This window comes from Sphingobacterium sp. E70, from assembly GCF_019285695.1.
GTDB lineage: Bacteria > Bacteroidota > Bacteroidia > Sphingobacteriales > Sphingobacteriaceae > Sphingobacterium > Sphingobacterium detergens.
The window spans coordinates 552,589-664,142 of the sequence record NZ_CP079104.1 but is presented as its reverse complement, the minus strand read 5'-3'; the positions used below and the strand labels follow the sequence as shown (position 1 = coordinate 664,142).

Sequence of the window (111,554 nt, the reverse complement as noted above, 5' to 3'; positions counted from 1 at the left end):
AAGCGTAAGTTATATCTTTTGTATTCATTTTTAGCGCTCATAATACCTTCCTGGTCGAGCAAATTCGCTCCAAAAGAATAATTTATTTTTTCGGTGCCGCCCATAATGTCGAGCGAATGACTTTGCATCGGAGCATTGTTTTTCAACAATTCGCCATACCAATCGGTGCTGGTATTTGGAGAAAATCCTGTACCTCCAAATTTTGTTACAGAATTCACTACGTATAGGAATCTGCCTTTATGCCTTTGGCAAGCTGCATAGCGGCATATTGCGATCCGTTTGCCATCTTGAGCATATTTACGGGACGCTGGAATCCAATATAACCCTCATAGTTTACACGCGTCTTCATGTTCATCTTACCCTTTTTGTGGTAATGATAACGACACCATTAGCAGCCCGGACACCATAAATTGCTGCGCCTGAAGCATCTTTCAGAATCGACATGTTTTCAATATCATTGGAGTTCAGGAAGTCAATGTTGTCCAAAAACATGCCATCAACCACGTATAATGGATTTTCATTGTTTAGAGAGCCTACACCTCGTATTCGCACTGTTGGGCTACTTCCAGGTGCACCGCTGGTGATCACTTGCACACCGGATACGCTTCCCTGTAAAGCCTGCATGGGATTAGACGTTGTTCGCTTGGTCAGGTTTTCAATGTTAACATTTGAGACGGGAGCGGTAAGATCATTTTTGTTTGCAGTACCATATCCAATGACCACAACCTCTTCCAAGGCTTTATTTTCGTTTTCCAGAAAAACATTAAGTTGCGTTTGGTTTCCGATGTATACCGTTTGGGTGCGGTAGCCTAGAAAATTGAAAACTAAGGAATCGGTAGGAGAGGCGTTGATTTGAAATTTACCCGTTGCGTCGGTTTTGGTAGATGCTGCTTTCCCCTTGATACTAATGGTGACCCCGGGCATGGATATCATGCTGGATCCATCTTTGACTACCCCTTGTATAGAGGTTTGTCCATAGGCAACTGATATGACCATGGATGTCAAAAATAATGCGGATAAATTCCTCATAAGTTTTGGTATTTGTTTAAAAATTCATTGGTTATTCCCTGAGCAAATATGTTGATGTAGTACAAGTTTGCCAAAATTTAACATTTTCACATCACTACTACACTGAATTTGTTCTTTCTCAGTATAGCTTGTGTTGTTTGGTAAAATATTTTTAATGAGGTGTTTAAGTTTATTTTTATGTAAAAAAAAAGAGCGCTTTAGTGTTGTTTTTACACTAAAGCGCCTGTGTGGTAATGATGTAGTCTATGTAGCGGAATTTTAACGTTCCAATAGAAATTCGGACAGGTTTTTGTCAGTTGGTATACCCAGTTTTTTGCGCAAACGGTAACGTCTGATCTCTACACCTCGCGTACTGATGTTGAGTAGTGAAGCAATCTCTTTACTGGACATATTGAGCCGTAAATAAGCACATAGTTTTAAATCATTGGGAACAAGATCCGGAAACTCCTGCTTTAATTTTTAAAGAAATTCTCATGTGATTCATTAAAACTTTTCTCAAAAATATGCCAGTCACGATCGTCGTTATGCGCGTCTTCAATTAGCTTATTTATTTTTTCAATTCGTCGGAACTGAGCTTGTTTCCTTCTGCATCTTTGAGCTGTTTGAGTTCATCATGTAGATTATTCAACATTTCATTTTTATAAACGATATTGAGTGCAGCATTGGCCAGCTCCTTGTTCTTTAGGCTGAGCTGAGCTTCCAACTGTTGGTTCTTTAATTTAATCCATTCCTTCTCCTGTTGTTCGGCATCTCTTTCCAATGCAACTTTCTTTTCTTCCAGCCATTTTCGCTTCGCTTGAAACTGTCTCTTTCTTTCTCGTTGAAGATTGAAATTATATATAAGATAAATCAATCCCGTAACCATTAAAATATAGCAGATTTTTGCCCACCATGATAGGTACCAGGGATATGTAATTGTAAAAGATATTGTCTGTATTTCCGAAGTCAAGCCGGTATTGGTTCTAGCTCTTATCTTAATTTCAAAATGTCCATATGGTAGGTTTGTGAAATCTTGATAAGCTGTTTCACTCCAGTCCGACCATTTATCTGAATAACCTTCTAAGTAATACTGATATTGTAAGGGAGAAGAAGAGTAATAGGGGCTTGAGAAACTCACCCTGAGGTTATTCTCAGATGAAGTCAACTTAAGATCTCCATTTGGTATGATTGTTTCTCCGGTTGTGAGATTGGTCAATTGTGCAATCTGGGGCGGGGCAATACGTATTTATGATCTTGACCTGAATTCCGATAAATGGCAAAACCGTCATCTAATCCGATGAGATAATAATGATTTTCGATCGGTAGGATGTTTTCATAATTACTCATCATACGATCTTGCAAAGGGCTGAGCAGATTGGAATCTATTTTAAGCTTTCCTTTGCTATCAAAATCTACCTTGGCGATTTTTGTTTTCTGGATAAACCAATAGCTGTTGGTATTGATCGGGATGACCTTATTTGAATTTTTATAACTTCCTAACGCATTATTTAATTCGCTTGCATAACTAAAGCGTTTGACGATATTATCAAACTGCATGAATCCACTGTCAGTAGCAAAAACAAGATTGTTTTCTAATGTGTAAATGCCCGTAAATCTTCTTTTGGAAGCAAGACTATCTTGCTTTGAGGTAAATTGAATTTGTGCTTGTTGAAAGTTTGGGTCAAGATCAATCAGCTGTACTTGTCCCCAATCTCCAATCCAGAATGAATGATTGTCTTTTTGGGCGAGGAATCGAACGGGTTCCTTGATCGAGGAAAATTGCTGCGCAAATCGAAGCTGCATATCATCTAATATGAACTTTGATAGACCTGTATAATTTCCCTGAAGAATATTCTTTGTACCGAATATAGGTTTGAATATCCAACCGCCCGTAATTTTGGAAATCTTTTCCAATTTACCGTCCACCAGTTTAAAGGTTCCTTCGTTATGACCGCAGATCAGTTCGGTACCAAATATGGCCAATGTCCAGACCTGACCATTTGAATTGGGAACCTGAACGAAATCTAAGGAATTGTAATTGTTTAGTCCCTTCCATTCACTGACAAATAAGCCCTTATTTGTCCCTAAGTAAATTTTCCCCTGATAGATGATTGATGTATATACCGTACCGATTTTGCCTACAAAATCAGTATAAAAAGACAAAGAAGAGTTGATTTCAATTCGGTCAATCCCATTGTCCAGCCCTACCCAGATATTCTGTTGTTTATCTTTTGCGATGCTGAGTACAGTATTGTTCTGTAGTCCGTTATTTTTATTGATATGTTGAGCTACTTCTCCATTTTTATTGATAATAATTACACCATTTTGAATGGTTCCAAACGCGTACTGCCCTCCGAATAAATAAATTCCATTATTGATTTGGGATTGACGTAGTATTGGATTAGCGGGAATTGACCAAGGCCTAATATTTCCGCTGGAATCCATAAGATAGAGCCCATGATGGGCGGTTGCGATAAGAGAATTATTTTTATCAAATGGTAATATTGCCAGTACATTTTTATCTTTTAGGATATCTTTACCTGGTACAGGGACCAATTTGTCCGCTTTGAATTCATGAAGACCACTCGGGAGCTGTTCAAAAAAAAGTTGATCGTTGAGTTGATGCGGAAATAAAAAGGGTTCACCTTTAGCCGTAAGTGGTCTTATTGTATTATTCTCCCATATATAGGCCTTGGAGAAAGTATGAAAAAATACACGATGATCCTCAACGATAATTTTCCATATTTCTTCGTTTGGAAAATAAGTCTTGTCTTTGACCAGCTTGGAAAGGCTATGATAGCTCATGTCCCCAAATGCCTTTGATGTCCAATAGCCAAATTCCCCTCGTCCACCGGTGTACACTCTTCCAGCTTTATCAACAGCTACACTGCGGACAGTCGAGTGGTTGGGGAGTGGGTATATGCGCCAGTATTGTCCATCAAACCGCAATAAGCCCTCTGTATTGGCACTATAGATTCGCCCTTCGTGATCAATAGCCAAAGACCAATTTTGGTTTCCAGCCTTGTATTGGCTTTTCTTGTACTGCTTTACAAAAGGTGTGCCTGTAGGTATGATTGTCTGGCCATAGCCAGTATTCATATTCAGTATAAAAAAGCGCAAAACCAAAAGATATAGGCAACGCTATATTTTTTTGATATCATCGAATCCCTCACTTTAAATTGATTTTGAAAAGCAATATATAGATTTTATCGCAAATGGCAGAATACTTACAGCAGATGAATGTCATTATAGGCATTCAAGCTTATTTTTTTGACTAAAAAGTCGAAATCGTTTTCGCATTTTTAATAGTCCGATTCAGTAAAGTCTACTCGTTTTTTAATTACCTTGGAAACAAATAACCAAATAAAACATGATTATGACTTGAACAAATCTTTAGAAATTAGATTTGGATTCAAACGAATTGCTCAAGGAGTGAATCCAATTTAAAACGTAAACCCAAAAACACTAAACAGTAAAATTATGAAATCAAAGCTTTTCAGAAGAGGGCCCTGTGCGCTTATTCCCTATGCTTCCATGGCCATATTTTTGTCCCCGGGCTTATCAATGGGAGCAACTAGGGTCGAAGGTAGCGGCATTTATCATCGCATTAATCAAGAAGAATCAGAAATCAGAGGTAAGGTTGTCAATAGAGACAATTCGCCTTTGCAAGGAGTTTCTATTAGCGTAAAGGGAGTTCCTGGCCGGAGTACTCAGACCAACGAAAAAGGTGAGTTTATGCTAAAGGTACCTGCGCAAGCAACATTAACTTTTTCGTCCGTAGGTTACGCTAAGCAGGAAATTAAACTTGCTACAAATCAAAAGACTATACAGCTTACTTTAGAGTCGAACGAGTCTGTTATGGATGAGGTTGTCGTGGTGGGGTATGGAACACAGCGAAAAAGCGATTTAACAGGTTCTGTATCTTCCATTAACGCAAATCAAATCAATGCTTTCCCATTGGCCGGTACTGCACAAGCTTTACAGGGAAGGGCTGCTGGGGTCTCAGTCACCAGCACGAATGGAGAACCCGGTAAAGCTCCGCGCGTACGGATTAGGGGCGGTAGTTCCATCAATGCGAGTAGTGATCCATTGTATGTGGTTGATGGCTTTCCTGGTAGTTCGGCCCCGCTCCCGAAGATGTCGAATCTATCGAAGTGTTAAAAGATGCTTCTGCAACAGCTATTTATGGTTCCCGAGGTGCCAATGGAGTGATCATGATTACAACAAAAAAGGACGTTCGGGCAAACCTGTTATTGAATTAAATAATTCCTTTGCTTCACAGAAAGTAGGGAAGCGCCTTTCGCTATTAAATGCGTCGGAATTTGCCTCTTATATTAACGATACCTATAAGAATGCTGGGAATAATAATCTACCATTTAAAGATCCGGGATCTCTAGGTGAAGGAACCGACTGGCAGGATCTTATTTTTAGAAATGGAAACCAGTTGAATAATCAGGTCTCCGTGTCGGGAGGCAGTGACAATATTAGATATTATACTTCCGTCAGTCATTTTGGACAAAAGGGAACTGTGATCAATTCGGATTTTAGAAGACTTTCCGGGACTTCAAATTTAGAGATGAAGGTCTCTGATCGCATCAAAATCGGAACGAGACTGCTGTTTAATCGCAATAAATTAAACGGTGTGAGGACACAGGAAGGAAGTAGCGGAACGACGGGTGCAGGGGTGATCTCCGCAGCCTTGCGGTTTGAACCTACACAGGAGTTTACGATGAGGAAGGAAAATACACCTTGAAGCAGTTCGGTGACCCGCATGACAATCCGGTGGCTGCTGCTATGGAAAGGAAAAACGAAGTGATTGCAGATCTGTTTCAGGGAAATGGATTTGTGGAGTTGGGGATTTTAGAAAATCTAACCTTTCGCAGCACCTTTGGTGTACAGGTCAGCAATCAACGTACAGGTAATTATGTCTCAAAAGAACTTGTCGAAGGAAGAAATTTCGGTGGAGTTGGATCGATCGCGGCACATAAAAATACCAATTTTATTAATGAAAACTTCCTGACCTATACGCAAACCGTTCACGAAGACCATAATCTGAATGCGATGGCTGGTTATTCCTATCAGAGTTCTAGAAATGAAACCTGGCAAGCCAATAATCGAAATTTCATTTCAGACAGCTTTAGCTATTGGAATCTAGGTGCTGGTTCCAATTATCAAAATGCATCTTCGAATCTCGAAGATTGGGTAATGTCTTCATTTTATGGACGTTTAAACTACAATTACAAAAATCGTTACTTTATTACTGCTACAGGGAGGTACGATGGTTCCTCGAAGTTTGGTGACAACAACAAATGGGCTTTCTTTCCTTCTGGCGCACTTGCCTGGAATCTGAGTCAAGAGCCGTTTATGAAATCAATTGACTGGCTGAGCAATTTAAAATTGCGAACAAGTTATGGCGAAACCGGAAACTCGGAAATTGGTTCATACCAATCCTTGGCCAGATTTTCACCAACCTTGACAACAATGGGCGGAAGTCCAGTTAATGCAGTGCGGCCGACCAATGTTGCCAATCCGAATCTGACTTGGGAAACGACCAAACAGACAGACGCCGGATTGGATATCGGTATTCTAAAGAGCCGAATCAACCTATCAGTAGACTATTATTACAAAAAAACGATCAATCTCTTGTATCAGGTGCCACTGCCGCTCTATTCAGGTTTTACTACGGCGCTCCAAAATGTGGGAAGTGTACAAAACAAAGGTTGGGAATTTGGTTTGCAGACAACCAATCTCAACGGCGCCTTTGGATGGAAAACAGATTTTAACATCAGTTTCAATCGCAACAAGATTTTGCAGCTTCCTGGAGGCGAGATTCGATATAATACGATCCCTGGTCACATGCTTTCAACGGATTCGCAGCTGCTACGTGAAGGAGAGGTACTCGGCGCATTTTTTGGATGGGTGACAGATGGAATTTATCAGCAGGGCGATGATTTTAGCGCACAACCAAATAAGAAACCTGGAGATATTCGCTATAAGGATTTATTTGGGCGCGATAAAAATAATCAATTGATCGCCGGTGCAAATGGTGTTGTCAATGCCGACGACCGTACGATTATAGGCAATCCAAATCCTGATTTCACCTTCGGTTTTAACAATGATTTTAAGTATAAGAATTTTGATCTGAATATTTTTATGCAAGGAAGTTATGGCAATGATATGTTGAACATCACACGAATGGAACTCGATTGGATGGCCGGAAAAGGAAATGCGACAAAGGATGCACTACGACGCTGGACGCCCGAAAATACCAATACTGACGTACCAAGGGCAAGCTCAACCAACAATCCCGAAGTTTCCTCGCGCTGGGTAGAAGATGGCTCTTACCTCCGGTTAAAGAATCTTGCTCTTGGCTATAATTTTTCAGAAAAGTCACTCGAGAAAATTCATTTAAAATATTTAAGAATATATGTCAGTGCACAAAATATATGGACATGGACCAACTACACGGGTTTTGATCCTGAAGTAAGCTATCAGGATTCTAACCGAAATGTCGGATTAGATTACATGGGCTACCCCAATATTAAATCGTACACCCTTGGCTTAAATATAAGGTTTTGACATTACTAAGAACCATCTAAGTACTATTGATGGTAGTTAAATGAAAAATAAATAATCTGGGTGCAGCAATTTTCAGCTGATGCTCGAAATAGGCACCTGTTAATAATTCATGCTCATGAAAAAGATAACGATATATCGTATGATACTTACGACGCTGTGTTTTACCAGCTTGTTTTCCTGTACCAAACTGAACGAGGAACCGGTAAGTATTTTGGATCCTAAACAATATTTTAAGACGGAAGCGGATGCAGAAGCTTCCGTGATGGGGATTTACGGGCTGTTAGCCAATGCAGATTTTTATGGACGGCGATTGACCATGGTACTGCAATTGTTGGGTGACGACATTGATATTGCGGATATTGGTACGCAATCAAGTCGGATTCAGTTGAACAGTTTTACACATGATGCAAGTAATCAGGATCTGCTCGCGGTATGGAAAACAGCTTATCTGGGTATCGGCGCTGCAAACGCCGCAATAGATGGTATTCCAGCCGTCACAATGAATGAGGCTAAAAAATCCGCCCTCATTGCCGAAGCGAGGTTACTTCGTGCGCTATATTACTATCACTTGGTTCAACTATTTGGGGACATTCCCTATATTGGGGAATTTGTCAGTGATCCAAGCAAGGTAATTGCTATCAGCAAAACTCCAGCAGCAAAGGTTTATGACAATATCATCGCAGATTGTGAATATGCGATAGTGAATTTGCCAGATACCTATGCCAATAACAACAAAGCAAGACCATCCAAAGGCGCCGCCCAGACTTTGTTAGCTTCGGTCTATATGGTCTTGAAAAAATGGGATGATGCCGCTAAGATGGCTGAGGCTGTAATTAATGATGCAAACAAATACCAGTATGCTCTGGTCAAAGATTATAATAGCCTATGGGATGCTGATCTTGGTTTTCAGACCGAGCATGTTTGGGTAGTTGATTTTCTGGGGAATTACCGGAGAAAATGCATCCAACCAAGATTATACAGCGCCGATGACCGGTGTGCGGGACGCCGATATGTTGGGATGGAGCGTTATTGTACCATCAAATGGTGTATATGATAGCTTTTCTGATCAAGATTACAGAAAGAAAATTAGCTTTCTGACCGAAACACCGGTAAAAGGAGTGATGACACCCTATCAGAAGTGGAAATGGCCTCGTATACATACCGCAAAATGGTGTTTGCATCCGGGCACTAATGCTGGAGCGGATGGTTCTGACTCCGATATCAAACATGTTATCTTTCGCTATGCTGAAGTTCTTTTAATGGCAGCTGAGGCATTAAATGAAAGTAAAGGCGGGCCAACGCAAAAGGCATATAGCTATATAAATGCTGTTCGGGCTAGAGCAAGGTATACGCCACAGGGCCTACAGAATTATCCTGCTGACCTGGCAACGGGTATGTCGCAGACAGACTTTCGAAAAGCTGTACAGGAAGAACGTCGTGTTGAATTAGCTTTTGAATGGAAAAGATGGTACGATATCAAACGTTGGGGACAAGTAGTGGATGCTTTTACTAAGCAGGAGCCTATGAAAGCCAACCAAAAGTAAAAGATTTTCACGCACTGATGCCTATTCCTCAGGACGAAATCGCACGTAATACAAATTTACTGCCTCAAAATCCAGGGTATTAGAACAGCAATATCAGAATTCTTTGGAGTTAAAAGAAAGAAAATATCAACCTATTCGTAAGTTGATATTTTCTTTTTAAGGATAGATAATACCTTTTTTATACTATCGTCAAGAATGAAACAGGGATTGAAAATTTAATTTTCTTCAAAATCCGTTTAATTCTGCACTAAATCAAGAAAAAGACATTTTTTCCACCTATTCGAACGAAAAATCTCCCTCTAGAGACCGACTATTTTTGATATTTGGTTTCATTTATTGAGTTCAAATAACCACATAAACCAAGAGAACTATGATAACACCGATAACCAAAACGGTAGGGAAGGGTTTGCTTTTATTTTCGCTGATGAGTATGGCTGCACCAAATGTGTTTGCACAGTCTCAGTTAAAAATATCCGGAAAAGTAACCTCACCTGCGGGCGAACCACTCGCGGGGGTGACAGTACTGATTAAAGGCGCAAAGAATGGGACTGTTACAGATGTATCCGGCAATTACCAAATTGTAGCTAAAGATATTGATGTATTGATCTTTTCTTTAGTAGGTAGAGAAAAAGCAGAAATAGCTGTTGATAAAAAGATCATATCAATCTTGTCCTACAAGAATCAAGTAGTCTTATGGATGAAGTTGTCGTAGTAGGCTATGGTACCCAGAAGAAGAGCAACTTAACAGGGGCTGTTGCGGCAGTGGATGGAAAAACCTTGAACAAACGGATCGCAACAAATCCTACCCAATTACTTCAGGGGCGTATGCCGGGACTTCGCGTGACACAGGGCTCCGGAGAGGCCGGGAATGAAAATGTGAATTTACAGGTTAGGGATTGGGCTCCTACGGGGCATCGTCTGCACCATTGGTCATCGTAGATGGGATTCCTGGTAGTTTGGAAAACCTGAATCCACAGGCGATTGAAAATATTACGGTATTAAAAGACGCCGCTTCCGCAGCAATTTATGGGGCAAGAGCTGCAAACGGTGTCATCCTAGTGACAACCAAACAGGGGAAATCCGGGAAAGCACAGCTGAGCTATGATTATAATGTCGGAATCACAAAGGCTTCAGCATTGCCTGATTTGGTCTATAATTCGGTAGATTACATGACCCTATACAATCAAGCTGCTAAAAATTCAGGTACAACCAATGCAAATGCGCTGTTCAGTCAGGAAATGATTGATGCATATAAAAATGCGACCGACAAAACACTTTATCCTGACTTTAATTGGTTGGATGCCGTATTTAAAATTGTACCAGTACAAACACATAATCTAAGTTTAAGTGGCGGTGCCGGTGGGACGAATTATAATGTAATTCTCGGTTATGTCGATCAGCCCGATATTATGATCGGTACGTCCTTTAAAAGTATAATTTGCAGCTGAACCTCAACTCGAAAATAAATGATCGAATAAGCTTTGGTTCGAGCATCACACTGAATTACGGTGATCGAAAATATCCCAGAAACGGAGCTGAAGATCAATTCCTATCAACAATAAGCCAATCTCCACTCTATGGTCCTGTGCTTCCTGATGGTAGTGGCCGATATACTTCCCGCGCTTACCCATTTCAGTCACCTAATAAAAATCCCGTAGCTGTTGCTGAAAATGCATTCACAAGGCTAAACAATTATTTTATGCAGGGCAATATTTTCGTCAATGTAAAATTGCTGGATGGTTTGGAGTGGAAAACTAGCGGGGTCTAACTTATGGTTTTACCAAAAACTACACCAACAAACCGGTGATCAATCAGTATATGTGGCAGGCTAAACCAGATGCACTTCCTGCGCGGCAATTGGATGTTGGTGGGCAAGGATTGGAGGTGACTGATGACAATAACGTATATCCTGTTGGATATACACAATTGACTTACGATAAGTCATTTGGCGACCATAATTTGAAAGTACTTGCTGGCACTCAAGCAGAATATAACAAGGCGCAAAAATTATTCGGCAGTAGATTGCAATTCCCTAATAAAGATCTGCTTGAATTGGACGGCGGCGGAGCTGGGCAACAGTCAAATAGTGGAGTAACCAATGAATGGTCCTTGAGATCATATTATGGCCGTTTGAATTATGATTACAAAGGTAAGTATCTCTTAGAAGGAAATGCCCGTTATGATGCTTCTTCACGTTTTCCCGAAAATCGAAAATGGGCCTTTTTCCCATCTGTATCAGCAGGATGGAAGATCTCAGATGAAGCTTTTTTTTGCGAACGGCTCAAAGAGACAGTCAATGAAGTCAAACTTAGAGCTTCCATCGGAACCCTTGGGAATCAGAATATCGGAAACTATCCTTATCAGACCGTTTATAGCTCTGCTTTTGCCTATCCATTTGAAGAAACCCTACAACAAGGAGCACGTCAGGTTGCCATGGCAAACCAACGTATCAAGTGGGAGAGTACCAAAGTGTTGGACTTTGGTGTTGACCTTGGATTCTGGAATAATAAGTTGACAGCCTCTTTTGATTGGTACAATAAAGTGACCTCTGATATTCTGTCACCGTCGACAGCATTCCCTTCCTATATCGGTCTTACTGCACCGACTGTAAATTATGGCACCTTGCGTAATAGGGGATCGAGCTTGGGCTCCAGTACCGTGAAAAAATCGGAGAAGTGTTCTTAACCTTAAATGGTAATATTCAGGCCAACCGCAATAAAGTCATAAAATATGGGGCTGAACGTATTTCGGGTAATACAATTATCCGTGAAGGCCTACCATATGGTAGCTTCTATTTATGGCAAAATGTAGGCATATTCCGATCGGAAGAGGAGGTGAAAAGCGCTCCAGAGCAGCAGATACCTGCCAAGCCCGGTTATTTGAAGTTTGCTGATATCAATGGGGATAAAGTGGTAGATAATAATGATCGTACAGTGGTCTCTGGTGCCTACCCTGATTTTGACTATTCATTCAATGCAACTGCAGTGTGGAAGAATTTTGATTTTACGGCATTTTTCTTTGGATCCCAAGGTCAAAAAATATTTGTTAGCGAATGGGGAATCGTTCCTTTTAGGCAAGGCGGAACCTTTACGCGAGATTGGCTGGACGCCTGGACGCCGGAAAATCCAAACGCCTCACTACCTATCGTGGGATTAGATGAGTCACCTGCTGCAAATAACGTGAGAAGTGCCTCTACATTTTTCCTGAAAGATGGATCTTTTTACGATTGAAAAATATTCAAATAGGCTATAGTATTCCACAAAGCACATTGGCAAAGGCAGGTATTTCGGGACTGCGGGTTTATTTTGCTTGCAGATAATCTGGTTACTTTTTCTAAGTTTCCCGGATTAGATCCCGAACGCGGCGTTTCGTCCAGTGGTGGTGCTACTTCGGGACGTTATGTAGCCCATCCCCAAAATAAAGTTTTTGCATTTGGTGCGAACATCACCTTCTAAAAAGATGAAATCATGAAAAATAAAATTAAAACCTATTTATATGTTTGTCTGGCCACCGGTACTTTGTTAAGTGGCTGTACCAAAGATTTTCTGAATAAAAACCCTACCGATAAAATTCCTGAATCCACCTTTTGGAAAACCCAAGCGGATGCAGACCTCGCGCTATCAGGAGTGTATGAATTTCTATGTCGGGGATATAATGCGACATCTTCATCCAATGCCCGTGGGGGTTGGGGTGGAGCCAGCATGTTTTGGGATGGTCTCTCCGATGATGCATTTGTGTCAAGTACGTCGAATAATTTTAATACAATTTCTAGGGGCGGGTTGACCTCTACTACCGGGGAATTCAAACAGAAGGCTACGAGATTTCCTATCAGGCGATAGCTGCATGTAATCGGCTGATCGCTAATATCGATCGTATCACCAGCATGAGCCAACAGGATCGGGATCGGTATAGCGCTGAGGCACGTTTCATACGAGCCCATTATTATTTTTTGCTGACTAATCTTTATGGAGATGTGCCCTTGACGCTACAACCTTTGGGCATGGATGATGCAAGTGCAAAATTGGGCAGAGAAGCCAAAGATAAAGTCATAGAAACAATTTTAGCTGATCTTGATTATGCCAGTGAGAAACTGCCTAACACGGCATATAAAGGACATGCTGTCAGGGTGCTGCACTAGGTTATAAAACAAGAGTATTATTGACCCAGAAAAAATGGGCTGAGGCTGCCGCCGTGGCTAAAACGATAATAGATGAAAATAAATTTTCGATTTATCAGGGCGGTTATCGGGATCTGTTCAGAAAACCGGGGCAGACCAACAATCCCGAAATAATGTTTTCGGCGCGATTTTTACCACCTAATATGTATAGTCCGGCCGATATGATGTATTCCTATCTGAAAACAATACAGCCCTTGAGCTACCTAGTGGATGCTTACTACTGCGTTGATGGAAAGGATATTAAGACATCTGCTAAATACGATTCAATCAATCCTTTGGAAAATAGAGATCCTCGTCTGAAAGCATCTATAATTTATCGAGGTGTATGGCGTGGAACAACAGCTTCTTCTGCGTTTGATCCTGTTGCGGAAGGTGTTTTGGGAGGGTTTCTACCCCGAAAATATATCAACGAAGCCAAATGGCCAACGAGCTATGCCACACAGAGTGATCAAGATTGGGTATTTCTTCGTTACGCTGATATTCTGCTGATGTATGCAGAAGCAAAAATGAAAGCGCAGGACCTGAGCAAACCGCCGTCGATGCATTGAATCAGGTGCGATCTCGTGCAGACGTAAAAATGCCTTTGCTGCAATTTAGTTCCGGATTGACAAAAGAAGAATTTCGTGATATTATCCGTCACGAGCGGCGTGTTGAATTGGCTCTGGAAGGGCAACGTTATTTTGATTTAAAGCGTTGGGGAACGATCAAGAAAGTAATGGATGCAATCAAGGATCCTACTGGCGCTCCACGGATATTTAGAGAACGGATACCTTATGGCCTGTACCACAGTCCGAAGTAGATATTGCTAAAAGTTTGGGAAATGATAAATTTAAGCAAACAATAGGATTCTAAAATATAACCTTTATAGGCATGAAAACTAAACTCAAGATGTATAAAATACTATTCCTGATACTCTTGGTATCAGGAATGTCAAGTAGCATATCGATAGCGCAAGAAAATAAGTTACCTGATAGTCTACGAATGAAATGGTGGGAGGAAGCCAGATTTGGTATGTTTGTCCATTGGGGCGTATATGCACAATTTGGCGGTGTCTATCGTGGTCATGAACAAGCTCGGGGTGGGGCGGAATGGATTATGAACCGTTCAAAAATCCCTGTTGATGAATATCAGGCAATGGCAGGCCAGTTTAATCCTATACAATATAATCCCGACGAATGGGTGCGAATGGCGAAAGATGCCGGTATGAAATACCTCATTATTACAGCCAAACATCACGACGGTTTTGCGTTGTTCGAAACCAAAACCAGCAAATGGAATATGGTCGATGCGACTCCTTATGGTAAAGATCTGTTAAAGCCTTTGGCCGCCGCCTGTAAAAAGTATGGTATCAAATTAGGGTTCTACTATTCGCAAGCGCAAGATTGGAATAATCCTGGAGGTTCGGCAGCGCGGAAACTCATGCGCGAAGGCTGGCCCAATCCGGACTCGGCTAAAATAGATGCCTATACCTTAGCGCATAAAGGCCATTGGGACCCAAAGCAAGAAACTGCGAGTTTTGATGACTATATCAAAAATGTCTCTGTACCACAGGTGAAAGAACTTTTGAGTAATTATGGTGATATTTCTGTCTTGTGGTGGGATACGCCAACAAATATGACGGATGAAGCTGCGAGCATGTTGCAGGAACAACTGCGCCTGCAACCCAATATTATTACCAATGATCGTTTGAAAAGACCAAATTTTCCGGGGATACAAAGACGCCAGAACAGAAAATTCCAGATTGGAGTGAATTGGAAGGAAAGCATTGGGAAACTTGTATGACTATGAACGGAACCTGGGGATTTCGTACGTCTGACCATAAATGGAAGTCGGCAGAAACATTGATCCGTAATTTGGTTGATATCGCCTCTAAAGGCGGGAATTATTTGCTCAATGTTGGTCCGAAACCCGATGGAAGCTTTCCACAGGAAAGCATAGACAGATTGGCGGCGATAGGCAAGTGGATGAAAATAAACAGTGAAGCAATTTACGCAACCAAAAGCAGCCCGTTGCAACCCTTTGAGTGGGGAAGATGCACAATGAAGGAACAGGGCGACAAGACTCTACTTTACCTGACCATATTTGACTGGCCTCAAGATGGAACGGTCGTTCTTCCAGTAAAAATAAAGTTTTAAAAGCTAGTTTTTTAGCGAATGGTAAAACGCTTAAAGTGAAATCGCAGTCTGATGCGATCAAAATTGACGTTTCTAAACAGGCAATTGATCCTGTCGCAACTGTGATCAAAATTGAGTTGGCTGGAAAACTAGAAAAAGATAAGACTGTCACAGCAAAGAAAATGAAAACCGGAGCCTTGGATGAATAAGCTGAATCCAAATATTAAGAAAAGAGAACCATATTTAATGATAAAGGAAAATAAGTTTTATAAAATACTTGCATTGCTATTGGGATTTGGAGCTTTACAGCTCCAGGCTCAGGAATCAAAGCGAATCGACCGGGAATGGGACTTTCTGAAGAGCGATCTTGGGGGATTTGGGAAGCTGTACGGCCGGTTGGGGCGGGCAATCCAGAATCCGTTCCACTATGGCAAACCGTTAGTTTGCCTCATTGTTACAATGCCTTAGATGCTGTTGATCCAGCTGTCAATTATTATCAGGGCCCAGGTTGGTATAGAAAGACATTAACCATTGAAAATCCGTATCCAAATGGTCGTACACTGCTTCATTTTGAAGGTGCGGGACAAAAGTCTACGGTTTATATCCATACGCAAAAGGTTGGGGAACATGTCGGCGGCTATGACGAATGGACAGTAGATATTACTGAGGCTGTCGAACAGTTTAAAAAAACCGAAGCCTATGAAACACAGTTTAAAGGGAAGATACCGGTTTCAATTCGGGTAGATAACTCGCGTGACCTCGAAATGATTCCCTCAGACCTATCCGATTTTAACCTATATGGAGGTATCTATCGCCATCTGAATTTGAAATATGTACCACAGACGGCCTTAGAAAAAGTCTTTGTTAGCCCTACAGTGGATGCAGATGGAAAACAGGGGTTATTACAAATCCGTGGTCGCCTATTGACACAATCCAACAGCTCAAATTTTGATGTCGAAACACAGCTTTATGACCCTTCAGGTAAATTGCTGCTGCGTCAGACACCGGTTGTTCGTTCGCTGGAAGGATCTCTTGACTTTGGAAAACTAACGGTTAAAAAACCTGAATTGTGGAGCCCGGATCATCCCGCTTTGTATCGTTTGGTAACCATCGTCAAAAGCAATGGACAGATATTTAAAGAAGAGAGCCTTTTTGGTTTCCGGCTTGTAGAATTTAAAGATAATGGCCCCTTCTTATTAAACGGAAAAAGACTTTTGCTTCGGGGCACGCATCGTCATGAAGATCATGCTGCTGTAGGAGCGGCCATGACAGATGCACAGATTTTACAGGAAATGACGATGATGAAAGAGATGGGCGTCAATTTCATCCGGCTGGGGCATTATCAACAAAGCCGCAGGGTGCTCGAAGCCTGTGATAGTCTTGGTATTTTGGTTTGGGAGGAAATCCCTTGGTGTCGCGGTGGCTTGGGCGGTGAAATCTATCAGCAACAAGGGAAACGGATGTTGACAAATATGATTGAGCAGCACTATAATCACCCTTCGATCATTATTTGGGGACTAGGTAATGAAAATGATTGGCCCGGTGATTTCCCGAATTCGACAAGGAGAAAATCAGAACATTTATGCTTGAATTGCATTTACTTTCCCACCAATTGGATCCCAGTCGAAAAACAGCCATACGACGTTGTGACTTTTGTAAAGATATTGTTGATGTGTATTCACCCTCTATCTGGGCTGGTTGGTATCGTGGAGTGTATACAGATTATAAAACGGCCTCGACAGAGGAAATGAAAAAGGTCAAACATTTTCTTCATGTGGAATGGGGCGGAGATAGTCATGCTCGCCGCCATGCAGAGGATCCGGATCGCGCACTAGCCAAAATAGAAGGCGACGGTACCACCGATGAACGGGCTGGCGATGCATCCTCGTGGGTGGTGCAGCGAGAGTTTCCAAGGATGGTGACTGGAGTGAAAGCTATATCTGTAACTTGATCGATTGGCACCTCAAGGAACAGGAAACCATGCCTTGGCTTACGGGTACCGCGTATTGGCCTTTTAAAGATTTTTCGACACCTGTTCGTCCAGATAATCCGGTTCCCTATGTCAACCAGAAAGGTGTTGTCGAACGCGATTTTACGAAGAAAGAATCCTATTACGTATTTCAATCGTATTGGACTTCAAAACCCATGCTCCATATCTACGGACACTCTTGGCCTGTTCGTTGGGGCGGGGGATGAGGCAAAGATGATCAAAGTATATTCCAATGCGAAGGAGGTCGAACTATTTGTCAATGGCGAAAGTCAGGGGGTAAAGAAAAGAAATAGCCAAGATTTCCCCGCTGCCGGATTGCGTTGGATGGTGAAGTTACGTGAGGGAAAAAATCAGATCAAAGCTGTTGCCAAAAATGGTAAGGAGCTTATGACAGATCAGATCGAACAAGTGTATCAGACAGAGCGTTGGGGCAAACCTGCGAAATTACAGGTTGAAGAAATTGCACGGGAAGATGATATCATAACGGTGCAGGCTAAGGTATTGGATAAAGATGGTATTCTTTGTCTGGATGCCAAAAACTGGATCTATTTTGATGCTACAGGAGATGGTGAGCTGATTATTGATCAGGGAACATCCATAGGCGCGCGAAAAGTACAGGCATACAATGGAAGAGCCCTGATACGGCTTCGCTTATCCGCAGGAAAAGCAGTTGTGTCCGGACGGATGGACGAATCAAAAAGTACTTTGTTGACAATTGAAAAATAGTGAGATGATAAAATTAAACACTAATTTGAGCTTTTTTCTTTTGCTCGGAATAATGGCCACTGTTACCTGTGGTCATGCACAACATAAACAAAAGAAGCGCCAACTGTGGTACGATAAACCTGCTGCATATTGGGAGGAGGCATTACCTTTGGGAACGGTACGACAGGGGCAATGGTCTTTGGTGGGGTGAGCAGGGATCGTTTTCAGATTAATGATAATACCCTGTGGTCGGGCGAACCTGAGGCTGGAAACAACCCCAATGGTCCGCAAATTTTACCATCGGTACGTGAAGCTATTTTAGCTGGGAAATATGAAGAGGCTGCTGTTCTCTGGAAGAAAATGCAAGGCCCTTATTCAGCACGTTATTTACCCATGGGTGACCTGTGGCTGAATTTTCATCAAGAGGAGAAAGAGGTAAAAGCTTACCGAAGAGATTTGGATTTGGAAGGGGCGGTGAGCACGGTAAGTTATACTTACCAAGGTGTTCAATATCAAAGAGAGAGCTTTGTCAGCTACCCCGACAAAGCTTTGGTCATTCGCTTAAAAGCAAATAAAGCTAAATCGATCACTTTGGATCTGTCCATGACCAGTAAACTGAAAAGTACGGTTTCAGCACGCGGCAAAGATGTACTAAGCCTTGTGGGTAAAGCCCCAGTTTTGTGGCTAATCGGGATTACGAACCTAAACAGGTGGTTTATGATAGCATTGAGGGAAAGGGGATGACTTTCGAAATGCGTGTTAAAGTACAGGCAAAAGGAGGGAAGGTACAGCAAGAAAAGGATAAGCTTCGTATCATTGGTGCTGATGAGGTACTATTATTACTGACAGAAGCGACCAGCTTTAATGGTTTCGACAAATCGCCGAGCCAAGCTGGAAAAGATGTAAAGGCGACAGTTAACAGTTTAATGAAACAGGTCGCAGTAAAAAACTTTACAACACTGCTTGCTGATCATCAGAAGGATTACAGATCGCTGTTTAACAGGGTATATTTTGAACTGGCTGGAATTTCAACACATGTAAATCTACCGACCGATCAGCGGATTATGCAATTTTCCAAAGGTCCTGCAGATCTGGATTTACTGACTCTGTATTATCATTTTGACGTTACCTGCTGATCGCAAGTTCGAGACAAGGTGGAAGACCCGCCAATTTACAGGGGATTTGGAATGATCATGTACAGCCGCCTTGGGGAAGTAATTACACCACGAATATCAATACCGAAATGAATTATTGGTTGGCAGAAAATACCAACTTGTCCGAATGCCATCAGCCCCTGTTTGATTTTATGGAGGAACTGGCGGTCAATGGAGCGCAAACTGCCGCTGTAAATTACAATATAAAGGAAGGCTGGGTCGTTCACCATAATTCGACCTGTGGGCCAAGACCTCTCCTCCGGGAGGCTATGACTGGGATCCTAAAGGTATGCCACGATGGTCTGCATGGCCAATGGCCGCAGCTTGTTCAGCACACATCTGTGGGAGCATTATCGCTTTACAGGAGATAAATCTTTTCTCCAAAATAAGGCCTATCCACTGATGAAGGGCGCTGCTCAGTTTATGTTACATTGGCTGATCGCTGATCCTGAAAATAAATACTTGATAACAAATCCTTCTACATCGCCTGAAAATACAATTAAAATAGCAGGAAAGGAATATCAATTGACCAGGGCATCGACGATGGATATGGCAATTATCCGCGAGCTATTTACTGCGGTTATTCGCTCTTGCGATGTACTGCAGATCGACCCCGAGTTTAAGTCGACATTGGAACAGGCGAGTGCAAAATTATATCCTTATCAGGTTGGACAATATGGTCAACTGCAAGAATGGTTTAAAGATTGGGATGATCCCAAAGATCAGCATCGGCATATTTCGCATCTTTTGGACTCTATCCTGGTAACCAGATTAGCGTTACAGCAAATAGTGAATTGGCCGCTGCCGCAAAAAAATCACTGCTTTTGCGTGGTGATGTGAGCACAGGTTGGTCGATGGCATGGAAAACAAATTGGTGGGCAAGATTACAGGATGGAAACCACGCGTATAAAATTCTTAAGGATGCGCTGAACTTTATTGATCCCAAACTGGATCGCTCTAGATGAGCGGTGGTGGTGCTTATCCGAACTTATTTGATGCCCATCCTCCTTTTCAGATCGACGGCAATTTTGGCGCAACGGCCGGAATGACTGAAATGCTTTTGCAAAGTCACGATGGTGCTATTCATCTATTGCCAGCGCTGCCCGATGAGTGGTCGACAGGGCATATTAAGGGAATTAAAGCCAGGGAAACTTTACGGTAGACATCGATTGGAAGGATAATAAATTGCAACAGACACGCATCGTATCCAATATAGGTGGAATATGCAAGTTGCGGACCCCTATACCAGTGAAAGTAATTGGAACGAACGGGAATAAAGTCAATGGGGCTGAAAATGAATTGCTATACAAGCCAAGTTCATTGAAATACCATATCCTCGACCGCGAAAAATTATCGCCTTTATCAACCAAAGAAACTTTTGAAATTGAATTTCAAACAGTCAAGGGCAAGGAGTACCGCATTATCCCGATATAGCTCATAAAAATCTAAGGAAATGAATTTAAAATCGATCTTCAGACTAGCGTGCACATTTATTGGGATTGTGCTGCTTCCCTGTTCGCTGGGGCGAATGAACCCAATGGATCTTTCAAGAGTAAAATCGTGACGGTTTTGCGTCCTATTATAAAAAAGCAATCAAAATGGGCCATGAAGCAAAAGCCCTTGACCGTGACGGCTTACCCTGCAGTTCGAAGTAGCGGTGGTATCCATGACTTTTACTCGAAGGCGACTATTGGTGGCCAGATCCAATGGATGCGAGTGCCCCTATGTCCAAAGGGATGGTATGAGTAATCCAGCCAACTTTGTTGACCATCGAAAAGCCATGATCCGTTTTAGCCAAATTATCGGCGCCCTAGCTTCGGCCTACCGTTTGAATCCGGATAAAAATATGTGCAGCAGGCCTTGGTTCATTTGCAAGCTTGGTTTGTCGACTCGGAGACGATGATGAATCCAAATCTGCTGTATGCCCAAGCTGTACAAGGACGATTTACAGGTCGCGGTATAGGCATTATTGATACCATTCATTTAATGGAAGTGGCGCAGGGCGTAAAAGTGCTCGAAAATGATCCAAACTTTCCACAGTCAACCAAAGATGCCATCCATCGTTGGTTTGCAACATATCTGCGCTGGTTGACTGAGCACCAATACGGTAAAGACGAAATGAATGCAGCAAACAATCATGGCACCTGTTGGGTGATGCAGGTGGCATCCTTTGCCAGTCTAGTGCAGGATACGGCTTTGCTCAAGATGTGTGCTGAACGCTACCAGCAAATTTTATTACCCAGCCAGATGGAAAAAGATGGTAGCTTTCCCCGGGAGCTCCAACGGACCAAGCCTTTTGGATATTCCCTCTTTAATCTAGATGCCATGACCATGATTTGCCATATCCTGTCTACAACAAATGAACCGCTATGGCAATATTCGTTACCCGATGGACGTACAATCAAAAAAGGGCTGGATTTTATGATGCCTTATATCAGTGATAAGAACAAATGGCCTTATCAAAAGACGTGATGTACTGGGAGCAATGGCCTATTGCTCAACCTGCTCTCATCTTTGCTGCAACCGCTTACCAAGACAGCAGCTATCTGAAACTTTGGGCTGAGCTCAATCATAATCCCAAGGAGGAAGAGGTCATTCGCAACTTGCCCATCCGTAATCCTTTAATATGGTTGTAATGCTGGAAGACCATTTTTATCCAGCTATAAATCTGACCAATTAACCTTTTACTTAAACAAACCTAAATGTAATATGATTTTCAAAATGAATATGCTGCTGTCAAAACATGGAGATGTTTCGAATCGTTTTATCCCAAAAAGGCGATTTATTATTTCGATACTGAGCTTGACAACTATACTTTGTGGCATTCAGGAAACAAAAGCGCAGAATGCAAACCAATTGAAAAAGCCTGGGATCTTGCGGATCGACAGTCGCAATTGCTCTATAAAGAGCTACAGCTGCTAAAAAAAGCTGATTCTACATTAGCATCTCCACGTACACTCTCCGAAAATAACGAATTGGTGGCCGTTAAACGTGGCGATTGGACCAGTGGTTTTTATCCTGGGGTTTTATGGTATTTATATGAGAAATCCGGAAAACATAAATGGAAAGAACTGGCGGGTGAATTGACCAGAGGTATAGAAGGCGAACAGTATAATGGGAAAACCCATGATATGGGCTTTAAGATTTTCTGTAGTGTTGGTAACGGTTATCGTCTTACAGCCAATGCACATTATCGGGATGTCATTATCCAATCCGCTAAAACTTTGGCAACACGTTTTAATCCTAAGGTCGGATGCATCCGTTCTTGGGATCATAATAGCCATCGTTGGGATTTTCCGGTCATTATTGATAACATGCTCAATCTGGAATTGCTTTTTGAAGCAACAAAATTGACCGGGGACTCTAGCTATTATCATATCGCTGTAAGTCATGCAAACACAACGATGAAGAATCATTTTAGATCGGACTATAGCACCTATCATGTAATTGACTATAATCCTACGACAGGTGAAGTACAGCACAAAAATACACATCAAGGATTTAGTGATGAGTCTACCTGGGCGCGGGGAGAAGCATGGGCACTCTATGGTTATACCATGTGCTATCGTGAGACCGGTGATCCAAAATATCTGCAGCAAGCTGAAAAGGTTGCGCACTGGCTTTTTGGCCATCCACGTATGCCTAAGGATTTAATCCCTTATTGGGATTTCGATGCACCTCATATTCCGAATGAACCGAGGGATGTTTCAGCTGCCACCGTGATCGCCTCGGGACTATTGGAGTTGAGTACATTCAGCAATCAGGGAAAAGACTATTTGAGCAAAGCGCAGACAATAATGTCTAATCTGATTGACCACTATATGTCCCCTCCGAATAAAAATAAAGGGTTTATATTACTGCATAGTACAGGATCAAAACCTTCCAATACTGAAGTAGATAAACCATTAAGTTACGCAGATTACTATTTTTTAGAAGCTTTGCTTCGGGAGGAAAACTTGCCGCAGGACGGGCACAGTCGAGTCTGGTTCGAAAAGACCCCGAGGGTAAACTCATCTATTTTCCGGATGATAGGGAAATATCATCCCTGATTTCAGTCGGGTTGGTTATCATCAAGGAAATCGACAGCTCCCCACTGTAGCCAACGCTATTTCGTTACATCCTACAGCAGATGGAACTGATCAACAGATGATACAACGTGCCATCGATGAAATCGCAAACAAACCCCTTGATAAAAACGGATATAGAGGGGCGATAATGCTGAAAAAGGAATTTACAATATACCAGGAAGTCTACTGATCAAATCGAGCGGTATTGTATTGAGAGGAGAGGGGGACGCGGAAGGTGAAACCTTATTGCGTGCAACAGGAAAGCAACAACGTAGCTTATTGAAAATTTCTGGTGAGGGAAACTATGTCGAAGATCAGGCTAAAGCACAGATGCTTGAAGCAATATATATACCTGTCGGAAGTAAGTATGTTGTTGTCGACGATAGTCGTGATTTTCAGAAAGGGGCATCAGTACTCCTTTCTTATGAACTCAATGCGGCGTGGATTAAAGCGGTCAAAATGGATCAAATAATAGCAAGGGAAGGAACAAAACAATGGACAACTAAGGAATATAAACTAAAATTTGAACGTGTTATTTCGTCCATTAGTGGAGACACGCTATTTTTAGATAATCCAGTTGTCATGGCCATAGACCCACAGTTTGGTAAAGTTTCTGTCGTACCTTTTAAGTTTACGGGACGTATTCAGGAAGTAGGGGTTGAAAATTTACGTTTTGAATCCGAATTTGCCAACGAAACAGACGAAAACCATGCTTGGATCGCTATTGAGTTTGATAAAATTGAGAATGCATGGGTACGCAACATTACGGCACGCTATTTTGGTTATGCGGCAGTAAGCTTGGGTGCCTTCGCAAAACAAACATCCGTCATCAATTCGAAATGCCTGGATCCAAAATCTCAAATTACAGGGGACGTAGGTATTCATTCAATAACAATGGTCAACTCAATTTATTTAGACAATTATATACCACAGAAGGGCGGCATGATTATGTCACGGGAGCAAGAACTTTGGGGCCAAATGTTTTTAGCTTGTCCACTGCAACGAATACCCATGCGGATATTGGCCCACATCATCGTTGGGCAGTAGGCACCCTGTACGATCAGATTACAACCGATGGCGAGATTAATATTCAGGATCGCGGTAACTGGGGCAGTGGACACGGTTGGGCCGGCGTGACACAGGTATTGTGGAATTGCAAAGTCAAGCGTGCAGCCGTACAACAACCTTGGGCTTCCGGGCAAAATTTTGCAATAGGGGTGAATGGCGAAAACAATCATGGTCGGTTTAAAGACAGGACTGCCGGTTTTTGGGAAAATCAAAATAAAAAATTGCTCTTAGAGTCACTTTATGAGCAACAATTGAACGATAGATTAAATAAATAACTATTGGTGTTTATAGAATGGAATGATTATTTTTATCGTATCCAATTTCAATTATATTCCTCATGATGCCATTACGTATTTGTATACTTTGGGTTTTTAGTACGCTGTTTGTCCTTTCTATTTCTAATGCACAGGAGAAGAACTATCGTTTTTTACATCTTGATGTAAACGAAGGTTTATCACAAGGGAGTGTTTTTGCTATCGAACAAGATCACCTGGGCTTTATGTGGATTGGTACCCGTGATGGCCTGAATAAATATGATGCACGTAAGTTTACAATTTATAGAAGCAATCCTCAGGATAGCCTTTCCCTGGAACATAATTTTATACAAGCAATTACCCAAGACAAGAAACAACGACTTTGGGTAGGGACAACAGGTGGCCTTAATTTATACAATCGGAATGCAGATAATTTTACGCGTATTCCTTTGCCAGTCGTTGAGAGCACAAGTGGAAAAATAGAAGTGAATGTGCATCAGATTTTCCAAGATTCAAATGGTGTAATTTGGATTGCTACAAATGTTGGATTATATCGGATAAAAGAAGGCGCTCATTTGGAGGCAGAACTTGTTTTCAATGAAATTACGGTTGAAGGGAGCAATGGCCGCTCGTATTTTAGAAATTTTAGAACGATATACGAGGACGGGAAGAAAAGATTATGGTTTTGTACAGATGATGCAATCGTGCTGATGCAGTCAGCTTCCAGGGATGGCAATAGATTGAAAGTGTTGCGCACCTATTTCAATCAGAAAGGACTGATTAATAAAGTAAATCAACGATTTCAGGCCGTTCTGGAATTTGCTCCCGGTGTTTTTTGGGTAGGAACGAAATACAACGGGATAAAAATAATCAATGAAAATACAGGAGAGGTATCTTCTTTGAGTACGGATGATAGTCCTACTGCAAATTTGGCAAATCAGGATGTACGCTCTTTGAAGAAGGCTGACGATGGGAGCATCTGGATTGGGACATTCAATGGCCTTTACTTATACCGAAACGGGAAAATATTATTTATACAGGCCGACGATAACAATCCCAATAGTTTGAGTAACAACTCTATTCGACCAATATTTCAGGATAAAAGAGGGTCTATCTGGATCGGTACTTATTTTGGCGGGATTAATATCTACGATAAGGACATCCCAAATTTTCAAAATTTCACCCATCAATCTCGGCGAAATAGCTTGAGCTACAATGTTGTCAGTGCTTTTTAGAGAACCCAAATGGTGAGCTGGTTATTGGAACAGAGGGTGGTGGATTGAATTATTTCAACCGATATACCAATTCATTTTTTAATGAACGACATGATAAAAGTAGCGCGGGAAGCCTAAGCCATAATAATGTAAAGTCTATCTGTCGCGATCGGGAGGGTAATTTATGGGTCGGCACTTATGATGGTGGATTAAATTTAAGACGTAAAGGACAACAGGTTTACGAACATTTTCGTTTTGATCCGAATGTCATCAATGGACTGGCAAACAATAACGTGTATGCACTACTGGAGGATCGCCAGGGCGATATTTGGATCGGAACATTTGGTGGCGGTTTGCAGGTACAGCGGAAAAATCAAAAACCCGGTTATTTCCAGATCTTTAACGTTGCCGGTAAACAGTTGAGCTCTAATATGGTCAGAGCACTCATGGAGGATTCCAGAGGTAATTTATGGATTGGTACTTCTAATGGACTAAATCTTAAAATAGCAGGTACCGATAAGTTCATATCGTTTTTGAATCACAAAAATGACTCGCTTTCAATCAGTGGTAATGATATTATCAGTATTCACGAAGATAGAAAAGGACAAATCTGGATTGGAACCTATATGGGAGGTTTAAATCGCTATCTGCCCGAAAAGAAAGCCTTTAAACGTTTCAATGAACAAAATGGCCTTCCGGTCAATAATGTCTTTGGTATTCTGAGTGATCTAAAGAACAAATTGTGGCTAAGTACCAACACAGGGATTACCTGTTTCGATCCGCAAGCAGGAAGTGTTAGAAGTTATACAAAAGTGGATGGTTTGCCTGGTAATGAATATATTCAAAATGCAGCCACCATGCTGCGGGACGGAAAATTCGCTTTTGGGAGCTTTTCTGGTTTTACCCTATTCAATCCAGACAGCCTTAGCGTCAATAGCTATGTTCCGCCGATACAGTTTACTGATCTTAAATTGTTTAATCGTACCGTTAGACCCGAAATAGATGGTGTAATCCCTAAGGACATATCCATGATGGATGAATTGGTATTAGATCACAATCAGAATGTGTTCAGTCTTGAATTCAGCGTGTTAAATTATGTCCATCCTGAAAAAAATAACTATGCCTATTATTTAAAAGGTTTTGACCAGGAATGGAATTATGTCACCAATCCAGTCGCTACCTATACAAACTTGGATCCGGGAAATTATGAACTCTGGATAAAAGGGTCAAATAATGACGGTATCTGGAATGAAAAGGCGCGGGTTTTAAAAATAAGAATTCTCCCAGCACCTTGGAAAACATGGTGGGCTTATACAGGGTATTTCTTGATTTTGGGCTTTATTGTGTTCTTGATTATCCGTTTTTTCATGGTAGAAATAAACTAAAACGTGACCTTTTGATCCGAAAGATTGCTTCCGAGAAGCAGGAGGAACTGCATGAAGCCAAACTGAATTTCTTCACAAATATCTCGCATGAATTCCGTACACCCCTCTCTTTGATTATAGGCCCATTGAATCAATTGAAAACGGATCATTCGCTATCTGAATATGCACAGGAACATCTGGGCTACGCCTCACGAAATGCTGATCGCTTGATGAATTTGGTCAATCAATTACTTGATTTCCGGAAACATGAAGGCGGAAAAATGGAGCTGCACAGTCAGAAAGTCCTTGTATCTGAATATCTTAAAAACGTTTTATTAAACTTCCATTTTATAGCTGAGAAGAATAATATCCAGTTTTTTCTTGAAAATAATATTTCCACCGATTACCAGGCATATTTTGACCCTGAGCAGTTTGAGAAAGTGCTTGTCAATCTGATTTACAATGCCTTTAAATTTACCGATAAGGGGACGGATAAAAGTACAAGTTGAACGTGAGGGCAATGACGATGCGTCTAAATTACTTGTTTCCGTCTGGGATTCCGGTAGAGGTATCCCCGCAAAAGATATACCCTTTGTATTTGAACAATTCTATCAGGCAAACACCGAGGGTTTTGTCGCCACTAGTAGTGGTATAGGACTTGCATTGTCAAGATCCATTATCCATTTACATGGCGGCTTGTTAACTGTTGAAAGTAATATGGCCGCAGAACCTTTAGCTTATAATACCGTCTTTAGGATCAGTCTGCCGCAGCAGAATGTACATATAGATGCTTCATTTACAACTGATATATTAAGCGGAATTGAAGAAACGAATGTCTCTGAACAGTCTGCTCAATTGGTCGACGATCAGGAGCTTGTGGAAGTTGAAAATGACCGGACAGCAGATGAGAAGCCGATTATTCTTGTTGCCGAAGATAATGTCGAGCTGAGATGTTTTCTTTGCGAAAACTTACGCAAGAAATATGTGGTTTTAGAAGCAAACGATGGAAACGAGGCGCTGGCATTGGTTCAGGCCAAACAGCCGGATATTATTATTTCAGATGTGACGATGCCAAACTGTGATGGTATAACATTGTTGCAACAAATAAAGAATGATAATAGCACTAATCACATTCCGGTTATTTTATTGACGGCGCGAACCGCCGACCCCTATATCACCGAGGCTTTTGAAGTGGGAACTGATGATTATATTACCAAACCATTCAGTATGCCACATTTGATTCAGAAAATATCAAACATCATACAGACGAGAAAACGTTTGGAGGAAAAATTTGTTCAAAATTATCTTTTGGGGGACAGGGTACAGAGACAACCGAAAGAACACGCTTTTTGATCAGGTATTGCGTGTTGTGGAGGAAAACCTAGGCTGCGAGGATTTCGGTGTGCAGGAGCTGACCAAGGCAATAGGTGTGAGCCGATCAGTTTTATACCGTAAGATAAAACAACAAACTGGTTTGAATCTGGTTGAATTTATCAATATGGTACGTCTGAAAAAAGCTGCACAAATACTGTTGAATAATAGTGAATTGAGTATTAGCGAAGTTGCTTATCAAGTAGGTTTCAATGATCCAAAATATTTTAGTAAAACCTTTAAGAAATTCTATAAAGAAAGTCCACGTACCTATATCGAGAAATTTAGTGTTAAAAATAATTAAGATGACCATACCATCAATCTTCATGCTGTCACAGGGAAAACGATTATGAAAATTGACTTCGGGTTCTTTCCGGTCAATAAGCAGAGTGTTGGACGCTGACTGGTCCCTTGATAAAAAAGAATCAATAAAATTAGGCATAAAAAAAAAGGTTTTCAAACGGGGAGAATGAAAACCTTCAATAACCAATTATAAACCTAAATTATGATAGTACAAATATAGTTGTTTTAAACTTCATCTGAAAATAAATTAGCAACCTTATTGAATTGTGTAGTTTAAAATTGACAAAGTTTTTTATGCGTTTTAGCTATAGCCTATTCGTTTTAGCTAGCTTACTGATAAAAAAAAAGTGTGAGCAGCCCCAAAACCGCAAATACGGCATATCCCAATCCGATTTCAAGTTGAGAAGAGGGATTGATTAAACTCACTGTACCGTAGCTCAGAGAGGACGTTAACAGGTAAGTAATTCCACCGACCAATCCGCCAGCTATTCCTGCTGACAATGGGAATCGACCCAAACAATAACTGAAATAATTATTGAATATAAATCCGGCGGAACAATGTACTGCAAATGCGAAGAATGTCAATGTATATAAATTTGTTTGATAGGGGATACCACAATCATCAATAGTACCAGGATAATCTGGATAAAATTAGCGATTCGCAGCTTTGGTATTAAGGCTCTTTTGATCAGCGCTTTCCCAATAAAACCACCGCACATCCAAGCTAATCCCATGATTAGTGAGGTGTAGCCTGTCGTGATTGCTCCATAACCCAATTGATGCTCGATAAAAAATGGGCCACTAAGGTTATAAAACATGACTAAACCGTAAGATATTCCGCACATCAACACGCCAAAAGTAAAATCGTTTGTCTTTAACATCATTTTAAATTCGCCGATAAGATAGTTGACGTGTAACGGTTTTCTTTGTTTAATTGTCTCGCCAGAAAAGATAAATTCCAGGACAAAAAGTATCGCACTATAGATTGCGAGGACCATAAAATTTGAACGCCATCCAAACTGCGTTTGTAAGTATCCACCAATAAAGGGGGCTATAATAGGTCCGATAGACCAGACGATGGTCATGATACTGAGATAGTGCTTGCGTTGCTCGCCCTCGTACACATCGACGAAGTAAGCCCGTTTGGAAATGACGACGAACGCAGAAAGAATTCCCTGCAAAATACGCATGCCGTAAATAATCCAGATATCATCAGTAGTTGCGGTTATCCAAAAACTAAGGATAAAGAGAAAGAGTGAAATCAGGTTGATTCTATATCTTCCCCACGCATCCACGAGTGCGCCCGTGAAGAATTGAGCTACACCGTAGCTGATCAGAAATAAGGACAGTGTTAACTGGATACGGCTTTCACTGAGACCAAACTCCAAGGCCATTTGAGGCATCGAAGGAAGATAGATATCAGTAGCAAGACCTGTAATTGGAACAAGTGCAAAAGCCAGTATCGTTGGAACAAAAGATTGTCTGGGTTTAGTGTTTTTTTCCATCGTGATAATTTGTCGACAAAAATAATTCCATTGATGGATACAAAATATATAGAATTCAAACAAATTATTGTGAAAATCAAACAGCCTGATCACAATGCCCCAAAGCAAAAATATTGACGCGATTATGACGCTGTGCGGGTTCGCCTAATAGACTTGGTATTTCTTCCCTGGCTTTGGCATACAATATTTTTAACTTAACTTGTTGGACGATTTATATAAGATTATCATAATAGAAATATCGTTTTTAACTAATATCTCGATAATGAAAGACTTGAACGCTGAAATTGATGCTATTTTCCCGAAGATTGTTGCTATCCGTCGGCATATCCATCAGCATCCTGAACTGTCTTTTCAGGAATATGAGACGAGTGCCTATATCCAGCAACAATTAACCGCACTCGATATCCCATTTAAACTTGTGGCCAATACTGGTGTGGTTGCCCTATTGGAGGGCGAAAAATCGCCTAGTGATACTATTGTGGTTTTAAGGGCTGACATTGATGCCTTACCGATTCATGAGCAGAATGATGTGTTCTATAAATCTAAAAATGAAGGTGTCATGCACGCTTGCGGACATGATTTTCATACAGCAAATCTATTGGGTGTAGCTTCAGTCTTAAAGGGGTATAAAGCTGAATTTTCAGGAAAGATTGTATTACTGTTTCAGCCTGCGGAGGAAAAAATTCCCGGTGGGGCAATCCAGATTTTGGAATCCGGTATATTGGAATCTTTTGGTGGAAAGATTAAAGCTATTTTGGGAATGCACGTAAGTCCACGTGTTCCGTTGGGAAAAATAGGCTTACGACCAGGGAGGTTTATGGCTTCGAGTGATGAATTTTACATGACGATCAAAGGGCGTGGTGGCCATGCTGCTGAGCCACATCGGGCCATCGACCCCATTATGATCGCTGCGCAGCTGCTCACGACCTTACAGCAAGTGGTCAGCCGTAAGGCGAATCCGGATATCCCATCCGTCCTTACTTTTGGTCGTTTTATCGGTGAGGGGGCAGCTAATGTTATCCCTGAAGAAGTCAAACTGGCCGGAACCTTCCGTACAATGGACGAAGCCTGGCGTAAAGAAGCGTTGGAAACAGTTGCCGAAATTTCGCAAACATTACCTGTAGCTTTGGGAGCGACAGTGGATGTCGAGGTTCGACATGGCTATCCTGCGTTGAACAACAACCCTGAATTGACCCAGCAGATAAAAAATATCATACAGACAACCATGGGAAATGATGTGGTACAGGATTTGGAAATTTGGATGGCAGCAGAAGATTTTGCTTATTACTCTTATCAATATCCGGCTTTGTTTATGTTGGTGGGGACGAATAATAACGATAATGCGACCCAACATGGGCTTCATAATCCTCAGTTCAACCTCGACGAAAAGGCATTTAAAATAGGAATTTCAGTTTTTGTAAATGCTGCACTGTCCCTCTTGAGCGAGTCTTAAATTAGTTGCTTGCTACCGTTGTCAAAAGCTTACTATTGAAAATAGATGCCGGTGAAATGACTGTTTCCTCCAAAGGAATCAGATTGCCGTAACGTTCTTTGAGTTTGCTTTTGACCTCGGCGCTACTGAGGTCAAAATCTTTGAGTTTTTCCAGTTTGCCTACTTCGATTCCAGCACCGCGTTGATAGATTTTCCAGATCAGTTCCGAACAATAAATTCTGTTGTCCGACCATTCGAATGTGGCATCGTAGTTTTTACCCAAAAATCCCTCACCGATTCCCTTCATTTTAGCTAAAGCTTCTTTTGATAGTACTTTCTCTGCTTCTTTAAGTCGTTTGATGACATAATGTTTGTTTTTTCCTCGAGCAATCCAATCTGTCAAGCTGGTCACTGTGACGGGTTGAACAGCCTCCAGCACGTAAGGTTTTCCATCCTCATGAAAAATAAGACCACAGTGAGAGTAAGGAGAACCTGTGGCCAGTTGTACAGCTTTACATTGAGGCGAGACGGATGACTGAAAGATCATATCGCCATCTTTTAACTGAGGTAGCATCGCGCTACTTTTAACTTTTTTATCTAAAGATCCGTTTTGAGCTTTCGTTGCATTAATATGGAAATAATATCGCCCGATCAGCAGCGTGCAAATGATTATCAGGATAAATACAGCTATTTTTTTTCATCTGTGTAATTTTTTTAATAGGATCATATCATCTGCTATTATCGTTTATTCCAGTAAGATACGAAACGTATCGGCATAATTTATTGATTTATCTGTATGACTTTATTTTGGTAACGTTATTTTAGCTGTTGTTAGTATGCGCTGATTATGAATTGCTTTTTCAATCTTGTTATTCCCTTAAATAGTTATGCTGTTATTCAATCCCTATACTACCAGAAGTAGTGCATAGCATAAGTTGTTGTCCTTATCTTATGGTTATGAATTGTTTTTAAGTTTAGCTATTAGGATGATAGATAGTTTGATGTGTGATAAGTGTTGTTTTATTTAAAAGATCAGATAGCTTTTTTGCTTTCGCCCGCTCTGCGAGTTGGATTGCATTAAGTACTTCTGTTTCATATTTGTATACCTTTTCTGTTGAAGCACCATGATCCAAAAGATAGCGTGCGATAACCTTGTTTTTTTGTTGTATTGCTTTACCGAGCAAGGTGCATTGTGTAAAACTGTAGTCGAATTTGACCTCATCTATACCCAAGATGTCTAAACTGTTTAAGGATGTTTTTTTGATAAAATCCATGTCGTCCTGTTCGATCGCTATTTTAAGCAATTCAAAGTCATTGAAATTCTTATTCTTTGTCAAAAATGAGTTGTAAAGAACTTTGCCACAGCGTAGTTTTTATTGGCTAACATATTGTGGATCGCATTGTAACCAAATTCTGCTGTGTTGGAGAAATCGTTCAAATGGCTTAAAAACAAGAGTATGTTTTCTTTGGGGACGGTCCCCAGTTGAGTCGCTTTAATTGTTCCAAATCGTTTGCCGCAAACAGTGCTGTCAGCTCTTCAATGAATTCTAAGGAAAACAAATGGTTGACTAACCTGGGTTCGGATGGCAAATTGCTTGTTCTTAATATGTTGAGTTCGTTGTCAGTAACTCGATAATTAACGGACATCGGAGCCCCTGATAACTACTGATTTTAAGTTCTGAGTCAGTTAATTCATATTGTTTCAGCCTAAGATTTTCGGCGTTTGTGCCTGGGAATAGGGTATTCAGATTCAATACTATAGCAAGATAGCTGCTGTCATTTACCTGTAGATTGTAGTGTAAATAGCCATCGTCACTGATCGAATAGGGGCTGAACGACTGCTGTTGGGGTTGATTACGAGAAACCGCCCAAGCCCCCTGCGGCAATAGGACTGTGCTTATGCTAACGAAAAAGCAGCATATATATGTTGATGTTCGCAAGAGCAATGCTCGAATGAAATACAACTTATTCATCAACATATTGTGTTAAAATTGTTTCGATCTCATCTATAAGTTTGTAGGAATCTGATTCCAGTAGATCTATTTCAGCTTGAATGTTAGGAGTAATCGGCAATTGCATCAGTTTTCGATATACTTGAATGTCCAGCTCAATACTCCTGAGTTTGAGTTGAAGTAAATATTGCCCTTGCTCGGTTTGTAAGTATAGTTGGTTGAATGCCTGTTTCAATCGCTCCAGTTCGGCAATTGTTCTGCTGTGGTCATTTTCTGCCGCTAGGCCGTAATTGGGGTATTTTTCACCCAATTGATTGAATGCATCAAGATATTCCTGTTCCGATAAAGAATGTATATTCATATAAAGCAGGTTATAAGCGTATAAGGCTTCCTGATTTTCCTCACTGACCGGAACTTCCTGATAATCTTCGACCAACTGCGTGATGTCCTGATATTCAGTTTGTAAAATAGCTTCAATATCCTTATTGATTAATTTTTCTTTGTTCATGCGAATATTTTGTTCTTTTGGCAGTCAATGTTGCGATCAATTCGCTTGACTTATTTGTCTTAAAGACAAAGATCCGATTTTCAGCGAAAGGTACTATCCCTGTATTCAGCTAATTTTATATGGCCTCTTGGTCGTTTTGTATTTCTCATTTTCAAGCGAATTTTAGCGTTTGTTTGTGTATGCTTAGATGCCAAAGAAAGTAAAACTGTGATTTTTATTGCGCGTTATTAATGAATAAGGTGTTTTTAATAAGAGTTATTTTACTGGTATTTAAGAGTTTGTGTTTTTGTTTTGATTTATTGAGTAAAAAGTACTCAATATATTTTGCCAAAGTGAAAATAATACGCATATTTGTTGAGTAAAAAGTACTCAAATAGAGTGGTTGTAAAAAAGAAAAATGATTATATTAAATAAACATCAGCTCATCACCGAACAGTTTCCAAATGGAGAAACGAAAGTGAAGGATTTCGATCAGTGGATCAAAGCGGATAATCTGCTCGAATTTACCTATCAGGAAGATGGCGATTTGATCCGTTTGTTTTTTGTAAAGAAACGACTTGAAGAAGCAGGAGCGAGTTGTAAATTATGGATTCGTTATATGCCCTATAGTCGTATGGATCGCAAAATTGAGGGCGACCTATTTACCCTAAAATATGTCGCTGCATTTATCAATAGCCTGCAGTTTGATAAAGTATATGTTGTAGAGCCACATTCCGAAACAACCCTCACATTGTTGGAAAATAGTGTAGCGATTTATCCTGCGCTAGATTGGTTGCCGAAACTCATGGAAAAACTCGAATTTTCAGATAATGACCGAATTGTATTTCCGGATAAAGGGGCCGCGGCACGCTATTTAAATAGTGGCTACGAAGATGCCTGTGTCTTTGAAAAGCAACGCAACCCACAAACGGGACGTATCGAAGCGATGAAATTAAAAACAGGTAACATTGTAAAAGGTGCCAAATGCATAATTGTCGATGATTTATGTTCTGCAGGTGGAACATTTCTCTGGGCTGGAAAAATTCTAAAGGAGATGGGGGCAAATGAAATCTACCTGTTGGTGACCCATTGTGAGCCAAGGATTTTCAAAGGTACTTTGTTGGAGGAAGATTCACCGATCGACCTTGTTTTCACCACAGATTCTATGATGAATACCATGCATCCGAAATTAAATTATATCAACTTAACAACTGAAAGCTATGTTTAGAGCAATGAGCAAAAATCCGATTCTCTGGACCGACGGTTACAAATTGTGTCACAAGGATCAATATCCAGCACATACAGAATGGGTATACGAAACCTGGACTCCCGGATGTCCCGGATCGCAGGAATAAGCCATGTTGCCTTCTTTGGATTGCAAGGTGCTCTGGCGGAGATCAGTAATTCTTTCGATGAATATTTTTTCACCCAACCTGAGGATACAGTTGTTGCGCAGTATGAAGAAGCCATTCGTGAAGTTTTCGCGATGACCAATAGCAATTTTGCGCGCACACATCAGTCACAACATATACGCGATTTACATCGTTTGGGCTATCTTCCGATTAAGGTGAAAGCTTTGAAAGAGGGGAGTCTCGTACCGATAGGCGTGCCGATGTTTACGATCGAGAATACCCATCCAGATTTCTTCTGGTTGCCAGGTTATCTTGAAACGCAACTCTCTGCTTATATCTGGTCGCCAATGACCGCGGCGACTATCGCCGATCAATACAAGCGATTGTTGACAGGTTTTGCTGAAAAAAACAGGCGATATCAATAAAGTATTCACCCAAGCTGGAGACTTCTCAATGCGTGGTATGGGATCGCCTGAAACCGCTTATCGCACTGCAGGTGGACATTTACTAAGCTTCGGCGTTTCCGCAACACTCTCTGTTCGGGAATACCTCAAAACCTATTACGCAGCCACAAGTGATGTCATGATGTACACGCCTTCAACAGAGCATAGTGTGATGTGTTCTTACGGTGAACAGGAGGTTGAAGCCTTCCGACATTTGATTACGGAGGTTTACCCCAGCGGAAACATTTCTATTGTGTCCGATACCTATGACCTATGGCATGTTGTGGATCACGTATTGCCACAATTGAAAGACCTGATCATGGGACGGGAAGGAAAAGTTGTCATTCGACCAGACAGTGGCGATCCTGTTAAAATTATTTGTGGTGATCCGGAAGCTGATCACGAAACAGTTCAAAAGGGATTGTCGACCGTTTATTTGAACTCTTTGGCGGGACGGTCAATGCGAAAGGCTTCAAAGAACTTGATCCACATATTGGTGTTGTCTATGGCGACTCCATCACTGTGGAACGGGCAACTAAGATCTGCGAAGGTTTGATGGCGAAAGGTTTTGCCTCGACCAACACAATACTTGGAATAGGATCCTATACCTATCAGTATGTCACAAGAGATACCTTTGGCTTCGCTTTAAAGGGAACGGCCGAAATTGTGGACGGTCAGTTTAAAGCTATTCAAAAAGACCGGCCACAGACACCGGTAATTTTAAGAAATCCCAAAAAGGTATGGTTGCCGTTGTATTTGAAAACAATGATTTTCGCTTGATAGACGATCTCAATCCAACGACCATCGAACAATTGAATGATAGCAACCTGCTCAAAGAATGTTTTGTGGATGGGGCCTTTGTCAGCACAGCTAGCTTTAAGGAAATAAGAAATAGATTACAAACAGAATCAATAAGAGTATATGGAAAATAACCTAGGAAAACCGTTTTTCATCAATGATGAAAACGTTGGACAGTATGCACAACAAATGGCATCATGGATTGCGGGACAAGTGAATGCGGCAAACCGTCAAGGTTTGGTACTGGGCATGAGCGGCGGGATTGACTGTAGTGTGGTTGCTTGTTTATGCCACTTGGCGAAAGTAGATGTCCATTTAGTGATGATGCCCTATAGTAGTGACATGAACAATAGCAAGAGTCATGCACATGGGATGGAGCTTATTGAAAAATTTGATTTTCCCTACCATATCTTTGATATCAAACCAGCGGTGGATGCGCTGACGATCAATAACGAAGCCTATATTGCAGCTTCAAGCGAATCCAACCGTGTCTTGAGCTTAGCCAATATCCGGCCACGGGTCCGCATGACTTACCTCTACCAATTTGCACAATTGGGAAGCCGTTTTGTGATCGGTACCGGCAATATGGCCGAAGCGACCGTAGGTTACTTTACCAAATGGGGAGATGGCGCTTATGATCTTAATCCCTTGGCTATGGTGACCAAGCAAGAAGTATATACACTGGCAAAATACCTAGGTGTCCCCGAATCCATTCAATATAAGAGTCCTTCAGCAGGTCTATGGGAAGGACAGACAGATGAAGAAGAATTGGGCATGAGCTATGCACAGATTGACGGATTTATTCTGACCGGAACATCCGGTGAGCCGACGATAGATGAACTGATCCGTAGACGTCAACAACAATCTGCTCATAAGTTTGCTGCGATTCCAACTTTCAAAGGCTAGTAAAAAGTAGAGCTGATAGGAAAAGGTTAGGTTTAGGACACATACAATACATAATTATTGAAGATGAAAACAAGATATGAACAGATTGTTGATGTAAGAGAGATCGCATCCGAAAAAAGGGATCATATTCCGTCCATATTGTCATTGGTTGGGCAGGAGCAAATCCTGCCTGCTGCATCGGATAAAAAGCGTACACTGCTTTTGGCGATTGATGTACAGAACGATTTTATGGAATCCATTGGCAGTCTACCGGTAGCTGGTTCGCGTGCTGATGTACAACGGCTGACTCAATGGATGTACAACAACATGGATTCTCTGACACAGGTCATGTGCAGCCTTGACTGTCATTCACTGCTGCAGATTTTCCATGCAGACTGGTGGGTGGATAAGCAAGAAATCAGCCCAAACCTTTTACGGTCATCCGTCACAAGGATCTTATCGATGGAACATGGACTGTCGCCAATGCGGACACAGCTGAACAATCTCTAGCGTATCTTAAAAATTTAGAAACCGAAGGGAAAAAGGAGCTTTGCATCTGGCCCTATCATTGTTTAGAGGGCAGCTCGGGGCGCAATTGGAAAGTCAATTTACCAATATGCTCTATTTTCACAGCGCTGTACGTCAAGTCAAACCCCTATTGGTTTATAAAGGACAGGATCCCTACACTGAAATGTACGGTATCATCAAAGCCGAATACGATGACAATAAATTTGTCAATCATGCCGTGCTCGAGGCTATCCAGGCCTACGATGCCATTTATATCGCTGGACAGGCATCAAGTCACTGTGTATTGGCATCTGCAATGCAGATATTGGAATATTTTGCGGCGGATAAAGCGATTACGTCCCGCATTACCCTACTGATAGACTGTATGTCACCTATTGCTGGTTTCGAAGAATCTACACAGCAGGCTTTTGATTCACTGCATGAAAAATACGGCATACAGATCAAAAAGTCCACAGACGTAATTTTATAACAAGATGGTCAGTACTCCAAAAACATATAACTACGAATACCCCAGACCCGCCGTTACAGTCGATTGTGTAATCTTTGGTTTTGAAAAAATCAACTTAAACTGTTATTAACCAAACGGGCGATAGAACCTTACTTAGGAAATGGGCATTTCCCGGTGGCTTTATTCAGGAGGATGAAACTGCGGATGAATGTGCGCTACGTAAATTGTCCGAAGAAGCTGGACTCAGCAATATCTTTCTTGAGCAGCTCTATACCTTTTCGGATTTAAACCGTGATCCCCGGGGACGGGTCATCAGTATTGCCTATTATGCCTTAGTTAAACCTAACGAATATATCCTGGAGGCTGGACTTGATATCGATGCGGTGCAATGGTTTAGTTTGGAGGAGGTAGCTGATTTGGCTTTCGATCATCAGCAGATCTTGTCTGTTGCGGTCGAACGCCTCAAAGGTAAAATCCGTTACCAGCCCATCGGATTTGAACTGCTGCCGGCACAGTTTACCTTACCTGACCTGCACAAATTGTATGAAACAATTCTGCAGCGTTCGATAGATCGCGGTAATTTTCGCAAAAAGATACTGAGCATGGATCTGTTGATCGACCATAGCGACATGCAAAAGGATAGACATGCCAGAGCAGCAAAAATCTATAGTTTTGATAAAGAAAAATACGAAGAACTCAAAGAAACAGGATTTTACTTCGAAATCTGACAATTTACCTTATCCATCAGGCTCATGAAACAACATGAGCCTTTATCCATTTCAATATTTAGCGTTTACAAGTCGAATATCGATTGTCACAGCGCTTAAATTGACTTACCTTTCCTATTATGTGATTGAAATACGATATTAGATTGAAATATCTTAATGGTGAATTATCTGTTGTATGAAAAAGTACTTTATTGCGCTGGTCTTGTTTTGTCGCTATGTATGGCATGTCAACAAAACAAGGTAAAAATCCTGTTTCTCCTCCAATAAAGGAGGCTATTGTAAGCGAAAAGCCAGCGGTCGATTCGCTTGTCTTTCAGGATAAAATGATCAGAATTTATAAGATAGATTCCATCAGCTTTTTTAAGGAACAGCAAAAGACGGATTATAGGAGAGATACCATCGCTTCGATCAGCGATGTAAAAGTCGCGAAAAAGCTATTGCAGGGCCGTGTCGTATTTGGAGACTATATTCCAGGTAAGGCCATGGAAATTGATACATTGGTGGAGGGGATGTAATTGCTCAGGTACGACTTAATGATGGTCGCTTACTAACGGCCGGAAAAACAGAAGGTGCCATTGATCTGTTGGAGAATATGTTTGTAAAATATTTTCCATCTGAAGAGATTTTGTTGTTGGAAGGAGGACATACGACAGATCAGGCACTTGATTTGCGTCAGGGGAAATGGGATATCGAAGAAATCGGCAATTTAGACTATGTCTATTTCTCTAAGCATAAGAAATATAGATTGAATGGCATGTTTAACGGGCAGGAATGTTCCAGTTACTTTTTGCAAAAAAGGAAAATGAGGTCTATCTGACCTATGCGCAGATTCCCCTGGACTGGAATGATAACTTTGAACTATGTACCCTAAAAGAGATCTTTTGGAAAGGAGATCAGCAGCTATACTTTCGGAATTTTTCTATGGGGCACCGCACGATAAGCGAGCGGGTTTCTATAGACTGGATATTATTTCCGAAAATTGATGTCATCAATAGGGATGCATCGAATCTCAAATTGCTTTTCCTGGCAAACTGCCCTTGCAAGTAGGAATTAGCAAAAGGAAAAATCCCTGTTTTCCGCTAAGCAGAATATTTAATAATAGCTGTATTTTTACTGCATCAGGTACAGTGCTTGCCGTTTTCATCTATTGAGGTAAGCGCGATCTATTTTAAGACTATCGGGCAATAAGGTTATGGCGCATCGCATTTATATATATAACGTAAATCCTAAAACAAAAGAAACATTTGAAGCACATCTGGCCGAATGGAATTATGAAATTCCAGCTCTGATGTTCCCGCTATTTTCTTCGGGTATCCGTTCCCAAGGAACACAGCTCTATGCCAATAAGGAAGACGGTATTGCAAGGTTACGCTATTTTTATGCGCTGCTTGCTGATGTTTATCAATTGCATTACAAAAGAAGTATGCAGAACCGGTCAACAAGATGTTTGAATTTTTGGAAAGTTTGCCATTCGATACCTTTCAAATCGATGGACGGGATGTCTTCAATATGAATGTAGAAAAACATACAGCACAGGCAAGTGACTGGGTAGATGAGATCAGGACGACGGGAGCTTTATACACACAGGCCCTTGAGCAGCAGCGTTTGGATCCTCTTCAGAAGATCTTGCAATTATCAGGCTATGATACTTTTCTGGAAATGCTCGAGACAGACTGGATTAACTATGGTTTGGGTTTGTGGGAAGAACATGCTTTTCAGCAGGAGGGAACCGAAGTCTTTGAAGAAAATGGAAAACAAGGATTAAAGGATGCTCTTGGAAATATTCGGGTCGCTGCGAAATATGATGAGCTATTTGAGTTCAATGAAGCGGGGATTGCTGTGGCTGAACTGGATCAACTATTTGGTTACATCAATGATCGGGGAGAGGAGATCGTACCCTGTCAGTACGTTGAGGCATTTGACGCGCGTGTTATCGATGGGATTAATTATGCTGAGGTTGAAATCGAAGGGAAACGAGGTATATTGAATATTGATAGCAAACAACTTTCATTACCTGCTGCCTATGATGATTTGGACTGGTTTGCCCGTGGTTTTTTGAATGCAAAGCAAGGTGATAACTATTTTCTTTTTGCTGCTGATGGAACACAGGTTATTACCGAATCGGCGGATGAACCTTTTGGATACGATTACAGTAAGCTTTTTTATAAGCGGCAAAAAGGGACCATGAAGCGGAAATACTTTCGTATGGATGGTCACTATTTGGGTAGTTTTCTGGAAGATAGCCTACAGGCTCTTCCCAACGCCTATTTCTGGATCAAACCCAATAAGTTGCAGCGCAAGATTTCAATCATCAAGCCTGATGGTACTGTGCTGGATGAAGAGATTGACCGTATCATCGTCCTGGATGATTATCGTAGCATCGCATACCTGAAAAATAAACAATGGCAGATTTACGCACTCGCGCATGATCTATTCCGCTTAGTCGATCGATCTATTGCTAAAATCTTGGTCGATAGCATTAAAAACTTACGAAAAGATGTCTTTGTTGTCGCCTGTGCCGAAGGGCAAGGGATATATGAAGCTTATCTTGATCAATGGCTACTCGAACCTGATCCGGCTTATCTAAAAATCGAATATTGCTATATGGACTTTATGCGTATCCAACAATCCGAAGGAATGCGCTATTTTGATACCAAAGTGAATTTCTGTAGCGAACTTTACGATTATGTCAGTGCGCCGATTCATGATCCTCATCCGGAACGAAGCGAAGGTGAATTCTTACTTTTATTTAAAGGAGAAAGGCTGTTTTATGTAGATCTAAAACGAAATGTCGCTGAATTTCCTGAAACAGCATTTGGCCGTTTGTATGCCGAAAAATATAATTTGCAGGAGCTGACCAGAGCTACTTTGTACAATTTTATCAAGCATGGACAAAACGAAAAGGAGCGGGGTACGAATCTTATCTTGATAACGATACGTTATACGAAAAAGCGCGGAAACTAAATTGGGCCGGTAAGATAGCCGAGGCTATACCTTTGTTGACTATCGGTGCCTCCCGAGGTAGTGCCGACTGCCAATACCTTCTTGGCAATATCTATTGCGATACAGATCATCAAGATTTTCTGGATATTCCTAAAGCGATCGGCTTCTACAAGCAGGCTATCGCACAGGATCATGCGCAAGCTTGGACGAACTTAGGGTTCATCTATGCTACGGGCCTTGGTCTGCCGCTTGACATTCCCAAAGCCTTAGAAGCTTACCAAAAAGCTGCGGCACTGGGGAAACGCAAGCAATGAGCAATCTTGGTCACTGGTATTATGAAGGAGAACATCTTGAACAGGACTATGGGCAAGCCTTGTATTATTTTAAGCAGGCTGAAAAAGAAGGCATCGACAACGATGCACAGATAGCTGAAATTTATTATCAACAGAAAGATTACACTAATCTTTTACGTTATCTGAAAAAGGATAAAGCGGGACAGTATGCTGCAATTTATTATGGGATTTTGTATGAAGAAGGTTGGGGCGTAAAACAGAGTATGGTAAAGGCGCTGCGTTACTACGAACAGGCAAACGAAAACGCTACCTATGCTTATGCCGTCAATCGTCTCTTGTATTACTATAAAAATGGAGCGTTTGCAGATGCCGCTAAATACAACTTTTGGTTGGATTTTGCCAAAAACAATGACGTTGATATTGAAGAATAAAAAAGAATATGGCACATCGAATTTATATTTATAACACGGATAAAAAAGATCAGGAGTATTTCCATGCTTATTTGGGTGAATGGAACTATGTCATTCCAGATTTGTTGCTGCCCCTGTTTGCCGCAAATCCAAAAGCAAAAGGTACCTTGGTATATGCTGAAAAAGAAGCGGGTGTTTTAAGATTAAGGAGATTCTTCGATCTGCTTATTCAGGAGTATAACTTGATATCCAATGCTGCTGTCCTATTGACCATCGAAAAAATGTTCGATTTTCTGCATGGACTTCCATTTGAATGCTTCCAGATCAATGCGCGTGATGTTTTTAATATGTCTGAGGTGAAACATAGCCAACAAGCAAAGGATTTTGCTTTTGAAATCTATGAGAAGAACCTGTATTACGAAAAAGCAATAGAGAAGCAGTCGTTATCAGCGCTTTATCCTATCTTGAGCCGTTCAGGTTATGATTCCTTTTTAGCGATGTTAGAGGCTGAGTGGAGCAACTATGGATTGGGCTGGTGGAATACGGAAGCGATTGATAGTCTTGATAACCAGTTTTTTGAAGAAAATGGACGCTGGGGAATCCGGAATGCGAAGGCTGAGGTGAAAGTTGAACCCTGTTATGACGAGATCGGAGACTTTGATTACAATGGCTTTGCAGTTGTTGCGAAAGAAGGTTTGTTTGGTTATTTAAATAGAAAGGGCGAAGAGACCATCCCTTGTATGTACGCCTCTGCAGCGCCTGTACAGAGCGGCCGTGGTACCATTGTAGGAAAAGTGAGTTTAGCGGGCAAGCATGGCTTGGTGGACGTGGAGACTGGCGCTACAATTATTCCCTTGAACTATGCGGTTTTGGACGATTTTGCTTATGGATTCTATCAGGGACAGCGGGACGGAAAATATGACATTATCGATGCCGAAGGTAAGGGCTTTCATACGGAAGGTTCTGATGAACCTTTTGAAATAGACTACGAGGGTTTTATTTATCAGCCGATAGCAAACAGCAAACTACGTAAATATTATTCCAATCAAGGTGTTCTATTGGGCAAATATCCAGAAGGGGTTTTGAACGAATTGTTGTTTGATTTTTACGCGGTCAATTTAAACAATAAAAAAAAGAAATCAGTCCATGCAGCAGACGGCTCCCTTTTGGTAAAAGATGTGGCTGTGCTAAATGCCATGAATGGGCTCAGCGCATTATATTACCTTTCGGAAGGCAAATATTTTCTGTATGACCTCGCTAGTCGGGATTTTCTTCTGCAAGATCTGACGATTAAATCTATACAGGGAGGTGCCGATTTTGGTAATGGTGCCTATAATTGTTATATCATCGAAACCGAATCGGAAAGAGGAATCTATCACACGGAGACTAAAAGCTGGCTGCTACCATTGTCAGCATATTATGCCACGATCAGCTATGCGCTGATGGACTATTTTATCCTGCAAGATCAGGTGGGCGGGTATTATTACTACGATACTGATAGCAAAGAACTGAGTGAATCCTTCGATTTCATCTGTGGTAGTGTACGGCATTATCAAGATCTAATGATGTTGCGCGACCGCAAACTGTTCAATAAAGGATATGAGGGATTGGAAGAGGTGCCCCAAGATCAGTATGGATATTATATCAAGGCATTGGACAAGCTGGAAGGGAAGGAGCTCGAGGTTTTTGATCATTTTTTTACCCAGTGGAAAGCGGATCGGGGCGTAGATTTTGAATCTGCTTATGATAGTTATACCTTGTATCACATGGCCATGGATTGCTGCAGAAATGGAGACGTCGAAAGTGCTATCCGTTACTTTACATTTTCAGCTGATCAGGACAATGAAAGCAGTATGTATGAACTTGGTAATATCTATACGGATACCGATAATGAAGATAAACGTTTTCTGGACCTGAAAAAGGAATTGCATACTATGAGCGGTCCGCCGAAAAGGGATATGCAGCTTCTTGGAATAGCATCGGTTATCTTTATCAGCATGGAATAGGTTATACTTCGGATCTAAAAAAGCTTTTGAGGCCTATAACAAAGGGGCTGACCTTGGGAATGGCTATGCATTATCCAATTTGGGTTATTTCTATTTTAGTGGGACCTATGTAGAGGAAGATCTCGAAAAAGCATTGGATTACTACAAAAAGCGGAATTGAAGCTGGTTGAAAATAATCGCAATATTGCTTCGATTTATTATAGTTTAGATGACTATGACCGTCTACTTGTTTATCTGAAGAAAGATAAAGCGGATAGCTATTCCAATATTTATTACGGTTTGATGTATGATGCGGGGTTAAAATTTAAAAAGGACAGTAAAAAGCCGTTCATTATTTTGAGCGGGCAAATCATTATGGTGTTTATGAGTCTGCTACAGAAAGCTTATTGGGTTATTATAAAAATGATCCCGACTTTATGGATCAGGAAAACATGCCTACTGGTCGAACTTTGCCCGACAACACGACTTGGATATTGAACCCGAATTGTTGATTTGGGCGAATGAGAAAAGTGGGGAGTAGAAGCAAAGGACGAACCTACAGAAAATAGTAGTTCATCCTTTTTAGTAAACTGTTTAAAAAGAAAAAATAACCTGCACGATGTTATCTTCTGCGAATTTAGATTTCACAGGTATGCTGATCGACCTAGCCTTTATGCTATTTTTTTGGCGTAGGTGCAGGTTATTCCCTGATTGTGGGGATTATCCATATCGTCCAGAAAAAGACCAAAACGTTTGGCTATTATCTGCGGACATTTTTGATCGCCGGTATCGTAGGCCTTGCTTTGGGAGCCTTTGGTGCCTTTATGATCACGCTGTCGCTGATGGCCTAGGAATAGGTAATTCTCAAGGGGGCGCATAGATTTTTTTGGCAGTTACCTGAAAATAAGACTTTATCGTTAGACCGATCTATTTTTTGCGTTGACGATATGCATCAAATGGTGATTACAATGCCAGGCATAGAGACCTATATTTACTTTAAGGGAAATATACCGTTTTGTAACCGGATGAATAAAGGCTCTTTCAAGCTGCTCATCACTCAGGCTCTTAAGCAAGATTTCCCAACGTTGGTGTAAGCCTTCTAATAATTTAAGGGAGCTTTCGATTGGATTGTGTTTTGAATCCGGAAGTTCGGCCCACAGGTTTTCTTCATAGAGTTTTATCGTAGGGTCATCTTCTGTCAGCGCTAACTTAAAACGGACAAAGCTATTCATATGGCTATCAGCGCAGTGATGCACCACCTGTCTGATGGTCCAACCGTCTGGACGATATCGTTTCTCCAAAGCGATATCTGGCAGGTCGCTGACTTCGGATTTGAGTCGCGCGGGGAAATCTGCGATTGTTTTTATCCAATCATTCAGTAGTTGCTTGTCTATATGATCTGGTACGGCAAAGCGGCCTATGGGATACCTAAGTTTTTCTAATTCATGTTGCATGGTTTAAATTTAACGAAAATTGCTTCAATGTTCTTATGTTTTGTGCGTAAAGTAACGGTTAAATCCTGTTTTGGACTTTAGTTAATGAACTTATGTGATTTGGATGACAGGAAGAATTGTGGTAATTTCGGCAATTCAAGATGCGTCGCTTTATTCTTCTTTCTACGGCAGATGAGGTCGTAAGGGAAGTAAGTATGGTTTGTTTTGAATATAAAAGACAAGGAATGAAGAGTCTAAATGAGTTGATTAATCCGACAGATTCAGGATGGGGTCTGGTCGAAGAATGGATGAAGGGAGCAAGCAATTCTTATGAGGTACTGCCCAGAAATCCAAAACGGGCAGATGAGGAGTTACTACGAGCTCAGATGACCACAAAATCACCTATGGGTGCTATTATTCATCAAACCGGTGGAATACTCATCGATGGCGGATGGCTACGGATCCTAGGCTCTGGTTCGACTAAATTGAATCGAGGTATCATGGAGTGGAACAAAGGGAAAAGCTTTGACAAAGAAGGGGAGAAAGGTGGTTTTTTGTTAATTGCCGATGATGTTTTGGGCGGATATTTCGCGATTAATGCTGGAGCTTTGGGCGAGGGCATAGGACAGGTCTATTATTTTGCACAGGACACCTTGCAATGGGAAAGTTTGGAGTGCGGCTATTCTGATTTTATTTATTGGACATTGAAGGGTGACATCCGTCAATTTTATGAAACATTTAGATGGAAGGAATGGGCTGAAGATGTACAAAATTGGATGGAAATCAGGTGTTTTCATTCTATCCTTTTCTATGGACAGAAGAAGCACGTGATCTGCGCAAGGTTGATAGAAAAGTAGTGCCTATTGACGAAAACTACCATTTCACGATGGAGTTTGCCAGTGGAAGATAAACCTGTTACCAGTTGATGATCAACAGGTTCTTTGCCGCACGGAGACTACATTTCTGATATTTGGAATAGGCTTTTGCTGCTCTTTCCTGAATTTGTTCGTTGCTTTCTCCGTTTATATACCCTGTTAGCGCATCATGGAGACTGTAGGCTTCTGGACACATCAAATGGCTTGTCCAGAGAATGGGGTTTACAGTTTCCTTATCGATATGAGGTGCAAAATACTTTTTACTATAACAAGCGAGGATAATCGCATTCCGCTTTTGGCGGTCGGTGTTTTTGAAACGCTGGTCTAGTTGGAAATCCATAAGGCCATCATGTCCGATATAAGCATTGAGTTTTGCATTGCCTGCTATTCCGATAATCTTGTTGTCTACCTGTAGTGTATCTTTTAGCTGGCCATGAAGGCCTCGGAGAAAATCAACTGTACATAGCTTGATCTCTTTGCCATCATAGGCATCCGCAACAAGGTAATAGTTTTCAGATCTGTGTTTATAGACCAAACGCTCGAGGATTGCACCTTTTGCTTTATACTTTTTACAAATTTCCAATCTTTACTGCGATTGAAATAAGTTTTTATACCATATTCGCAGCCCCAATAAAGATTGTTGGCCGGATCCTGACCGTTACCGATTGCTTTGGGAACAGGTACGATTCCCTGATAAGTATTATCACATAATGCGACAAGTACATGAATTGTACGCGTTGTGGAATCATAAGGCAGAACGTCCGTGTGATTATTTTCACTAGTCGACGGTTGCGCTGAATCTGCGGCGCCACGTTGCCCACATGCGAGAACTATGAGGGTACTGCTTAGTACCCATATATAATTGAAAGCCTTTTTATCTCCATTGTATTAAACAAGAATGAATGATCTTATTTGTCGGTACATCAGTTCCGATATTTAGTCTGCCTTGGATTTTTTTATCAGGGTCATCATCCTTAAATAATGTCTAAGGTCATTCTGAATATAAACAAATATAGCTGGAAAATAGTGATGATATACTCCTTGTTTTCAGGGAATTTTAATCTGCTGCTGGATCAGACGCTGCTGATGCAATAGGTACATGAGAACGTGCAAGATTTTGTATCATTTGAAGTACAGATTGAACAATTATCTTGGGTTCAATCTGTACTTCAAGTGTTTTTTCAGTTCATCTGGCGCTAAAATTAGCGGGATTGATTTTGGAGTGTATAGGTATGCTCGTTGAGTTTCGTAATTTCTAGCTGGATACCTTCCGCTAGTCCAAGTTGGGTTGCGGCCTCTTTTCCTAGTTTAAGGACATGGAATCCACGACCACGGTACGTGAAATTGCACTCATACTCATTGGAATCAATAACGATCCGGAGCTTTTGTGATTTCGTTGGAAATAGAGGCTTAAAATCTTTCGTAATTCTGATTTGCGCTTTTTTGTGTCATCCGCCGTAATTTTATTTCCTGCTGCTGGAAATAACATACGATTGGGAGAATCATTTTGAGCGATATTTTCTACTGCTTGTTGTTCCTCTTTGTGTTGAACTGCTGGAAGCTCTTTGGGAGGATTTTCCGCTACCACTGCATCTTGCGGCTTTTTATTTTGGCGACCTTTTTTTCGTGCATTTTGATTGGTAGGTTTTGCCGTAACTTCCTGTGATTTTGCGTCAGTGGTTGCTACTGTTTTTTTGTCTGCATCTGTTGGTGATGAGCTGACAGCAGATAAAGGTCGTTTGATAATATTTCGAATGTAATAATGTTTTATTCGCGATTTATCCGTGTTACGTTCTTCGATTTCAAAATCCTCTGTATAGGCTTTAAAAAGGTGGGACATTTTATCGTAACCATAATTTCGCGCATCAAAATCTGGTTTTCTTTTATTGAAAAGACTACCAATTTCCCTAAAAATGCCCATCCATTTTCATCTGCGGTGTCATCAACGGTGTCTTTTAATAATTCCAGTGTCTCTTCGTCAAGCACAGCTATGCTGGTTGGATTGTCTACAGGTGCCGCTTTGGGTTGATTCTGCTGTTTTTTCTTTGTATTAGGTTCCTTTTTGGATTCTTTTCAAAGATCTCAACATAAATAAATTTGTCGCAAGAAGCGATGAAAGGTTTCGGCGTTTTTTCTCTCCAATACCGATCACCAACTTACCCGATTCTCTTAAACGGGTTGCCAATCTTGTAAAATCGCTGTCGCTCGATACGATACAGAAGCCATCGACCCTGTCGGAATGTAGGATGTCCATCGCGTCGATAATAAGAGCTGAATCGGTGGAGTTTTTACCTTGGGTATAGCTATACTGCTGGATGGGGGTTATCGCATGGGTGAGGAGCTTATCCTTCCATTTTTCGACATAAGGATTGGTCCAGTCACCGTAGATCCGTTTGATCGTCGGGATACCGTAGCGTTTGACTTCGTTCAGAATCTCTTCGATCTTTCGATAAGAAACATTATCCGCATCGATTAATATTGCGATTTGTAAATCCCCATGCTCTGCCATATGTGTTTATTTATATTTTCGATGTATTTGTATGTTTATGTTACGAAATAGGATTCTCCTATTTTGAACATATGGTTAAAAATACACTATTGTTGAAGAATTATTGAATTTTTTAAGAATTTAATTTGAATGATGATTTTCTGAAGGCTGCTATTTAGTAAGATTTCCTGCCCTATTTTATACATGAGATTATAACAGGATCAGCCATAAAAGGTACGTAAAATAGAATTTAATAGGAAGTATAGGGACAAAAAAAGGTTTTCAAACGGGGAGAATGAAAACCTTAAATAACCAATTATAAACCTAAATTATGATGCAACAAAGATAGTGTGTATTTTACACATATGCAAATGTTGTTTATTATTTTTAATGAATCGCTTAAATTTTGTAGCTAAAAACTACAAACACTTTCTTGTTATGCCGTTAAAGCTCAATAAAAGCGGAGGGCCGGTAACCCATGACAGCATAAAAACTATTTGTAAAAGCCTGTACACTTTGGTACCCAACTTTGTAGGCAATCTGGGATATGGTCAGTTCACCTGTGCTTAATAATTCAAGACTTTTAATTATCCGCAACAATTGCTGGTATTTAACCAGTGTCATTCCCGTTTCCTTTTTAAATAATCGTTCGATCGTGCGCAGGGAAAGATTGGATAATAACGCAATTTCTTCCATCTTAATAGGATGGGTATAGTGGTCGTGTAGGTGATTTAAGACTATCTGTAATCTATTTTCACTCGGCAGCGTAATTTCTAGATGCAATAAGCGGGATCCGAAGGCGGGGAGTTCGTTAAGGAGTGCACGAAGGAAAATTGTTTCATGTTCATTTTCTTCCGTCAATTTTGACCATTTTTCGGCATATAGGATCATCTCTCTTAACACCTTCGGAGCAGCGAATATTTGAACCTTTTCGAAAAATGGATCTTCCTGTTCGATATCAAAAAAGACGATCATTAACTTGATACTCTCGGAATGTGAATTGGTCTTATGTAAAGCATTTGAGGGAACCCACGCCACATGATTCTGGGGAGGAGGTACATTTTTCCCTCAACGGTGAGGTATTGAAAACCTTGCTCGACGTAAATCAACTGCGCCTTACGATGGGTATGTAACGCATCGTCGTGAACCCAATTTTCTTCGAACCAGACAAAATTAGATTTTTTATATTATCAATTGTATCAATATGATTGGAACAGCCCATGTCGTTATAAATTAAATCAATGGCAAATTTAATTAAATAACTAAATATATCTTTGCAACAAATCATCTTGTAGGTGTATTCATCATGCGGTAATACCGTATACTAGTGGAAGGATCCATCCGCTAAACATTAGCTATTACACCCAAGAAATAAATAATTTATATGAATAATAATATGCAAAAATCAAACACTGTATCCTGGAGCTGGTTGTCTGTATTGGTTGTTATTTTAGTTTCAACGAATCTGAGATCGCCGATTACGGCTGTGGGGCCTGTTTTGGGGCAGATCAGTGACTATCTTACATTAGATAGCTTTCAAAGTAGTTTATTGACGGCACTTCCTCTTTTTATGTTTGCAAGTTGTTCGGTCCTGGTGAGTAAGTATTCCCACGTTCAGGGTATGCATCGTTTTTTGTTGTTTGGATTGATTGTCCTTGCTGTGGGCATCATTGTGCGGGTAGGGGCGGTACAGCCTCTTTGTTTGTGGGATCCGTCATGATCGGCTTAGGAATCTGTGTGGGTAATGTTGTAGCTCCAGGATATATTAAGACCAGTTTTCCCAATAACATCGGGCTGATGACTGGTATTTTTGCTGTAGCGATGAACTTGACGGCAGCATTCGCATCAGGCTTTAGTCTACGTCTGGGGAATGGACTGGCTTTGGATGGAGAGGTTCCTGGGTGTTTGGGTAGTGTTGGCGATAGGATCGATTATTGCTGTTTTTTTGACCAGTTACGTGGGCAGAAGAATGTTATTCCGGAGCAGAAAAAGCAAGTGCAGACTGGGATTGGGCATATTTTTAAATCCAGATTGGCTTGGTATATCAGTATATTTATGGGAATTCAATCATTGGTTTATTATAGTTTGATTTCCTGGTTGCCCAAGGTATTGGTCGATTATGGGATGGCTGCCAAAGACACCGGTTGGTTGTTGTTTTTGATCCAGATTGCAATGATCCCCATTATGTTTGTCGGGCCTATTATTGCGCACCGAATGAAAGATCAGCGACTGATGGCTGTTGCTGTTGCGGTGGGTATGTTGGGCAGCATTTTGATCTTCTTTTTATATAAGCTAGATGGGATCTATGTTGCAGCCATATTATTAGGGCTTTCCAATGGCCTGTCGTTTAGCCTTTCTATTCTCTTTTTTTTTTTAAGGGCAAAATCGACAGCGAATGCAATCAAAATTTCGGGAATGGCGCAATCAGTCGGGTATTTGATTGCTGCATTCGGCCCACCGATTTTTGGAAAATTGCATGAGATAGACCCATCCTGGAACTACTCCTTTTATTTTCTTGCGGCTAGTATTGTCCTGTTGTTATTGACAGGAATAAAAGCGGCAGAAAATAAATTCGTGGAAGAATCATAATCGCGTAAACAACATTTGGTAAATGCTAGCAGCCCCATTATTTTAAAATAATGGGGCTGCTGTCTATGTGGATAGCTTACTCATGAACCACTTGTTGATATTGTCAAGTTGGTTCACCTCGATTTAATCTTTTAAGATGTCAAATTCGATATAGGTCGCATTATTGACATCATGGAAAATGCGCTGTGTTGCTTTACGGAAGTCGGCTTTGGTCGCAGTATAGGGTTCCATAAATACCTGTGGATTCCGTTCCGCCAATGGGAACCAGGAATTTTGTAGCTGAACCATGATACGATGTCCTTTTTAAAGGTGTGCGCAACATCCGGCATCACAAAATCTACTTTTTCCACGAGACCGGGAGTCAGCGCCTGTGGTTTGTCAAAGCCGTTTCTGTATTTTCCAGCCATGATTTCGCCTCTAACCATCATTTGGTATCCCGCCATTGTTTTTCCTTCAAAACTGGGGGCATCATTGGGATAAACGTCGATGAGTTTAACAACATAATCCGCATCGGTACCTGTTGATGATACTTTAAGGAAGTTTTTGATCGGGCCGACAATGGTAATGTCTTCGGTCAAAGCTGCTGTTTGGTAGACCATGACATCGGGGCGATTGGCGGCAAAACGTTGATCATCGACCATGTACTCGCGTGTACGGTTTTGGATGAGTCCGCCTTGATGCGGAACAGGTTTGTTGGGGTCCGTTACATATTCATCCCATGAATCCGTGCGTTGGACTTTCTCAAAACCAAGTTTGCCCTGTGGCTGAAAATAAAGTTTTTTTGTCTCGACATTTTTGGGTGGCCATTGTTCGAATTGCTTCCATTCATTACTCCCCGAAATAAAGATATTGGCCTCGGCAGCAGAGAAGCTACCTTCTTCTTTTAAGTAGTGACTGAAAAAGGGCTGTTCAAATTTTTCCTGATAGGTGATACTTGTTTTTTCTCAAATTGAATGTCGCCCAAATGATCTCCTGCTGCGCGAACCCATCCACCGTGATACCAGGGACCCGCAACCAAAATCGAATTATTTGTTTTGCTTTTTTCTTCAATAGATTGATAGGTTTTAAATGTACCATAGGCATCTTCGGCATCAAAAAAACCGCCAACAACCATCACAGCTGGTTTGACATCTTGTAGATAATTGGTGATGACACGTGATTTCCAAAACTCATCGTAGTTGGGATGCTTAAAGAGGTCGTTCCAGAATTTGACCGAATCGCCAAAATACTTTTCTTTGAGCTCTTTGGCGGTTCCGCCTTCAAGGAAAAAATTATATTTATCGACCTCGTTGATCTGAATGTTACTTTTGAATTGATCGGGGTTATCGGTTTTGGACGTGGCACACCAAATGTTGACATAAATGTGAAAGCATCCTGCAGGAATAATACACCATTGTGGTGAAAATCATCCCCAATAAACCAATCGGTCACCGGAGCCTGTGGCGAGACCGCTTTGAGGCTGGGATGGGTCTTGACTAGCCCCACTGTGGAGTAGAAACCCGGGTAGGAAATCCCATAGAGACCCGCTTTTCCATTGTAGTTCTTCACGTTTTTCTGTAGCCATTCGAGAGCGTCATAGGTGTCTGTGCTCTCGTCGATCGCTTTTTTATCTTTACTCAGGTTTGTTGGTCGAACATCTTCAAAATCACCTTCACTCATCCACTTTCCACGGACATCCTGATAGACAAAGATATAGCCGTCCCGCATCATCGATGGGAAGTTACCCAAACTTTTCTTGTACTCATTTTGGCCATAAGGCCCCACGGTATAAGGTGTTCGGTTTAATAAAATTGGATATTTCTTGGATTTATCTTTGGGGCTGTAGATTACGGTAAACAATTTCTTGCCATCTCGCATCGGAACCGTTACTTCGGTTTTCTCATAATAATCCCGAACATAAGCGGAATCTGTGGCAGTCTGTGCATGGAGCTGGCTCCCGGTTAACAATGCTAAAGCCAGAAACGAAATGGTAGTTTTCATTGAAATAATTATTTAGGAATGTTGATTTTTCATGGTTTACATAAACATCTTACAGTCGTTTAGCCTAAACTCACGACGGTTTCATCAATTATCAGCCTAAAGGTAACGCTCCCGAAGTCATTTTCCAATTTTATTGTCATATTTATATAGAATAGAAAAAGAAAAATTGACCAATTTTTTAGAAAGAATAACTTTTTTTCGAATTGTATTTGGATTAGTTTTTTAATGTTAATATATTGAGTTAAATTAGTTATGATTATATTTTGTTTTCGCAACTATGATCGAATACCTTATATTTCAGTGAGATGGACGATATAAGCTCGGGCTGCTTATTCATTTCATCTCGTTTCTTTTGCCTTCGAATAGGCATCGAAACAGCAATTGTCATGATTTTATAAATAAAGTGACGATGGATATGAAATATGTTTTTTTAAGCTAATTTTAAGAATTATTTTATCATAAAACATCAATTAAATAACAATTTAAGTATATAGAATTAATATGGGACAACAAGTGAAAGATGCCAATGGTAAATTGGGGATTCTTATTCCGGGATTGGGTGCTGTGGCTACAACATTGATCGCTGGTGTGGCATCTATAAACAAAGGTTTTTCAAAACCAATAGGATCTGTTTCTCAATTGAGCAGAATCCGTTTAGGTAAGCGCACGGAGAATAGAAATCCTTTAATCAAGGATTTCGTCCCTTTGGCAAAGTTGGAAGATGTCGTTTTTGGTGGTTGGGACGTATATGAAGATAACGTATATGAAGCTGCTTCAAAAGCACAGGTGTTAGAACAAGGCCAACTTGATGCTGTAAAAGCTGAATTGGAAGCAATTCAACCAATGAAAGCTGTGTTTGATCGCAATTTTGTTAAAAATTTGGACGGCACGCACATCAAATCAGAGAAAACACGTCGCGAATTGGCTGATGCCGTACAACGTGATATTCGCGAATTTAAAGAAAAAAACGGCTTAGACCGTGTCGTATTAGTATGGTGTGGTTCTACTGAACGCTATATTGAAACAAACGAAGCTTTCTCAACAATTGCAAAATTAGAAGAGGCTTTGGATAATGACGATCAACGCATTCCGCCAAGCATGATCTATTGTTATGCGGCTATAAAAGAAGGCGCTCCTTATGTTAATGGTGCACCAAACTTGACATGTGACGTTCCTGCGATCGTTGAGTTAGCTCATGAATATGGTGTTGCAATTGCTGGAAAAGACTTCAAAACTGGTCAAACATTGATGAAAACAATTGTTGCTCCTGGTCTTCAGGCAAGAGCGCTTGGCGTTGAAGGTTGGTTCTCAACAAATATTTTAGGTAACCGTGATGGATTGGTATTGGATGATCCTGAAAACTTCAAAACGAAAGAAGTTTCTAAATTATCCGTATTGGAAGAAATCTTAGATGCGAAAAAGAATCCTGAACTATATGGTGATCTATACCATAAAGTACGTATCAATTACTATCCACCTCACGGGGACAACAAAGAATCTTGGGATAACATCGATATCTTTGGTTGGTTAGGTTACAAAATGCAAATTAAGATTAATTTCTTATGTAGGGATTCAATTTTAGCGGCTCCGGTTGCATTGGATTTGGCATTATTTATTGATTTGGCGCAACGTGCTGGCATGTCAGGTATCCAAGAGTGGTTATCATTCTACTTGAAATCCCCACAAACTGCACCAGGTTTACCTCCTGAGCATGATATCTTCAAACAATTAATGAAGTTGCAAAATACCTTGCGTCATATTATGGGCGAGGATTTGATTACGCACTTGGGATTAGATTATTACCAAGAGTTAGTAGACAGTATTCAATAAATTACCTTTATAAAAGGGGAATAATTGCTTCGGGCAGTTCTTCCCCTTTTTCTTCGGGACAATTATTACATGAACTTGTATAACCCGCTCTATTTAGAGATGATGGAGGGGCTATCAAGCAATTGTCCGGAAATAACCCGCTGTAAATTTTTGCGTTTGCAAACGTTAAGATCGTGACAGGGTTTTACTTTTTTAATGAATGATTTTATTTTGCAATTAGAAGGAATGGAATTTGCTATCATTGCGGCGGGAGAAGGATCTCGATTGCGAAAAGAAGGCTTTAATTTGCCTAAGCCCCTGCTACCTTTACATGGTGTTCCATTAATTGAACGATTGATTCGTGTCTTTGCTAAAGAAGGTGCGCAACAAGTGCACGTTATTATCAACAGACAATCACCTGAATTGAAGACATTTTTAACGCATACAGCATTCGAGCTTCCTATCGTCCTGATCGAGGAGGATACACCAAGCTCCTACATAGTTTTGCCTTATTGGTCGAAAGCAATCCAGATTGGACCTCCTGTTGTCTGACAACCACAGATACTGTTTTTAGACCCCATGAATTTCACGAATACCTAACAGCTTTCCAACAAAAGGAAAATGCAGACGCTTTTATGGCTGTCACACCATTTGTCGATGACGAGAGCCCGCTTTATGTGAACACAGATCAGGAGCTAAAGGTGGAAGCATTTTTAGATCAGGCTACAGCGGAAACAAAATTTGTTTCAGGGGGTATTTATTGCTTTCGTAAAGCGGCAATGTGCTGTGCATTAAGTTCCGTTGCGGCAGGAAATTCCAGAATGCGTAACTTTCAACGTGCGCTTTTGAAAACGATTTGCATGTTGAGGCATTTGTGTTTGAAAAAGTAGTCGATATCGACCACTTGAAAGACCGTGTTGTAGCGGAACAGTTTTTGAGTGAGGAAGTTAGTTAGTAAAATGAGCGAAATGATTTCTATTTTAGGCGTGACGCGTAAAAACCGTTTTCTCCCAATCATGTGGGGAATGACGCTGCAATATTTAATGAAGTTGTGCTAAAATTGACCGAGCAAGGTGCGTCAGTTGAAATTTGTAATGAAGACGAGTTCTTAGCTTTGGATGCTATCAAACAGAAGAATGTTCTGACAATGGGAAGAACAAAGACTTTGGTTAAGAAGCTGCAATCCCTTCAAAATAATGGTGTTAATGTATTGAATTCAGGTTTCGGTATTGAAAGCTGTTTTCGGAAAAATATGACGCTTAAGTTGCTGGAAGGGGGATTCCCTATCCGAAGAGTATCGTCATTTCAACGGTCGCAGACATACAGGCTATTTTTGAGAAACTGAAAGGAAAGGGTGTCTGGATCAAACGAGGTGACTTCCATGCAATCCATAAGGAAGACGTCACTTTTGCCGCCAGTCTCAAAGAAGCACAGCATATCCTAAACGAATATGCGCTCCGGGGATTAAGGAAGCCGTTATCTCTGAGCATCTGGCAGGAGATCTATTAAAGTTTTATGCGGTTAGGGATACCGATTTCTTTTTCTACTTTTATCCCTATGAACATAATCATCATAAGTACGATTTGTACGAACAGATCAATGATGAAGTTGTCCATTTTCCATTTGATTTGGCTAATTTAAAGCAAGTAGCCAATCGTGCAGCGGAAGTACTGGATGTCCATATCTATGGCGGTGATGTGATTATTGATGCAAATGGAGATTTTCATATTATTGATCTAAATGATTGGCCCAGTTTTGCTCCTTGTCGGGCAGAAGCAGCTGAAGCCATTGCGCAAATGGTTTACCATAAATTTATTGAAAAGAACCACAATGCAGAGAGAACAAGTTAATGTAATCGAAGAAGAGAATTTGAGTGCATTCGAACAATCTTTAAAATCCAACGATACAGAAGAGAAAATAGATATTTGGTTTTATAGACCAATTGGTTTTCGTATTGCACAGGTATGTGCTAAAATTGGGATTACACCCAATGCTGTAACAATCATAAGTATTTTCTTTGGTGTTGCGGCCGGTATTTTATTTTATTACCAAGAACTATGGATTAATGTGATCGGAATGCTGTTGTTGGTCTTTGCAAACTCTTTGGATAGTGCAGATGGACAGTTGGCCCGGATGACAGATAATAAAAGTCGCTTTGGTCGCATTTTGGACGGCTTTGCGGGCGATTTTTGGTTTGCTTCCATCCATATTGCCATCTGTTTGCGCAGTATCAATGAAGGCTGGCCGGAATGGTTGTGGGTATTTTGTATCCTTGCTGGGGTGTCCCATATGTTGCAATCTGCAATGGCTGACTATTACCGCAATGTCCACCTCTTTTTTATCAAAGGTAAGGCAGGAAGCGAATTGGATAATACGCGTGATTTGAAAGTCGATTACGATGCCTTATCCTGGCGGAAGAACTTTTTAGCAAGTTTGTGTTGAATGGTTATAGGGGCTACACCCGAAATCAGGAAAAGCTATCCCCAAAATTGCAGAAGTTATTGCATATCGTCAAATCCCGATACAAAGATGATTTGCCCCAACAATTGATGGTTGATTTCAGAATGAAAAATAAACCATTGATGAAGTACACCAACATTGTGCAGTTCAATACACGGGTAATCTTCCTTTTTGTTTGGTTGTTTATCGGTCAACCGTGGATTTACTTTTTCTTTGATATGTTTGTTTTAAACCCGATCTTAATCTATATGTGTAATAGACAGGAAAAGGTAAGTGGTTATTTTGTTGATAAATTAACAAACGATCCAACTTATGGGGAGTAAAATCTATAAAGTACTCTTTATGCTGATTGGTATAGGCACCTTGGCCTATATGATTCATGCAATGGGGTTCAGGAGATTTGGACGAATCTGGAGAAAATTGGTTGGTGGTTTTTGCCGGTATTGGGTAGCTGGGCTGTTCTTTACTGGATGAATGCCATGGCTTTTAAAGCGATTATTCAGGAGCCGCAATTGCCGCAGACCAATGTTCCTTTCTGGAAAGTTTTGCAATTAACGGTGTCTGGTTATGCCATTAATTACATTACGCCATTTGTGGCGCTAGGGGAGAACCTTACCGCATTATCGAACTGAAAAATTATGTTGGCGGTTCAAAAGCAGGATCATCCGTTCTGTTATATGGTGTTATGCACATTCTATCCCATATTTTATTTTGGGTGGTATCTGTTTTCCTGATTCTATGGTTTGTACCGGCGAGTACCCTGGTTGATGTTGCCTGTGCCGTAATTTTTGTTATGGCTATTGTATGTACCTGGTTATTTACAAAATTCTATAAAAAGGAATTACAGTTTCTTTATTAAAGACCCTGTCGCGCTTGCCCTTAGTTGGAAAGAAAATCAATAATCTGCTGGAGGCAAAGTTCGAAACATTGAACGATGTTGACCAACAGGTGAAGAATCTATTTCAAAATCGTAGAGACCGATTTTATACAGCTCTCCTCTGGGAATTTGTTGCCCGGGTAGTCGGCTGTTTTGAAATCTATTTTATCGGCCTGGCACTGGATATCAACATTGATTTTATTGATGCGATGATCATTAGTTCCGGATCCTCGCTATTTGCTAATTTGGTGTTTTTCTTCCCAATGCAATTAGGGACTCGTGAAGGTGGTTTGGCGATGGCTGTGATGAGCATAGGCCTGCCTGCTTCGGTCGGTATTTTTATGGGGATTGTGACAAGGATCAGAGAGATTGTTTGGATTATGATTGGTTTAGGTTGGATGAGTTTAGTTAAAAAGAAATAGCAATGGATAAGTTTATAATTAAGGGAATCATTTTTGATTACGGAGGTACATTAGATACGAATGGGGACATTGGGGGCAGTGATATGGTCCGGTTACGAAAAATATCAAGTTCCGGTTAACCTGAATTCCTTTCAAGAAGCCTACGCCTACGCCGAACGTCAAATGGCGATTCAGCCGATTATCAAACCAGATTTTAATTTCCTGGAAGTACTTGAAGCGAAATTGAAAGTACAGTTTGAATATCTTATTGCCGCCGGCTATGATCTGGATATGCAATTGGCTGATAAAATCGCATTTGACGGTTATTCTCTTGCCAAAGATACTGTTGCACAGGTAAAGCCATTATTGGCCGTTATGGGCGATCAATATCCCATTGTGATGGTATCCAACTTCTATGGAAATCTAAAAGCTGTATTGGCTGATTTTGGAATTTTATCCTATTTTAAAGCGGTTGTTGAGTCTGCGGTAGTGGGAGTACGTAAACCAGATCCTGCAATTTATGCGCTTGGTGTCGAGGCGATGGGTTTGCCTGCTGCTGAGATCTTAGTCGTGGGTGATTCCTATAGTAAGGATATGGCGCCAGCAAAGGCTGTCGGTTGTCAGACGCTATGGCTGAAAGGACAGACTTGGGGAGAAGATAAACTACAGGATACTTCTGCCGCAGATAAACAATTTAGTACCATCTTTGATCTCAAGGATTTTGTTTAATCAGGCTTTTTGCCTAAATTCTTTAGGCGATATGCCTACATTTCGCTTAAAGAATTTTCCAAAAAAGACTGATCTGAGAAATGTAACTGTTTCGCGATTTCTCCGATCGATAGCCCTTGACGGAGCAAACATTTAGCCTCTTCCACCAAAACATTCTGAATCAATTCTATTGCCGGCTTTCCGGTGAGTTCTTTCGTGATCACCGAGAGGTGTTTGGGTGTAATACCTAATTCTGAAGCGTAAAACTGTACCATATGTTCCCGACGGAAAGATTGTTTTAATAGCAAGTAGAAATTGGCCAATATTTCCCTTTTCCGTGAAGGTACCACGGGAATATTTTTTATGTTTTGGCTGGCTAAACGCGCGATCTCGCAAAACAGCACTTCCGTCAGCGACTTGATAATCTGTGGCTTGAAAATATAGTCCCCACTTTGCTTGTCGTAATGAATAAACTGCTTGAATAGGTTAGACAGGTTTGCGGCATCGGGTGCCGAAAGTGAAAAAATGTGATTGCTATCAATGCGAGCGACTTTTTTGTGAAGTCAAAAAGTCTTTTTGAAATTCCAATTTAAACGTAAAATCTATACTAAAGAAAATCAGATAGACTTCACAGTCCCAAGATTTGGTGACAGATGCTCCATTGACTTTCGACGAGGGATGAGTCAAGAGCAGATGATGCTGTCCAACTTGTACCCGTTCGTCATTTATAATAAAAGAGGTTTCCCCCTTTTTTATTAGGCAGAGTGAATAAAGGCTCTTGTTCGCCAATATATGTTGTTGCTGTGGGCTGAAGACCGGTTTGGATTTGTTTCCTTTGATGTGAAAAGCGAAAAAATCTCTGTTGTCAATGAGTTTATCGATAGAGGACATGCTTACTTTACAATAAAATCAAAATATGTTTTACGATAGGGTTCATCCTTTAAGGTATAGTGCCACCATTCCTTATCGTAGGCCTTAAACCCAAATTTAGCCATAGCCTCCCGTAGTATCCTGCGGTTTTCCTTTTGTTTTGCAGTTAGTTTGGTATAGTTATGATGAGAGACGGCACCAAAGAAATCAAAAGGACCGCCCATATCTATTTCTTTGTGATCTTTAAGACTGACCAATGTTAAATCGACTGTACTACCGCGACTATGTCCTGATTTGGTCGCAATAAAACCGAGTTTAAATAAGTTTTTCTTATCTAGCTCTGGATAGAACTCCCGCTTAGCGATCGTATCTTGGGTGGCCAGTGACCAGGCTTTAAAATGATCAACTGCGCGTTGCGGGCGATAGGCATCAAAAATTTTTAATGCCAAGCCTTGATTGTTTAGATGTTGTTCAACTTGCTGTAAGGCCAATGCGGCACGCTTCGTCAGGATCGCAACAGGTTTTTCGTAGCCACGGATAGGTTTTCCTGTAAAATTGTGGCTTCCAAAATAACGTATTTCGAGGGTAATTGTCGGGATGAATTCTTTTACGTAAACGAAGTTTGCTGGCATCTTTTGTTGGGCTTTCGTTTGGAAGGCAAAAAAGCAAGACAAATGGATAGACAGAAGTTGAGTTTCATAGGATGAAGATACAAATTTGATGCTCAATTCTAGCATTCGGCTATGCGCTTAAAACGTAATGCAAACAATAACAAGAAGATGAATAAGAAAAGCCTCAGGAAATGAATGCCTGAGGCTTGTCAGAAATCGGACTTAATGATCTGTTATTTTTCTTTTTAAATAGTTGTAGATCTCAATCTGCGAGCGGCAAGGCTCCTTTTTATTTTCGACGTAGTGGTTGCTTAGGGAGTTGTTCAGAATGCGAGCTTTAACATTATCGGTTAGTTGAATGTAAAGCATTTCCTTTAAATCTTCCTTGATTTTTTTACTGGTGATTTTTACAGCAGCTTCAATACGATGATCTAAATTTCGGGTCATCCAATCCGCCGAGGAGATATACATTAATTCTTTACCGGCATTGTAAAAATACATGACTCGGGCATGTTCTAGATATTCGTCGACAATTGAAATTGCATTCATCGGAGATTTAAATGTTTTCTGGTTTGTCGCACAATAGATCCCACGGATGATAAGGTCTATTTTAACTCCAGCTGTTGCAGCATCATAAAGCTTTTTAATCATATCTTTATCACTCAGCGAGTTTACTTTGACAATGATCGCTGCTTTTCGACCAGCCTTAGCTTCTGCGATTTCCAGATCGATAAAATGCAGCAATTCCTGCGCATATCAATTGGACAGATCAATAAGCTTTTACAGTTTTTGATCATCTCAGCGGGGTCTGATTTTGGTCTTCTGAGGTAATTGAAGACTTTATTAATATCCGCAATGACATCTCTATTGCTCGTCAACAAGCAGTAGTCCCCATATAATTTGGCCGTTTTTTCATTGATATTACCGGTGCTGACAAAGCCATATTGAATTGTTTTTGCGCCAGTCCGCTTTTTGATGACACATAATTTGGCATGTACCTTTTTATTGGGAATTCCCGTTAGGACCTTGATGCCTTCCAATTCAAGTTTTTCTTTCCAGTCCAGATTATTCTCCTCATCAAATCGCGCCCGCAGTTCAAGCATGACCGTTACTTCCTTGCCATTCCGGGCAGCGTTTATCAATGCATTGGCGACTTTGGAATTCGAAGCTAAGCGATAGGCTGTAATCTGTATGGTTTTCACATCCGATCCATTGCTGCTTCACGTAGCAGGTCAATGATAGGCCGAAACTCATGATAAGGAAAGGAGAGCAGAACATCTTTCTTCAAAACTGTATCGGTGACCCGTTCATAATTCTGAAAATAGGGATGTGGAAATGAAGTTCTCTCCTGTGGTTGGTGATAGGACTTAAACACATTCGGGAAGTCCATAAAATGCTTGAAATTATGGATCTTTTGTCCAGGTATGATACTATCTTTTTTGGATAGGTTGAGTTTTTTGATCAGAAACTCGACGAGTTTTGGATCCATATCCTGATCAAAGATAAAACGGGTCGGTTTACCTTTCCGTCTATTTTTGACGCCTTTGCTTATCTTCTCAACCAGCGTTGTATTGATGTCGTTATCGATATCGAATTCTGCATCTTTCGTGACCTTAAACACATGTGCATGGAATACATCGAAACCGAAATACGAAAATATCAATGGAAGATTGAACTTAATGACATCTTCGAGAAGAATAATATGTTTTTCATCCTTTGGTGCCGGCAATTGGACGAAGCGTCCGTTCTGGCTAGTGGGAATTTCAATTAGTGCAAACTTAGTTTCGTATTGCCATTCGCTTTTTCCCATGGCGATACCTAAATAGAGGCTCTTGTCACGGATATACGGCATTGGGCGAACATCATCTAGAATTAACGGAATGACATTCGACTCCACATCATCCTGATAATACTCACTGACAAACTGCTGTTGCTCCGGACTAAGCTCCTCACTCGTCTTGATAAAGACGTTTTGCTTGGCCATATCCTTTTGGATACGGTTCCAGGTGTTATCAAATTTCTTTTGTTGTTTGATTACCCGAATATTGAGTTCTTCTAAAATTAATTGCGGATCTTCATAAAAGGATTGATTGGCACTTTTGTCCTTGAGGTCTATGGCACGTTTGAGCCCTGCCACACGTACACGAAAAAATTCGTCCAGGTTATTGGAAAATATACCTAAAAATTTGATCCTTAAGGGCAAAGGTACAGTCTCATCTGCAGCCTCTTGTAATACCCTGCCATTAAAGCTCAACCAACTGATATCTCTAGGAATAAATCTTTTCGCCATAGCTAAATATACATAAATTTAAGAAGCAAAACTATAGGTATAGGCGCGATAAACGAACTTTTTCGTGTTAAAGAATTATTAATTTATTTTTCTTCATCTACTTCCAAAAAATACCCCAAAAAGTGCAAGACCTTTTGGGGCGAACAATATCGTTGACTGTGTTGTTATTTCTTTTTCCGTATTTTTTGAAATCTGGACCGCTTTGTACTTGGTGCCATCAAAATGCGGGGCATCAATTGCCAATGTCGTAGGGTAAGGAGCTGTACGATCGAAAAAATATACGGTGGTCGTACTGCCATAATCGTTGACGGGCAGGAGCTCCAGACAGGCTGTATAATCTGCATTCAATAGGTCGCCTACTGTAACGGCATAGATACGGATAATGCCACCTTTATTTTGCTCATTCCTAACAAAAGCAACTTCCTTAAATCCGCCAGGAAGATCTTCGATACTTTTTTGATTGAAAGTATCTTTTAAAATAAAACCCAACAACACTAAAACCGGGATGACCAAAAGCCATACCTTTTTATTCTTCTTCATTAAAATACACTTAAATAGTAATGTTTATATCCAATAATTTATAAAATTCTTTTAAGATAGCCTGATGTCCGGGCCAAGCAGGAGATGTAACCAGGTTTCCATCTACAACAGCCTGATCAGCGGGAATATTTTCCAGATACCACCAGCCAATTCAATATCCGGCCCTACGGCGACATAGGCTGTCAATGTACGCCCGGTCAGAACCTTTGCTGCTGTCAATACCTGAATCCCGTGGCATATTGCCGCAACAGGCTTATTTTTTTCAAAGAAATGTCTGGTAATTTCTAATACACGTTGGTTAAGACGGATATATTCCGCCGAACGGCCACCTGCAATATAGAGTCCATCGTATTCTTCAGGGTTGACCTGATCAAAATCCTTATTGATCGCGAAATTATGACCCCGTAATTCCTTATAGGTTTGATCACCTGTAAAATCATGTACCGCGGTAGGCACCACATCGCCCTTTTTTCGGTCAGGGGCAATGGCATCAACTGCTATTCCTATTGATCCCATCGCTTGAAATGGAACCATCGCTTCGTAGTCTTCTACAAAGTCTCCAACAAGTAATAATATTTTTTTGCCATATCAAAAACCTCTTTTAGTAGGTTCTGAATTTACATATTAAAAGAGGTTTTTACAATGGTTATTTGTTAATCTTTTGTTAACCTTGAACCGTTAATTTTTCTGCAAGAGCACGTTTAGTCTTACGTACTTTAGCCTCGAGCTGGCTTCTTAAAGTAGGATTGGTAATACCTTTTCCTTCCTCAAAATTTTTATGAAATTCAGGTAGGGAGAATGAGTCCAGGATATCAGCACCATCCCAGGTAATTCTATTGACTGCTGCATTCAGTACAGTTGAGCCGCCCATTGGACCCGGAGAAGTAGCTAATAAGAAAACAGGCTTACCATTGAAGGTTTTGCGATTCGGAATTCGTGATACCCAGTCAACAATGTTTTTGTAAGCTGAAGTATAGGAGCCATTATGTTCCGCCAGTGAAATAAGCAAGAAATCCGCGGCATCCATTTTTGCTGCAAAATCATGCGCTAATTGTGGAATGCCCAATTCTACTTCCTTATCATAAGAATAGATAGGCATTTCAAAATGATTGAGGTCAAGAAGCTCTACACTATCATCAGCTTCTTTGTAATATTTGGAAGTACTTGTTACAAAAGTTTTATTGATAGAATTCTTATTACTTGTTCCTGCAAATGCTAATATTTTCATTTGTGTATCAGTTTTAATTTTTAAACTGGTCAAACTTACAACATAATCACAAAAAAATGTCAGCAAAATGTCTGCTAGGGGCATAATAGCCTATTTATTGACCTAGATCAATGAAATGCGAAGCGTTCATACATCCCGAGTAATCCGGTGAGCCCACCTGTATGAACAACCAGTAGCTGATCTGCTGGTGTGAAATAATCTTTTTGATGAGATCATCTACAGCATAAAGCAATTTTCCGGTATAAGTAGGCTCGATCATAATCCCTGTACTGCTGATAAAATGCTGTGTGAATGCAAGGAGTTCGGGTGTAGTCTTAGCATATCCTCCAAAATGATAGTCCAGATGTAAAATAGGTGCGGCAAGATGGGGTAGAGTTGAGCAACTTCATCATTGATAAAGCTGCCGTTTTTGAGTACGGGTACCCCGTGTATCTGGGTGAAAAGATCTTTTTGTCAATTGCGTTGGCAATTCCGGCAAGCGTAGTTCCAGTACCACAGGCAGTAAAGATATGTTGGTAGTCCTGTTGGAGCTCATCGACAAGTTCGGCGCAGCCTTTGGCTCCCAAGAGGCCATAGCCTCCTTCATGGACATAGAAGGCCGTTGGATCCTGACCGAAATAGTCGCTATAGAGCTTTTCTTTGTCCCTATAGGAATCCCGGTCCACATAAATAAGGTGCATCCCGAATAATTGACACATGGTCAGAACCGGATTATTAACCTGTTCGTCACCTCTGACGAAAGCTGTCGTTTTGAGCCGGAATGTTGCTCCTGCACAAGCGGTCGCTAGTAAATGATTGCTCCATGCACCACCAAAAGTAACGATATGATTTTTTTGGAGCTGCAATGCTTCCTGAAGATTGTACTTTAATTTTCGCCATTTGTTGCCCGAAATAAAAGGATGGATCAGGTCGTCCCGCTTCAGTGTTACCTTGATGTGCTTTTTTTCCCATAAAGGTAATGTGACTTCTGTTTCGGGGCTATGGATTTTGAATGGCAACATAACATTAAATGAAAACAAATTTAACGAAAATTGTTTCATTTGGTTTATTTTTGTAGAATGACAGAACAAATGGGATCGCAAGATCAAGAAGAACAAGAGTTATTTGAACATCTACGCATTGAAGTGGATAAGGGGCAAGCTTTACTCCGTATTGATAAATATCTGATGAATAGGGTGGAAAATGCGACAAGAAGCAAAATTCAGCATGCCATTGAAGCAGGTTCTGTCATGGTTAACGGAAAAGAGATCAAGGCGAGCTATAAAGTCAGACCAGAGGATGTCATTACCTTGGTATTACCAGATCCACCACGCGATAATGAGGTTTACCCCGAAAATATTCCGTTAGACATAAAATACGAAGATGACGATGTCCTTATTGTAAATAAAGAAGCTGGGATGGTCGTTCACCCAGGTTATAATAATTATACAGGTACATTGGTCAATGCATTGACTTATCATATACAGCAGCTGCCACAGTTGCCGGGAAATTCCGACCGTCCCGGTCTGGTACACCGAATAGATAAAGATACTTCCGGATTGTTGGTGATCGCTAAGAACGAAAAATCAATGGCATTTTTGGCTAAGCAATTTTTCGATCATAGCATTACCCGTAAATATATTGCCTTGGTATGGGGTGATTTGAAAGAGGATGGAACGATTACTGGTTACATTGGTCGTCATCTGAAAGATAGACGTATTATGGCCATGTACGACAGTGAGGACAAAGGAAGATGGTCAGTGACGCATTACAAAGTACTGGAACGATTGGGTTATGTGACTTTGATCGAATGCCAGTTGGAGACGGGGCGTACACATCAAATTCGTACGCACATGCAATCCATTGGTCATCCATTGTTTAATGACGCAATGTACGGCGGGGATAAAATATTAAAAGGAACTGTCTTCTCAAAATATAAACAATTTGTGGACAATTGCTTTAACCTGCTTCCAAGGCAAGCCCTTCATGCACAGGTATTGGGATTTGTTCATCCGACTTCAAAAGAAAATATCTATTTTGAGGTACCATATCCTGAAGATTTTCGTTTAGCTTTAGAAAAGTGGCGTGGTTACGCCGCAAATTCCATGGCTGTAGAAAATGATTAAAATTTAGAAAACAAATAAAGATGCCGACAAACTATATCAATTTTAACGGCAATGTAGTGCCGGAAGAACAGGAAATATTTAACGTAGAAAATAGAGGCTTTCGCTATGGTGATGGATTGTTTGAAACCATGTTGTATAAGGATGGTGATATTCGTTTTCTGAATTTTCATGTAGCGCGCTTGCAACAGGGGATGGAATTGATACACCTTGATGATGCGAATCTTTTTGATGAATTTTTATCCGTTCAAGATCGGAGGAGCTGATTCGTAAGAATAACATGTTGGGACAGCAGGTACGTATTCGATTGATTGTATTTCGGATGGGTGGAGGATTGTATAGTCCAACCACAAATAAACCGGGATTTGTCTTGCAGGTACAACGCATAGAACCCAATCTACGAGATAAGAAAGTCGGTCTGATCGTGGGCTTATATAGTGAGTTCAAAAAGCCTTATAGTGATTTGTCAAAACTAAAATCGCTCAATTCGCAAATTTATGTACTGGCGGGTATCTACAAGAAAAAAATGGCCTTTGATGATGTATTGATCTTAAATCAGGAAGGTTACCTTTGTGAGTCCCTTACCTCAAATATCTTCGTGTATTATGAAAAATATTATATACACCTGCGCTATCCGAGGATGTATCGAAGGTGTCATGCGACGGGTAGTGATGGATATGGCACGGGCTGAAGGGATTGAAGTTGTGGAGGCACAAATAAGCGCTGAAATCATGAAAAGAGCGGATGAGATTTTTTGTACCAATACGGTACAAGGGGTGCAATGGGTCATGGGCTACAAGCAGAAACGCTATTTCAATAAAATATCACGGATATTGCAAGAAAAGCTGCTGAGTTGGAATTATGATTCAAACGAGGAGCAAAGCTAAGTTTGCAAGAAATAAATAATAAACATACAAAAAGCCAAGATTAATCTTGGCTTTTTGTATGTACTATTCTGATGATCCAGTGTTCAAAAGCCTTTTTGAAGTCAAGCAGAAAGTCTTTTGTTTTTTGTAATTCAACTTTTCCGCTCTCGCCGATACAATCTTTTATATTACCAAGATAAGCTTCGGGTTGCTGCATCGGAAAGATATTGACAAATACCAAGGACTGCCGGATATGATGATTTGCACCGAAGCCTCCATAAGCTCCTGTCGAAGAGGAGATGATGGCTCCCGGTTTGCCATCCCATTTATTCTTCCCGTATGGCCGGGATCCTACATCTATTGCATTTTTTAGTACAGCAGGTACCGAGCGATTATACTCGGGGTAATGAACAGAATAGCATCCAGTGCTGCGACCTCTTTACGAAACCGGATATAACTTTCGGGCGGATTGCCTTCGTCGTCAAAATCCTGGTTGTATAAGGGGAGATCACCAATTTCAAGAATACGATAGTTAAACTTGTTAGGTGTTTGTTCAAGAATAAAATCAGCTATCTTTCTATTATAGGATTGTTTCCTTAAACTGCCGACGATGATTCCAATGCTGTAAGTATTCATACTGAAGTTCAATTAAAGTATTAAAAGTATTATTGGTTGAACAATTTGCTCCCTAAAAAGTTTCCCTGTTTTTGAATGTAAAAATAAAACTAAGTTGTTTGTGCTGAATAGATTAAGTTTTTGTTAACAAAAATTAACATTTATCATTTAATCTTTTGCATACAGTTTGTTGTCGTATTGTAAAGAATAAATTACAAAACTAAGGGAGGAGCTACTTATGAAAAAAATGTTTTACACCGCTGCTATCGTTGCAGGTCTTTTTGTGGCTGGGACGGCTGATGCACAGGTAAGTATCAGCGTAAATATTGGGAGTCAGCCAAGTTGGGGACCGGTGGGTTATGATTATGCCCGTTATTATTACATGCCTGAATACAATATGTATTATGATGTACCCGCGAGATGTTATGTTTACTATGACAATGGAGGTTGGATAAGAAGGGCTAGTTTACCAAGAAGATATCGGCATTATGATTTTTATAGGGCGCATAAAGTAGTGATCAATGATCGCACACCTTGGCATCACCATGACCGTTATAGAAGCAGATATGGCCACTCACGGGGCAGACAGGTTTCTATCCGGGATAGTCACCATGGACGTAGTGGATATTCCTTTGCGAGTGAGCGTAGTGTAAGACGAGATCATTCCTGGGGTGAGAGCAATAGAAGACATAACGATAGAGGACGTGGACGCGGATACGGAGATAGAGATAATGACCGACACGAGCATGGACACAGGGGAGACATAGAGATTAATTGGATGTGTCTAGTTTGAATATCTTAATCGTTTAATAGGAAAGGGACTTGTCGCAAGACAGGCCCTTTTTTTATAGCATTGACTTCGGTTGAGTTAGTCTTTGGAATAGGGTAATCTCTAGATAGATGCTAAAATTTTATAACGATATATTCAATAAAATAAAGTGTAAGGAATAAATCACAGGATATAAAGCGTTGATTCATGAAAATTATCTTAATTTTGCGACACGAGCATACGAAGAGACTTTAATAAAGTAGGGCATTTTGTGTGCAAAAGATAGCATGTGGCGTGTAAGTTAATTTATGTAATGGGAAAAGTAATTAAATCAAGCTTTGTATTGATGGGCTTGGGAATAGCTAGTTTAGGATTACAGTCTTGTAATCAAAACAGCGGTAAAAAGGAAGAAAAGGGTGTTACTGTCGATTCTGTACAGCACAAGAAAGATAGTCTAATTGTCGTGCAGGATTCTATTACAAAAGTGGATTCGTTGCGCAAGGATTCCATTACCAAAATGGAGGCGAATGTTTCCTATAGTGGTGCCAAAGATACCACAGTTTTATTGACGGACTCTGTTTCGCCGCGATATATTTATCTTACTTTTGATGACGGCCCGCTTAATGGTAGCCAGTATTTGGATTCTATCGCAACAGCGAAGGGTATCAAGATCAATGCATTTTTGATTGGCGAACATGATAAGATGAGCAAAAATTGCACGGCTATACAGAACGGTATAAAAATAATCCGCTGGTCGATTGCTACAATCATAGTTATTGGCATGCGCATAATAAGTATAGTACATTTTATTCAAATCCCCAGACGGCGTTTGAAGATTTTGAATTGGCAGAACAATCTCTGGGCCTGGAGCACAAAATCGTGAGACTCCCCGGAAGAAATATCTGGTATGTGGGTGACCGTAAAAAGGTTGATCTAAAAGCGGCGCTTCTACCGCAGAGCTACTACACCAAAATGGTTATAAAATTATGGGTTGGGATTGCGAATGGAAGATTAATGGTGTGACAGGTAAGCCGGATTTATCGGTTAACCAGCTGTATACACAGATGAAGAACTTGCTTCGTAAAGGTACATCCTACACAAAAAATAATGTGGTCCTGTTGACGCATGATAATATGTACCAAACGAAAAAGGACAGAAATTACTGTCAGATTTAATAGATAGTCTTAAACAACATCCGAACTATCGCTTTGAGTTTATGCGCAATTATCCACAATAGGGAATTTACACAATCTATATAATTTAGCCCTAAATCAGTAGTATAAGATTACTGGTTTAGGGCTAAATTTTTATAGCGGAAGAATTCCTCTCCTTAGTTTTGTTTGCGTAGATATTTTGTCAATATGACAATTGTCTGGCCTTCAATTTTCCCTTCGATCTGCTCAATATTATCAGCTACTAATCGGATATTTTTAACCACGGTACCTAGGGTTGCTTTGAGTGAAGAGCCTTTTACATCCAGTGTTTTTGTCAGCACAACAGTATCGCCTTCTAATAATCGCTGTCCGATGCTATCTTCATGAAAAGAAACGTAACCGTCGTTTTCATGATCTCCGGTTTTCTTTGCCTCCGCTAATGTTTCATCATCAAGGTAGAGGATATCGAGTGCTTCAAGCCCAGCCTTCATTTTTCAGACGATTTAACATGCGCCAGCAGACAATCTGAACAGCAGGGATTTCTGACCACATGGCATTTGGCAGAAATTTCCAGTCTTCGGGATTTAATTGCTCTGTTTTGTTGAGCTGGTTGGCCAATGTTGCTGAAATCAGTAGGGTGTTATCCAAAGTTGAACTGGTTTCCGGAGGTAATGTATAGGTTATTAAGTCCGTTACAGTGTCTGTCAGCTCACATTTTCCGCCAGCTCGCGCTAGTAATTGTTCTTCTAATTTCATATCTGTTTCTATAAAAGCCCAAAAATAAGAATATAAATTGTAGTAAGTTGTCGTTGCTAAAATAAAGCTGGTCTTTCTCTAAAAAAAAATAGGATGAGCTGTTATATTGGTACTGAATTTGTACGCTAACGAAGTTGGAAAAGATTATTAACTGAAATAAATATACAAATCATATGAAATGGCAAGGAGGTAAACAAAGTGGCAATTTTGAGGATCGTAGAGGTATGTCCGGTGGTGGAAAGCTAGCATTGGGAGGTATAGGGGATCATCGTCTTGGTTATTGGTTTTCTGATGGGTGGCGATCCCATGCAGTTGTTGCAACAGGCGCAAAATATGGGTGGGCAAACGGAGCAGTCTGGGCAACCGCGCGAACTAAATCCTGAGGAAAAGAGGTTGACTGAGTTTTCGTTGACTGTACTTCAGAGTACAGAAGATGTCTGGGCTAAGCTATTTAAAGAGCAAATGCAGCAAAATTATACGCCAACTACCCTGGTTTTTTATGATGGTGGTACGCAGACAGACGGTTGTGGGATGGGACAGGCTTCGTATGGGCCATTTTATTGCCCTGGAGATCAGAAAATCTATTTGGACCTGACCTTTAACCGCGAACTTTCCGATAAATTTGGTGCCAAGGGGAATTTGCCATGGCTTATGTTATTGCACACGAGGTAGGGCATCATATTCAACAGCTGGTCGGATTATTACCCAAAACCAACCAGGCCCGTGGGAAACTGAGTGAACGTGAAAACAACAAGATTTCGGTCATGACTGAACTTCAAGCCGATTTCTATGCCGGTGTGTGGGCGCATTACCTCAATGAATACACGGATATAAAAATAGATTATAACGATATCGTGGATGGTATGAAAGCCGCGGAAGCGGTAGGGGATGATAAATTGCAGACGGCTGCGCAAGGCTATGCTGTTCCAGAATCTTTTACACATGGAACCTCAGCGCAACGAATGACTTGGTTTAAAAAAGGATATGACTCAGGAGACATGCGCGCTGGAAATACGTTTGAAGATCCAAGTCTGAGATAGTAAGAACAGATTCCATAAGTGCTACCAACTGTGGTATAGTAAAGATAAGCCCTATAAATTTTTATGGGGCTTTTTATTGAACCAATAAATTACAGCCTCGAATATCGCTTTGGTCAAAACGCCCCAGTATCTCAAATGAACCATCCTGATACACTTTTCCGAGATCCTGTGTTGCTATAAATGAACACGAGTAGCGGTTGGCTAAGTCGATGACATTAATGCCTCCGGTTCTGTCGGCGGAAATTAAACTCAACGGGTCATTTGTATCACGAATTAATACTTTCATCCATTTGGGCAAATGGAAAATCCCTTGACCCGAAGAGTACCCTGTGACAATAATTCGGTCATACCATATTCTGAGTGTATCCCACTGACCTTAAAAGCATCCTCAAGCAGTTGGTGAATTTCCTGTTTCACCATTTCTTTGCGTTTACCTTTCATTCCGCCAGTTTCCATGATAATCAGTTCCGGAAATTCAAAAGCATATTGCTCAATGAAATCAAGCAAGGCATAGGTGACACCAAAAAGGATGGTTTTAGTTCCGTTATCTTTTAATTGGACAAGTGTATCGTATAGCTCCTGATGATTGTAGAGGAAATAATTACTCTCTGTTTGTTTACTCTGTTTCATCAAATCATCGATCATGTAGATCAGGGACGAACCATTTCTTTCCAGATAGGAGGGGAGTAGGGCCAAAACAGCGATATCCGTAATCGGTCCATAGAAATCTTCGAATATACGTCGAAAAGTGTGCTCATAGATGGACACATCGGCAACAAGATGTTTGGATGTGACCATGCCTGTTGTGCCTGAGCTTGAAAACACAATTTGGGGAGCCATTCCGGCAGCCAGAACTTTTTGTGTTTTGAAAAATTCTATCGGCAGGAAGGGGATGTCCGTATAATGCTTGACTTGATTTTTTTCTTTACCTATCAGCGAAACATAGTCTCGGTAAACCTGACAATGCTGCAGTTGGAAGTGATAAGTTTCTAAACAATGTTGATTAAAGTCGTCCTCTGTTTGAATTGCAAAAAAATCCGTCCAATTCGTCATAGCATTTAAATTTTGATGGACAAAATTAGCTAAAATTTAGAAATATTGGGTAGCAAAGCCAAAGCTGGAGAGTCGGAATAATGTAAAAGCGTCTGCGGGCGAATTTTGGTATTCGGAATAATTATAGAAAAACACTGGTGTCGACTTTAGGACACCAGTATTTGATATATTTTACAACATACCACCATCAACAGGAAGAACCTGTCCAGTGACGTATGCGGATAAATCAGATGCAAGGTAAAGACAGGCATTGGCTACATCTTCTGGAGATCCAGCACGTTTCAAAGGAATTCCAGCTTCCCATGTCGCGATCACTTTAGGATCCAATATATCTGTCATTTCTGTACGGATAAATCCAGGAGCAACAACGTTTGCACGGATGTTACGTGAACCCAATTCTTTAGCAACGGATTTGGTGAATCCTATGATACCAGCTTTGGAAGCGGCATAATTTGATTGACCAGCATTCCCTTGACGCCAACAACGGATGACATATTGATGAAAGAACCTTTACGGTTTTTCATCATTATTTTTGAAGCAGCTTTTGTAACATTAAATACGGATTTCAAGTTGACGTTTAAGACGTCATCCCAGTTTTCTTCCGTCATACGCATGAGCAGACCATCTTTTGTGATGCCAGCATTATTGACTACGATATCCAGGCTTCCAAAATCTGCAACGATTGCATTGATTAATTGTTCTGCTTCTTCAAATTTCGAAGCATCAGAACGGTAGCCGATTACTTTTGTTCCGTAGGCTTGAAGCTCTTTTTCCAGCGCTTGTCCCTTTTCTACAGACGAAAGGTAAGTGAAAGCAACATTGGCGCCGTGTTGTGCAAACACTTCCGCAATTTTTCTTCCAATTCCTTTTGATGCTCCAGTTACCAAAGCAATTTTTCCTTCAAGTAGTTTCATATAAGAGTGTAATGTTATTCGTTGATGTTTTTGCAAAAATGTTAAAACTATATTATAACACAAAATCTTTCGATAAATAACGATTCAAAAAGCAATGGGCCTTTGTCTTATTTGGGACTATTTACTGCCGTATCGATGAACGATATCCCATGTATGGCCTTAGAAAACTGGAAAAAGTGGAATTTCAATTATGCTTAGGATTATTTTAATAAATCAATGGTATTTTTGAATAAGTGTTTCTAAAAAGTACAGTTTTTTGACAAAAGACTTGGGGTTTACCAAAACTATATTAAATTTGCATCAATCACAAAAACATGAGCAAAAATCAAATAAAGAAGTTGACGTTGTTCTAATCGGCGCCGGGATTATGAGTGCTACTTTGGGTACTCTAATCAATGAATTAAGCCCAGACGTTAATATTGAAATTCTCGAGCGTTTGGATGTTGTGGCGGCTGAGTTCTGACGCTTGGAATAATGCTGGTACAGGTCACTCGGCCTTGTGCGAATTGAATTATACACCGGAACAAAAAGATGGTTCCGTAAAAGTTGATAAAGCTGTTAAAATTGCTGAGCAATTTGAAGTTTCTAAGCAGTTTTGGTCGTACTTGGTTGATAAGGGTATTATTGCCCAACCAGAGAACTTTATCCGCAGCATTCCCCATATGAGTGCGGTTTTTGGTGAAAAAGATGTGAAATTCCTGAAGACAAGATGGGAAACAATGAACACCCAGACCTTGTTCAAAGGCATGGAATATACCGAAGATGCAACGCTATTGAAGTCATGGATTCCTTTGATGATGGAAGGGCGGGATGCAAGTGAGAAAATTGCTGCAACCAAGATGGACTTAGGTACCGATGTGAATTTCGGTTCATTGACACGTGATTTGATTAATAACCTAGCAAACAAAGAAAATATTTCAATTTCCTTAAACCACGAAGTTGTTGATATCGATCGTGAAGACGATGGCCGTTGGGAAATCGAAGTGAAAGATCTGAAAACGGGGATAAAGAGGAGCTAAAAGCGAAGTTTGTTTTTATCGGTGCTGGAGGTCACTCCTTGTTATTGCTGGAGAAATCTGGTATTCCAGAAGCAAAAGGTTACGGTGGATTCCCTGTAGGAGGACAATGGTTGAGATGCGTAAACGAAGAAATTATCAATACGCACCATGCTAAAGTCTATGGTAAAGCATCTGTTGGCGCGCCACCGATGTCTGTACCGCACTTAGATACCCGTTATATCGATGGAAAACAAGCCTTACTTTTCGGTCCGTATGCTGGTTTCTCAACCAAATTCTTGAAGCAAGGTTCTTATTTTGATTTGCCTGCATCGATCAAATTATCCAATATCCGTCCGATGTTATCGGCAGGACTTGACAATTTGCCGTTGACGAAGTATCTGATTACGGAAGTGATGAAATCTCCTAAAGATAAATTGGAATCGCTGAAACAATTTATGCCAACAGCTAAATTGGAAGATTGGGTTATTGAGAAAGCCGGTCAACGTGTTCAGGTGATTAAAAAGGATGAGAAGAAAGGTGGAATTTTGGAGTTTGGTACAGAAGTGGTTTCAAGTGCAGACGGTTCTATCGCCGCGCTATTGGGAGCTTCTCCAGGTGCATCAACTTCGGTGGCAATCATGATCAGTCTATTGAAGAAATGTTTCCCTGAGCGTGCTAAATCAGATGAATACCGCAAGAAACTACGCGAGATGATTCCTTCTCATGGCAAATCGTTAAATGATGATGCTGAGCTTTGTAGAGAGACGCGTATCCGTACGCATAAAGCGTTGAAATTGATTGATATAGATTAATTTCAATAAACAATATACTTATGGGGTGCTCGGAAATGACAATGTCATCTGGGCTGAGATTATACCCAATAAAAGCGATTGTACGACCTTGTGCAATCGCTTTTATATACCTGATCCGGATAATGCTGGCGTAGGGATTTTAATTTCAATAAAAACATCCGTTTTTTCCGCTCATAAGTTTATTATGTAATTACACGAACTAATAAACAATTGAATGACTTCTGATACAATTTTCGAGGCTTTTATTCAGCAAATGCAGCAAGCCACCATAGCTGAATGGCTGGGGTATGTTTTGGTATCTTGCAGGTTTGGTTTTCAAGGCAAAATAAATCGATCAATTACCTCTTTGGGATAATAGGCATTATCATATCCGTATATGTATTATTCCATGCAAAATTATATGCAGAAATCTTGTTGCATCTCTATTATTTGGTGATGAGCGTCTATGGTTGGATCTATTGGAAATATAGCAGTGATACGATCGTACCGATCAGCCGTAGTACAGCCCGAGATTGGCAGATTGTTGGTTTTATCTGTGTAGTCGGTTTCCTATTGTTCTATTTTGGTCTGGTGCATTTAACTGATTCGGATGTTCCGTTATGGGACTCTTTTGTTTCCTGTACAGCCTGGGCAGGGATGTGGCTGCTGGCAAAGCGTAAACTTGAAAATTGATTTTATTGAACATCAGTAACCTGATGGCAATTCCCTTGCTTATACACAAAGGTCTATTCCTTTATGCTGGTTTAACCTTATTTTTATTTGTGATGGCTTTTAGTGGCTATTTTAATTGGCGGAGAATATTAAGTGATGAAAAAAATATGCAACTGACTGATGCAGCTATTGCTGTTCTAAAAGATCAGCAACAGAAAGCAATTCAGCAAAAGAGTTTGTCTGATGAGCAGCTTGAACTGATATACCTGAACAAGTGGTTTAAAATCTGGGTACCAGAATCTCTGAATGGCTTGGGGCTGGATCTGGTTAGTGGGCTTTCCTGTTGAAGGAGCTAGCCTACTGGGATGGGGATTGGCGTGGACGGTAACTTTATGTGCGGGAGCGAATCTTTTGTTGGTTTTATTGACTCCGAAGTTGGGCAGGATATTTTCACTTCAAAACAGATATGTTTTGGAGGAAGTGGGCAGATTGCAGGCATCGCTGAACGTGAGGGCAAGTCTTATCGCTTGAAAGGGCTTTGGAAATATGCTACTGGAGCACCCCACCTGACACATTTTACCTTGAACGCCTATATTCAGGCGGATGGACAACAACTGTTGGATCAGGATGGAAATCCACTTGTAAAATCTTTCTTTGTCGCGCGTGAATTTGCATTGATTCATTACGATTGGGATACTTTCGGCCTTGAGGCGACAGCATCGCATTCTTTTTCACTAGACAATATATGGGTAGACGACAACCAGTCTTTTTTATTGATGCCTCAAAAAGTACACGACCTGAGCTGCTCTATCAATATCCTTTTATGCCATTTGCGGAGTTGACCTTATTGGTGAATTTTATGGGGATGTACGATCGGTTTTTGGATCTGATCGAGAAGTTATTTGTATTGAAGTCCAATCAGGGGAAATGGGAGCAAAAGAAAGTAAAGCTGCTTTCCGGAAATTGGATGAAATGCAGCAGGACTATACAGCTAGGGAAAATAGTATTCTGGAGCTTGCGACTCGTTCTTGGGAAAATCTCAAAAATAAGGTTGATAATACCTCATTATATGAGCGTATAGCGATAGAAAGTAGAGACTTTGTGGAGATTATTTTGTTCAATGTCATTAAACTCTATCCCCATACGGGGATTTCGGGCGCAGCCGCTGACAATGAAATCAATATTTTGTTTCGAATATATTTACGGCATCTCAGCATAAATTACTGCAAAAGAATTTGTCCTAAACGTTAGGCTGGATCTGGATCTGCAGTAGAATTTTAACTGGAGATTTCTGACAATTTTGGAGTTATAATTGTTAAATAAAAAAGACGATCAATTGATCGTCTTTTTTTATTGTTAAATAGGAAGTGTCCCCGACGAGATTCGAACTCATATCGTCAGAACCGGAATCTGAAATTCTATCCATTGAACTACGGGGACGTGTCGCAAAGATATACTATTTTCTAGATCTTACAAATAATCTTTGCTATAAAATTTAAACTTTTGAACTGGGAATTTACGATGTACATCTCTAGTGGTTTTTGACCTCCCTGCTTTTATAATTTGCGTCATTCCGCTTTTCTGCGCTAACTTTTTGTCTATAAGCGATATGTATTCAAGTGAGCCCTTGTTGTATACTACGATGTTTATTCGCTGGCTTTATTCTGAACTCAAATTCCTTTTGGGATTCAAACTGAAATAAATAAATCGAATCTTGTTTCAGCAAAGGTAGGGTAGAATCTTGTCGTTAAATCGATAACTAAAGTTCATGAATTGTCCCAGGGGCAAAGAATAGCGAATACAATGACTTGCATAAACCTGTTAACTGATTACGATCTAGGGTGGTATTGTGTGATGATGGAATGGAGGTAATCTCGATCAATATGGGTATATATTTCGGTTGTCGTAATACTCTCATGCCCCAGCATATCTTGTACAGCCCTTAGATCTGCACCACCTTCAACGAGGTGGGAGGCGAAACTATGCCTAAAGGTATGGGGACTGATTATCTTTTGTAGTCCAATTTTCTGAGCAAGCTCCTTAATGATCAGAAAGATCATCACCCTAGACAAAGCCGAACCTCTTCTGTTCAGAAATACAATATCCTCATTTCCATTCTTGATCTTAATATGTGATCTAATGGAATCCAAATAAAGCCTGAGATGTTTGATCGCTTGTTGGCCAATCGGAATCAGTCGTTCTTTGCTACCTTTACCTTCCACTTTGATAAATTCTACGTCGAGAAACAAATTGGAGATCTTGAGATTGACGAGCTCGGACACACGCAATCCACAACCATATAAAACTTCAATAATTGTTTTATTGCGTTGCCCCTCCGTGGAAGAAAGATCTATGGCAGCTATCAGTTGATCGATCTCATGAATACTCAGTACACTAGGGAGTTTCCTCGCAAGACGTGGAGCCTGTAGCAATTCTGTTGGATTATTATCTAGTTCATGTTCAATGATCAGAAAACTAAAAAGGTTTTTAGTCCGGATATCAAGCGGGATTGTGTGAACGGTGAGATATTGAACTCCTGTAACCAGTGTAGAAAATCCTGAATATCCTTCCTGACGATTTTGTTTAAAAGGAGTCCGTTGTCCTCACAATAGATTTGGAATTTGGAGACATCGTTGAGGTAAGCCTCGATCGAATTAATGCTCAAACCCCGTTCGAACTTTAGAAATTGCTCGAATTCTTTTTAATGACCTGCCAGTTGCTAAAATCCATTTGCAACAAAATTACAATTAACTATTGTTCTTTTCGAAAGATATTCTGTATTTTTAAACGTGTTTTTTACAAACCATAAGCTATAGCAATGATACGCTCCATCCCATAAGGGATATTAATAAATATTATTTATCTGTATTTTACTATTTATCGGGACAATTGGTCTCCAGTTCCGTTTACCCTAATATAAACAATTAGCAAAAATAACTGACTAAAAAAAAAAAAGAGATTTTTTTGTATGAAATTCATTAAACCACTTGCATTAGCCTTTTTACTTCCGGCTACATTTTACGGCGTAGAGGCAAAAATGCCAACTACTTTAACGGCACATGCCAGGGCTATTCTATCGCAGGATAGTGTGGCCTTAAATCAAAAGTTACCTTTCGACAATGAAGTTGTCACTGGTAAATTGAAAAATGGATTTACATATTTTATCCGCAAAAATACAGAGCCTAAGGGACGCGTTACCATGTATTTGGGTATGAAAGCGGGTTCAATCCTAGAGAACGAAAAACAGCTGGGATTGGCGCACTTTTTGGAGCACATGAACTTTAATGGCTTGAAGCATTTTCCAAAAAATGAACTTGTCAATTACCTTCAGAAAGCTGGTGTACGATTTGGCTCGGACCTGAATGCCTACACAAGCTTTGATCAGACCGTCTATCAATTACCTATCCCATCTGATGATCCGGAATTATTAAAAAATGGACTACAGGTCATGCGTGACTGGGCACAGGATGCTTTATTGGACGGTGAAGAAATTGATAAAGAACGTGGTGTTATTTTGGAAGAGAAACGTGGTGGAAGAGGTGTGCAGCAGCGTCTGCAAGATCAGTATTTTCCTATGGTGCTTAATGGCTCCTTTATTCCAAACGTCTACCTATTGGTACCGAAGAAATTTTAAAGACTTTTCCGTATACTGAAATACGTAAATTTCATCAGGATTGGTATCGACCAGATTTACAGGCGCTCATTATTGTAGGTGATATTGATCCCAAAGCAATCGAGGAAAAAGTGAAAGTATTATTTTCGGATATGACAATGCCGAAAAAGGTGCTTCCACGCAAAGAATACAAGGTCGATTTACTGAATAAAAACCAATTTTTGACTATTTCGGATCCGGAATTGCCTTATACTGTCGCTCAGATCTTAATCAAAAATGAGAAAGACAAGGTTGTGACTGTCGGAGACTACCGTAATGAATTACTCAAAAATATTTTCAATCAGATGATTGCTGGTCGTTTTTCTGAACTGATGCAGCAACCGAATCCACCTTTATGCAAGCTGGTGGTAGTATTGGTGATTTTGTTGCGAATTTAAATACCTTCTCTTTATTGGTTGTACCTAAACCGGGTGAACTGGAATCTGGATTTAAGGCCATGCTGACTGAATTTGAACGCATTCAAAAATATGGTTTCACGCAGACCGAATTGGATCGTGCGCTCGCCGATATGAAGAAAGGAAATGAAATGGCATATATCGAGCGGGATAAGAAGAAATCCGATAGCTATGTCAACCGTTACCTGAACTATTTCATCGACAATGAGCCGGCCTTGAGCAATGAAGCTTCTTATAGCTTAACGAAACAGTTGTTGCCTACATTGAAACTCGAAGAGGTGAATAGCCTGGTCAAAAAGTATTACACGGATTTAAATCGTGATATATTAATTATGGGGCCAGAAAAGGAAAAGGCGAACCTGCCTACAGAACAAGCTGTTTTGGGATGGGTGAAGGCGGTCGAAGATAGCCCGGTTTCTGCCTATGAGGATAAGGTCTCCAATCTTCCCTTGCTTTCCAAAGAACCTACTAAAGGTACAATCGTGTCCTCAAAGGATGTCACAGCTGTCCAAGCTAAAGAATTGGTTTTGAGCAATGGCGTGAAGGTGATTTTAAAACCTACAGATTTTAAAAATGACGAAATCCAGATTATGGCCTATAGTCCTGGAGGAACGTCGTTGTATGCTGATGCTGATTACTTCTCCGCTTCAAATGCCTCTTCATTAGTCGATGCGAGCGGTGTCGGACAAATGAACAACGTGGAGCTGACTAAATATCTTGCCGGAAAAGAGGTGTCGATCTCGCCATATATCTCAGAACGATATGAGGGTCTTTCAGGTAGCACGGACAAAGAAGGCTTGAAAAATGCTTTTGAGCTCATTTATGGCTATTTTACAGAGCCTCGTCTGGATAGTGACGTTTTCCAAAGTACAATGACAAGAGCAAAAGGATCACTAGAAAATAGATTGAGCGATCCAAATAATGTTTTTTCAGATAAAGTGAAGGCGGTGCTCTATGGGAATAACATTCGCCGACAAAATGCTACTGTGGAGACGCTAACAAAAATCGACCGTGATCGTGCATTGGCAATTTATAAAGAGCGATTTGCAGATGCTTCAGATTTTGTATTTACCATTGTAGGCTCATTTGATGAAGCACAGATTAAACCGTTCATTGAGACTTATCTTGCTTCCCTACCTGCGGTCAAACGAGGAGAGAATTACAAAGACTTAAATATTCTGGAACCGAATAAAGGGGAACGTGTGGTTGTTCATAAAGGCAAGGAAGAAAAAGCAAGTACCCAATTGGCTTATTACGGAGACTATAATTATAGTGAAAGTGAGAATGTCAATATGGAAGCTTTAGAAAGTGTATTGACAATCAAATTGCTTGAGCGACTGCGCGAGAAAGAAGGTGGTGTTTACGGTGTTGGTGCCCGTGCCAGCTTCGGTAAATTACCTAAAGCACGCTATGCTTTTTCAATTGGTTTTGGTTCGGCAGTGGATAAAGCGGATGCTTTGATTGCTTCTGCTTTGGATGAAGTGAAAAAGATACAGGATCAAGGTGCGGATAAAGTGGATATTGAAAAATTTGTGGCTGAACAAAAAGACAGAATGAATTGAGTTTACGTGAAAACGGCTACTGGCTGAATTACATTTCGAGTTCCTATCAAAATGATTTGGATATCACTAGATATACACGTCGGATGGAGAATTTGAATAAGGTGACGCCAAAATCAATACAAGATGTAGCTGGAAAATACCTGAAGAAAGATCGGCTTTTCGAATTTATTTTAATGCCAGATTCTAAATAAAGAATAGCATTGATATTGGATCAATGCAGGGTAAAGGCTGTTTGCGAAAAGCAAGCAGCCTTTGTTGTACAAAAAACTTTATTACACAAAAAAATCCCAATCATTTCTGATTGGGATTACCAAAAATTTCAATAAATATCTCTTTTAACCTAAATAAGATTTTAAGATTTTGCTTCTTGAAGTGTGTCTCAAACGTTGAAGAGCCTTGTCTTTAATTTGACGGACGCGTTCACGTGTCAAATTGAATTTCTCACCGATTTCTTCGAGCGACAGTTGGTGGTTGGAACCTAATCCAAAGAATAGAACGATGATTTCACGTTCTCTTTCTGTTAAAGTTGCCAATGATCGCTTGATTTCTTCTGATAGAGATTCATCAATTAGAGAACTATCGGTGTCTGGGTCATGGTTTTCCAATACATCCAAGAGTGTGTTTTCTTCACCTTGAACGAAAGGTGCATCCATAGACACATGACGTCCAGAATTACTTAGGGTATCCGAAACCTTGTCAACTGTGGTTTCAAGGATATCCGCCAATTCTTCTGGAGATGGTTCCCGCTCGTATTCTTGTTCTAGTTTTGAGAAAGCTTTACTGATTTTGCTTAGAGAACCTACTTGGTTCAATGGCAGACGTACGATACGTGATTGTTCAGCAATTGCTTGAAGAATAGATTGGCGAATCCACCAAACGGCATAAGAAATAAATTTAAAACCCTTTGTTTCGTCAAAACGTTTAGCCGCTTTAATTAAGCCCAGGTTGCCTTCATTGATTAAATCACCTAAGGTCAATCCTTGATTTTGATATTGTTTTGCTACTGATACTACGAAACGAAGGTTGGTTTTAGTCAATTTTTCCAAGGCAACTTGGTCGCCTTCGCGGATGCGCTGTGCTAATTCTACTTCTTCTTCTGCTGTAATTAAGTCTACTTTACCAATTTCGTGTAAGTATTTGTCCAAAGACTGGGACTCACGATTGGTGATAGATTGTGTAATTTTGAGCTGTCTCATTAATTTTTATTAATTCTCCTCTCTAAGAAATGTTTGCGAAAATACGAAAAATTTTTGAATTATTAATGGAAAATGGATTATCTAACCTCTCATCTATAATGAGTTATGATTTTGTAAATCTTCATTTTACACTATCAAAAACTATTCCATTTAAAATTGTTTTTCTTTCTCAATTGTGGCTGTAATATTCAACTGATTGATATTTAAAGCGCTAACAAATTTTATTTTTTTCTATTCTCAAGTAATTTATCTAATGATATCAGATATGTTACGTAAAACGTATTCTTTGAATTTATTTTAAAATGATAATTTTATGATAAAACAAAAAGATATATGTTTTGTTTTACAAGAGACATTAAATAAATTTAAAGGAATAAAAATTATAATATGCCAATCTTAATTCATTTGGATAAAATAATGAAAGAGAAAAAATGTCACTTAACCAATTGAGTGACAGTGTAGGGATTACACTTTCTAATCTTTCAATCATAAAAATCAAAAGGCTAAGGCCCTGCGATTAGATACACTTGAAGCAATATGCAAAGCGCTAGACTGTCAGCCTGGTGATTTGTTGCAATACTATGATGGAGATGATGAGAAAACTAGAATCTATAGCCTTTTAAAAGTCTACCACATTCATTTTCTTCTTGCCTTCCAGTTGAAGTTCCGATACCATGATATAGCCATCTTGTGTCGCAAACTTTAAATAGCTTTTTTGGTCTGTCTCTATTGTTCCCGGTGCAGCAGTAGTAGCTGTTTGCTCTTTTTCTGTTTTATATATTTTTAATACCTTATCATTGAGTACAGTAAATGCCGTTGGATATGGACTAAGTCCGCGTATAAAATTATAAACAACATCAGTAGATTGGTTCCAATTTATTTTACAATCTTCTTTAAAAATTTTCGGCGCATGTTTCAACGTTTCTGTTGGGAGGATATCGTCTTGGCTTTTCGGCTGTAAATTTCCCGCTTTCAACTGTTGTATCGTTTGAAGGAGAGTTCTGGCTCCCGCAACCATCAGGTTGTCGTGAAGATCTCCAGCGGTGTCAGTTTCATTTATTGTAACTTTTTCGGCTAAAAGTATATTTCCAGTATCAATCTCATGTTGCAATAAGAATGTAGTCACTCCGGATTCTTTCTCCCCATTCATAATGGCATGATTGATTGGAGCTGCACCGCGGTATTGTGGGAGCAAAGAGGCATGGACGTTAATGGTGCCCTGTTTCGGCATATTCCAGACAACTTCAGGCAGCATACGGAATGCCACCACGACCTGAAGGTCGGCTTGATAGTTTTTGAGTTCGGCAAGAAAGGCCTCATCCCGAAGTTTGACTGGTTGAAGGACGGGGATATGGTGTTGGGTAGCGTATACTTTAACGGCTGATTCATGTATCTTTTGCCCACGGCCTGCCGGTTTGTCCGGTACTGTAACTACAGCAACGACTTGTTCGCCAGATTGAATGAGTGCATCAAGTGAAGCAACGGCAAAGTCAGGAGTGCCCATGAAAATAATACGCATAAGAGCTGTGTTTTTGTAAAATCCTTAAAATCAATAAAATCGTTGAGATGTTAGAAATCATCTGCAAAAACGCTAATAATTTGCTATTAAAGTTTTGTAAATAACAAATTTTTATAACTTTGCGAAGTTACATAAATATATTGAAAGCTTGAATTTTCCTTATTTTTTAGCAAATCGAATAGCATTTTCAGGTAAACGGACGTTCTCAAAATTGATCGTTCGGGTTACGATCGGTGCAATTGCGCTAGCCATTGCTGCCATTATCATATCTATTGCGGTTTTGCGCGGATTTAAGGGGAGATCATCAGCAAGCAACGTGGTTTTTTTGCAGATGTATTGGTGCTACGTTATGATCTCAATAAATCGTATGAAAATTCACCAATCTCTCTTACGCCTCGCTCCATAAGTCTATATTAGCAGACCCTGAAGTATATTCCATTAATCCATTTGCAACTAAAGCTGGGATTATCAATGTGAATGACGAAGTGGAAGGCGTGGTTTTGAAAGGTATTGATTCGCTATACGATCAGCAGCCTATAAAAAATATGCTGCTCGAAGGGAGTACGATAGATTTTAAATCCGAGAACACCGATAATCAGATCTTAATTTCTAAATATCTGGCAGATAGATTGTTGTTGAAAGTAGGCGACGATTTTATTATGTATTTTGTCCAGGAGCCCATCCGTAAGCGAAAGTTTGTCATCAAGGGGATATTTAATACCGGGTCGGAGGAGCTTGATAAAGTTTACGTAATCGGATCTTTGAATGTCATTAGGAAGCTGAGCAATCTTGATGATAATGAGGTCGGTGGCTATGAGATTCGAATCAAGGATTTCAGCCAACTCCAACAGACAACACAAAAATAGAAGATTTGCTGCCTATTGATATGCAGGCAATCAATATTAAAGACCAGGTGCCCGATATTTTCCAGTGGTTGGATTTATTGGATATGAACACCAAAATTATCTTTATCTTAATGACGGTGGTAGCTATTATCAATATGATTTCAGCTTTATTGATCACCATCCTTGAGCGTACATCCATGATTGGTATATTAAAGGCTTTGGGTTACCATAATGCCGGTATACGCCGGGTCTTTATGTATAGTGCCCTGTATCTCATTGGACTTGGTTTACTGATTGGAAATCTCATCGGGTTGAGCTTTTATTTTCTACAGGATTATACCCATTTTTTCAAACTGGATCAGCAGACCTACTACATTTCTTATGTTGCCGTAAAACTCTATTGGTCTGACGTTATTTTGGTCAATCTTGCGGTGGTATTTATTGGCATGGTTTCCTTGTTTATTCCTTCGATGTTAATCACCAAGATTAGTCCGATAAAAGCAATTTCTTTTAAGTAAGCCCTTTTTTAGACGTCGTTTTGTTGGAAAAATTGTATTTTTAAAGCTGTTAGCTATTTTACGGCTGGTAACGAAAAATAAGTTGACACATTTTACCGATAGCATACGAGCACATATGAATAAAACTTTCGAGCATATTTCCCACGCTTTCGAAGCGCCCCTACAGAATCCCGTACTTATTTTTTCACTGGTACTCTTTATTATCCTACTTTCACCCATTATCCTCAGACCGATCAAGGTGCCGGGCATTATTGGTTTGATCATATCTGGTGTTATTATTGGACCCCATGGATTAAATTGGCTGGAAAAAAACTCTGCAATTAATCTGTTTTCCACGATAGGGCTTTTGTATATCATGTTTATTGCCGGTTTGGAATTGATATGAATGAATTTAAAAAGACCAAGAACAAAAGTTTGCTGTTTGGTTTTTTACATTTATTGTGCCTATAAGCATAGGTTATCCTGTTTGTCATTTGTTGTTGGGTTACGATGTACTGGCGAGTCTCTTGATCTCGAGTATGTTTGCGACGCACACCTTGGTATCTTATCCCATTGTGAATAGTTATGGTATTTCCAAGATGGAAGCTGTGGCAATTACGATTGGTGGTACGATCCTGACCGATACGGCAGTACTGATTATATTGGCTGTTATTACCGGAGTTTCACAGGGTAATATTGGTAATGAATTTTGGGTTACACTGGGGATTTCCTTCGCCATATTCCTCTTTATCATGTTCGGTATTATCCCGCGGATCGCCAAATGGTTTTTTGAACGGTTGGGCAGCGAAAAGACATCAAACTATATTTTTGTACTTTCCGTTGTGTTTTTTGCGGCCTTCTTAGCAGAAATTGCGGGATTGGAACCTATTATCGGGGCCTTTGTGGCTGGTCTGGCCTTGAATAAATTGATTCCGCATTCTTCGGCGCTGATGAATCGAATCGAGTTTATCGGGAATGCGATTTTTATTCCTTTCTTCCTCATATCAGTCGGTATGATCGTAGATGTGAGTGTCATTTTAAAAGGACCTCAGGCATTAATTATAGCAGGTACCTTGACCGTCGTTGCAATCGTGGGGAAATATGCCGCTGCTTGGCTGACACAGAAAACATTTAAATATAGCCGTGGGCAGCGCAACTTGATTTTTGGCTTGAGCAGCGCCCATGCTGCAGCGACTTTGGCTGTTATTATGGTCGGTTATAAAAATGGGATCATTGATGAAAATGTCTTGAATGGTACGATTTTGTTGATCTTGGTAACTTGTATTGTTGCTACTATTGTGACAGGGAATGCTTCCCGGAAAGTGGTTATGGATGGGGAGCAAGATGAAGAACATACTGATGTGGTGAAGGAGAAAGACGAAAATATATTGATCTCTATTGCAAATATGGACAATATGGAACCTATCCTTGACTTTTCCACTTACATCAAGAGTAAAAAATGCACTCAGCCTGTGAATATTGTATCCGTGGTAAAAGATAATGAACAGGCACAGCTGAATATGAGTAAAGCCCGCAAAAATTTGGACAATATGGTGCGTTATGCTTCTGGTTCGAGACCAATGTTAATATCAGTGCAACGATAGATTTAAATATTGCAAGCGGTGTAGCTCGGTCAGCGAAAGAAGTTTCCGCAAATTGTATTGTGCTTGGTTGGCCAAGCGCAGCGAATTTTATGGATAAATTTGTTGGCGAAAAAACAGAAAGTATCCTCAACAGAACCTCGGCCAACGTGATGCTCTGCCATTTTAGAAAACCTTTTATTTCCAATAAAGCTATCGTTGTATTTGCCCCGCCAATGTGTGAGGCAGAGTTTGGTTTCGAGTATTGGTTGGAGAAGGTTATTAAACTTGCACAGGAATTATCTGTTCCAATCTCTTTTGTGGTGGATACACGCTCCACATCTGCAATTGAGGCGCACCTGGTCGAAATAAAGAACTCCGTGCCAGTTACTTTTAAACACTACGATGACTGGGATAATTTACAAGGATTAAAAGCGTTTAAGGACGAAGAGTCCATGTTCATTTTTGTGTCCGCAAGAAATGGAGAGGTTTCATATCGCGATTCGTTGGATGGTGTGGCAAAAAAATTAGATCGGATCTATGCAAACGAAAACCTTGTTTTGGTGTTTCCTAGTAGGGTAGAGAATGCGCACATTGACGAATACGAGGATGTTGAGGCTGCTCCGATATTCCGAAAGATTAGTAAAGAGATTGGAAATATGTTTAATAAAGGATAGTTGCTATCCGCAAAAAACACTGATTATGTCAAATAAGATTACAATGTCAAGCGATGGAACATTACAGGTTCCAGATTTCCCAACGATTCCTTTTATCATAGGTGATGGTATAGGTCCTGACCTATGGCATGCTGCAGTGCGTGTTTTTGATAAAGCTGTGGAGAAAGCCTATAACGGACAACGAAAAGTCAGTTGGAAGGAAGTTTTGGCAGGGGAGAAAGCATTTGATGAAACCGGAGAGTGGTTGCCCAAAGCGACATTGGATCTATTGCGCGAATACTTAGTTGGCATAAAGGGCCTTTGACCACACCTGTAGGTGGTGGCATACGCTCCCTGAATGTTGCTTTACGGAAGGATTTGGATCTCTATGTCTGCCAGCGACCGACGAAGTGGTTCCAAGGTGTGCCATCTCCGGTCAGACATCCAGAATATGTGGATATGGTCATCTTTCGGGAGAATACCGAAGATATCTATGCCGGGATTGAGTTTCAGGCGGGAAGTGCAGAAGCCAATAAACTACAGGATTTTTTACATGACGAACTTGATATCGACTATAACTTTTCGAGTACCACAGGGTAGGGGTCAAACTGGTTTCTGAAGAAGGATCCAAACGCTTGGTTCGAGCAGCGATTGAACATGCGATCCATTATGCATTACCCTCGGTGACTATAGTGCACAAGGGGAATATTATGAAATATACAGAAGGAGCCTTTAAAATCTGGGGTTTCGAGGTTGCAGAAACAGAATTTGCGGATAAGACCTATACTTGGGGCAATGGGAGCGAACTAAAGCGGAGAAAGGTGAGGCCGCGGCCAATCAGGAACAAAAAGAAGCCTTGGCTTCGGGTAAAATCTTGATTAAGGATATTATCGCGGACAACTTCCTGCAACAAATCTTGCTTAATCCACGCGACTTTTCTGTGGTGGCAACCCTGAATCTAAACGGCGATTATATCTCGGATGCATTGGCAGCCATGGTCGGCGGGATAGGAATTGCACCGGGGCCAATATCAACTTTAAAACCGGTCACGCTGTTTTTGAAGCTACCCATGGTACAGCACCTCGGTTTGCGAATACCAATACCATGAATCCTTCATCCGTTATCCTCAGCGGTGTGATGATGTTTGAATACCTGGGTTGGACAGAAGTAGCGGCGGCAATTGTGCGTGCATTGGGGAAACCATTATTGCGAAAACGGTCACTGTTGATTTTACAATCTGATGGATGATGCGACCCTAGTGAAAACAAGTGAGTTTGCTGATCGGATCATCGAAAAATTATAAGGATTTTCTTTTTTAAGATATTAAGCAGAGATTTGACTAAAATTTCTGCTTTTTTATGGACTACGACCAACTTCCTCCTTTTGTAAGGGAATCCACCGTTTTTAGTACGGAAGATAAAATTAAACTGGCAAAGTTAGACCGACTGCCTACACCGTTGGAGGTGGATGAGATTACGTCCCTACCCGAAATTTACGAATTGTTAAATGCCTTTATCGGGGACCAATCCTCCCGTAACGTTCATCTTCAGCTTAAAGCAAAGGAGTATTTACAAGATAATCAATTAGATATGGCTTGGAAAGTGATTCTTCTGTAATTGTTTTAATAGCCAATAGGGATCTACTTGTGTAATATTTTTATTGAAATGATTCAGAATTTTGTAAATTTTCAATAAAAAAACAGAATAGTTGAAAAATATATAATTTTATTTTACCTTTGGTTTTTAAAACAACAGATTGCTTTACTAGGGTTCTGAATGAGCAATCAAACAAACTATAACATCAATGAAACATAATTTTGGAGCAGGTCCATGTATTCTGCCAAAGGAAGTATTTCAACAAGCCTCAGAAGCTGTAATTGATTTTAACAACACAGGTTTATCAATTTTAGAGATCTCTCACCGTTCCAAAGAGTTTGAAGCAGTGATAGATGAGGCGACTCAGTTAGTAAGGGAATTATTAGCCGTACCACAAGGATATTCGATTCTTTTCTTGCAAGGTGGAGCGAGTCTGCAATTTGCGATGGCACCACTTAATCTTTTACCTGAAGGCGGGAAAGCTGCTTATTTGGATACAGGTGTATGGGCAACAAAGGCCTTAAAAGAAGCGAAGAAATTCGGAACAGTAGATGTTGTAGCTTCGTCGATAGATAAAAACTATTCTTATATACCTAAAGGGTATTCAATCCCTTCGGATGCTGCCTATTTTCACTATACTTCAAATAATACGATTTATGGTACTGAGGTGTTTGAAAAACCAGCGACGGAATTACCAGTGGTGGTAGATATGTCTTCAGATATTTTTTCCCGCGAGATCAATGTCGCAGATTACGATTTGATCTATGCTGGAGCACAAAAAAATATGGGTCCTGCTGGCGTAACACTAGTTATTGTGAAGGATGATATTTTAGGTAAATCCGGACGTGTTCTACCTTCGATGTTAGATTATAAATTGCATATCGATGGCGGTTCCATGTATAATACTCCTCCGGTATACTCGATCTTTGTTTCCATGTTGAACCTACGTTGGTTAAAAGCAAAAGGTGGTGTGCCAGTTTTAGAGCAAGAGAATATTATTAAAGCACGTGCTTTATACGATGAGATCGACCGCAACCCTTTATTTAAAGGCACTGCTGTTGTTGAAGACCGCTCGCGCATGAATGTGACTTTCGTGATGGATACTCCTGAATTGGAAGCGGAATTCCTGGCTTTGGCGAAAGAACGTAATCTGATTGGTATCAAAGGACATCGTTCGGTAGGTGGCTTTAGAGCTTCTATCTATAATGCATTGCCATTGAGCAGTATAAATGCATTGATTGATGCCATGAAAGAATTTGAAGACACACGCAAATAGTCTATTCGGTCAAAAATATTTTGATGAAATCATTGATTCATTCCGTTCACGTCGCTGTCCAAATGAATCTGATTGCTTCATCGCTTAAATAAACAATCAGGGTGTCACAGATTCATGTATACAATGAAAAACCGACATTCATAAATAAATATAAAGGATGAAAATATTAGCAAATGACGGTATCGATCCACTAGGAAAGAAAATGTTGGAAGATGCTGGTCATACTGTAGATACAAATCATATACCACAAGAGGAGTTAGCTGAAAAGCTGCTTGCTTATGATGCAATCACTGTACGTAGCGCAACTAAAGTTCGTCAGGAATTAATTGATAGCTGCCCAAATTTGAAAGTAATCGGTCGTGGTGGCGTAGGAATGGATAATATTGACGTGGAATACGCACGTTCAAAAGGTATTGCTGTTGTCAATACTCCTGCTGCATCTTCTTTATCGGTAGTGGAATTGGTTTTTGCGCACCTTTTAAACGGTGTACGCTTTTTATATGACTCCAACCGCAAGATGCCTGTTGAAGGAAATACCAAATTCGGTGCTTTGAAAAAAGCCTATGGTGCCGGAACTGAGCTTCGCGGTAAAACAATCGGTATTGTTGGTTTTGGCCGTATCGGTCGTGAAGTAGCTAAAATCGCGATCGGTCTGGGAATGGATGTAGTCTATACAGATCTATTTGAAGGACCCAAAGATTTAACGATTGAACTTTCTGGTGGTATTCAGGTTGAGGTTCCGATCAAACAGGTGGAAATGGAAGACTTATTGAAAGTTTCCGATTTTATTTCCTTACACGTACCATTTTTGGACAAACCAGCAATTGGCGCAACAGAGTTTCCGCTGTTAAAAGATGGTGTTGGACTGGTCAACGCTTCTAGAGGCGGTGTTATTGATGAGTTGGAATTAGTGAAGGCATTAGATGCAGGTAAAGTAGCATTTGCAGGTTTAGATGTGTTCGACAACGAACCTACACCACGTGAGGAAATTTTAAAACATCCAAAGATTTCGTTGACACCACATATTGGCGCGGCGACAAATGAAGCACAAGAACGAATCGGCGAAGAATTGGCCGGTTTACTGATCGAAAACTTGAAGAAGTAATTCTTCCGCATAGAACAAATATATGCGGCACAAAACTTTCATGATTTTGTGCCGCATTTTTTTATATACATTCATGAATTGCCTATATTGGCGCACAGAAATTTAATAATTGTAACTTTAGTATGAAAGTTTTAAAATTTGGTGGTACTTCAGTAGGAAGTGCAGTACGTATCAAAGGGTTGTTGGATATTGTAAACCCTTCGGAACGTCAAATCGTTGTGTTGTCCGCAGTAGCTGGAACGACAAATGCTTTAGTAGAAATTGGTCAAGCTTACACAGCAGGTAAGAAGGACGAGGCTAAGGATTTGATCAAGAAGCACAAGGATAAGTACGAAGACCTTATTAAGGAACTTTTTAATACTGAAGCCGGTTATAAAAACGGGAAGGAATTAATCGACTATCATTTTAACCTGATCTCTAGCTTGGCGAACGAGCTGTTTACGTCGATAGAAGAAAAAATTATTTTGGCGCAAGGTGAATTGATGTCTACAGCATTATGGCATTTTTACCTCAATGAAATCGGAATTCAGTCTGTCTTATTGCCAGCGTTGGATTTTATGAAAATCGATGAGGACAATGAGCCAATGGTGGAATACATCGGTGAGAAATTGAGTACTATTCTTGCTCAACATCCCGAAAATACCTTGTTTATTACACAAGGATTTATCTGTAGAAATTCGTTTGGTGAAATTGATAATCTACGCCGTGGCGGATCGGATTATACAGCTTCATTGATTGGCGCAGCTATCCGTGCGGATGAGGTTCAGATCTGGACAGACATTGACGGTATGCACAACAATGACCCGCGTGTCGTAAAAGGGACAACACCAATAGCACATCTTAGCTTCGATGAGGCAGCAGAATTAGCTTATTTTGGGGCGAAGATATTACATCCTCAATCGGTATTTCCTGCACAAAAATATAATGTACCGGTACGTCTGTTAAATACGATGGAGCCAAATGCTAAAGGAACATTAATTAGCAAAGATGGTGCACAAAAAGGATGTATCCGGGCAATTGCGGCAAAAGATGGTATCACCGCAATTCATATTCATTCCTCAAGAATGTTGCTTGCTTACGGTTTCTTGCGTCGTGTTTTCGAGATTTTCGAACGCTATAAAACACCGATCGATATGATCACTACCTCAGAAGTAGCCGTTTCGTTGACCATAGATGATACCACAAATTTAGCCGATATCATTAAAGAAGTAGAAGATTTTGGATCTGTTACCGTAGACGGCGATCAGACAATTGTCTGTGTAGTCGGTGACTTTGGTTTGAATAGCCATGGCTATGCTGCACGTGTACTTGATGCTGTCAAACATCTTCCGGTCCGTATGATTTCATACGGTGGCTCGGATTTTAATGTATCCATTTTATTGAATTCGGATCATAAAACAGAGGCTTTACGTTCATTGCATAATCGTTTATTTTAAGAATTAGGTTTTATATGATAAATACAGCTATTGCGGCAAAATTTGCAGAGAAAGAAACGCCGTTTTATTACTATGACTTGGCCGTGTTAAACAAAACCTTGGAAGCGGCTTACGCAGCTTCCCACAAAAGGGGATTCCATGTTCATTATGCATTGAAAGCTAATTTTAACGATGTGTTGTTAAAAGCTATGCAACAGATCGGCTTCGGTGCGGACTGTGTGAGCGGAAATGAAGTGAAAAAGCTATAGAGTGTGGTTTTGCGCCTCAGAATATTACCTTCGCCGGCGTTGGGAAATCGGATAAAGAGATCAATTACGCATTACAACAAAATATCTTTGCATTCAACGTAGAGTCTATTCAGGAGCTTGAAGTTATTAACGAATTGGCATCAAAACAAGGTGTGAAAGCGAATGTTGCATTGCGAATAAACCCCAATGTTGACGCGCATACACACCATTATATTACAACAGGACTCGACGAAAACAAATTTGGTATTCCAAATGCGGATCTGGAGAAATGTGCCGCTGTTCTCAAGAAATGTGATTTTATAGAATTGGTAGGCTTACACTTCCACGTCGGATCTCAGATTACCGATATGACGGTATTCAAAAGTTTGTGTGTAAAAGTTAACGAGTGGAAAAACTGGTTTGAGGAGCGTGGAACACAGATTCGTGTGTTGAACGTCGGTGGGGGCCTTGGGATAGATTATAAAAATCCAGATGGTAATCCAGTTCCAGATTTTGAAGCTTATTTTGACATTTTTGATCGTTTCCTAGAGCGTAAGCCACATCAGGAAGTTCATTTTGAACTGGGCAGGGCTTTGGTTGCTCAATGCGGAAGCTTGGTGAGCCGTGTATTATATGTTAAGAATGGTGTCAAGAAAAACTTTTTGGTACTGGATGCAGGGATGACTGAATTGATGCGACCAGCCTTGTATCAAGCTTACCATAAAATAGAAAATATTAGTGAAGGCAGTGCTACAGAAGCATTAAACTACGATGTCGTAGGGCCAATCTGTGAATCCTCGGATTGTTTTGGAAAGGAAGTACCTTTGCCGGTATCAAAACGTGGTGACTTGATCGCTATTCGTTCTGCAGGAGCTTATGGTGAAGTTATGGCTTCCCGCTATAATTTGAGAGAAGAAATCAGATTTGTCTACAGCGATCAATTGTAGGTAGCTATCCTAGACGAAGATAAGGAGATAAAGCCGGTTCACAAATGAACCGGCTTTTGTTTTTTGGTGATCGATATCTGAATTGTCTTTTGTATACTTGCTTATGCTAACTGCAATCGAATTTCCTGTTACCATTGATTTATTTGGAAAGACCTTTCTCCTCCATCCCTTTATGGAAGGTTTGGGGATGTTTATGGGTATGCGTTATTATCAGCTCCTGAAATGGAAAGATAAGGAGAGCTTAGGTCACACCAACTCACTTTTAATTGTCATTGCAGCCGCTGTAGGAGCCTTAATCGGATCTCATGTGATCGGATCGCTTGAGCGCCCGGCAGAATTGTTTGGTGCCCTGAGTAAATGGCGTTATATCTGGCTAAATAATACGATTGTAGGGGTCTGGCCGGTGGACTGGTCGGGGTGGAACTGATGAAAAAAATCATGCGCAAGCAAGAGAGCACGGGGACCGCATGGTCTTTCCGCTGATTGTTGCGATCATGATCGGGCGGATAGGTTGTTTTTATACTGGGGTATTTGAGCAGACCTATGGCTTGCCTACGGAATGTCCATTGGGGATGTACCTTGGTGATGCTTATCGCCGGCACCCGGTTGCCTTATACGAAATTGCATTTTTGATTCTGCTATTTATTTCCCTGCAATGGTTTAAACGGAGATTTATATTCCAAAATGGCGTACTGTTTCAGTTTTTCATGCTCGCCTATTTCAGCTTTCGTTTTTTATTGGATTTTATCAAGCCAAGGGTAGTTATTCTTTTCGGAATGAGTACAATACAAATTACCTGTCTTGTCGTGATAATTTATTATATTTATTTATTGAATAATACGCATATAGAAAGGAAGGTCTAAATTATGTATTTACTCGAAGGGTCATTTGGTTCGGAAAACACAGCTGTATTGGGCTTGTTTTTACTGTTTGGAGGAGCTATAGTCATCGGAATAGCGCTTTTGGTCATTATTATTGGTTCGATTATGAAATCCAATAATAAAGAGTCTACATTTAATGTCAACCTTTGGCTTAAAGTGCTTTTGGGTGGTGTTGGAGCGATGATCGCAGGTGGAGTTGCCTGTGGAATAGCATTAAGTTAATAACGATAAGATATATGCCAGTTAGAAATTATACCTATTACGATTATACCATTAGCCTGTGTCCGACCTGTCTTTCGCGTGTAGGGGCAAAAATTATCATCGAAGATGAAAAGGTTTTTATGACCAAAAATTGCCCTGATCATGGTTTTTTCAAAACCCTGATCGCCACAGATGTTGAATACTATAAAAATATCCGGAATTATAACAAAGCGTCTGAGACGCCATTGAAATTTGAGAACGAGGTTCATTTTGGCTGCCCGTATGATTGTGGCCTCTGTGTCGATCATGAACAACACAGCTGCTTGTCTATCGTTGAGGTGACCGATCGTTGCAACCTGACATGCCCGACCTGCTACGCCATGTCTTCACCTCATTATGGGCGGCATCGTTCGCTGGAGGAAATCGAACGCATGTTTGACAAGATTGTCGAAAATGAGGGGAGCCTGATGTTGTTCAGATCAGCGGCGGAGAACCAACTATTCATCCGGAGTTTTTTAAGATTTTGGATATCGCTAAAACAAAGCCAATTAAGCATTTGATGCTGAATACCAATGGTATTCGTATTGCGAATGACCCTGGATTTGCTGAACAGCTTGCCACCTACGCTCCGGAATTTGAAATTTACCTCCAATTTGATTCTTTCCGCCCGGCTGTGCTGGAGAAATTTAGAGGAAAGGATTTGACCGATGTACGGAAAAAGGCAATCGACAAGCTCAATGCGTTGAACCTAAGTACGACACTTGTCGTTGTCCTGGAAAAAGGAACCAACGATGATGAGATCGGAGCGATATTGGATTATGCTTTGAACCAGCGTTGTGTTCGTGGTGTAACCTTCCAGCCCGTAGAAATTGCCGGTAGAAATGCGGAGAATGCACATCAGCATAAGATGACCCTCACTGAGGTCAGACAGGAAATTTTGGATCAGTATCCGCTCTTGAATCCGCATGATATCATTCCGGTACCCTGCAACCCAGATGCTTTGGCTATGGGCTATGTGCTTAAGATTGGTGATGAAAGGATTCCGCTAACACGGCATATTGACCCCGCTGTACTTTTGAATAATCAGTCACGCAATACCATTGTGTACGAACAGGATACTGGTGTTCAGATGCAATTGCTGGATATTTTTAGTACGGGTATTTCGGTGGATAAAGTAAAACCAAAGGTCAATCAATTGCTTTGTTGCCTGCCTGATGTGTGTGCTCCTGAGCTGGATTATGATAATCTTTTCCGCATCATTATCATGAATTTTATGGATGCTTATGACTTCGATGTCCGTGCGGTCAAAAAATCCTGCGTACATATTGTCAACAAAGATTTAAAGTTAATCCCCTTTGAGACAATGAATCTGTTTTACCGAGATGACAAAGTCAAGCGTTTGGAGGAACTTAAATTTTCGGATGCTATACGATTTTAAGCTTAGATAAGCTATTTTTGTCGGAAAAATAATAAACATCATCCGCTTTCCTGAAACTTCGTTTTGCGGAGTTCTCCTGTGAGACATAGATTATTATTTAGAGAGATTAACAAATTGGGCGTATGAAATTGAACAGCATGAAGCATTTCATTGTTTTTATAATAAGTCTATTTGCATTGCATCTGTATGCTATCGGACAAGATTCGGTTCAGGTAAGAAGAGGTGTCATGCCGATAGATCACAGTCATATACCGGTTTAAATAGAAGATCTGGTACCGATTCGACAAGAGTAGGGAATGATTCGCTACGGAATGACCTACGTAAGGTAAATTTGACATTTTTGTCCAATATCCGTACAAGCTCTATGGCTGAGTTTGTCGCTCAGTTAAATGAAAAATCCAATTCTTATGCCACGACAAGTGCCAACTCCGCAAAAGATTCTGTTGCGACAATAAAAATGTGATTTCCGAAGAAATCAGACAACTTAAATCCATCAAAGGGAGTATTGCAAATTATTCCAACAGTTTAAGTGGCACGAAAGACCAAATCCGTAATATCATCAATCATTATGATATCAGTGCCAATAATCATGCTAGGGCACATCAATACCTGAATAGCGCAGAACTTAAGTTATCGTCAAAGATGGATTCGCTGGAAATGATCAATCGCACGATAGATGAGCTTATCCTAAAGAACCAGCGGCACCTCAATAGATTGGATCTGATTACTGAAACAAAAACTGCTGCGAAGAAGTCTACTACCGCTCCCGGTAAAAGTTCCATTTGGAAGGCCAATACAACAAGTATCTCGAAAGATGTTATTTTGAACAATATTCGCAGTAATTATAGTAACAATACATCCATTGATAAATATGTCAATCGTACAGATTGGGCGAGCCGGATTCTGTTGATTGTGCTGGGACTGGCTTATTCGTATTGGATTGCGCGGGTTGCCTATGTGCTGAAACAAAATGATCCATCCAATAAGATAGCCATTGATGCGATTGTTGGGAAAACGATTATTTTTCTGCTAACCTTACTGCCCTTTGTCAATTTCTTTACACCAACGTTCATCTTACAGGCATCTCAACTGGTGATCATGTTGATTTTTATGTATTTACTAAGACATAAAATGACTGGACAGCAGCGTAAGATCGCGCTGATTCTGATCATCTTTTACCTATTGGATGTTTTTGTCAATATGATTGTGAGTGATGATCTGTTTTTGCGTATTGTTTGTATTGGTTTTAATCTAATCGCATTGGGATTGGTAAGCTATACGAAACGACGTATAAAGAATCCAGAGAGTCCGGGCTATATCAGTAATTTTATCTATGTGGTATTTGCGATCTTAAATATCACCGCGATCACGTTGAATGTCATTGGGCATGTGGAGCATTCACGCAGTTTCAGTATAGCCTGTGCGGTAGGTTTGGTGCAGTCATTTACCCTACAATATTTTGCGGACATGATCAAATTGGATGTCCGTAACCAATTCAAAAAGACCGTTTGGTAGCGGGATTTTGGATGCGCTTTAACGAACAGCGTACCTTGGCAATAATAACGGAGATCCTTCGGATTGTATGTATTCTGTTGGCAATTATTGTTGTGGCCAATAATCTTCAGTTTATCGAAACCTTATTGACGCTTAGTGAAACATTCTTTGGAAAGGTACGTAATATCGGCAGCATATCGTTCACCTTGGGGAATCTTGTTGTTGCAGTTTTGCTCTTACTGGTTGCCAATTGGTTTCAAAAGAATATCAGCCTCATCGTACTCGGTGGTGAAGATGGTCAGTTAAATCAGGCCTACAATCAAAAAATGACACTGTTTCCGTTATTTCGTCTGGCGATTATTCTGATCGGCTTTTTCATGGCTATTTCCGCTTTAGGGATGAGCTTGGATAAACTTACTGTTGTTATCGGGGCACTGAGTGTGGGGATAGGTTTGGGTATGCAAAATATCATCAACAACTTTGTATCTGGGATTATTCTCGTTTTTGATAAGCCTTTCCGCGTGGGGACCAGATCGAACTCGCTGATAAAAAGGGGCGTGTCAAGGAGATTGGTATTCGTGCAAGTGTACTGAAAACTGCCGATGGTGCTGATGTTATTATTCCAAATGGTGATTTGCTGTCGGGTAGGGTTGTCAATTGGACATTATCACAAGAATATAGTAAGACAAGTTTCGTCCTCCACATTGATCGAAGAGCCGACCTTGACGAGGCTAAACAATGGATCAAAGATGCTATGGCGGCGAGTCCACATTTTGTCAAAGAAAGAGATAGTGGTATCAGTGTGCAAGACATCAGTGAAGAAATGATTTATTTAAGCGTTTCCTGCTGGGTGAATTTTGCGGCGAATACCTCTTCTTTTAAAAATGATGTATTAATTATCCTCTATAAACAGTTTGAGGAAAAGGGACTGAAATTCTATAGTGTATTGCCTCCTAAATCTTGATAGGCAACTCGTATCTTTTGTCTGTTGTACATCATAGAATTATTTTGCCTGTTGCTGTCGATAGGCTTTGGGGCTGTAGCCCTTTGTGCGCTTGTAGAAATGGGATAAGTGGCTCTCGTCGACAAACCCCAGTTCTTCGGCAATCTGTTTGAGTGTGTATGCAGTGGACTTAAGCCGATGTTCGATTAATTCGATTCGGTACATGGTGATGTAGTCTCTCAAGCTACTACCAAAGTTTTTCTTGAAATAAATGCCAAAATAAGTCGGGGAGAGGTTAAATTTCTGGGCAATTGTTTTTAGCTGAAGATACTCTGGGATAAAGATATTCTGATGGATATAAGCCGAAATGGAGCTGTCGATGTGCAGTGTATGTGCCTGTGGCAAGCGCTGTATTTCGGATATTTCCTTATAACGACCGAAGATAGCAACCAGTTGATCAAACAGCCATTGTGATGTCTGGTTGATAGCGGTAATACAGTATAGCCGGACCGCTTCCATGAGATGGGAATAAATCAAACGATCGTGATCGGTCATGTGTAATTTACTTTCTCGCAATCCTCTGTCGTTCATTAACTCCATAATCCAGGCGTACAGTTTTTGCTGACGCCGATTTTGCATAAAATAGCTATCCGTAAAAAGAATGAATAGGAAATGTGTTTTTTCATGAATATTGAAGTAATGTTTATCTGCGGGGCTAACAAGAAAAATATCACCACGTTCATAATCCAATTCAAATTTATTGATCACATGTTTTCCCTGTCCGCTGCGTATGTAAACAAGTTCATAATAATTTTGCTCATGCATAGGTAGATGGAAAGTATCTTCCACAAACTCACTGATCAGTAATGGCTCGAATTGTTTCTTTCGCATGATTTTTTTGGTATATCGTATTAAATGTACATAAAAATAATGTATTTATACATGTTTTTCCTAAGTATACTATTGCACTTTTGTGTCGTATAAAATTGTAGGAAAAACATGGTTAATTTTATAATGATTGCGTTTTGTATTGCAGCTGGCATGCTGTTGCGAAGGACAAATTTAATCCACGGTGAGGCGCATAAAGGAATCAATACCTGGATACTTTATTTTGCTCTTCCGGCGGTTTCGTTTAAATATATTCCAAAGATCGTATGGTCGTCACAGTTGTTGTTTCCGATCTTTTCGGCAGTTTTGGTCTGGGCCGGAAGCTGGTTGTTTATGGAATGGTATTGTAAGCGAAAATCCTATAAGCAGCGTTCCAGGAGCAGTCTGGAATTGGCGGCAGGCTATAGCAATACATCCTTCATCGGATTTCCATTGATTATGGCTTATTTTGGCGAAGCGCAATTACCGATTGCTATAATTTGTGACCAGACGACATTTATATTATTATCTACTGCTGGTATCATCAATGCGCTGAAAGCAAATCTTCAGGAAGGGCAATCCATTGAGGCCAAATTTATGATCAGGAAACTGATTACTTTCCCACCATTGATCGGTTGTCTTCTTGCATTGACTTTATCTCAGTTTATTGATTTTAGTGTTGCCGAACCTTTTTTGATAAACTCGTGGCGACCGTGGGGCCATTAGCGCTATTTTCTATCGGTTTACAGTTGAAATTCGAGGGCTGGCGCCAACAATTCGCACAGATTAGTACAGCCATGATCTATAAATTAATTTTGGCTCCCGCATTGGTTTTACTATTTGCGTTGTTGCTTGGAGTAAAGGGGCCTGTGGCGCGAATCAGTATTTTCGAAGCTGCCATGCCTACCTTGGTCACCTCAGGGATCATCGCTGAACAATATCATCTCAATGCAAAGTTGGTGAATCTTGTTATCGGGTTTAGTATTGTAATCGGGCTAATGACAACGGCCTTATGGGATCTTGTAATCCGGTTTGCGATAGCCTAATGTTTCGTTCAACCTTTTTGAAGGATTTCGATCCCATGTAAGGACAATGATCTGTGTATTAAAATGATACTGAGCAACAACTTTTTTGTTATTCAGTTGTTATAGCAGTATAACCATCTATAAAAGGAGGTATGTTATGAACCTGATACATAGAATTGAGCATTGGGGAAATGTCCATCACCCACAATGGATTGATTACCTAAGAATTGCCTTGGGTATTATGATTTTCGCCAAAGGCGTAACTTTTGTAAACGATAGGCAAGTGGTTGAGCACATGATTGAACAAAGTAGCTTTCACCTGTCTGTTTGGGGAGCTGTTCACTATGTGGTATTTACGCACTTGGTTGGCGGGTTATTCCTTATTTTGGGTTTTCAAACCCGTTTAGCTTCTTTATTATTGTTACCGGTCTTGGTGGGAGCTGTCTTTTTGTTAATATCACCAATGGTTTTAGTTATGTGAATTCCGAATTGTGGCTTTCTATAGTCGTATTCTTTTTGTTGATCTTTTTTATGGTCATGGGATCTGGAAAATATTCCCTTGACAATATGATGAACAAACCTGGATATAAAAGGGATATCTAAAGAAGCTCCTTCATAGATGAAGGAGCTTTTATGTAGTGCTTATTACTTGCTTTGATTGTCAATCCAATTGCGTGCATTGACGAAAGCTTCTAACCAAGGAGAAACTTCATCCTGACGTCCTTTTGGATAGTTTGCCCAATGCCATTGGAAAATTGAGCGCTCGATATGCGGCATTGTGGCCAGATGGCGACCAGTTTTATCGCAGATCATCGCTGTATTGTAATCCGAGCCATTTGGATTGTGTGGATATTGTTCATAACCGTATTTCGCAACAATATTGTATTGTTCCTCTGCATACGGTAAATTGAATTTTCCTTCACCATGTGAAATCCAAACACCCAATGTGCTTCCTGCCAATGTAGAAAGCATAACGGAATTATTTTCCTGAACTTTCACGGAAATGAAATTTGACTCGTGTTTGCCCGAAGTGTTGTGCAACATTTTACCATGAACTTCGTGCTCCGGATTGATCATTTCCAGTTCCATAAACAACTGGCATCCATTACAGATACCAACCGAAAGCGTGTCTGGGCGTGCAAAGAAATCGGTCAATGCCTTTTTCGCTTTCTCATTGTAGAGGAATGCTCCGGCCCATCCTTTTGCCGAACCCAGTACATCCGAGTTGGAGAATCCACCAACAGCACCGATAAATTGGATATCTTCCAATGTCTCACGGCCTGAAATCAAGTCTGTCATATGGACATCCTTCACATCAAAACCTGCTAAGAACATCGCATTTGCCATCTCGCGTTCCGAGTTGGAGCCCTTTTCCCGAAGAATTGCCGCTTTTGGACGTGCTTTACTTCCGTCGATCACCGGTTTTTTGCCGTTGAACTGACTTGGGAAGGTAAATGTTAAAGGTTGATTTTTATAGTTATCGAAACGTTGTTGTGCAGTTCCGTTTTTCGATTGTTTCGAATCCAATAGGAATGAAGTGGTCGACCAAACATCACGTGTTGCCGCAACATCAAAGCTGAAGTTCTCTTCTCCGTTTTTGATGGTAACGGTGCTTCCTGCTACTGCCTGGCCAATTTTTATGGCTTCTACGCCAGCTTCTTTAAAAGCTTGTTCGAAAACAGTATCATTTTTAGCTTGAAGTATAAGTCCAATATTTTCACTGAACAATACTTTTACAGCATCAGACTCATTTAATCCCGAAAGGTCATAATTTGCGGCCAAATTCACATCTGCAAATGTCATTTCCAAAAGGGTCGTGATCAAACCACCAGATCCGATATCATGACCGGCTTCGATTTGGTTATCGTTGATTAATTGCTGAACGGTATTGAATGCTGTTTTGAAATAGTTTGCATCTTGGATTGTAGGAACTTCTGTACCTAATTTGTTGACAATCTGAGCGAAAGACGAACCACCTAATTTGAAGTTGTCTTTTGATAGATTGATATAGTAAATGGATCCTGCATTTTTGTTTAAGACAGGTTCAACTACTTTGGTAATATCCGTACAATTTCCAGCTGCTGAAATAATCAATGTACCGGGAGCAATTACATTCTCACCATTTGGATATTTTTGCTTCATCGATAAGGAGTCTTTTCCTGTAGGGATATTGATTCCTAGTGCGATTGCAAAATCCGAACAAGCTTTGACAGCTTGATAAAGTCGAGCATCTTCACCTTCGTTATTTGCTGCCCACATCCAATTGGCTGACAATGAGATGCCTGCAAGACCGTTTATAATCGGTGCAAATACGATATTTGATAATGATTCTGCGATAGCAGTTTTACTAGCCGCTGCCGGATCAATTAATGCTGCGACAGGGGAGTGTCCTATCGTTGTTGCGATACCCTCTTTTCCTTTGTAGTCAAGAGCCATGACACCAACGTTATTTAAAGGTAACTGTAATGGACCAGCACATTGTTGTTTGGCAACACGGCCACCCACACAACGGTCCACTTTATTGGTCAACCAATCTTTGGAAGCCACAGCCTCCAATTGTAGTACCTGATTTAAATAGCTTGGGATATTCGCAGAATCATAGGTAAGATCTGTATAATTACGAGCAACGATTTTATCACGCATAAAGGTCTTTGGTGATGAACCAAAGAAATCCTCTAAGGCATAATCCATTGGCTTGGCGCCATTGCTTTTGATGCAAATGTGAAGCGGTGATCTCCGGTGACATCACCTACAGTGTACATTGGTGCACGTTCACGATCAGCAACACGCTTTAGGATTGCAATATCATCTTCAGCAATCACCAAGCCCATTCTTTCCTGAGACTCATTGCCGATGATTTCTTTTGCTGAAAGGGTAGGATCACCTACCGGAAGCGCATCAAGATCGATTAAACCGCCTGTTTCCTCTACCAATTCGGATAGACAGTTGAGGTGTCCACCAGCGCCATGGTCATGGATAGAAACAATTGGGTTATGATCTGCTTCAACTAAGCTTCGTACAGCATTGGCCGCACGTTTTTGCATTTCCGGATTTGAGCGTTGAATGGCATTCAATTCAATTCCTGACCCGAAAGCACCTGTATCAGCAGAGGATACTGCTGCACCTCCCATACCGATACGGTAATTTTCACCTCCTAAGATGACGATTTTATCACCTATTTTTGGGGTATGTTTTTGGCTTGATCCAATTTTCCATAACCGACACCACCAGCTTGCATGATGACTTTGTCATAACCAAGCTTACGGCCTTCTTCTTCATGTTCGAAGGTCAGTACAGATCCCGTAATCAAGGGTTGTCCAAATTTATTACCGAAGTCAGAAGCTCCATTGGAAGCTTTGATAAGGATATCCACTGGTGTTTGGTAAAGCCATTGGCGTTCTGCCATTGCCTTCTCCCAGGGACGATCTTGCAATAGACGTGAATAGGCTGTCATATAGACCGCGGTACCCGCCAAAGGAATCGCACCTTGACCACCGGCCATACGGTCACGGATTTCACCTCCTGATCCTGTCGCCGCTCCAGAAAAAGGCTCTACAGTTGTTGGGAAATTGTGGGTTTCGGCTTTTACGGATAAAACAGAATCGAAAGATTTCTCCTCGTAAAAGTCAGGCTTATCAGCGGATTTAGGTGCAAACTGGGTGACCCGTGGGCCTTTAATAAAAGCAACGTTGTCTTTATACGCTGAAACAATCTCATTTGGATTTGTTTCGGAAGTTTTCTTGATTAATTTAAATAGGGAAGTAGGTTGTTCTTCACCATCAATGATAAATGTACCATTGAAAATCTTATGTCTACAGTGCTCAGAATTGGCTTGTGAAAAAGCAAAGACCTCGGAGTCTGTTAAAAGACGTCCCAATTTGGTGGCAAGATTGTTTAGGTAGGCTACTTCTTCCGGATTTAATGCCAATCCTTCGGATTTGTTGTAGGCGTCAATGTCTTCAATTTCCAAAATAGGTTCTGGTGTGATGTTGACCGTGTACATATCCTGCGTCAACGTACTGAACTTTTGCGAAATCATTGGATCGAAATCATTGAAATCTGCTGGTACCGGTTGAAATTCTTCGATACGAACAATTCCTTCAATACCCATGTTCTGTGTGATTTCTACTGCATTGGTACTCCAAGGAGTGACCATCGCTGCGCGGGGGCCTACAAAGTAATGGTTAAGGGTTTGGTCGTCGAGTTTTTGGCGTTGCCGAATAGCCAGTTGAGTTTAGTAATGTCTTCTTGTGATAAAGAGTTTACGCTTTGAACACCATATACGGTGTTCGATGGGTTCTCAAAGAAATGAATCATTATAAATGTTTGTTTTGAACGTTCTTCAAATTAAAGCACAAAGTTACATATTATTTTTATGGAAATGATTGAATTTTGATTAAAAAATAGTGGTTACTATTCGGTTTAAAAACAGTGAAATAACGGTTCTAATGCAAATAAATATAAAGTAGTGTTAATTCGTGTAAATAAATGTTATCATTCTATCTGCTGTTAGGATAGGTCGCTTGTAGGTGGTAGATTCGTAAACCCTATTCCCTATGCGTATAACATGATCAAGCCTTGGGATGTGGATCTAATGCGCATCCCAAGGCAAAGATTGAATTAGGCTGTCGATTAACCAACTTCATAATCATCTTCTATTCGATTTTTTCAATCTTTAAGAATCCTGTTTTCCCAGTGCATTATAACGAGCAAGGTGGGTGGCAATCAGGATATGGCAGATTGCAAAGAATGTGAGGAACAGTAAAACTATAGTAGGACGAGCGCCAGGAAAATGCATGTATTGACAGGGATAAATTGATATACTACGCAATTATAATTGCATACAAAGTCAAATTTATCTAAGTTTGTGCATCAAATCAAATTCGAGATGAACATTTCATATAATTGGTTAAAACAACACGTTAATATAGATTCGACGCCGGAGGAATTATCTTTGATCTTGACAAACACAGGATTGGAAGTAGAGGCACTGGACGTCGTACAGAGTATCCCCGGTGGATTGGATGGTTTGGTCGTTGGCGAAGTAAAAACTTGTGAGCAACACCCGAATGCTGATAAATTGCGCGTTACTACAGTTGATGTAGGCGCTTCTGAATTACTAAATATCGTATGTGGGGCGCCAAATTGCCGTACAGGATTGAAAGTAATTGTGGCAACAGTAGGTACAACATGTCACCCGTTGAGTGGAGAACCCTTTAAGATTACCAAATCTAAAATTCGTGGCGAAGTATCCGAAGGTATGTTATGTGGTGAAGATGAAATCGGTTTGGGCACATCCCATGCCGGTATTGTTGAATTGCCAGCTGATGTTGCGGTAGGGACATTGGTGAAAGATCATTTCAATATTCAGGATGATTACCGTTATGAAATAGGCCTTACACCGAATCGTGCGGATGCGGCATCCCATTTAGGTGTAGCACGCGATATCGCTGCTTATTTCCGTACAAATATTCTAAAAGCGGATATTTCGGCCTTTCAAGCGGCTGAGGAAGCAGGTACAGCTGTTGTTGTCGAAGACACTGCGGCTTGTCCACGTTATAGCGGAATCAATATTTCCGGTGTTCAGGTTGCAGAATCACCTGATTGGTTGAAAGAAAAATTAAATGTGATCGGTGTACGTCCAATCAATAATATTGTCGATATCACCAATTTTATATTGCATGACCTTGGCCAACCATTGCATGCGTTTGATGCGGATAAAATTGCTGGTAACAAGGTGCTTGTCCGTACAGCAAAAGAAGGGGAAAAGTTTGTGACCCTAGATGCTGTGGAACGGACGCTTTCTGCTGAAGACCTTGTGATTGCTGATGCTGAAAAACCAATGTGTATCGCTGGTGTTTTTGGTGGTGCACATTCAGGTGTTTCGACAGAAACAACCAATGTGTTTTTGAATCGGCTTATTTCAATGCCGTATCAGTGCGTAAGACCTCTAAAAGACATGGTCTGAAAACAGATGCTTCATTCCGTTTCGAACGTGGTACAGATCCTAACATTACTGTAGAAGCGTTAAAACGTGCGGCATTGTTGATTCAGGAAATTGCCGGGGGACGATATCTTCGACCTTGAAAGATGTATATCCTGCCGAAATTAAACCATTCTCATTCCATGTGAGCTATGCGAACGTGGTACGTTTAATTGGACAAGCAATCCCAAATGAAGAAATTAGAGCTATTATTGTTGCCCTTGGTATTGAGATTGCTTCGGAGACAGCTGCCGGGCTAGATGTTTTAGTACCTGCTTATCGTGTTGATGTAACCCGCGAAGTAGATGTTGTGGAAGAGGTATTACGGATTTATGGCTACAATAACATTGAACTAAAATCCCAAATTAAGGCTTCCTTAAACACGGTCGAAAAACCAGATAAAGAGGTCGTCTTAAATCAACTTGCGGACTTATTGATCGGTAATGGATTCCGTGAAATATTGGCAAATTCGTTGACAAAGCTTGATTATGCAGATGACAGTGAAACTGCTGTCAGATTGTTCAATCCCTTGAGCTCGGACTTGGATACCATGCGCCAAAACATGTTATTCTCCGTGTTGAATGCCATTGAATATAATCAGAAGCGTAGAAATTTTGATCTGAAATTTTTCGAATTCGGTAAAACTTATGCGTTGGACGGTGAGGGATATAAAGAAACGCAGCATTTGACTTTTGCAATAACCGGCAGAGAGGAAGCTGAACAGTGGAATAGCAAAAAGGTAATGTCAATTTCTATAACCTCAAAGCTGCAGTTGATACCATTGTCAAACGTCTAAAGATTGAGGGCATACAAATACAAGATGCACCGAGCAATCATTTTGCCTACGGATTGAGTTATATGAAAGGTCAGAAATGTCTGGTTTCTTTCGGTGCGGTAGCTAATGCCAACTTGAAAAAGCAGATGTTGAGGGGCAGGTTTTCTTCGCAGATTTTGACTGGGATGTCTTAATGAAAATCATTCGCAAGAATAGTATTCAATATAAGGAAGTGTCGAAATTTCCTGCTGTACGTCGTGATTTATCCCTGTTGATTGACGAAAATGTGAGCTTCGATAAGCTTCAATTTGTCGCTCAAAAGACCGAACGCAAGCTTTTAAAGGAGGTAAATGTGTTTGATGTGTATAAAGGTGATAAAATTCCGGAAGGGAAAAAGTCTTATGCTCTGAGCTTTATCCTGCAAGACGAAGAAAAAACATTGACCGATAAACAAATTGATGCGATAGTTCAAAAATTAATTGTTAATTTTGAGAAGGAACTAAGCGCAGAGGTGCGTGGTTAATTAGATATAGAACATTAATTGGTAATATTCGATTTACGCTATGGCAACATTGTCTTCACAAATGAATCTGATCGTTGAGAAAACGAAAACTTAATTCAAATGTGCGAAGTCTTGCAAGAAGAAAATGATTTGCTTAAATTAGAGGTACAATCCTTAAAAGTGGCTTTCGACGCGAGCAACGATAAAAGCAAGCAGTTGGAAGAGAAAGTCAAGGCGCTGGCAGTAGCCCGAACCTTGGATTCAGAAACGGATAAGGAAGCAATTAATGAAAAAATACTTGACACAAAACAAAAAATTAACGATTTTGTGCGAGAAATAGACAAGTGTATTAGTTTGTTGAAGTAGTTGGAATTTGGAGATTATCGGAATTTAAACTAATACAACGTTAAAAAGCTCAAAGAAATGGGAGAGATTTCCATAAAAATAAATATCGCAGATCGTGTTTATCCCCTTCGGGTGGAAAGCGCGGAGGAAGAAGTGATTCGACATGCTGCGAAATTGATAAATGAAAAAGTAAAGGAATTGCAGGAAAACTATACTGTTAGAGATAAGCAGGATTTGTTGTCCATGTGTGTATTGCAGTTCGCTACGCGAATGTTAAATGCGGAGCGACAGTCCCAGAACCACGAAGTGGGGCTGGAGAATTCAGTACAGGAGCTTGATCAGTTGTTGACGGATTTCTTTAACAAATAAATTTACGTTCTTTATATTTAGAGCTTAAAACGACGAATTTGCCGCAATTAAATTCGGGTTGTCACTATTTTAAACTTAACGCTTCAATATTACAGGCGCAAAAAGATATAGGCCATTTTGCGAAAGCCATCTGGGTCATAATCTAAGCCTAATTATGTAATCACGAAGTTTAATAATACATGAGACCTGTTTAAATTTAATTGCGGTTTTTTTTGTTTTGAAACCATCATGC

General features: G+C 40.4%; 146 protein-coding genes, 1 tRNA gene, 18 pseudogenes and 1 riboswitch (1 of these 166 running past the window's edge). Of the genes and pseudogenes, 118 read left to right on the top strand and 47 right to left on the bottom strand.

The features are described from left to right. The 6 genes from KUH03_RS04850 to KUH03_RS04825 all read right to left on the bottom strand — a co-directional run. Window positions 1–218 carry the 5' end (the start) of a TonB-dependent receptor gene (locus KUH03_RS04850; RefSeq protein ID WP_257091819.1) on the bottom strand. 1,057 nt of this gene lie to the left of the window's left edge, so 218 of the gene's 1,275 nt are visible here — the first part of the coding sequence; it begins with the start codon at window positions 216–218; the stop codon falls past the left edge of the window. After that, window positions 218–349 (bottom strand): hypothetical protein, encoded by a 132-nt coding sequence (locus KUH03_RS04845; RefSeq protein WP_257091818.1) that lies wholly within the window; start codon window positions 347–349, stop codon window positions 218–220. The genes KUH03_RS04850 and KUH03_RS04845 overlap by 1 nt, the downstream gene beginning before the upstream one ends. Window positions 350–351: 2 nt before the next feature. Further along, window positions 352–1,029 (bottom strand): TonB-dependent receptor plug domain-containing protein, encoded by a 678-nt coding sequence (locus KUH03_RS04840; protein ID WP_257091817.1) that lies wholly within the window; start codon window positions 1,027–1,029, stop codon window positions 352–354. 258 nt (window positions 1,030–1,287) lie between these two features. Further along, window positions 1,288–1,419 (bottom strand): LuxR C-terminal-related transcriptional regulator, encoded by a 132-nt coding sequence (locus tag KUH03_RS04835; RefSeq protein ID WP_257091816.1) that lies wholly within the window; start codon window positions 1,417–1,419, stop codon window positions 1,288–1,290. 157 nt (window positions 1,420–1,576) lie between these two features. Next, window positions 1,577–2,224 carry a triple tyrosine motif-containing protein gene (locus KUH03_RS04830; RefSeq protein ID WP_257091815.1) on the bottom strand — a complete coding sequence of 216 codons (648 nt, stop codon included), beginning with the start codon at window positions 2,222–2,224 and terminating at the stop codon, window positions 1,577–1,579. Continuing rightward, complete coding sequence (locus KUH03_RS04825) at window positions 2,221–4,107, bottom strand: two-component regulator propeller domain-containing protein (RefSeq protein WP_257091814.1); 1,887 nt, start codon at window positions 4,105–4,107, stop codon at window positions 2,221–2,223. The genes KUH03_RS04830 and KUH03_RS04825 overlap by 4 nt, the downstream gene beginning before the upstream one ends. A 381-nt stretch (window positions 4,108–4,488) precedes the next feature. Here KUH03_RS04825 and KUH03_RS04820 point away from each other — a divergent pair, with 381 nt between their 5' ends. The 39 genes and pseudogenes from KUH03_RS04820 (at window position 4,489) to KUH03_RS04630 (ending at window position 28,913) form a co-directional block, all read left to right on the top strand. Continuing rightward, the gene (locus KUH03_RS04820; RefSeq protein WP_257091813.1) at window positions 4,489–5,169 is read left to right on the top strand and encodes a carboxypeptidase-like regulatory domain-containing protein; all 681 of its coding nucleotides are present in this window, start codon (window positions 4,489–4,491) and stop codon (window positions 5,167–5,169) included. Beyond that, on the top strand, window positions 5,163–5,270 hold the full coding sequence (locus KUH03_RS48115; protein WP_373564639.1) for a hypothetical protein: 108 nt from the start codon (window positions 5,163–5,165) through the stop codon (window positions 5,268–5,270). The genes KUH03_RS04820 and KUH03_RS48115 overlap by 7 nt, the downstream gene beginning before the upstream one ends. 182 nt (window positions 5,271–5,452) lie before the next feature. Continuing rightward, window positions 5,453–5,761, top strand: a complete 309-nt coding sequence (locus KUH03_RS48110) for a hypothetical protein (RefSeq protein WP_373564638.1) — start codon at window positions 5,453–5,455, stop codon at window positions 5,759–5,761. Continuing rightward, window positions 5,758–7,587: a SusC/RagA family TonB-linked outer membrane protein gene (locus KUH03_RS04810; protein ID WP_257091812.1), complete on the top strand. Its 1,830-nt coding sequence runs from the start codon at window positions 5,758–5,760 to the stop codon at window positions 7,585–7,587. Before KUH03_RS48110 ends, KUH03_RS04810 begins: the two co-directional genes overlap by 4 nt. A gap of 139 nt (window positions 7,588–7,726) precedes the next feature. Further along, window positions 7,727–8,641: a RagB/SusD family nutrient uptake outer membrane protein gene (locus KUH03_RS04805; protein ID WP_257091811.1), complete on the top strand. Its 915-nt coding sequence runs from the start codon at window positions 7,727–7,729 to the stop codon at window positions 8,639–8,641. Beyond that, on the top strand, window positions 8,574–9,131 hold the full coding sequence (locus tag KUH03_RS04800; protein WP_257091810.1) for a RagB/SusD family nutrient uptake outer membrane protein: 558 nt from the start codon (window positions 8,574–8,576) through the stop codon (window positions 9,129–9,131). Before KUH03_RS04805 ends, KUH03_RS04800 begins: the two co-directional genes overlap by 68 nt. 17 nt (window positions 9,132–9,148) lie before the next feature. Next, a complete protein-coding gene (locus KUH03_RS04795) occupies window positions 9,149–9,214 on the top strand; it encodes a hypothetical protein (RefSeq protein WP_257096692.1) in 66 nt (21 codons plus the stop codon). A 287-nt stretch (window positions 9,215–9,501) separates the two neighbouring features. Then, window positions 9,502–9,843, top strand: a complete 342-nt coding sequence (locus tag KUH03_RS04790) for a carboxypeptidase-like regulatory domain-containing protein (protein WP_257091809.1) — start codon at window positions 9,502–9,504, stop codon at window positions 9,841–9,843. Continuing rightward, window positions 9,825–10,070, top strand: coding sequence for a TonB-dependent receptor plug domain-containing protein (locus tag KUH03_RS04785; RefSeq protein WP_257091808.1), 246 nt, complete (start codon window positions 9,825–9,827; stop codon window positions 10,068–10,070). The genes KUH03_RS04790 and KUH03_RS04785 overlap by 19 nt, the downstream gene beginning before the upstream one ends. Then, window positions 10,028–10,579, top strand: coding sequence for a TonB-dependent receptor plug domain-containing protein (locus KUH03_RS04780; protein WP_257091807.1), 552 nt, complete (start codon window positions 10,028–10,030; stop codon window positions 10,577–10,579). The genes KUH03_RS04785 and KUH03_RS04780 overlap by 43 nt, the downstream gene beginning before the upstream one ends. After that, window positions 10,570–10,899 (top strand): hypothetical protein, encoded by a 330-nt coding sequence (locus KUH03_RS04775; RefSeq protein WP_257091805.1) that lies wholly within the window; start codon window positions 10,570–10,572, stop codon window positions 10,897–10,899. The genes KUH03_RS04780 and KUH03_RS04775 overlap by 10 nt, the downstream gene beginning before the upstream one ends. Before the next feature lie 35 nt (window positions 10,900–10,934). After that, a complete protein-coding gene (locus KUH03_RS04770) occupies window positions 10,935–11,816 on the top strand; it encodes a TonB-dependent receptor domain-containing protein (protein ID WP_257091804.1) in 882 nt (293 codons plus the stop codon). Beyond that, window positions 11,807–12,361, top strand: coding sequence for a hypothetical protein (locus KUH03_RS04765; protein ID WP_257091803.1), 555 nt, complete (start codon window positions 11,807–11,809; stop codon window positions 12,359–12,361). Before KUH03_RS04770 ends, KUH03_RS04765 begins: the two co-directional genes overlap by 10 nt. A 75-nt stretch (window positions 12,362–12,436) precedes the next feature. After that, a complete protein-coding gene (locus KUH03_RS04760; protein ID WP_257091802.1) occupies window positions 12,437–12,586 on the top strand; it encodes a hypothetical protein in 150 nt (49 codons plus the stop codon). Between the two features lie 12 nt (window positions 12,587–12,598). Continuing rightward, complete coding sequence (locus KUH03_RS04755; RefSeq protein WP_257091801.1) at window positions 12,599–12,970, top strand: hypothetical protein; 372 nt, start codon at window positions 12,599–12,601, stop codon at window positions 12,968–12,970. Next, window positions 12,931–13,269 carry a RagB/SusD family nutrient uptake outer membrane protein gene (locus tag KUH03_RS04750; RefSeq protein ID WP_306429698.1) on the top strand — a complete coding sequence of 113 codons (339 nt, stop codon included), beginning with the start codon at window positions 12,931–12,933 and terminating at the stop codon, window positions 13,267–13,269. The genes KUH03_RS04755 and KUH03_RS04750 overlap by 40 nt, the downstream gene beginning before the upstream one ends. Before the next feature lie 152 nt (window positions 13,270–13,421). Next, window positions 13,422–14,107 (top strand): annotated as a pseudogene (locus tag KUH03_RS48105) (RagB/SusD family nutrient uptake outer membrane protein). 71 nt (window positions 14,108–14,178) lie between these two features. Continuing rightward, window positions 14,179–15,443: pseudogene (locus tag KUH03_RS04735) on the top strand (alpha-L-fucosidase). A 35-nt stretch (window positions 15,444–15,478) separates the two neighbouring features. After that, the gene (locus KUH03_RS04730; protein ID WP_257091799.1) at window positions 15,479–15,631 is read left to right on the top strand and encodes a hypothetical protein; all 153 of its coding nucleotides are present in this window, start codon (window positions 15,479–15,481) and stop codon (window positions 15,629–15,631) included. A gap of 135 nt (window positions 15,632–15,766) precedes the next feature. After that, on the top strand, window positions 15,767–17,173 hold the full coding sequence (locus KUH03_RS45300) for a glycoside hydrolase family 2 protein (protein ID WP_306429457.1): 1,407 nt from the start codon (window positions 15,767–15,769) through the stop codon (window positions 17,171–17,173). 136 nt (window positions 17,174–17,309) lie between these two features. Next, a complete protein-coding gene (locus tag KUH03_RS45295) occupies window positions 17,310–17,618 on the top strand; it encodes a hypothetical protein (protein WP_306429456.1) in 309 nt (102 codons plus the stop codon). A gap of 7 nt (window positions 17,619–17,625) precedes the next feature. Then, entirely contained in the window at window positions 17,626–18,138 is a 513-nt protein-coding gene (locus KUH03_RS45290) for a DUF4982 domain-containing protein (RefSeq protein WP_306429455.1), read from the top strand. Window positions 18,139–18,142: 4 nt separating this feature from the next. Continuing rightward, window positions 18,143–18,328: a glycoside hydrolase family 95 protein gene (locus KUH03_RS04720; RefSeq protein ID WP_257091798.1), complete on the top strand. Its 186-nt coding sequence runs from the start codon at window positions 18,143–18,145 to the stop codon at window positions 18,326–18,328. After that, window positions 18,310–18,861: a glycoside hydrolase family 95 protein gene (locus KUH03_RS04715; protein WP_257091796.1), complete on the top strand. Its 552-nt coding sequence runs from the start codon at window positions 18,310–18,312 to the stop codon at window positions 18,859–18,861. The genes KUH03_RS04720 and KUH03_RS04715 overlap by 19 nt, the downstream gene beginning before the upstream one ends. After that, a complete protein-coding gene (locus KUH03_RS04710) occupies window positions 18,828–19,253 on the top strand; it encodes a glycoside hydrolase N-terminal domain-containing protein (RefSeq protein ID WP_257091795.1) in 426 nt (141 codons plus the stop codon). The genes KUH03_RS04715 and KUH03_RS04710 overlap by 34 nt, the downstream gene beginning before the upstream one ends. After that, entirely contained in the window at window positions 19,247–19,642 is a 396-nt protein-coding gene (locus KUH03_RS04705; RefSeq protein WP_373564778.1) for a hypothetical protein, read from the top strand. The genes KUH03_RS04710 and KUH03_RS04705 overlap by 7 nt, the downstream gene beginning before the upstream one ends. Further along, window positions 19,569–20,236, top strand: a pseudogene (locus tag KUH03_RS04700) (hypothetical protein). Before KUH03_RS04705 ends, KUH03_RS04700 begins: the two are co-directional and overlap by 74 nt. After that, window positions 20,233–20,705: pseudogene (locus tag KUH03_RS48100) on the top strand (glycoside hydrolase family 95-like protein). Before KUH03_RS04700 ends, KUH03_RS48100 begins: the two co-directional pseudogenes overlap by 4 nt. A gap of 48 nt (window positions 20,706–20,753) precedes the next feature. Continuing rightward, entirely contained in the window at window positions 20,754–21,020 is a 267-nt protein-coding gene (locus KUH03_RS04680) for a hypothetical protein (protein WP_257091789.1), read from the top strand. Beyond that, window positions 20,938–21,743 (top strand): annotated as a pseudogene (locus KUH03_RS04675) (alginate lyase family protein). The gene KUH03_RS04680 and the pseudogene KUH03_RS04675 overlap by 83 nt, the downstream one beginning before the upstream one ends. Further along, window positions 21,722–21,907: a hypothetical protein gene (locus tag KUH03_RS04670; RefSeq protein WP_257091788.1), complete on the top strand. Its 186-nt coding sequence runs from the start codon at window positions 21,722–21,724 to the stop codon at window positions 21,905–21,907. The pseudogene KUH03_RS04675 and the gene KUH03_RS04670 overlap by 22 nt, the downstream one beginning before the upstream one ends. 180 nt (window positions 21,908–22,087) lie before the next feature. Further along, window positions 22,088–23,320, top strand: coding sequence for a glycoside hydrolase family 88 protein (locus KUH03_RS04665; protein WP_257091787.1), 1,233 nt, complete (start codon window positions 22,088–22,090; stop codon window positions 23,318–23,320). Window positions 23,321–23,548: 228 nt separating this feature from the next. After that, window positions 23,549–24,385, top strand: a complete 837-nt coding sequence (locus tag KUH03_RS04660) for a hypothetical protein (protein ID WP_257091786.1) — start codon at window positions 23,549–23,551, stop codon at window positions 24,383–24,385. After that, entirely contained in the window at window positions 24,328–24,681 is a 354-nt protein-coding gene (locus KUH03_RS04655; RefSeq protein WP_257091785.1) for a hypothetical protein, read from the top strand. The genes KUH03_RS04660 and KUH03_RS04655 overlap by 58 nt, the downstream gene beginning before the upstream one ends. A 62-nt stretch (window positions 24,682–24,743) precedes the next feature. Continuing rightward, the gene (locus tag KUH03_RS04650) at window positions 24,744–25,895 is read left to right on the top strand and encodes a two-component regulator propeller domain-containing protein (RefSeq protein ID WP_257091784.1); all 1,152 of its coding nucleotides are present in this window, start codon (window positions 24,744–24,746) and stop codon (window positions 25,893–25,895) included. 44 nt (window positions 25,896–25,939) lie between these two features. Continuing rightward, window positions 25,940–27,259 (top strand): two-component regulator propeller domain-containing protein, encoded by a 1,320-nt coding sequence (locus KUH03_RS04645; RefSeq protein ID WP_257091783.1) that lies wholly within the window; start codon window positions 25,940–25,942, stop codon window positions 27,257–27,259. Between the two features lie 11 nt (window positions 27,260–27,270). Next, a complete protein-coding gene (locus tag KUH03_RS04640) occupies window positions 27,271–27,747 on the top strand; it encodes a sensor histidine kinase KdpD (RefSeq protein WP_257091782.1) in 477 nt (158 codons plus the stop codon). Next, entirely contained in the window at window positions 27,701–28,591 is an 891-nt protein-coding gene (locus KUH03_RS04635) for a response regulator (RefSeq protein WP_257091781.1), read from the top strand. Before KUH03_RS04640 ends, KUH03_RS04635 begins: the two co-directional genes overlap by 47 nt. 16 nt (window positions 28,592–28,607) lie before the next feature. Continuing rightward, on the top strand, window positions 28,608–28,913 hold the full coding sequence (locus KUH03_RS04630) for an AraC family transcriptional regulator (protein ID WP_257091780.1): 306 nt from the start codon (window positions 28,608–28,610) through the stop codon (window positions 28,911–28,913). A gap of 329 nt (window positions 28,914–29,242) precedes the next feature. On the opposite strand, the gene KUH03_RS04625 is transcribed toward KUH03_RS04630, so the two are convergent. Then, a complete protein-coding gene (locus KUH03_RS04625; RefSeq protein ID WP_257091779.1) occupies window positions 29,243–29,497 on the bottom strand; it encodes a hypothetical protein in 255 nt (84 codons plus the stop codon). Then, window positions 29,494–30,417 (bottom strand): MFS transporter, encoded by a 924-nt coding sequence (locus KUH03_RS04620; protein WP_257091778.1) that lies wholly within the window; start codon window positions 30,415–30,417, stop codon window positions 29,494–29,496. Before KUH03_RS04620 ends, KUH03_RS04625 begins: the two co-directional genes overlap by 4 nt. A 262-nt stretch (window positions 30,418–30,679) precedes the next feature. Here KUH03_RS04620 and KUH03_RS04615 point away from each other — a divergent pair, with 262 nt between their 5' ends. Beyond that, entirely contained in the window at window positions 30,680–31,870 is a 1,191-nt protein-coding gene (locus KUH03_RS04615; RefSeq protein ID WP_257091777.1) for a M20 family metallopeptidase, read from the top strand. Window position 31,871: 1 nt separating this feature from the next. On the opposite strand, the gene KUH03_RS04610 is transcribed toward KUH03_RS04615, so the two are convergent. The 4 genes from KUH03_RS04610 to KUH03_RS04595 form a co-directional block, all read right to left on the bottom strand. After that, the gene (locus KUH03_RS04610; RefSeq protein ID WP_257091776.1) at window positions 31,872–32,423 is read right to left on the bottom strand and encodes a YiiX family permuted papain-like enzyme; all 552 of its coding nucleotides are present in this window, start codon (window positions 32,421–32,423) and stop codon (window positions 31,872–31,874) included. A gap of 400 nt (window positions 32,424–32,823) precedes the next feature. Then, window positions 32,824–33,186 (bottom strand): hypothetical protein, encoded by a 363-nt coding sequence (locus KUH03_RS04605; protein WP_257091775.1) that lies wholly within the window; start codon window positions 33,184–33,186, stop codon window positions 32,824–32,826. A 264-nt stretch (window positions 33,187–33,450) separates the two neighbouring features. After that, on the bottom strand, window positions 33,451–33,735 hold the full coding sequence (locus tag KUH03_RS04600) for a hypothetical protein (RefSeq protein WP_257091774.1): 285 nt from the start codon (window positions 33,733–33,735) through the stop codon (window positions 33,451–33,453). Window positions 33,736–33,814: 79 nt separating this feature from the next. After that, complete coding sequence (locus tag KUH03_RS04595) at window positions 33,815–34,309, bottom strand: hypothetical protein (protein ID WP_257091772.1); 495 nt, start codon at window positions 34,307–34,309, stop codon at window positions 33,815–33,817. Window positions 34,310–34,706: 397 nt separating this feature from the next. Between KUH03_RS04595 and KUH03_RS04590 the strand changes: the two genes are divergently transcribed. The 19 genes and pseudogenes from KUH03_RS04590 to KUH03_RS04500 all read left to right on the top strand — a co-directional run bounded on the left by KUH03_RS04590 (window position 34,707) and on the right by KUH03_RS04500 (window position 45,952). Next, complete coding sequence (locus KUH03_RS04590; protein WP_257091771.1) at window positions 34,707–35,516, top strand: phosphoribosyltransferase family protein; 810 nt, start codon at window positions 34,707–34,709, stop codon at window positions 35,514–35,516. A 105-nt stretch (window positions 35,517–35,621) separates the two neighbouring features. After that, entirely contained in the window at window positions 35,622–36,065 is a 444-nt protein-coding gene (locus KUH03_RS04585) for a hypothetical protein (protein WP_257091770.1), read from the top strand. After that, window positions 36,037–36,450: pseudogene (locus KUH03_RS04580) on the top strand (hypothetical protein); the annotation flags it as partial. The gene KUH03_RS04585 and the pseudogene KUH03_RS04580, both read left to right, overlap by 29 nt. 53 nt (window positions 36,451–36,503) lie before the next feature. After that, on the top strand, window positions 36,504–36,863 hold the full coding sequence (locus tag KUH03_RS04575; protein WP_257096686.1) for a hypothetical protein: 360 nt from the start codon (window positions 36,504–36,506) through the stop codon (window positions 36,861–36,863). Continuing rightward, the gene (locus KUH03_RS04570) at window positions 36,860–37,015 is read left to right on the top strand and encodes a hypothetical protein (RefSeq protein ID WP_257091769.1); all 156 of its coding nucleotides are present in this window, start codon (window positions 36,860–36,862) and stop codon (window positions 37,013–37,015) included. Before KUH03_RS04575 ends, KUH03_RS04570 begins: the two co-directional genes overlap by 4 nt. Beyond that, window positions 37,005–37,787, top strand: a complete 783-nt coding sequence (nadE, locus tag KUH03_RS04565) for an NAD(+) synthase (RefSeq protein ID WP_257091768.1) — start codon at window positions 37,005–37,007, stop codon at window positions 37,785–37,787. Before KUH03_RS04570 ends, nadE begins: the two co-directional genes overlap by 11 nt. Before the next feature lie 63 nt (window positions 37,788–37,850). Next, window positions 37,851–38,276 carry a hypothetical protein gene (locus tag KUH03_RS04560; protein WP_257091767.1) on the top strand — a complete coding sequence of 142 codons (426 nt, stop codon included), beginning with the start codon at window positions 37,851–37,853 and terminating at the stop codon, window positions 38,274–38,276. A 40-nt stretch (window positions 38,277–38,316) separates the two neighbouring features. Further along, window positions 38,317–38,763, top strand: a complete 447-nt coding sequence (locus KUH03_RS04555; protein ID WP_257091766.1) for a hypothetical protein — start codon at window positions 38,317–38,319, stop codon at window positions 38,761–38,763. A gap of 104 nt (window positions 38,764–38,867) precedes the next feature. Further along, on the top strand, window positions 38,868–39,470 hold the full coding sequence (locus KUH03_RS04550; RefSeq protein WP_306429696.1) for an NUDIX domain-containing protein: 603 nt from the start codon (window positions 38,868–38,870) through the stop codon (window positions 39,468–39,470). A 224-nt stretch (window positions 39,471–39,694) separates the two neighbouring features. After that, a complete protein-coding gene (locus KUH03_RS04545) occupies window positions 39,695–39,985 on the top strand; it encodes a hypothetical protein (protein ID WP_257091765.1) in 291 nt (96 codons plus the stop codon). 68 nt (window positions 39,986–40,053) lie between these two features. After that, window positions 40,054–40,287, top strand: a complete 234-nt coding sequence (locus KUH03_RS04540; RefSeq protein WP_257091764.1) for a hypothetical protein — start codon at window positions 40,054–40,056, stop codon at window positions 40,285–40,287. Continuing rightward, complete coding sequence (locus tag KUH03_RS04535; protein ID WP_257091763.1) at window positions 40,242–40,517, top strand: hypothetical protein; 276 nt, start codon at window positions 40,242–40,244, stop codon at window positions 40,515–40,517. Before KUH03_RS04540 ends, KUH03_RS04535 begins: the two co-directional genes overlap by 46 nt. Window positions 40,518–40,662: 145 nt before the next feature. Then, entirely contained in the window at window positions 40,663–40,983 is a 321-nt protein-coding gene (locus tag KUH03_RS04530) for a hypothetical protein (RefSeq protein WP_257091762.1), read from the top strand. Further along, the gene (locus KUH03_RS04525; RefSeq protein WP_257091761.1) at window positions 40,980–42,434 is read left to right on the top strand and encodes a WG repeat-containing protein; all 1,455 of its coding nucleotides are present in this window, start codon (window positions 40,980–40,982) and stop codon (window positions 42,432–42,434) included. Before KUH03_RS04530 ends, KUH03_RS04525 begins: the two co-directional genes overlap by 4 nt. A 32-nt stretch (window positions 42,435–42,466) precedes the next feature. Beyond that, window positions 42,467–42,727, top strand: coding sequence for a tetratricopeptide repeat protein (locus KUH03_RS04520; protein WP_257091760.1), 261 nt, complete (start codon window positions 42,467–42,469; stop codon window positions 42,725–42,727). Next, window positions 42,724–43,137: a hypothetical protein gene (locus KUH03_RS04515; protein ID WP_257091758.1), complete on the top strand. Its 414-nt coding sequence runs from the start codon at window positions 42,724–42,726 to the stop codon at window positions 43,135–43,137. The genes KUH03_RS04520 and KUH03_RS04515 overlap by 4 nt, the downstream gene beginning before the upstream one ends. A gap of 8 nt (window positions 43,138–43,145) precedes the next feature. Continuing rightward, window positions 43,146–45,122: a WG repeat-containing protein gene (locus tag KUH03_RS04510; RefSeq protein ID WP_257091757.1), complete on the top strand. Its 1,977-nt coding sequence runs from the start codon at window positions 43,146–43,148 to the stop codon at window positions 45,120–45,122. Window positions 45,123–45,278: 156 nt separating this feature from the next. Continuing rightward, window positions 45,279–45,599, top strand: coding sequence for a hypothetical protein (locus tag KUH03_RS04505; protein WP_257091756.1), 321 nt, complete (start codon window positions 45,279–45,281; stop codon window positions 45,597–45,599). A 215-nt stretch (window positions 45,600–45,814) separates the two neighbouring features. Beyond that, complete coding sequence (locus KUH03_RS04500) at window positions 45,815–45,952, top strand: hypothetical protein (RefSeq protein WP_257091755.1); 138 nt, start codon at window positions 45,815–45,817, stop codon at window positions 45,950–45,952. Window positions 45,953–46,018: 66 nt separating this feature from the next. Here the strand turns inward: KUH03_RS04500 and KUH03_RS04495 are convergent, their stop codons facing one another. After that, window positions 46,019–46,555 (bottom strand): YfiT family bacillithiol transferase, encoded by a 537-nt coding sequence (locus tag KUH03_RS04495; RefSeq protein WP_257091754.1) that lies wholly within the window; start codon window positions 46,553–46,555, stop codon window positions 46,019–46,021. Between the two features lie 140 nt (window positions 46,556–46,695). Here KUH03_RS04495 and KUH03_RS04490 point away from each other — a divergent pair. After that, a pseudogene (locus tag KUH03_RS04490) lies at window positions 46,696–47,444 on the top strand (DUF2625 domain-containing protein). 5 nt (window positions 47,445–47,449) lie between these two features. Here KUH03_RS04490 and KUH03_RS04485 read toward each other — a convergent pair. The 4 genes from KUH03_RS04485 to KUH03_RS04470 all read right to left on the bottom strand — a co-directional run bounded on the left by KUH03_RS04485 (window position 47,450) and on the right by KUH03_RS04470 (window position 50,872). After that, window positions 47,450–47,944: a hypothetical protein gene (locus tag KUH03_RS04485; protein WP_257091751.1), complete on the bottom strand. Its 495-nt coding sequence runs from the start codon at window positions 47,942–47,944 to the stop codon at window positions 47,450–47,452. 768 nt (window positions 47,945–48,712) lie between these two features. Next, window positions 48,713–49,330, bottom strand: coding sequence for an OST-HTH/LOTUS domain-containing protein (locus KUH03_RS04480; protein WP_257091750.1), 618 nt, complete (start codon window positions 49,328–49,330; stop codon window positions 48,713–48,715). A gap of 129 nt (window positions 49,331–49,459) precedes the next feature. Continuing rightward, the gene (locus KUH03_RS04475; RefSeq protein ID WP_257091749.1) at window positions 49,460–49,918 is read right to left on the bottom strand and encodes an NYN domain-containing protein; all 459 of its coding nucleotides are present in this window, start codon (window positions 49,916–49,918) and stop codon (window positions 49,460–49,462) included. 423 nt (window positions 49,919–50,341) lie between these two features. Further along, on the bottom strand, window positions 50,342–50,872 hold the full coding sequence (locus KUH03_RS04470) for a helix-turn-helix domain-containing protein (protein ID WP_257091747.1): 531 nt from the start codon (window positions 50,870–50,872) through the stop codon (window positions 50,342–50,344). Between the two features lie 409 nt (window positions 50,873–51,281). Here KUH03_RS04470 and KUH03_RS04465 point away from each other — a divergent pair, with 409 nt between their 5' ends. Next, the gene (locus KUH03_RS04465; RefSeq protein WP_257091746.1) at window positions 51,282–51,617 is read left to right on the top strand and encodes a hypothetical protein; all 336 of its coding nucleotides are present in this window, start codon (window positions 51,282–51,284) and stop codon (window positions 51,615–51,617) included. Further along, on the top strand, window positions 51,602–52,486 hold the full coding sequence (locus KUH03_RS04460; RefSeq protein ID WP_257096683.1) for an MFS transporter: 885 nt from the start codon (window positions 51,602–51,604) through the stop codon (window positions 52,484–52,486). The genes KUH03_RS04465 and KUH03_RS04460 overlap by 16 nt, the downstream gene beginning before the upstream one ends. A 131-nt stretch (window positions 52,487–52,617) precedes the next feature. Here KUH03_RS04460 and KUH03_RS45280 read toward each other — a convergent pair whose 3' ends face one another. From KUH03_RS45280 to KUH03_RS45270, 3 genes and pseudogenes are all read right to left on the bottom strand, one after another. After that, window positions 52,618–53,418, bottom strand: a complete 801-nt coding sequence (locus KUH03_RS45280; RefSeq protein ID WP_306429695.1) for a CocE/NonD family hydrolase — start codon at window positions 53,416–53,418, stop codon at window positions 52,618–52,620. After that, window positions 53,370–53,780, bottom strand: a complete 411-nt coding sequence (locus KUH03_RS45275) for a CocE/NonD family hydrolase (RefSeq protein ID WP_306429694.1) — start codon at window positions 53,778–53,780, stop codon at window positions 53,370–53,372. Before KUH03_RS45275 ends, KUH03_RS45280 begins: the two co-directional genes overlap by 49 nt. Window positions 53,781–53,839: 59 nt before the next feature. Continuing rightward, window positions 53,840–54,343, bottom strand: a pseudogene (locus tag KUH03_RS45270) (CocE/NonD family hydrolase); the annotation flags it as partial. A 624-nt stretch (window positions 54,344–54,967) separates the two neighbouring features. Here KUH03_RS45270 and KUH03_RS04450 point away from each other — a divergent pair. The 11 genes from KUH03_RS04450 to KUH03_RS04400 all read left to right on the top strand — a co-directional run bounded on the left by KUH03_RS04450 (window position 54,968) and on the right by KUH03_RS04400 (window position 60,742). Next, a complete protein-coding gene (locus tag KUH03_RS04450; RefSeq protein WP_120260811.1) occupies window positions 54,968–56,296 on the top strand; it encodes an inositol-3-phosphate synthase in 1,329 nt (442 codons plus the stop codon). Between the two features lie 195 nt (window positions 56,297–56,491). Further along, on the top strand, window positions 56,492–56,827 hold the full coding sequence (locus KUH03_RS04445; protein ID WP_257091745.1) for an NTP transferase domain-containing protein: 336 nt from the start codon (window positions 56,492–56,494) through the stop codon (window positions 56,825–56,827). Continuing rightward, the gene (locus tag KUH03_RS04440) at window positions 56,788–57,165 is read left to right on the top strand and encodes a hypothetical protein (RefSeq protein WP_257091744.1); all 378 of its coding nucleotides are present in this window, start codon (window positions 56,788–56,790) and stop codon (window positions 57,163–57,165) included. The genes KUH03_RS04445 and KUH03_RS04440 overlap by 40 nt, the downstream gene beginning before the upstream one ends. A 128-nt stretch (window positions 57,166–57,293) precedes the next feature. Further along, on the top strand, window positions 57,294–57,620 hold the full coding sequence (locus KUH03_RS04435; protein ID WP_257091743.1) for a hypothetical protein: 327 nt from the start codon (window positions 57,294–57,296) through the stop codon (window positions 57,618–57,620). Between the two features lie 238 nt (window positions 57,621–57,858). Beyond that, window positions 57,859–58,125, top strand: coding sequence for a hypothetical protein (locus KUH03_RS04430; protein WP_257091742.1), 267 nt, complete (start codon window positions 57,859–57,861; stop codon window positions 58,123–58,125). Next, window positions 58,106–58,717, top strand: coding sequence for a CDP-alcohol phosphatidyltransferase family protein (locus tag KUH03_RS04425; protein WP_257091741.1), 612 nt, complete (start codon window positions 58,106–58,108; stop codon window positions 58,715–58,717). The genes KUH03_RS04430 and KUH03_RS04425 overlap by 20 nt, the downstream gene beginning before the upstream one ends. Further along, on the top strand, window positions 58,711–59,058 hold the full coding sequence (locus KUH03_RS04420; RefSeq protein ID WP_257091740.1) for a hypothetical protein: 348 nt from the start codon (window positions 58,711–58,713) through the stop codon (window positions 59,056–59,058). Before KUH03_RS04425 ends, KUH03_RS04420 begins: the two co-directional genes overlap by 7 nt. Further along, window positions 59,048–59,209 carry a hypothetical protein gene (locus KUH03_RS04415; RefSeq protein ID WP_257098109.1) on the top strand — a complete coding sequence of 54 codons (162 nt, stop codon included), beginning with the start codon at window positions 59,048–59,050 and terminating at the stop codon, window positions 59,207–59,209. Before KUH03_RS04420 ends, KUH03_RS04415 begins: the two co-directional genes overlap by 11 nt. After that, window positions 59,170–59,367 carry a hypothetical protein gene (locus KUH03_RS04410; RefSeq protein WP_306429453.1) on the top strand — a complete coding sequence of 66 codons (198 nt, stop codon included), beginning with the start codon at window positions 59,170–59,172 and terminating at the stop codon, window positions 59,365–59,367. Before KUH03_RS04415 ends, KUH03_RS04410 begins: the two co-directional genes overlap by 40 nt. A gap of 241 nt (window positions 59,368–59,608) precedes the next feature. Next, window positions 59,609–60,034 (top strand): flippase-like domain-containing protein, encoded by a 426-nt coding sequence (locus KUH03_RS04405; protein WP_257091739.1) that lies wholly within the window; start codon window positions 59,609–59,611, stop codon window positions 60,032–60,034. 60 nt (window positions 60,035–60,094) lie between these two features. Next, complete coding sequence (locus KUH03_RS04400) at window positions 60,095–60,742, top strand: HAD family hydrolase (RefSeq protein ID WP_257091738.1); 648 nt, start codon at window positions 60,095–60,097, stop codon at window positions 60,740–60,742. Between the two features lie 35 nt (window positions 60,743–60,777). Here KUH03_RS04400 and KUH03_RS04395 read toward each other — a convergent pair whose 3' ends face one another. From KUH03_RS04395 to KUH03_RS04345, 11 genes are all read right to left on the bottom strand, one after another. After that, window positions 60,778–61,071: a helix-turn-helix domain-containing protein gene (locus KUH03_RS04395; RefSeq protein WP_257091737.1), complete on the bottom strand. Its 294-nt coding sequence runs from the start codon at window positions 61,069–61,071 to the stop codon at window positions 60,778–60,780. A gap of 187 nt (window positions 61,072–61,258) precedes the next feature. After that, window positions 61,259–61,612 (bottom strand): hypothetical protein, encoded by a 354-nt coding sequence (locus KUH03_RS04390; RefSeq protein ID WP_257091736.1) that lies wholly within the window; start codon window positions 61,610–61,612, stop codon window positions 61,259–61,261. Window positions 61,613–61,614: 2 nt separating this feature from the next. Further along, window positions 61,615–62,223, bottom strand: coding sequence for a M15 family metallopeptidase (locus tag KUH03_RS04385; RefSeq protein WP_257091735.1), 609 nt, complete (start codon window positions 62,221–62,223; stop codon window positions 61,615–61,617). Window positions 62,224–62,424: 201 nt separating this feature from the next. Further along, window positions 62,425–62,946, bottom strand: coding sequence for a phospholipase D-like domain-containing protein (locus KUH03_RS04380; protein ID WP_257091734.1), 522 nt, complete (start codon window positions 62,944–62,946; stop codon window positions 62,425–62,427). Next, on the bottom strand, window positions 62,874–63,404 hold the full coding sequence (locus tag KUH03_RS04375) for a phospholipase D-like domain-containing protein (RefSeq protein ID WP_257091733.1): 531 nt from the start codon (window positions 63,402–63,404) through the stop codon (window positions 62,874–62,876). Before KUH03_RS04375 ends, KUH03_RS04380 begins: the two co-directional genes overlap by 73 nt. Further along, a complete protein-coding gene (locus KUH03_RS04370; protein WP_257091732.1) occupies window positions 63,401–64,492 on the bottom strand; it encodes a hypothetical protein in 1,092 nt (363 codons plus the stop codon). The genes KUH03_RS04375 and KUH03_RS04370 overlap by 4 nt, the downstream gene beginning before the upstream one ends. A gap of 93 nt (window positions 64,493–64,585) precedes the next feature. Further along, on the bottom strand, window positions 64,586–65,032 hold the full coding sequence (locus KUH03_RS04365; protein WP_257091731.1) for a hypothetical protein: 447 nt from the start codon (window positions 65,030–65,032) through the stop codon (window positions 64,586–64,588). Between the two features lie 102 nt (window positions 65,033–65,134). Beyond that, entirely contained in the window at window positions 65,135–65,566 is a 432-nt protein-coding gene (locus KUH03_RS04360; RefSeq protein ID WP_257091730.1) for a DJ-1/PfpI family protein, read from the bottom strand. A gap of 130 nt (window positions 65,567–65,696) precedes the next feature. Then, window positions 65,697–66,260, bottom strand: coding sequence for an NADPH-dependent FMN reductase (locus KUH03_RS04355; RefSeq protein ID WP_257091729.1), 564 nt, complete (start codon window positions 66,258–66,260; stop codon window positions 65,697–65,699). A gap of 94 nt (window positions 66,261–66,354) precedes the next feature. Beyond that, window positions 66,355–66,519 (bottom strand): hypothetical protein, encoded by a 165-nt coding sequence (locus KUH03_RS04350; RefSeq protein WP_257091727.1) that lies wholly within the window; start codon window positions 66,517–66,519, stop codon window positions 66,355–66,357. Between the two features lie 55 nt (window positions 66,520–66,574). Then, a complete protein-coding gene (locus KUH03_RS04345) occupies window positions 66,575–67,300 on the bottom strand; it encodes a 1-aminocyclopropane-1-carboxylate deaminase/D-cysteine desulfhydrase (RefSeq protein ID WP_257091726.1) in 726 nt (241 codons plus the stop codon). A gap of 30 nt (window positions 67,301–67,330) precedes the next feature. Between KUH03_RS04345 and KUH03_RS04340 the strand changes: the two genes are divergently transcribed. From KUH03_RS04340 to KUH03_RS04325, 4 genes are read left to right on the top strand one after another with little or no spacing between them, the layout of a single operon-like run. Further along, window positions 67,331–68,365 (top strand): RluA family pseudouridine synthase, encoded by a 1,035-nt coding sequence (locus KUH03_RS04340; protein ID WP_257091725.1) that lies wholly within the window; start codon window positions 67,331–67,333, stop codon window positions 68,363–68,365. 20 nt (window positions 68,366–68,385) lie between these two features. After that, entirely contained in the window at window positions 68,386–68,628 is a 243-nt protein-coding gene (locus KUH03_RS04335; protein WP_257091724.1) for an aminotransferase class IV, read from the top strand. A gap of 14 nt (window positions 68,629–68,642) precedes the next feature. After that, window positions 68,643–69,053 carry an aminotransferase class IV gene (locus KUH03_RS04330; RefSeq protein WP_257091723.1) on the top strand — a complete coding sequence of 137 codons (411 nt, stop codon included), beginning with the start codon at window positions 68,643–68,645 and terminating at the stop codon, window positions 69,051–69,053. Next, window positions 68,968–69,249, top strand: coding sequence for an aminotransferase class IV (locus KUH03_RS04325; RefSeq protein ID WP_306429452.1), 282 nt, complete (start codon window positions 68,968–68,970; stop codon window positions 69,247–69,249). Before KUH03_RS04330 ends, KUH03_RS04325 begins: the two co-directional genes overlap by 86 nt. 40 nt (window positions 69,250–69,289) lie before the next feature. Here the strand turns inward: KUH03_RS04325 and KUH03_RS04320 are convergent. Further along, window positions 69,290–69,864, bottom strand: a pseudogene (locus KUH03_RS04320) (NADPH-dependent FMN reductase). A gap of 217 nt (window positions 69,865–70,081) precedes the next feature. Between KUH03_RS04320 and KUH03_RS04315 the strand changes: the two are divergent. From KUH03_RS04315 to KUH03_RS04305, 3 genes are all read left to right on the top strand, one after another. Then, the gene (locus tag KUH03_RS04315; RefSeq protein ID WP_257091721.1) at window positions 70,082–70,636 is read left to right on the top strand and encodes a hypothetical protein; all 555 of its coding nucleotides are present in this window, start codon (window positions 70,082–70,084) and stop codon (window positions 70,634–70,636) included. A 289-nt stretch (window positions 70,637–70,925) separates the two neighbouring features. After that, window positions 70,926–71,495 carry a polysaccharide deacetylase family protein gene (locus tag KUH03_RS04310; protein ID WP_257091719.1) on the top strand — a complete coding sequence of 190 codons (570 nt, stop codon included), beginning with the start codon at window positions 70,926–70,928 and terminating at the stop codon, window positions 71,493–71,495. 103 nt (window positions 71,496–71,598) lie between these two features. After that, on the top strand, window positions 71,599–71,787 hold the full coding sequence (locus KUH03_RS04305; RefSeq protein WP_257091718.1) for a hypothetical protein: 189 nt from the start codon (window positions 71,599–71,601) through the stop codon (window positions 71,785–71,787). A gap of 155 nt (window positions 71,788–71,942) precedes the next feature. Here KUH03_RS04305 and KUH03_RS04300 read toward each other — a convergent pair whose 3' ends face one another. Together KUH03_RS04300 and KUH03_RS04295 are read right to left on the bottom strand one after the other, a co-directional pair. Further along, entirely contained in the window at window positions 71,943–72,257 is a 315-nt protein-coding gene (locus tag KUH03_RS04300) for an alkylphosphonate utilization protein (protein WP_257091717.1), read from the bottom strand. Next, window positions 72,241–72,522, bottom strand: a complete 282-nt coding sequence (locus KUH03_RS04295) for a hypothetical protein (RefSeq protein ID WP_257091716.1) — start codon at window positions 72,520–72,522, stop codon at window positions 72,241–72,243. The genes KUH03_RS04300 and KUH03_RS04295 overlap by 17 nt, the downstream gene beginning before the upstream one ends. A 173-nt stretch (window positions 72,523–72,695) precedes the next feature. On the opposite strand from KUH03_RS04295, the gene KUH03_RS45265 reads away from it, so the two are divergent. Together KUH03_RS45265 and KUH03_RS48095 are read left to right on the top strand one after the other, a co-directional pair. Beyond that, a complete protein-coding gene (locus KUH03_RS45265; protein WP_306429937.1) occupies window positions 72,696–72,905 on the top strand; it encodes a hypothetical protein in 210 nt (69 codons plus the stop codon). After that, a pseudogene (locus KUH03_RS48095) lies at window positions 72,814–73,562 on the top strand (neutral zinc metallopeptidase). Before KUH03_RS45265 ends, KUH03_RS48095 begins: the two are co-directional and overlap by 92 nt. 73 nt (window positions 73,563–73,635) lie before the next feature. Here KUH03_RS48095 and KUH03_RS45250 read toward each other — a convergent pair. The 3 genes and pseudogenes from KUH03_RS45250 to fabG all read right to left on the bottom strand — a co-directional run bounded on the left by KUH03_RS45250 (window position 73,636) and on the right by fabG (window position 75,529). Beyond that, on the bottom strand, window positions 73,636–73,848 hold the full coding sequence (locus KUH03_RS45250) for a hypothetical protein (RefSeq protein WP_306429450.1): 213 nt from the start codon (window positions 73,846–73,848) through the stop codon (window positions 73,636–73,638). Further along, window positions 73,845–74,615 (bottom strand): acyl transferase, encoded by a 771-nt coding sequence (locus tag KUH03_RS04285; RefSeq protein ID WP_306429449.1) that lies wholly within the window; start codon window positions 74,613–74,615, stop codon window positions 73,845–73,847. The genes KUH03_RS45250 and KUH03_RS04285 overlap by 4 nt, the downstream gene beginning before the upstream one ends. A 171-nt stretch (window positions 74,616–74,786) precedes the next feature. After that, window positions 74,787–75,529 (bottom strand): annotated as a pseudogene (gene fabG, locus KUH03_RS04280) (3-oxoacyl-[acyl-carrier-protein] reductase). A gap of 367 nt (window positions 75,530–75,896) precedes the next feature. Here fabG and mqo point away from each other — a divergent pair. From mqo to KUH03_RS04260, 5 genes and pseudogenes are all read left to right on the top strand, one after another. Continuing rightward, window positions 75,897–77,339 (top strand): annotated as a pseudogene (mqo, locus tag KUH03_RS48090) (malate dehydrogenase (quinone)). 11 nt (window positions 77,340–77,350) lie between these two features. Next, window positions 77,351–77,493: riboswitch (TPP riboswitch) on the top strand. A gap of 122 nt (window positions 77,494–77,615) precedes the next feature. After that, the gene (pnuC, locus tag KUH03_RS04270) at window positions 77,616–78,011 is read left to right on the top strand and encodes a nicotinamide riboside transporter PnuC (protein WP_306429447.1); all 396 of its coding nucleotides are present in this window, start codon (window positions 77,616–77,618) and stop codon (window positions 78,009–78,011) included. Then, the gene (locus tag KUH03_RS45235; protein ID WP_306429446.1) at window positions 78,008–78,337 is read left to right on the top strand and encodes a nicotinamide mononucleotide transporter; all 330 of its coding nucleotides are present in this window, start codon (window positions 78,008–78,010) and stop codon (window positions 78,335–78,337) included. The genes pnuC and KUH03_RS45235 overlap by 4 nt, the downstream gene beginning before the upstream one ends. An 18-nt stretch (window positions 78,338–78,355) precedes the next feature. Beyond that, the gene (locus KUH03_RS04265; RefSeq protein WP_257091715.1) at window positions 78,356–78,832 is read left to right on the top strand and encodes a hypothetical protein; all 477 of its coding nucleotides are present in this window, start codon (window positions 78,356–78,358) and stop codon (window positions 78,830–78,832) included. A gap of 85 nt (window positions 78,833–78,917) precedes the next feature. Then, on the top strand, window positions 78,918–79,241 hold the full coding sequence (locus KUH03_RS04260) for a hypothetical protein (protein ID WP_257091714.1): 324 nt from the start codon (window positions 78,918–78,920) through the stop codon (window positions 79,239–79,241). A gap of 117 nt (window positions 79,242–79,358) precedes the next feature. Here the strand turns inward: KUH03_RS04260 and KUH03_RS04255 are convergent. The 3 genes from KUH03_RS04255 to KUH03_RS45230 form a co-directional block, all read right to left on the bottom strand. Next, window positions 79,359–79,430: transfer RNA gene (locus KUH03_RS04255), tRNA-Arg, on the bottom strand. 389 nt (window positions 79,431–79,819) lie between these two features. Further along, window positions 79,820–80,422, bottom strand: coding sequence for a tyrosine-type recombinase/integrase (locus tag KUH03_RS04250; protein ID WP_306429445.1), 603 nt, complete (start codon window positions 80,420–80,422; stop codon window positions 79,820–79,822). A gap of 35 nt (window positions 80,423–80,457) precedes the next feature. Beyond that, window positions 80,458–80,655 (bottom strand): site-specific integrase, encoded by a 198-nt coding sequence (locus KUH03_RS45230; protein WP_306429444.1) that lies wholly within the window; start codon window positions 80,653–80,655, stop codon window positions 80,458–80,460. A gap of 303 nt (window positions 80,656–80,958) precedes the next feature. Here KUH03_RS45230 and KUH03_RS04245 point away from each other — a divergent pair, with 303 nt between their 5' ends. From KUH03_RS04245 to KUH03_RS04230, 4 genes are read left to right on the top strand one after another with little or no spacing between them, the layout of a single operon-like run. Continuing rightward, a complete protein-coding gene (locus KUH03_RS04245; protein WP_257091713.1) occupies window positions 80,959–81,624 on the top strand; it encodes a pitrilysin family protein in 666 nt (221 codons plus the stop codon). Next, the gene (locus KUH03_RS04240) at window positions 81,603–82,040 is read left to right on the top strand and encodes an insulinase family protein (protein WP_306429932.1); all 438 of its coding nucleotides are present in this window, start codon (window positions 81,603–81,605) and stop codon (window positions 82,038–82,040) included. Before KUH03_RS04245 ends, KUH03_RS04240 begins: the two co-directional genes overlap by 22 nt. Then, complete coding sequence (locus KUH03_RS04235) at window positions 81,998–83,620, top strand: insulinase family protein (RefSeq protein WP_257091712.1); 1,623 nt, start codon at window positions 81,998–82,000, stop codon at window positions 83,618–83,620. The genes KUH03_RS04240 and KUH03_RS04235 overlap by 43 nt, the downstream gene beginning before the upstream one ends. Further along, the gene (locus KUH03_RS04230; RefSeq protein WP_257091711.1) at window positions 83,617–83,811 is read left to right on the top strand and encodes a hypothetical protein; all 195 of its coding nucleotides are present in this window, start codon (window positions 83,617–83,619) and stop codon (window positions 83,809–83,811) included. The genes KUH03_RS04235 and KUH03_RS04230 overlap by 4 nt, the downstream gene beginning before the upstream one ends. Window positions 83,812–83,955: 144 nt before the next feature. Here KUH03_RS04230 and KUH03_RS04225 read toward each other — a convergent pair whose 3' ends face one another. Further along, on the bottom strand, window positions 83,956–84,816 hold the full coding sequence (locus KUH03_RS04225) for an RNA polymerase sigma factor RpoD/SigA (RefSeq protein ID WP_028068906.1): 861 nt from the start codon (window positions 84,814–84,816) through the stop codon (window positions 83,956–83,958). Between the two features lie 387 nt (window positions 84,817–85,203). On the opposite strand from KUH03_RS04225, the pseudogene KUH03_RS04220 reads away from it, so the two are divergent. Further along, window positions 85,204–85,405 (top strand): annotated as a pseudogene (locus KUH03_RS04220) (helix-turn-helix domain-containing protein); the annotation flags it as partial. Window positions 85,406–85,435: 30 nt separating this feature from the next. Here KUH03_RS04220 and fmt read toward each other — a convergent pair. Together fmt and KUH03_RS45225 are read right to left on the bottom strand one after the other, a co-directional pair. Further along, entirely contained in the window at window positions 85,436–86,335 is a 900-nt protein-coding gene (fmt, locus tag KUH03_RS04215) for a methionyl-tRNA formyltransferase (RefSeq protein ID WP_257091710.1), read from the bottom strand. Window positions 86,336–86,494: 159 nt separating this feature from the next. Beyond that, window positions 86,495–86,650, bottom strand: coding sequence for a hypothetical protein (locus KUH03_RS45225; RefSeq protein ID WP_306429443.1), 156 nt, complete (start codon window positions 86,648–86,650; stop codon window positions 86,495–86,497). A gap of 158 nt (window positions 86,651–86,808) precedes the next feature. Between KUH03_RS45225 and KUH03_RS45220 the strand changes: the two genes are divergently transcribed. The 20 genes and pseudogenes from KUH03_RS45220 to KUH03_RS04100 all read left to right on the top strand — a co-directional run bounded on the left by KUH03_RS45220 (window position 86,809) and on the right by KUH03_RS04100 (window position 101,477). Continuing rightward, entirely contained in the window at window positions 86,809–87,201 is a 393-nt protein-coding gene (locus tag KUH03_RS45220; protein WP_306429442.1) for an ABC transporter permease, read from the top strand. 5 nt (window positions 87,202–87,206) lie between these two features. Beyond that, a complete protein-coding gene (locus KUH03_RS45215) occupies window positions 87,207–87,698 on the top strand; it encodes an ABC transporter permease (RefSeq protein ID WP_306429441.1) in 492 nt (163 codons plus the stop codon). A gap of 115 nt (window positions 87,699–87,813) precedes the next feature. Next, window positions 87,814–88,083, top strand: a complete 270-nt coding sequence (locus KUH03_RS04205; RefSeq protein ID WP_257091709.1) for a cation:proton antiporter — start codon at window positions 87,814–87,816, stop codon at window positions 88,081–88,083. Between the two features lie 55 nt (window positions 88,084–88,138). Next, on the top strand, window positions 88,139–89,281 hold the full coding sequence (locus KUH03_RS04200) for a cation:proton antiporter (protein WP_257091708.1): 1,143 nt from the start codon (window positions 88,139–88,141) through the stop codon (window positions 89,279–89,281). Window positions 89,282–89,370: 89 nt separating this feature from the next. Then, on the top strand, window positions 89,371–89,934 hold the full coding sequence (locus KUH03_RS04195) for a hypothetical protein (RefSeq protein ID WP_257091707.1): 564 nt from the start codon (window positions 89,371–89,373) through the stop codon (window positions 89,932–89,934). A 25-nt stretch (window positions 89,935–89,959) separates the two neighbouring features. Continuing rightward, window positions 89,960–91,216, top strand: a pseudogene (gene icd, locus KUH03_RS48085) (NADP-dependent isocitrate dehydrogenase). 55 nt (window positions 91,217–91,271) lie between these two features. Next, on the top strand, window positions 91,272–91,529 hold the full coding sequence (locus tag KUH03_RS04165; protein ID WP_257091701.1) for a hypothetical protein: 258 nt from the start codon (window positions 91,272–91,274) through the stop codon (window positions 91,527–91,529). Window positions 91,530–91,716: 187 nt separating this feature from the next. Continuing rightward, window positions 91,717–92,784: a 3-phosphoserine/phosphohydroxythreonine transaminase gene (gene serC, locus KUH03_RS04160; RefSeq protein WP_257091700.1), complete on the top strand. Its 1,068-nt coding sequence runs from the start codon at window positions 91,717–91,719 to the stop codon at window positions 92,782–92,784. 157 nt (window positions 92,785–92,941) lie between these two features. After that, the gene (locus KUH03_RS04155; RefSeq protein WP_257091699.1) at window positions 92,942–93,889 is read left to right on the top strand and encodes a D-2-hydroxyacid dehydrogenase; all 948 of its coding nucleotides are present in this window, start codon (window positions 92,942–92,944) and stop codon (window positions 93,887–93,889) included. Between the two features lie 122 nt (window positions 93,890–94,011). After that, entirely contained in the window at window positions 94,012–95,325 is a 1,314-nt protein-coding gene (locus KUH03_RS04150; protein WP_223582656.1) for an aspartate kinase, read from the top strand. A 14-nt stretch (window positions 95,326–95,339) separates the two neighbouring features. Beyond that, window positions 95,340–96,499: pseudogene (gene lysA, locus KUH03_RS04145) on the top strand (diaminopimelate decarboxylase). A gap of 103 nt (window positions 96,500–96,602) precedes the next feature. Continuing rightward, window positions 96,603–96,926, top strand: a complete 324-nt coding sequence (locus tag KUH03_RS04140) for a hypothetical protein (RefSeq protein WP_257091698.1) — start codon at window positions 96,603–96,605, stop codon at window positions 96,924–96,926. Window positions 96,927–96,957: 31 nt separating this feature from the next. Beyond that, window positions 96,958–97,362 (top strand): annotated as a pseudogene (locus KUH03_RS04135) (prolipoprotein diacylglyceryl transferase family protein); the annotation flags it as partial. A gap of 3 nt (window positions 97,363–97,365) precedes the next feature. Further along, window positions 97,366–97,602 (top strand): hypothetical protein, encoded by a 237-nt coding sequence (locus KUH03_RS04130; RefSeq protein WP_120260848.1) that lies wholly within the window; start codon window positions 97,366–97,368, stop codon window positions 97,600–97,602. 14 nt (window positions 97,603–97,616) lie between these two features. Continuing rightward, on the top strand, window positions 97,617–98,141 hold the full coding sequence (locus tag KUH03_RS04125) for a hypothetical protein (RefSeq protein ID WP_257091697.1): 525 nt from the start codon (window positions 97,617–97,619) through the stop codon (window positions 98,139–98,141). Next, window positions 98,105–99,019: a radical SAM protein gene (locus tag KUH03_RS04120; protein WP_257091695.1), complete on the top strand. Its 915-nt coding sequence runs from the start codon at window positions 98,105–98,107 to the stop codon at window positions 99,017–99,019. Before KUH03_RS04125 ends, KUH03_RS04120 begins: the two co-directional genes overlap by 37 nt. A gap of 331 nt (window positions 99,020–99,350) precedes the next feature. After that, a complete protein-coding gene (locus KUH03_RS04115) occupies window positions 99,351–99,482 on the top strand; it encodes a hypothetical protein (protein WP_257091694.1) in 132 nt (43 codons plus the stop codon). Further along, window positions 99,479–100,534, top strand: coding sequence for a hypothetical protein (locus KUH03_RS04110; RefSeq protein WP_257091693.1), 1,056 nt, complete (start codon window positions 99,479–99,481; stop codon window positions 100,532–100,534). Before KUH03_RS04115 ends, KUH03_RS04110 begins: the two co-directional genes overlap by 4 nt. 11 nt (window positions 100,535–100,545) lie before the next feature. Continuing rightward, window positions 100,546–101,117 (top strand): annotated as a pseudogene (locus tag KUH03_RS04105) (mechanosensitive ion channel family protein); the annotation flags it as partial. 30 nt (window positions 101,118–101,147) lie between these two features. After that, a complete protein-coding gene (locus KUH03_RS04100; RefSeq protein ID WP_373564943.1) occupies window positions 101,148–101,477 on the top strand; it encodes a hypothetical protein in 330 nt (109 codons plus the stop codon). A 39-nt stretch (window positions 101,478–101,516) separates the two neighbouring features. On the opposite strand, the gene KUH03_RS04095 is transcribed toward KUH03_RS04100, so the two are convergent. Continuing rightward, a complete protein-coding gene (locus tag KUH03_RS04095; protein WP_257091691.1) occupies window positions 101,517–102,347 on the bottom strand; it encodes an AraC family transcriptional regulator in 831 nt (276 codons plus the stop codon). Between the two features lie 108 nt (window positions 102,348–102,455). On the opposite strand from KUH03_RS04095, the gene KUH03_RS04090 reads away from it, so the two are divergent. The 3 genes from KUH03_RS04090 (at window position 102,456) to KUH03_RS04080 (ending at window position 103,829) form a co-directional block, all read left to right on the top strand. Continuing rightward, window positions 102,456–103,049, top strand: a complete 594-nt coding sequence (locus KUH03_RS04090) for an AEC family transporter (RefSeq protein WP_257091690.1) — start codon at window positions 102,456–102,458, stop codon at window positions 103,047–103,049. After that, window positions 103,028–103,369 carry an AEC family transporter gene (locus KUH03_RS04085; RefSeq protein ID WP_257091689.1) on the top strand — a complete coding sequence of 114 codons (342 nt, stop codon included), beginning with the start codon at window positions 103,028–103,030 and terminating at the stop codon, window positions 103,367–103,369. Before KUH03_RS04090 ends, KUH03_RS04085 begins: the two co-directional genes overlap by 22 nt. A 136-nt stretch (window positions 103,370–103,505) precedes the next feature. Next, window positions 103,506–103,829, top strand: a complete 324-nt coding sequence (locus KUH03_RS04080; protein ID WP_257091688.1) for a DoxX family protein — start codon at window positions 103,506–103,508, stop codon at window positions 103,827–103,829. Between the two features lie 164 nt (window positions 103,830–103,993). Here the strand turns inward: KUH03_RS04080 and purL are convergent, their stop codons facing one another. The 3 genes from purL to KUH03_RS04065 are packed head-to-tail and all read right to left on the bottom strand — an operon-like array spanning window position 103,994 to window position 107,504. Continuing rightward, on the bottom strand, window positions 103,994–106,039 hold the full coding sequence (gene purL / locus KUH03_RS04075) for a phosphoribosylformylglycinamidine synthase (protein WP_257091687.1): 2,046 nt from the start codon (window positions 106,037–106,039) through the stop codon (window positions 103,994–103,996). Then, the gene (locus tag KUH03_RS04070) at window positions 106,024–106,479 is read right to left on the bottom strand and encodes an AIR synthase-related protein (RefSeq protein WP_257091686.1); all 456 of its coding nucleotides are present in this window, start codon (window positions 106,477–106,479) and stop codon (window positions 106,024–106,026) included. Before KUH03_RS04070 ends, purL begins: the two co-directional genes overlap by 16 nt. A gap of 44 nt (window positions 106,480–106,523) precedes the next feature. Continuing rightward, a complete protein-coding gene (locus tag KUH03_RS04065) occupies window positions 106,524–107,504 on the bottom strand; it encodes a hypothetical protein (RefSeq protein ID WP_257091685.1) in 981 nt (326 codons plus the stop codon). Between the two features lie 732 nt (window positions 107,505–108,236). Between KUH03_RS04065 and pheT the strand changes: the two are divergent. The 3 genes and pseudogenes from pheT to KUH03_RS04050 all read left to right on the top strand — a co-directional run bounded on the left by pheT (window position 108,237) and on the right by KUH03_RS04050 (window position 111,322). Beyond that, window positions 108,237–110,629 (top strand): annotated as a pseudogene (gene pheT, locus KUH03_RS04060) (phenylalanine--tRNA ligase subunit beta). Window positions 110,630–110,740: 111 nt separating this feature from the next. Further along, window positions 110,741–110,974 carry a hypothetical protein gene (locus KUH03_RS04055; protein ID WP_373564633.1) on the top strand — a complete coding sequence of 78 codons (234 nt, stop codon included), beginning with the start codon at window positions 110,741–110,743 and terminating at the stop codon, window positions 110,972–110,974. A gap of 57 nt (window positions 110,975–111,031) precedes the next feature. Next, window positions 111,032–111,322: a cell division protein ZapA gene (locus KUH03_RS04050; RefSeq protein ID WP_077432704.1), complete on the top strand. Its 291-nt coding sequence runs from the start codon at window positions 111,032–111,034 to the stop codon at window positions 111,320–111,322. Window positions 111,323–111,554: the final 232 nt, after the last annotated feature.

Excerpts from the sequence above, each read along its gene's own strand:
- KUH03_RS04845 (WP_257091818.1), bottom strand. The coding sequence starts at position 349 with ATGAAGACGCGTGTAAACTATGAGGGTTATATTGGATTCCAGCGTCCC.
- KUH03_RS04840 (WP_257091817.1), bottom strand. The coding sequence starts at position 1,029 with ATGAGGAATTTATCCGCATTATTTTTGACATCCATGGTCATATCAGTT.
- KUH03_RS04835 (WP_257091816.1), bottom strand. The coding sequence starts at position 1,419 with ATGTCCAGTAAAGAGATTGCTTCACTACTCAACATCAGTACGCGAGGT.
- KUH03_RS04825 (WP_257091814.1), bottom strand. The coding sequence starts at position 4,107 with ATGAATACTGGCTATGGCCAGACAATCATACCTACAGGCACACCTTTT.
- KUH03_RS04820 (WP_257091813.1), top strand. The coding sequence starts at position 4,489 with ATGAAATCAAAGCTTTTCAGAAGAGGGCCCTGTGCGCTTATTCCCTAT.
- KUH03_RS04805 (WP_257091811.1), top strand. The coding sequence starts at position 7,727 with ATGATACTTACGACGCTGTGTTTTACCAGCTTGTTTTCCTGTACCAAA.
- KUH03_RS04800 (WP_257091810.1), top strand. The coding sequence starts at position 8,574 with ATGACCGGTGTGCGGGACGCCGATATGTTGGGATGGAGCGTTATTGTA.
- KUH03_RS04790 (WP_257091809.1), top strand. The coding sequence starts at position 9,502 with ATGATAACACCGATAACCAAAACGGTAGGGAAGGGTTTGCTTTTATTT.
- KUH03_RS04785 (WP_257091808.1), top strand. The coding sequence starts at position 9,825 with ATGGATGAAGTTGTCGTAGTAGGCTATGGTACCCAGAAGAAGAGCAAC.
- KUH03_RS04755 (WP_257091801.1), top strand. The coding sequence starts at position 12,599 with ATGAAAAATAAAATTAAAACCTATTTATATGTTTGTCTGGCCACCGGT.
- KUH03_RS45300 (WP_306429457.1), top strand. The coding sequence starts at position 15,767 with ATGGGACTTTCTGAAGAGCGATCTTGGGGGATTTGGGAAGCTGTACGG.
- KUH03_RS45290 (WP_306429455.1), top strand. The coding sequence starts at position 17,626 with ATGATCAAAGTATATTCCAATGCGAAGGAGGTCGAACTATTTGTCAAT.
- KUH03_RS04720 (WP_257091798.1), top strand. The coding sequence starts at position 18,143 with ATGATAAAATTAAACACTAATTTGAGCTTTTTTCTTTTGCTCGGAATA.
- KUH03_RS04715 (WP_257091796.1), top strand. The coding sequence starts at position 18,310 with ATGGTCTTTGGTGGGGTGAGCAGGGATCGTTTTCAGATTAATGATAAT.
- KUH03_RS04670 (WP_257091788.1), top strand. The coding sequence starts at position 21,722 with ATGGCCTTATCAAAAGACGTGATGTACTGGGAGCAATGGCCTATTGCT.
- KUH03_RS04650 (WP_257091784.1), top strand. The coding sequence starts at position 24,744 with ATGATGCCATTACGTATTTGTATACTTTGGGTTTTTAGTACGCTGTTT.
- KUH03_RS04635 (WP_257091781.1), top strand. The coding sequence starts at position 27,701 with ATGCCTTTAAATTTACCGATAAGGGGACGGATAAAAGTACAAGTTGAA.
- KUH03_RS04620 (WP_257091778.1), bottom strand. The coding sequence starts at position 30,417 with ATGGAAAAAAACACTAAACCCAGACAATCTTTTGTTCCAACGATACTG.
- KUH03_RS04615 (WP_257091777.1), top strand. The coding sequence starts at position 30,680 with ATGAAAGACTTGAACGCTGAAATTGATGCTATTTTCCCGAAGATTGTT.
- KUH03_RS04610 (WP_257091776.1), bottom strand. The coding sequence starts at position 32,423 with ATGCTACCTCAGTTAAAAGATGGCGATATGATCTTTCAGTCATCCGTC.
- KUH03_RS04595 (WP_257091772.1), bottom strand. The coding sequence starts at position 34,309 with ATGAACAAAGAAAAATTAATCAATAAGGATATTGAAGCTATTTTACAA.
- KUH03_RS04590 (WP_257091771.1), top strand. The coding sequence starts at position 34,707 with ATGATTATATTAAATAAACATCAGCTCATCACCGAACAGTTTCCAAAT.
- KUH03_RS04585 (WP_257091770.1), top strand. The coding sequence starts at position 35,622 with ATGTCCCGGATCGCAGGAATAAGCCATGTTGCCTTCTTTGGATTGCAA.
- nadE (WP_257091768.1), top strand. The coding sequence starts at position 37,005 with ATGGAAAATAACCTAGGAAAACCGTTTTTCATCAATGATGAAAACGTT.
- KUH03_RS04560 (WP_257091767.1), top strand. The coding sequence starts at position 37,851 with ATGAAAACAAGATATGAACAGATTGTTGATGTAAGAGAGATCGCATCC.
- KUH03_RS04545 (WP_257091765.1), top strand. The coding sequence starts at position 39,695 with ATGTCAACAAAACAAGGTAAAAATCCTGTTTCTCCTCCAATAAAGGAG.
- KUH03_RS04535 (WP_257091763.1), top strand. The coding sequence starts at position 40,242 with ATGTTCCAGTTACTTTTTGCAAAAAAGGAAAATGAGGTCTATCTGACC.
- KUH03_RS04530 (WP_257091762.1), top strand. The coding sequence starts at position 40,663 with ATGGCGCATCGCATTTATATATATAACGTAAATCCTAAAACAAAAGAA.
- KUH03_RS04525 (WP_257091761.1), top strand. The coding sequence starts at position 40,980 with ATGAATGTAGAAAAACATACAGCACAGGCAAGTGACTGGGTAGATGAG.
- KUH03_RS04515 (WP_257091758.1), top strand. The coding sequence starts at position 42,724 with ATGAGCAATCTTGGTCACTGGTATTATGAAGGAGAACATCTTGAACAG.
- KUH03_RS04510 (WP_257091757.1), top strand. The coding sequence starts at position 43,146 with ATGGCACATCGAATTTATATTTATAACACGGATAAAAAAGATCAGGAG.
- KUH03_RS04495 (WP_257091754.1), bottom strand. The coding sequence starts at position 46,555 with ATGCAACATGAATTAGAAAAACTTAGGTATCCCATAGGCCGCTTTGCC.
- KUH03_RS04480 (WP_257091750.1), bottom strand. The coding sequence starts at position 49,330 with ATGGGCATTTTTAGGGAAATTGGTAGTCTTTTCAATAAAAGAAAACCA.
- KUH03_RS04475 (WP_257091749.1), bottom strand. The coding sequence starts at position 49,918 with ATGGCAGAGCATGGGGATTTACAAATCGCAATATTAATCGATGCGGAT.
- KUH03_RS04470 (WP_257091747.1), bottom strand. The coding sequence starts at position 50,872 with ATGATCGTCTTTTTTGATATCGAACAGGAAGATCCATTTTTCGAAAAG.
- KUH03_RS04465 (WP_257091746.1), top strand. The coding sequence starts at position 51,282 with ATGAATAATAATATGCAAAAATCAAACACTGTATCCTGGAGCTGGTTG.
- KUH03_RS04450 (WP_120260811.1), top strand. The coding sequence starts at position 54,968 with ATGGGACAACAAGTGAAAGATGCCAATGGTAAATTGGGGATTCTTATT.
- KUH03_RS04445 (WP_257091745.1), top strand. The coding sequence starts at position 56,492 with ATGAATGATTTTATTTTGCAATTAGAAGGAATGGAATTTGCTATCATT.
- KUH03_RS04425 (WP_257091741.1), top strand. The coding sequence starts at position 58,106 with ATGCAGAGAGAACAAGTTAATGTAATCGAAGAAGAGAATTTGAGTGCA.
- KUH03_RS04415 (WP_257098109.1), top strand. The coding sequence starts at position 59,048 with ATGGGGAGTAAAATCTATAAAGTACTCTTTATGCTGATTGGTATAGGC.
- KUH03_RS04400 (WP_257091738.1), top strand. The coding sequence starts at position 60,095 with ATGGGGACATTGGGGGCAGTGATATGGTCCGGTTACGAAAAATATCAA.
- KUH03_RS04390 (WP_257091736.1), bottom strand. The coding sequence starts at position 61,612 with ATGTCCTCTATCGATAAACTCATTGACAACAGAGATTTTTTCGCTTTT.
- KUH03_RS04385 (WP_257091735.1), bottom strand. The coding sequence starts at position 62,223 with ATGCCAGCAAACTTCGTTTACGTAAAAGAATTCATCCCGACAATTACC.
- KUH03_RS04370 (WP_257091732.1), bottom strand. The coding sequence starts at position 64,492 with ATGGCGAAAAGATTTATTCCTAGAGATATCAGTTGGTTGAGCTTTAAT.
- KUH03_RS04365 (WP_257091731.1), bottom strand. The coding sequence starts at position 65,032 with ATGAAGAAGAATAAAAAGGTATGGCTTTTGGTCATCCCGGTTTTAGTG.
- KUH03_RS04360 (WP_257091730.1), bottom strand. The coding sequence starts at position 65,566 with ATGGTTCCATTTCAAGCGATGGGATCAATAGGAATAGCAGTTGATGCC.
- KUH03_RS04355 (WP_257091729.1), bottom strand. The coding sequence starts at position 66,260 with ATGAAAATATTAGCATTTGCAGGAACAAGTAATAAGAATTCTATCAAT.
- KUH03_RS04350 (WP_257091727.1), bottom strand. The coding sequence starts at position 66,519 with ATGATCGAGCCTACTTATACCGGAAAATTGCTTTATGCTGTAGATGAT.
- KUH03_RS04345 (WP_257091726.1), bottom strand. The coding sequence starts at position 67,300 with ATGAAACAATTTTCGTTAAATTTGTTTTCATTTAATGTTATGTTGCCA.
- KUH03_RS04340 (WP_257091725.1), top strand. The coding sequence starts at position 67,331 with ATGGGATCGCAAGATCAAGAAGAACAAGAGTTATTTGAACATCTACGC.
- KUH03_RS04335 (WP_257091724.1), top strand. The coding sequence starts at position 68,386 with ATGCCGACAAACTATATCAATTTTAACGGCAATGTAGTGCCGGAAGAA.
- KUH03_RS04330 (WP_257091723.1), top strand. The coding sequence starts at position 68,643 with ATGTTGGGACAGCAGGTACGTATTCGATTGATTGTATTTCGGATGGGT.
- KUH03_RS04325 (WP_306429452.1), top strand. The coding sequence starts at position 68,968 with ATGAAAAATATTATATACACCTGCGCTATCCGAGGATGTATCGAAGGT.
- KUH03_RS04315 (WP_257091721.1), top strand. The coding sequence starts at position 70,082 with ATGAAAAAAATGTTTTACACCGCTGCTATCGTTGCAGGTCTTTTTGTG.
- KUH03_RS04310 (WP_257091719.1), top strand. The coding sequence starts at position 70,926 with ATGGGAAAAGTAATTAAATCAAGCTTTGTATTGATGGGCTTGGGAATA.
- KUH03_RS04305 (WP_257091718.1), top strand. The coding sequence starts at position 71,599 with ATGGGTTGGGATTGCGAATGGAAGATTAATGGTGTGACAGGTAAGCCG.
- KUH03_RS04300 (WP_257091717.1), bottom strand. The coding sequence starts at position 72,257 with ATGAAGGCTGGGCTTGAAGCACTCGATATCCTCTACCTTGATGATGAA.
- KUH03_RS04295 (WP_257091716.1), bottom strand. The coding sequence starts at position 72,522 with ATGAAATTAGAAGAACAATTACTAGCGCGAGCTGGCGGAAAATGTGAG.
- KUH03_RS45265 (WP_306429937.1), top strand. The coding sequence starts at position 72,696 with ATGAAATGGCAAGGAGGTAAACAAAGTGGCAATTTTGAGGATCGTAGA.
- KUH03_RS45250 (WP_306429450.1), bottom strand. The coding sequence starts at position 73,848 with ATGAAAGTATTAATTCGTGATACAAATGACCCGTTGAGTTTAATTTCC.
- KUH03_RS04285 (WP_306429449.1), bottom strand. The coding sequence starts at position 74,615 with ATGACGAATTGGACGGATTTTTTTGCAATTCAAACAGAGGACGACTTT.
- pnuC (WP_306429447.1), top strand. The coding sequence starts at position 77,616 with ATGGCTGGGGTATGTTTTGGTATCTTGCAGGTTTGGTTTTCAAGGCAA.
- KUH03_RS04265 (WP_257091715.1), top strand. The coding sequence starts at position 78,356 with ATGGGGATTGGCGTGGACGGTAACTTTATGTGCGGGAGCGAATCTTTT.
- KUH03_RS04260 (WP_257091714.1), top strand. The coding sequence starts at position 78,918 with ATGGGAGCAAAAGAAAGTAAAGCTGCTTTCCGGAAATTGGATGAAATG.
- KUH03_RS04245 (WP_257091713.1), top strand. The coding sequence starts at position 80,959 with ATGAAATTCATTAAACCACTTGCATTAGCCTTTTTACTTCCGGCTACA.
- KUH03_RS04235 (WP_257091712.1), top strand. The coding sequence starts at position 81,998 with ATGCAAGCTGGTGGTAGTATTGGTGATTTTGTTGCGAATTTAAATACC.
- KUH03_RS04225 (WP_028068906.1), bottom strand. The coding sequence starts at position 84,816 with ATGAGACAGCTCAAAATTACACAATCTATCACCAATCGTGAGTCCCAG.
- fmt (WP_257091710.1), bottom strand. The coding sequence starts at position 86,335 with ATGCGTATTATTTTCATGGGCACTCCTGACTTTGCCGTTGCTTCACTT.
- KUH03_RS04205 (WP_257091709.1), top strand. The coding sequence starts at position 87,814 with ATGAATAAAACTTTCGAGCATATTTCCCACGCTTTCGAAGCGCCCCTA.
- KUH03_RS04195 (WP_257091707.1), top strand. The coding sequence starts at position 89,371 with ATGGATAAATTTGTTGGCGAAAAAACAGAAAGTATCCTCAACAGAACC.
- KUH03_RS04165 (WP_257091701.1), top strand. The coding sequence starts at position 91,272 with ATGGACTACGACCAACTTCCTCCTTTTGTAAGGGAATCCACCGTTTTT.
- serC (WP_257091700.1), top strand. The coding sequence starts at position 91,717 with ATGAAACATAATTTTGGAGCAGGTCCATGTATTCTGCCAAAGGAAGTA.
- KUH03_RS04155 (WP_257091699.1), top strand. The coding sequence starts at position 92,942 with ATGAAAATATTAGCAAATGACGGTATCGATCCACTAGGAAAGAAAATG.
- KUH03_RS04150 (WP_223582656.1), top strand. The coding sequence starts at position 94,012 with ATGAAAGTTTTAAAATTTGGTGGTACTTCAGTAGGAAGTGCAGTACGT.
- KUH03_RS04140 (WP_257091698.1), top strand. The coding sequence starts at position 96,603 with ATGCTAACTGCAATCGAATTTCCTGTTACCATTGATTTATTTGGAAAG.
- KUH03_RS04130 (WP_120260848.1), top strand. The coding sequence starts at position 97,366 with ATGTATTTACTCGAAGGGTCATTTGGTTCGGAAAACACAGCTGTATTG.
- KUH03_RS04125 (WP_257091697.1), top strand. The coding sequence starts at position 97,617 with ATGCCAGTTAGAAATTATACCTATTACGATTATACCATTAGCCTGTGT.
- KUH03_RS04095 (WP_257091691.1), bottom strand. The coding sequence starts at position 102,347 with ATGCGAAAGAAACAATTCGAGCCATTACTGATCAGTGAGTTTGTGGAA.
- KUH03_RS04090 (WP_257091690.1), top strand. The coding sequence starts at position 102,456 with ATGGTTAATTTTATAATGATTGCGTTTTGTATTGCAGCTGGCATGCTG.
- KUH03_RS04080 (WP_257091688.1), top strand. The coding sequence starts at position 103,506 with ATGAACCTGATACATAGAATTGAGCATTGGGGAAATGTCCATCACCCA.
- purL (WP_257091687.1), bottom strand. The coding sequence starts at position 106,039 with ATGGATTATGCCTTAGAGGATTTCTTTGGTTCATCACCAAAGACCTTT.
- KUH03_RS04070 (WP_257091686.1), bottom strand. The coding sequence starts at position 106,479 with ATGGGAGGTGCAGCAGTATCCTCTGCTGATACAGGTGCTTTCGGGTCA.
- KUH03_RS04065 (WP_257091685.1), bottom strand. The coding sequence starts at position 107,504 with ATGGTCACTCCTTGGAGTACCAATGCAGTAGAAATCACACAGAACATG.
- KUH03_RS04050 (WP_077432704.1), top strand. The coding sequence starts at position 111,032 with ATGGGAGAGATTTCCATAAAAATAAATATCGCAGATCGTGTTTATCCC.